The 115,343-nt window shown below is 43.8% G+C and carries 89 protein-coding genes, 1 tRNA gene and 1 pseudogene (2 of these 91 running past the window's edge); 27 read left to right on the forward strand and 64 right to left on the reverse strand.

The features are described 5' to 3' along the window. Nucleotides 1–99, reverse strand: the beginning of a protein-coding gene (gene tsaD, locus LU361_RS04590) for a tRNA (adenosine(37)-N6)-threonylcarbamoyltransferase complex transferase subunit TsaD (RefSeq protein WP_233087372.1). Its footprint begins 945 nt before the window's first position; 99 of the gene's 1,044 nt are visible here — the first part of the coding sequence; its start codon is at nucleotides 97–99; its stop codon lies off the left edge, out of view. A gap of 431 nt (nucleotides 100–530) precedes the next feature. On the opposite strand from tsaD, the gene rpsU reads away from it, so the two are divergent. From rpsU to LU361_RS04615, 5 genes are all read left to right on the forward strand, one after another. Then, nucleotides 531–746: a 30S ribosomal protein S21 gene (gene rpsU / locus LU361_RS04595; protein ID WP_233087375.1), complete on the forward strand. Its 216-nt coding sequence runs from the start codon at nucleotides 531–533 to the stop codon at nucleotides 744–746. 301 nt (nucleotides 747–1,047) lie between these two features. Next, complete coding sequence (locus LU361_RS04600; protein WP_233087377.1) at nucleotides 1,048–1,497, forward strand: GatB/YqeY domain-containing protein; 450 nt, start codon at nucleotides 1,048–1,050, stop codon at nucleotides 1,495–1,497. A 42-nt stretch (nucleotides 1,498–1,539) separates the two neighbouring features. After that, entirely contained in the window at nucleotides 1,540–3,531 is a 1,992-nt protein-coding gene (gene dnaG / locus LU361_RS04605; RefSeq protein WP_233087379.1) for a DNA primase, read from the forward strand. 309 nt (nucleotides 3,532–3,840) lie between these two features. Further along, a complete protein-coding gene (rpoD, locus tag LU361_RS04610) occupies nucleotides 3,841–5,709 on the forward strand; it encodes an RNA polymerase sigma factor RpoD (protein ID WP_233087381.1) in 1,869 nt (622 codons plus the stop codon). Between the two features lie 133 nt (nucleotides 5,710–5,842). Beyond that, nucleotides 5,843–5,919 (forward strand) — tRNA-Ile (locus LU361_RS04615). A gap of 208 nt (nucleotides 5,920–6,127) precedes the next feature. Here the strand turns inward: LU361_RS04615 and LU361_RS04620 are convergent. Continuing rightward, on the reverse strand, nucleotides 6,128–6,601 hold the full coding sequence (locus tag LU361_RS04620) for a lecithin retinol acyltransferase family protein (protein WP_233087383.1): 474 nt from the start codon (nucleotides 6,599–6,601) through the stop codon (nucleotides 6,128–6,130). Between the two features lie 124 nt (nucleotides 6,602–6,725). On the opposite strand from LU361_RS04620, the gene LU361_RS04625 reads away from it, so the two are divergent. Next, a complete protein-coding gene (locus LU361_RS04625) occupies nucleotides 6,726–7,106 on the forward strand; it encodes a helix-turn-helix domain-containing protein (protein ID WP_233087385.1) in 381 nt (126 codons plus the stop codon). Nucleotides 7,107–8,012: 906 nt separating this feature from the next. Here LU361_RS04625 and LU361_RS04630 read toward each other — a convergent pair. The 4 genes from LU361_RS04630 to putP form a co-directional block, all read right to left on the reverse strand. After that, nucleotides 8,013–8,540, reverse strand: a complete 528-nt coding sequence (locus LU361_RS04630) for a hypothetical protein (RefSeq protein ID WP_233087387.1) — start codon at nucleotides 8,538–8,540, stop codon at nucleotides 8,013–8,015. A gap of 471 nt (nucleotides 8,541–9,011) precedes the next feature. Further along, nucleotides 9,012–9,650 carry a beta/gamma crystallin domain-containing protein gene (locus LU361_RS04635; protein ID WP_233087395.1) on the reverse strand — a complete coding sequence of 213 codons (639 nt, stop codon included), beginning with the start codon at nucleotides 9,648–9,650 and terminating at the stop codon, nucleotides 9,012–9,014. Between the two features lie 564 nt (nucleotides 9,651–10,214). Then, the gene (gene putA / locus LU361_RS04640; RefSeq protein ID WP_233087397.1) at nucleotides 10,215–13,850 is read right to left on the reverse strand and encodes a bifunctional proline dehydrogenase/L-glutamate gamma-semialdehyde dehydrogenase PutA; all 3,636 of its coding nucleotides are present in this window, start codon (nucleotides 13,848–13,850) and stop codon (nucleotides 10,215–10,217) included. 548 nt (nucleotides 13,851–14,398) lie between these two features. Further along, entirely contained in the window at nucleotides 14,399–15,865 is a 1,467-nt protein-coding gene (putP, locus tag LU361_RS04645; RefSeq protein ID WP_233087406.1) for a sodium/proline symporter PutP, read from the reverse strand. 385 nt (nucleotides 15,866–16,250) lie between these two features. Here putP and LU361_RS04650 point away from each other — a divergent pair, with 385 nt between their 5' ends. Then, nucleotides 16,251–16,712: an Lrp/AsnC family transcriptional regulator gene (locus LU361_RS04650; RefSeq protein ID WP_233087408.1), complete on the forward strand. Its 462-nt coding sequence runs from the start codon at nucleotides 16,251–16,253 to the stop codon at nucleotides 16,710–16,712. Between the two features lie 62 nt (nucleotides 16,713–16,774). Here LU361_RS04650 and LU361_RS04655 read toward each other — a convergent pair whose 3' ends face one another. Both LU361_RS04655 and LU361_RS04660 read right to left on the reverse strand, forming a co-directional pair. Next, complete coding sequence (locus LU361_RS04655; protein ID WP_233087410.1) at nucleotides 16,775–17,941, reverse strand: OprD family outer membrane porin; 1,167 nt, start codon at nucleotides 17,939–17,941, stop codon at nucleotides 16,775–16,777. A gap of 1,159 nt (nucleotides 17,942–19,100) precedes the next feature. Further along, complete coding sequence (locus LU361_RS04660) at nucleotides 19,101–23,939, reverse strand: NAD-glutamate dehydrogenase (RefSeq protein ID WP_233087412.1); 4,839 nt, start codon at nucleotides 23,937–23,939, stop codon at nucleotides 19,101–19,103. Nucleotides 23,940–24,356: 417 nt separating this feature from the next. On the opposite strand from LU361_RS04660, the gene LU361_RS04665 reads away from it, so the two are divergent. Continuing rightward, a complete protein-coding gene (locus LU361_RS04665; protein ID WP_233087414.1) occupies nucleotides 24,357–25,181 on the forward strand; it encodes a 23S rRNA (adenine(2030)-N(6))-methyltransferase RlmJ in 825 nt (274 codons plus the stop codon). 410 nt (nucleotides 25,182–25,591) lie between these two features. Then, a complete protein-coding gene (locus LU361_RS04670; RefSeq protein ID WP_233087416.1) occupies nucleotides 25,592–25,822 on the forward strand; it encodes a superinfection immunity protein in 231 nt (76 codons plus the stop codon). 184 nt (nucleotides 25,823–26,006) lie between these two features. Here the strand turns inward: LU361_RS04670 and LU361_RS04675 are convergent, their stop codons facing one another. Both LU361_RS04675 and tdh read right to left on the reverse strand, forming a co-directional pair. Further along, nucleotides 26,007–27,188, reverse strand: a complete 1,182-nt coding sequence (locus LU361_RS04675; RefSeq protein ID WP_233087418.1) for a glycine C-acetyltransferase — start codon at nucleotides 27,186–27,188, stop codon at nucleotides 26,007–26,009. 7 nt (nucleotides 27,189–27,195) lie between these two features. After that, nucleotides 27,196–28,224, reverse strand: a complete 1,029-nt coding sequence (tdh, locus tag LU361_RS04680; RefSeq protein WP_233087420.1) for an L-threonine 3-dehydrogenase — start codon at nucleotides 28,222–28,224, stop codon at nucleotides 27,196–27,198. 274 nt (nucleotides 28,225–28,498) lie between these two features. Here tdh and LU361_RS04685 point away from each other — a divergent pair, with 274 nt between their 5' ends. Continuing rightward, nucleotides 28,499–29,098, forward strand: a complete 600-nt coding sequence (locus LU361_RS04685) for a helix-turn-helix domain-containing protein (protein ID WP_233087422.1) — start codon at nucleotides 28,499–28,501, stop codon at nucleotides 29,096–29,098. A 29-nt stretch (nucleotides 29,099–29,127) separates the two neighbouring features. Here LU361_RS04685 and LU361_RS20435 read toward each other — a convergent pair whose 3' ends face one another. Together LU361_RS20435 and LU361_RS20440 are read right to left on the reverse strand one after the other, a co-directional pair. Beyond that, nucleotides 29,128–29,658: a methyl-accepting chemotaxis protein gene (locus LU361_RS20435; RefSeq protein ID WP_434064657.1), complete on the reverse strand. Its 531-nt coding sequence runs from the start codon at nucleotides 29,656–29,658 to the stop codon at nucleotides 29,128–29,130. Further along, nucleotides 29,656–30,438: pseudogene (locus tag LU361_RS20440) on the reverse strand (PAS domain-containing protein); the annotation flags it as partial. The gene LU361_RS20435 and the pseudogene LU361_RS20440, both read right to left, overlap by 3 nt. A 697-nt stretch (nucleotides 30,439–31,135) precedes the next feature. Between LU361_RS20440 and LU361_RS04700 the strand changes: the two are divergent. The 3 genes from LU361_RS04700 to LU361_RS04710 all read left to right on the forward strand — a co-directional run bounded on the left by LU361_RS04700 (nucleotide 31,136) and on the right by LU361_RS04710 (nucleotide 34,218). Further along, complete coding sequence (locus LU361_RS04700; RefSeq protein ID WP_233087424.1) at nucleotides 31,136–31,969, forward strand: CPBP family intramembrane glutamic endopeptidase; 834 nt, start codon at nucleotides 31,136–31,138, stop codon at nucleotides 31,967–31,969. A 112-nt stretch (nucleotides 31,970–32,081) separates the two neighbouring features. Further along, nucleotides 32,082–32,906 carry a hypothetical protein gene (locus LU361_RS04705; RefSeq protein WP_233087426.1) on the forward strand — a complete coding sequence of 275 codons (825 nt, stop codon included), beginning with the start codon at nucleotides 32,082–32,084 and terminating at the stop codon, nucleotides 32,904–32,906. Nucleotides 32,907–33,159: 253 nt separating this feature from the next. Next, the gene (locus tag LU361_RS04710) at nucleotides 33,160–34,218 is read left to right on the forward strand and encodes an ELM1/GtrOC1 family putative glycosyltransferase (protein ID WP_233087436.1); all 1,059 of its coding nucleotides are present in this window, start codon (nucleotides 33,160–33,162) and stop codon (nucleotides 34,216–34,218) included. A 98-nt stretch (nucleotides 34,219–34,316) separates the two neighbouring features. Here the strand turns inward: LU361_RS04710 and LU361_RS04715 are convergent, their stop codons facing one another. Continuing rightward, a complete protein-coding gene (locus tag LU361_RS04715; protein WP_233087438.1) occupies nucleotides 34,317–35,114 on the reverse strand; it encodes a glycosyltransferase family 25 protein in 798 nt (265 codons plus the stop codon). An 85-nt stretch (nucleotides 35,115–35,199) separates the two neighbouring features. Further along, on the reverse strand, nucleotides 35,200–36,087 hold the full coding sequence (locus tag LU361_RS04720; protein ID WP_233087440.1) for an alpha/beta hydrolase: 888 nt from the start codon (nucleotides 36,085–36,087) through the stop codon (nucleotides 35,200–35,202). 373 nt (nucleotides 36,088–36,460) lie between these two features. Here LU361_RS04720 and LU361_RS04725 point away from each other — a divergent pair, with 373 nt between their 5' ends. Beyond that, nucleotides 36,461–38,083 carry a methyl-accepting chemotaxis protein gene (locus LU361_RS04725; protein WP_233087442.1) on the forward strand — a complete coding sequence of 541 codons (1,623 nt, stop codon included), beginning with the start codon at nucleotides 36,461–36,463 and terminating at the stop codon, nucleotides 38,081–38,083. A 63-nt stretch (nucleotides 38,084–38,146) separates the two neighbouring features. Here the strand turns inward: LU361_RS04725 and LU361_RS04730 are convergent, their stop codons facing one another. After that, nucleotides 38,147–38,614 (reverse strand): SRPBCC family protein, encoded by a 468-nt coding sequence (locus LU361_RS04730; protein ID WP_233087444.1) that lies wholly within the window; start codon nucleotides 38,612–38,614, stop codon nucleotides 38,147–38,149. Between the two features lie 267 nt (nucleotides 38,615–38,881). On the opposite strand from LU361_RS04730, the gene LU361_RS04735 reads away from it, so the two are divergent. Beyond that, the gene (locus tag LU361_RS04735; protein WP_233087453.1) at nucleotides 38,882–39,778 is read left to right on the forward strand and encodes an ADP-ribosylglycohydrolase family protein; all 897 of its coding nucleotides are present in this window, start codon (nucleotides 38,882–38,884) and stop codon (nucleotides 39,776–39,778) included. An 85-nt stretch (nucleotides 39,779–39,863) separates the two neighbouring features. On the opposite strand, the gene LU361_RS04740 is transcribed toward LU361_RS04735, so the two are convergent. The 4 genes from LU361_RS04740 to LU361_RS04755 all read right to left on the reverse strand — a co-directional run bounded on the left by LU361_RS04740 (nucleotide 39,864) and on the right by LU361_RS04755 (nucleotide 41,786). Further along, entirely contained in the window at nucleotides 39,864–40,112 is a 249-nt protein-coding gene (locus tag LU361_RS04740) for an RNA recognition motif domain-containing protein (protein WP_233087455.1), read from the reverse strand. A 31-nt stretch (nucleotides 40,113–40,143) separates the two neighbouring features. Further along, nucleotides 40,144–40,611 carry a YehS family protein gene (locus LU361_RS20285; protein ID WP_350338000.1) on the reverse strand — a complete coding sequence of 156 codons (468 nt, stop codon included), beginning with the start codon at nucleotides 40,609–40,611 and terminating at the stop codon, nucleotides 40,144–40,146. Nucleotides 40,612–40,613: 2 nt separating this feature from the next. Beyond that, nucleotides 40,614–40,916: a DUF6172 family protein gene (locus LU361_RS04750; protein ID WP_233087459.1), complete on the reverse strand. Its 303-nt coding sequence runs from the start codon at nucleotides 40,914–40,916 to the stop codon at nucleotides 40,614–40,616. A 417-nt stretch (nucleotides 40,917–41,333) separates the two neighbouring features. Beyond that, nucleotides 41,334–41,786 (reverse strand): hypothetical protein, encoded by a 453-nt coding sequence (locus LU361_RS04755; protein ID WP_233087461.1) that lies wholly within the window; start codon nucleotides 41,784–41,786, stop codon nucleotides 41,334–41,336. Nucleotides 41,787–42,243: 457 nt separating this feature from the next. Here LU361_RS04755 and LU361_RS04760 point away from each other — a divergent pair, with 457 nt between their 5' ends. Next, nucleotides 42,244–42,768: an Xre family toxin-antitoxin system antitoxin gene (locus LU361_RS04760; RefSeq protein ID WP_233087463.1), complete on the forward strand. Its 525-nt coding sequence runs from the start codon at nucleotides 42,244–42,246 to the stop codon at nucleotides 42,766–42,768. A 2-nt stretch (nucleotides 42,769–42,770) separates the two neighbouring features. Beyond that, the gene (locus LU361_RS04765; protein ID WP_233087465.1) at nucleotides 42,771–43,238 is read left to right on the forward strand and encodes an RES family NAD+ phosphorylase; all 468 of its coding nucleotides are present in this window, start codon (nucleotides 42,771–42,773) and stop codon (nucleotides 43,236–43,238) included. 12 nt (nucleotides 43,239–43,250) lie between these two features. Here the strand turns inward: LU361_RS04765 and LU361_RS04770 are convergent, their stop codons facing one another. The 10 genes from LU361_RS04770 to LU361_RS04815 form a co-directional block, all read right to left on the reverse strand. Beyond that, on the reverse strand, nucleotides 43,251–45,056 hold the full coding sequence (locus LU361_RS04770; RefSeq protein WP_233087467.1) for a DNA recombination protein RmuC: 1,806 nt from the start codon (nucleotides 45,054–45,056) through the stop codon (nucleotides 43,251–43,253). A gap of 158 nt (nucleotides 45,057–45,214) precedes the next feature. Beyond that, nucleotides 45,215–46,231, reverse strand: a complete 1,017-nt coding sequence (locus LU361_RS04775) for a DUF6976 family protein (protein ID WP_233087469.1) — start codon at nucleotides 46,229–46,231, stop codon at nucleotides 45,215–45,217. Between the two features lie 25 nt (nucleotides 46,232–46,256). Then, the gene (locus LU361_RS04780; RefSeq protein ID WP_233087471.1) at nucleotides 46,257–47,507 is read right to left on the reverse strand and encodes a hypothetical protein; all 1,251 of its coding nucleotides are present in this window, start codon (nucleotides 47,505–47,507) and stop codon (nucleotides 46,257–46,259) included. Between the two features lie 1,044 nt (nucleotides 47,508–48,551). Then, on the reverse strand, nucleotides 48,552–49,382 hold the full coding sequence (locus LU361_RS04785) for an ABC transporter permease subunit (protein WP_233087473.1): 831 nt from the start codon (nucleotides 49,380–49,382) through the stop codon (nucleotides 48,552–48,554). Beyond that, nucleotides 49,382–50,266 carry an ABC transporter permease subunit gene (locus LU361_RS04790; RefSeq protein WP_233087476.1) on the reverse strand — a complete coding sequence of 295 codons (885 nt, stop codon included), beginning with the start codon at nucleotides 50,264–50,266 and terminating at the stop codon, nucleotides 49,382–49,384. Before LU361_RS04790 ends, LU361_RS04785 begins: the two co-directional genes overlap by 1 nt. A 7-nt stretch (nucleotides 50,267–50,273) precedes the next feature. Next, nucleotides 50,274–51,404, reverse strand: coding sequence for an ABC transporter ATP-binding protein (locus LU361_RS04795; protein ID WP_233087478.1), 1,131 nt, complete (start codon nucleotides 51,402–51,404; stop codon nucleotides 50,274–50,276). A gap of 69 nt (nucleotides 51,405–51,473) precedes the next feature. Continuing rightward, nucleotides 51,474–52,574: an extracellular solute-binding protein gene (locus LU361_RS04800; protein WP_233087480.1), complete on the reverse strand. Its 1,101-nt coding sequence runs from the start codon at nucleotides 52,572–52,574 to the stop codon at nucleotides 51,474–51,476. Between the two features lie 495 nt (nucleotides 52,575–53,069). Then, nucleotides 53,070–54,431: an aspartate aminotransferase family protein gene (locus tag LU361_RS04805; protein ID WP_233087482.1), complete on the reverse strand. Its 1,362-nt coding sequence runs from the start codon at nucleotides 54,429–54,431 to the stop codon at nucleotides 53,070–53,072. A gap of 9 nt (nucleotides 54,432–54,440) precedes the next feature. After that, on the reverse strand, nucleotides 54,441–55,796 hold the full coding sequence (locus LU361_RS04810) for a glutamine synthetase family protein (RefSeq protein ID WP_233087484.1): 1,356 nt from the start codon (nucleotides 55,794–55,796) through the stop codon (nucleotides 54,441–54,443). Between the two features lie 735 nt (nucleotides 55,797–56,531). Beyond that, entirely contained in the window at nucleotides 56,532–57,275 is a 744-nt protein-coding gene (locus tag LU361_RS04815) for a gamma-glutamyl-gamma-aminobutyrate hydrolase family protein (protein WP_233087486.1), read from the reverse strand. A 502-nt stretch (nucleotides 57,276–57,777) separates the two neighbouring features. On the opposite strand from LU361_RS04815, the gene LU361_RS04820 reads away from it, so the two are divergent. Beyond that, nucleotides 57,778–59,109, forward strand: coding sequence for a glutamine synthetase family protein (locus LU361_RS04820; protein WP_233087487.1), 1,332 nt, complete (start codon nucleotides 57,778–57,780; stop codon nucleotides 59,107–59,109). Nucleotides 59,110–59,121: 12 nt separating this feature from the next. Then, nucleotides 59,122–60,390 carry an NAD(P)/FAD-dependent oxidoreductase gene (locus LU361_RS04825; RefSeq protein WP_233087489.1) on the forward strand — a complete coding sequence of 423 codons (1,269 nt, stop codon included), beginning with the start codon at nucleotides 59,122–59,124 and terminating at the stop codon, nucleotides 60,388–60,390. An 82-nt stretch (nucleotides 60,391–60,472) separates the two neighbouring features. Here the strand turns inward: LU361_RS04825 and LU361_RS04830 are convergent, their stop codons facing one another. The 15 genes from LU361_RS04830 to LU361_RS04900 all read right to left on the reverse strand — a co-directional run bounded on the left by LU361_RS04830 (nucleotide 60,473) and on the right by LU361_RS04900 (nucleotide 78,347). Next, entirely contained in the window at nucleotides 60,473–61,975 is a 1,503-nt protein-coding gene (locus tag LU361_RS04830) for an aldehyde dehydrogenase (RefSeq protein ID WP_233087491.1), read from the reverse strand. Nucleotides 61,976–62,603: 628 nt separating this feature from the next. Continuing rightward, nucleotides 62,604–63,155 carry a cupin domain-containing protein gene (locus LU361_RS04835; protein WP_233087492.1) on the reverse strand — a complete coding sequence of 184 codons (552 nt, stop codon included), beginning with the start codon at nucleotides 63,153–63,155 and terminating at the stop codon, nucleotides 62,604–62,606. Nucleotides 63,156–63,632: 477 nt separating this feature from the next. Then, a complete protein-coding gene (locus LU361_RS04840) occupies nucleotides 63,633–64,358 on the reverse strand; it encodes a glycine-rich domain-containing protein (protein WP_233087493.1) in 726 nt (241 codons plus the stop codon). Nucleotides 64,359–64,665: 307 nt separating this feature from the next. Beyond that, nucleotides 64,666–65,958: an adenylosuccinate synthase gene (locus LU361_RS04845; protein ID WP_233087494.1), complete on the reverse strand. Its 1,293-nt coding sequence runs from the start codon at nucleotides 65,956–65,958 to the stop codon at nucleotides 64,666–64,668. A 55-nt stretch (nucleotides 65,959–66,013) separates the two neighbouring features. Then, nucleotides 66,014–67,189 carry an ATP phosphoribosyltransferase regulatory subunit gene (locus LU361_RS04850; protein ID WP_233087495.1) on the reverse strand — a complete coding sequence of 392 codons (1,176 nt, stop codon included), beginning with the start codon at nucleotides 67,187–67,189 and terminating at the stop codon, nucleotides 66,014–66,016. Between the two features lie 86 nt (nucleotides 67,190–67,275). Then, on the reverse strand, nucleotides 67,276–67,464 hold the full coding sequence (locus LU361_RS04855) for a DUF2065 domain-containing protein (RefSeq protein WP_233087496.1): 189 nt from the start codon (nucleotides 67,462–67,464) through the stop codon (nucleotides 67,276–67,278). Between the two features lie 180 nt (nucleotides 67,465–67,644). Then, complete coding sequence (gene hflC, locus LU361_RS04860) at nucleotides 67,645–68,526, reverse strand: protease modulator HflC (protein ID WP_233087497.1); 882 nt, start codon at nucleotides 68,524–68,526, stop codon at nucleotides 67,645–67,647. Then, entirely contained in the window at nucleotides 68,526–69,677 is a 1,152-nt protein-coding gene (gene hflK, locus LU361_RS04865; protein WP_233087498.1) for an FtsH protease activity modulator HflK, read from the reverse strand. The genes hflC and hflK overlap by 1 nt, the downstream gene beginning before the upstream one ends. Nucleotides 69,678–69,857: 180 nt before the next feature. Beyond that, nucleotides 69,858–71,150, reverse strand: a complete 1,293-nt coding sequence (gene hflX, locus LU361_RS04870; RefSeq protein ID WP_233087513.1) for a ribosome rescue GTPase HflX — start codon at nucleotides 71,148–71,150, stop codon at nucleotides 69,858–69,860. A 63-nt stretch (nucleotides 71,151–71,213) separates the two neighbouring features. Next, nucleotides 71,214–71,474, reverse strand: a complete 261-nt coding sequence (hfq, locus tag LU361_RS04875; protein WP_233087515.1) for an RNA chaperone Hfq — start codon at nucleotides 71,472–71,474, stop codon at nucleotides 71,214–71,216. Between the two features lie 142 nt (nucleotides 71,475–71,616). Next, a complete protein-coding gene (gene miaA, locus LU361_RS04880; RefSeq protein ID WP_233087517.1) occupies nucleotides 71,617–72,558 on the reverse strand; it encodes a tRNA (adenosine(37)-N6)-dimethylallyltransferase MiaA in 942 nt (313 codons plus the stop codon). 47 nt (nucleotides 72,559–72,605) lie between these two features. Then, on the reverse strand, nucleotides 72,606–74,567 hold the full coding sequence (mutL, locus tag LU361_RS04885) for a DNA mismatch repair endonuclease MutL (RefSeq protein WP_233087519.1): 1,962 nt from the start codon (nucleotides 74,565–74,567) through the stop codon (nucleotides 72,606–72,608). 166 nt (nucleotides 74,568–74,733) lie between these two features. Further along, a complete protein-coding gene (locus LU361_RS04890) occupies nucleotides 74,734–76,089 on the reverse strand; it encodes an N-acetylmuramoyl-L-alanine amidase (RefSeq protein WP_233088202.1) in 1,356 nt (451 codons plus the stop codon). A 199-nt stretch (nucleotides 76,090–76,288) separates the two neighbouring features. Then, the gene (gene tsaE, locus LU361_RS04895; protein WP_233087521.1) at nucleotides 76,289–76,801 is read right to left on the reverse strand and encodes a tRNA (adenosine(37)-N6)-threonylcarbamoyltransferase complex ATPase subunit type 1 TsaE; all 513 of its coding nucleotides are present in this window, start codon (nucleotides 76,799–76,801) and stop codon (nucleotides 76,289–76,291) included. Next, complete coding sequence (locus LU361_RS04900) at nucleotides 76,794–78,347, reverse strand: NAD(P)H-hydrate dehydratase (protein ID WP_233087529.1); 1,554 nt, start codon at nucleotides 78,345–78,347, stop codon at nucleotides 76,794–76,796. Before LU361_RS04900 ends, tsaE begins: the two co-directional genes overlap by 8 nt. Before the next feature lie 186 nt (nucleotides 78,348–78,533). Between LU361_RS04900 and queG the strand changes: the two genes are divergently transcribed. Further along, the gene (queG, locus tag LU361_RS04905) at nucleotides 78,534–79,679 is read left to right on the forward strand and encodes a tRNA epoxyqueuosine(34) reductase QueG (protein WP_233087531.1); all 1,146 of its coding nucleotides are present in this window, start codon (nucleotides 78,534–78,536) and stop codon (nucleotides 79,677–79,679) included. Between the two features lie 9 nt (nucleotides 79,680–79,688). On the opposite strand, the gene orn is transcribed toward queG, so the two are convergent. After that, the gene (gene orn, locus LU361_RS04910; protein WP_233087533.1) at nucleotides 79,689–80,246 is read right to left on the reverse strand and encodes an oligoribonuclease; all 558 of its coding nucleotides are present in this window, start codon (nucleotides 80,244–80,246) and stop codon (nucleotides 79,689–79,691) included. Nucleotides 80,247–80,379: 133 nt separating this feature from the next. Between orn and rsgA the strand changes: the two genes are divergently transcribed. The 3 genes from rsgA to asd all read left to right on the forward strand — a co-directional run bounded on the left by rsgA (nucleotide 80,380) and on the right by asd (nucleotide 83,263). Next, nucleotides 80,380–81,399: a small ribosomal subunit biogenesis GTPase RsgA gene (rsgA, locus tag LU361_RS04915; protein WP_233087535.1), complete on the forward strand. Its 1,020-nt coding sequence runs from the start codon at nucleotides 80,380–80,382 to the stop codon at nucleotides 81,397–81,399. A gap of 130 nt (nucleotides 81,400–81,529) precedes the next feature. Then, nucleotides 81,530–82,354 carry a sulfurtransferase gene (locus tag LU361_RS04920; protein WP_233087537.1) on the forward strand — a complete coding sequence of 275 codons (825 nt, stop codon included), beginning with the start codon at nucleotides 81,530–81,532 and terminating at the stop codon, nucleotides 82,352–82,354. Between the two features lie 60 nt (nucleotides 82,355–82,414). Further along, complete coding sequence (asd, locus tag LU361_RS04925; protein WP_233087539.1) at nucleotides 82,415–83,263, forward strand: archaetidylserine decarboxylase; 849 nt, start codon at nucleotides 82,415–82,417, stop codon at nucleotides 83,261–83,263. 26 nt (nucleotides 83,264–83,289) lie between these two features. Here the strand turns inward: asd and LU361_RS04930 are convergent, their stop codons facing one another. The 12 genes from LU361_RS04930 to LU361_RS04985 form a co-directional block, all read right to left on the reverse strand. After that, nucleotides 83,290–84,657, reverse strand: a complete 1,368-nt coding sequence (locus LU361_RS04930) for a cyclic di-GMP phosphodiesterase (RefSeq protein WP_233087541.1) — start codon at nucleotides 84,655–84,657, stop codon at nucleotides 83,290–83,292. Nucleotides 84,658–84,902: 245 nt separating this feature from the next. Continuing rightward, nucleotides 84,903–85,967, reverse strand: a complete 1,065-nt coding sequence (gene hemE, locus LU361_RS04935; RefSeq protein WP_233087543.1) for a uroporphyrinogen decarboxylase — start codon at nucleotides 85,965–85,967, stop codon at nucleotides 84,903–84,905. A gap of 117 nt (nucleotides 85,968–86,084) precedes the next feature. Further along, on the reverse strand, nucleotides 86,085–87,503 hold the full coding sequence (locus LU361_RS04940; protein ID WP_233087545.1) for an FAD-dependent oxidoreductase: 1,419 nt from the start codon (nucleotides 87,501–87,503) through the stop codon (nucleotides 86,085–86,087). A 52-nt stretch (nucleotides 87,504–87,555) separates the two neighbouring features. Continuing rightward, nucleotides 87,556–92,004: a glutamate synthase large subunit gene (gene gltB / locus LU361_RS04945; RefSeq protein ID WP_233087547.1), complete on the reverse strand. Its 4,449-nt coding sequence runs from the start codon at nucleotides 92,002–92,004 to the stop codon at nucleotides 87,556–87,558. A 280-nt stretch (nucleotides 92,005–92,284) separates the two neighbouring features. Beyond that, entirely contained in the window at nucleotides 92,285–93,841 is a 1,557-nt protein-coding gene (locus tag LU361_RS04950; RefSeq protein ID WP_233087549.1) for an SPOR domain-containing protein, read from the reverse strand. A gap of 41 nt (nucleotides 93,842–93,882) precedes the next feature. Further along, complete coding sequence (aroB, locus tag LU361_RS04955) at nucleotides 93,883–94,962, reverse strand: 3-dehydroquinate synthase (protein WP_233087557.1); 1,080 nt, start codon at nucleotides 94,960–94,962, stop codon at nucleotides 93,883–93,885. Nucleotides 94,963–95,026: 64 nt separating this feature from the next. After that, a complete protein-coding gene (gene aroK / locus LU361_RS04960; RefSeq protein ID WP_233087559.1) occupies nucleotides 95,027–95,551 on the reverse strand; it encodes a shikimate kinase AroK in 525 nt (174 codons plus the stop codon). 34 nt (nucleotides 95,552–95,585) lie between these two features. Then, nucleotides 95,586–97,700 carry a type IV pilus secretin PilQ gene (locus tag LU361_RS04965; protein WP_233087561.1) on the reverse strand — a complete coding sequence of 705 codons (2,115 nt, stop codon included), beginning with the start codon at nucleotides 97,698–97,700 and terminating at the stop codon, nucleotides 95,586–95,588. A gap of 4 nt (nucleotides 97,701–97,704) precedes the next feature. Beyond that, nucleotides 97,705–98,268 (reverse strand): pilus assembly protein PilP, encoded by a 564-nt coding sequence (locus tag LU361_RS04970; RefSeq protein ID WP_233087570.1) that lies wholly within the window; start codon nucleotides 98,266–98,268, stop codon nucleotides 97,705–97,707. Nucleotides 98,269–98,276: 8 nt separating this feature from the next. After that, a complete protein-coding gene (locus LU361_RS04975) occupies nucleotides 98,277–98,885 on the reverse strand; it encodes a type IV pilus inner membrane component PilO (RefSeq protein ID WP_233087572.1) in 609 nt (202 codons plus the stop codon). Between the two features lie 2 nt (nucleotides 98,886–98,887). After that, a complete protein-coding gene (locus tag LU361_RS04980; protein WP_233087574.1) occupies nucleotides 98,888–99,463 on the reverse strand; it encodes a PilN domain-containing protein in 576 nt (191 codons plus the stop codon). Then, complete coding sequence (locus tag LU361_RS04985; RefSeq protein ID WP_233087576.1) at nucleotides 99,463–100,530, reverse strand: pilus assembly protein PilM; 1,068 nt, start codon at nucleotides 100,528–100,530, stop codon at nucleotides 99,463–99,465. The genes LU361_RS04980 and LU361_RS04985 overlap by 1 nt, the downstream gene beginning before the upstream one ends. Before the next feature lie 154 nt (nucleotides 100,531–100,684). Here LU361_RS04985 and LU361_RS04990 point away from each other — a divergent pair, with 154 nt between their 5' ends. After that, nucleotides 100,685–103,375 carry a penicillin-binding protein 1A gene (locus tag LU361_RS04990; protein ID WP_233087578.1) on the forward strand — a complete coding sequence of 897 codons (2,691 nt, stop codon included), beginning with the start codon at nucleotides 100,685–100,687 and terminating at the stop codon, nucleotides 103,373–103,375. Nucleotides 103,376–103,467: 92 nt separating this feature from the next. Here LU361_RS04990 and rpmE read toward each other — a convergent pair whose 3' ends face one another. Next, nucleotides 103,468–103,680, reverse strand: a complete 213-nt coding sequence (gene rpmE, locus LU361_RS04995) for a 50S ribosomal protein L31 (protein ID WP_233087588.1) — start codon at nucleotides 103,678–103,680, stop codon at nucleotides 103,468–103,470. A 168-nt stretch (nucleotides 103,681–103,848) separates the two neighbouring features. Between rpmE and LU361_RS05000 the strand changes: the two genes are divergently transcribed. The 3 genes from LU361_RS05000 to LU361_RS05010 all read left to right on the forward strand — a co-directional run bounded on the left by LU361_RS05000 (nucleotide 103,849) and on the right by LU361_RS05010 (nucleotide 108,486). Next, entirely contained in the window at nucleotides 103,849–106,065 is a 2,217-nt protein-coding gene (locus tag LU361_RS05000; protein ID WP_233087590.1) for a primosomal protein N', read from the forward strand. A 146-nt stretch (nucleotides 106,066–106,211) separates the two neighbouring features. Then, entirely contained in the window at nucleotides 106,212–106,946 is a 735-nt protein-coding gene (locus tag LU361_RS05005; RefSeq protein WP_233087592.1) for a glutathione peroxidase, read from the forward strand. Nucleotides 106,947–107,031: 85 nt separating this feature from the next. Then, on the forward strand, nucleotides 107,032–108,486 hold the full coding sequence (locus LU361_RS05010) for a dihydrolipoyl dehydrogenase (RefSeq protein WP_233087594.1): 1,455 nt from the start codon (nucleotides 107,032–107,034) through the stop codon (nucleotides 108,484–108,486). Nucleotides 108,487–108,584: 98 nt separating this feature from the next. Here LU361_RS05010 and LU361_RS05015 read toward each other — a convergent pair whose 3' ends face one another. The 6 genes in view from LU361_RS05015 to LU361_RS05040 are tightly spaced (at most 52 nt apart) and all read right to left on the reverse strand, a layout consistent with a single transcriptional unit that may run on beyond the window. Then, nucleotides 108,585–109,865, reverse strand: coding sequence for a hypothetical protein (locus LU361_RS05015; RefSeq protein ID WP_233087604.1), 1,281 nt, complete (start codon nucleotides 109,863–109,865; stop codon nucleotides 108,585–108,587). A gap of 52 nt (nucleotides 109,866–109,917) precedes the next feature. Continuing rightward, entirely contained in the window at nucleotides 109,918–111,876 is a 1,959-nt protein-coding gene (locus tag LU361_RS05020; protein ID WP_233087606.1) for a hypothetical protein, read from the reverse strand. A gap of 25 nt (nucleotides 111,877–111,901) precedes the next feature. Then, a complete protein-coding gene (locus tag LU361_RS05025; RefSeq protein WP_233087608.1) occupies nucleotides 111,902–113,401 on the reverse strand; it encodes an HNH endonuclease in 1,500 nt (499 codons plus the stop codon). A 37-nt stretch (nucleotides 113,402–113,438) separates the two neighbouring features. Then, nucleotides 113,439–114,215: a hypothetical protein gene (locus LU361_RS05030; RefSeq protein WP_233087610.1), complete on the reverse strand. Its 777-nt coding sequence runs from the start codon at nucleotides 114,213–114,215 to the stop codon at nucleotides 113,439–113,441. A 52-nt stretch (nucleotides 114,216–114,267) separates the two neighbouring features. Further along, the gene (locus LU361_RS05035; protein WP_233087612.1) at nucleotides 114,268–115,287 is read right to left on the reverse strand and encodes a hypothetical protein; all 1,020 of its coding nucleotides are present in this window, start codon (nucleotides 115,285–115,287) and stop codon (nucleotides 114,268–114,270) included. A gap of 30 nt (nucleotides 115,288–115,317) precedes the next feature. Beyond that, on the reverse strand, nucleotides 115,318–115,343 hold the end of the coding sequence (locus LU361_RS05040) for a hypothetical protein (RefSeq protein ID WP_233087614.1). The gene runs 322 nt beyond the window's last position; only the last 26 of its 348 coding nucleotides appear in the window; its start codon lies beyond the right edge, outside the window — the gene reads right to left on this strand; the stop codon is at nucleotides 115,318–115,320.

Genomic DNA, 115,343 nt, shown 5'->3' on the forward strand with positions numbered 1-115,343 from the left:
AACCTGACTATAAAGGTTATGGGCTAATAATCCACGTTCAGAATCGTAAACCGCAACACCGGTTTCATCGCAGGAAGTTTCAATACCCAGTACACGCATACACTTAGCCGCCAAATCGTTATTTAGAAAAGCTGACGTGACGGCGCAAAATCAGCACGTCACGGGCGCGCAATAATAGACCTCCAAACCAATGATCGCCAGTCTATTGAGCCACTTTTTAAACAACAGAGATTGCTAAACAAGCCCAATAAGTGCAGCTTGCACCACTACAATCGCGGTTTTCAGAGCATCTTCGAGCAAGAGACCGATCGGTTAACCCCAATCTATTGTTGAATTGTCGCGAATTTTACTAATAACTCGAATTCTCGATTAAATTCAGCTTGCGGCATAAGCAATGAAAGTTTAGAATTTGCGCCCCTTTAAATAGGTATTGAGCAATATTCCAACGCAACACAATGTGTTTGCGTACTAAACTAAGATTTGCCTCAATACTGACTCAATTACATGACTTAAACAGGTGAAAGCGTTCTATGCCATCAGTAAAGATCAAAGAAAACGAGCCATTTGACGTAGCTCTTCGTCGCTTCAAGCGTTCTTGCGAAAAAGCCGGTATTCTTGCCGAAGTTCGCCGTCGCGAGCATTACGAAAAGCCAACTTCTGTTCGTAAACGTCAAGCAGCTGCAGCGGTTAAGCGCCACGCTAAGAAAGTTCAGCGCGAAAGCCGTAAGTTTCAACGTCTTTACTAATAGCATTTCCAGGCCTGCGCTTCATTTGTCGCAACTGCCTGGACTATCAAGCTAATGCTAGATCATACAGTGCCGCTGTTAACCTGTTCAGCCGCGCTGTATTTTTATTGGTGATCTTTAATTTTTCAACGGACAACATGAATTAAACATCACCAATACACCGCCGCACTTTTTCATCGTTGCTACTTCACCTAAACTGTTCAATGATCAGTCATAGCAACCAGACGGCATCCCTCCCGACAAACTCACCTACTCGCCAATCAAAAATACAGTAGCTGAGTAACAACATTCGGAGTTTCTAATGGCCTCAGAGCTTTATACCCAAATTAAAAACGGCGTTAAAGAAGCAATGCGCAGCAAGAATAAAGAGCGCTTATCCACATTGCGCCTGATTCAAGCAGAATTTAAACGCATTGAGGTAGACGAACGCATTGAACTGGACGACGCACGTATTTTGGTGGTGCTCGATAAAATGTGTAAGCAAAGAAGAGACTCCATCAATCAGTTCAAAGACGCCGGTCGTGACGATCTTGCCGAACAAGAGCAAAAAGAAGTTGCAGTAATTACCGAATTCTTACCTGCTGCTCTGTCTGAAGACGAAATCGATACCATCGTCACAGAGGCAATCGCAGAATCTGGCGCTGCCAGCCCACAAGATATGGGCAAAGTTATGGCGTTGGTCAAACCCAAAGTACAAGGCCGCGGCGACATGGGCTTGGTCAGCAAATTAGTGAAAAGCAAGTTAAGCTAATCACCACCATCAATTATTGATGCTCTTGAGAGCACACACTGTATGGGCGAGCGCATACCACAAGCGTTTATCGATGATCTACTTGATCGGCTGGATATCGTCGACATTGTCGATAGTCGTGTAAAACTCAAACGCGCCGGTAAAAATTATCAAGCGTGCTGCCCATTTCATGACGAAAAAACCCCTTCATTTTCTGTCAGCCCAGAAAAACAGTTCTATTACTGTTTTGGCTGTGGCGCCAGCGGCAATGCTTTGGGTTTCGTCATGGACTACGATCGGGTCAGCTTTCGAGACGCTGTTGAAAGCCTCGCTCGAACGGCTGGGGTGAGCATTCCAGAAACCAAAGAGCGCTCATCACAAGCCATCGCCGCAGATAAAAAACGCAAACAAATTTTCCAATTACTGACCCAAGCAACCGCGTTTTACCAACAGCAACTGCGCAAACATGAAAGCCGAATTGAAGCGGCAAGGTACTTAACCAAACGCGGCCTGAGCGCCGACATCGTAAAAAATTACCAATTAGGATTAGCACCTCCAGGCTGGGATTTGCTCATCAACCACCTAATTGAAGCCAACTCGTCGCTCAGCGAAGACACCGTTAAAAAGCTCGCTATCGAAGCCGGATTATTAGTAGAAAATCCAGAAAATCAGCGTCGATACGATCGTTTTCGAAATCGAATCATGTTTCCGATTCTCGACGTTAGAAATCGAGTTATTGGTTTTGGTGGCCGCGTACTGGGCAACAGCGAAGACAACAAAAAACAGCCCAAATATTTGAATTCGCCGGAAACTCCGGTTTTCCATAAAGGCAAAGAACTTTACGGATTAACGTACGCAAAAAAAATCTTCAGCCAAATTCCACAATTATTGGTGGTTGAAGGTTATATGGATGTGGTCTCGCTGGCGCAGTTCGACATTCACTACGCCGTGGCTACCTTGGGTACTGCGTGCGGCCAGGACCATTTAGAACTGGCCTTTAAACACACCCAAGAAGTCATTTTTTGCTTCGATGGCGATAAAGCCGGACGCAATGCCGCCAAGCGCGCGTTAGAAAATTGCCTTCCAACCATGCAAGACGGAAGGCAAGTTAAATTTTTATTTTTACCCGAAGGCGAAGACCCAGACACACTCGTTCGTCAAATAGGAAAAGACAGCTTCGAGCAAATGATTGGCAAAGCCATGCCGCTCGAAGAATATTTGTTTGATTCCGTTGCCGAAAATATGAATCTGGCAACGATGGAAGGCCGAGCCAGCCTCAGTAAAAAAGTGGCGCCATTAATTAATTTATTGCCCAAAGGTATTTACCGAGAACTGATGTTCTCGAACCTGGCAAGGCGTACCGAGCTTGACCTAGAAACCCTGCGCGAGCTAATGACGGAAACACCGGATTTAACGCCTCAAGCGGAGGATTCTACTGCGGCTGAAATGCCACAACACATAGAGTTTGCGCCAGACGACGTTCACGCAATCTATGAACAGATTGAACGAGAAGACGAACCGCCGTATTACACACAAAACCCGGTTGAACAAGCTCCAACGCAAACGGTTACTGACCATTCCGGTGAGATCGATATTACCCCGGAAAAACGCTTAACCATGTTGTTGGTACAAACACCAAGCATTGCAGAAATTGATCGAGACCTCAGTGTATTAAGAGGCTCCAAAAATGAAGATATTAAGCGCTTTCTTGAAATTTATGAGCTGTTAAAACAGCGGCCCAATTACAAAAGTAAGCACCAGATTGTCGGTTCACGCCTACACACTCACGGCAACAACGACATCGACCAAATTTCGGAGATCCTAAAAAGAGACCACTTGGCCGAATGCCAAGAGAGAATTGACTACGATCCCATCAGTGAATTTGAACACTGTTTGCAACAGGTGCAAACAAAGATCAAAAAGCTCAATACAAACAATGAGTTAAAAAGTTTATCAACCGTTAAAGGTGCAGGTTCAGACGCCGAAAAAGAGAAAGCCCGGCAGCTGATATTAAAACGACAGCAAGAGTTAAACATCAACACCGACAAACACTGATACACAAGCGCCCTTACGCAACGAACCAACCGCGCGACAGTTTTACAATCGGCGAAGTATTTACCGTCATCGGCAGTAATCGCTCGTAACAGTCACAATCATTGCCAAAAGCGCCGCTATTTATGCACCACAGCAAACGAATTACTCACAAAAAGGAGGCAACCTTGCGCTTCTCCACGCACAAAAAACCACCACTCAACCAAATTTGACTACTTGGTACACTTGATTTCATGGAACCAAGCACCATATTCACGCTATAATTGAGCGTTTACCGTTTTTCATTTTCACTGGTTTTATACAAGGTTGATAATGGCCGATACCGCCCAGCAACAATCCAGAATTAAAGAACTGATTTCTCGCGGGAAAGAACAAGGTTACCTCACCTACGCCGAGGTTAACGACCACCTACCCGATGACATCTCTGATCCGGATCAGGTTGAAGAAATAATCCAAATGATCAATGACATGGGCATTCGTGTGTTTGAAACAGCACCGGACGCCGATCAGTTGATCATGGCCGACAACGACTCTTCCACTGACGAAATCGCCGCTGCTGAGGCTGCTGCTGCACTTGCTGCCGTAGAAACCGAAGCTGGCCGCACCACCGACCCCGTGCGCATGTACATGCGTGAAATGGGCACGGTTGAACTGCTTACTCGTGAAGGCGAGATCGCCATTGCTAAGCGCATCGAAGAAGGCATGCGCGAACTCATGCATTCGATTGCCTACTGGCCAGGCGCTGTCGACAAAATTGTCGGCGAGTACGAGCTGGTTGAAAAAGAAGAACGTCGCTTACCCGATATCATCAGCGGTTGGTTAGACCCAACCGAGACTTTGCCGACCGAAGCGATTCCTGCCGCCGTTGCTGAAAAGAACGAGGAAGACGCCAAGAAGGACGACGAGGAAGAAGAAGACGAAGAAGATTCGAATTCCGACAGCGATGACGATGAAGAAGAAGGCCAAAGCGGTGTTGATCCCGAAGAAGCCAAAGAGCGCTTCGGTCAACTGAAAGAGCAACTCATCATCTCTAACTCAACTGTTGTTGAGAAAGGCCGCCATTCAAAAGAAGCGGGCATTGAGCTAGAAAAATTGGGCGAAATCTTTAAGTTCTTCAAACTGCCGCCACGCCAGTTTGACCCAATTTACCTTTACATTCGCGACGTTCTAGATCGTGTTCGTAAAGAAGAACGCAAAATCATGAGCCTGTGTGTGCGCAAAGGTAAAATGCCACGCAAAGATTTCATCAAAGAATTCCCAGGCAACGAGCAAGATGAAACCTGGATTCCAGGTATTATCGGCAAAGCCCGCGCTTACTCTGACAATCTAGTGCCGTTCCAACACGACATCATTCGTTCTCAGCGCAAGCTTGCCCAAATTGAAGAAGAAACCGGACTCGACCTAGGCTCTATTAAAGAGATCAACCGTCGCATGTCCATCGGCGAAGCCCGTGCTCGTCGCGCCAAAAAAGAAATGGTTGAAGCCAACCTACGTTTGGTAATTTCCATCGCGAAAAAATACACCAACCGTGGTTTGCAATTCTTGGATCTTATCCAGGAAGGTAACATCGGCTTGATGAAAGCGGTGGATAAGTTCGAATACCGTCGCGGTTACAAGTTCTCAACCTACGCCACTTGGTGGATTCGTCAGGCAATTACCCGCTCTATTGCCGACCAAGCACGTACCATTCGTATTCCGGTTCACATGATTGAGACCATCAACAAGCTCAATCGTATTTCTCGCCAAATGCTGCAAGAAATGGGTCGTGAGCCATCGCCAGAAGAACTTGGCGAACGCATGGACATGCCGGAAGACAAAATTCGCAAAGTGTTAAAAATTGCCAAAGAACCGATCTCCATGGAAACCCCAATCGGTGACGATGAAGATTCACATCTTGGCGACTTTATTGAAGATACCACCGTGCACTCACCGGTTGATACCGCTACCGGCCAAGGTCTAACCGAAGCCACTCGCGAAGTATTAGCCGGTCTTACCGCACGCGAAGCCAAAGTATTGCGCATGCGTTTTGGTATCGACATGAACACCGACCACACCCTCGAAGAAGTGGGCAAACAGTTTGACGTAACCCGTGAGCGTATTCGTCAAATCGAAGCAAAAGCGTTGCGTAAGCTGCGCCACCCTTCACGTTCAGACCACCTTCGCAGCTTCTTAGACGAATAAAGAAAATTCGCCGAAAAGCTGGAAACCGAACACAGGGCGCCCTATAATGCGCCCTTGTTCAAAATCGGTGAAAGCCGATTTACCTACCGATTTCAACGTGTGTTATCAACAAGCATGCAACAGAAATCACTTGGGGCCCTTAGCTCAGCTGGTTAGAGCACTCGACTCATAATCGATAGGTCCACGGTTCAAGTCCGTGAGGGCCCACCAATCAATGCTAATGCTTTAAGCAAAATTTCGAATCTAAAAACTTCTGATTTTTAGGGTTATATTTGTAATAACATTAATCCAAAAGCTTGCTTTATTAATACTCCACCAGAGCAACTTAATCATAAATAACTCCTATCAACCCTAAAAACCTTACCTAGAAATAGTATTTATTAGATACCTGACAACATTAGATTTTAAAATTTACCGGTTATTCAGCAAAAGCCTTAGCTGCCAACAACCCGAAACCCAAACCCAATAATCCAGTAATCAATACATTCCCATCACTCGCTTTATAAGCAACTATAGAAGCAGCTGTTCCGCACGACAAACCAGCTGTTACTTGCCGACTATTTGGCTTATCTTCGGCAACATGCCTAACAAAACATTCACAGTTATTTCCTAAAATCGAATAATCTGAATAATTAATCCATTTTCTAGCTCTTTGGATAATTTCTTCAGGAGAAAATAGGCTCCGAATCCTTGATACAGACCAACATCTCAAACCAACTACCACCGACCAAGCCCGTTCTGAAACGGTACCAGTTGCTCGAGATAAATCGATCAATAAGAACATTCCATCACCCCCTATCGCATCTGAGACGATTGCATAATGATAATAACTCCCACAGTCGACCTTAATAATATCCCCAGGTAATAAGGTTGAATTAGTATTTACTTGCATGTAACTTCGCTCTTTCTAATGATTAACAATAGCAAAACGCCATATATTCTTCTGAGACATAATTAATAATATTGGCATAAATGCGTTTAAATGAATAAAATCACATTTTGAATATGGAGTCAACATGAAACCAGGATCAACTTACACAGCTATTGTTGGCGCCGTGATAGCAAAAGAAAGAGAAGATAGAGGGATTTCACAAACTACTATTGCTAATTATGTACAAATTGGCCAGCCTGCATGGTCCAGAATAGAAAAGGGTGAAAGCGCCTTAACCATTGATCAGCTGGCACGAGCCTCAGAAGGGCTTAATATTTCACCTTCAGAAATATTAAGAATTGCGGATCAAACAGTGGAGAAAATGAAAATGGAAGACCTAGATGTTTCATATCAAAAGCCGAGCAGAAAAGCTGACCTAGCTAAGTCAGGGCTTCTTTTACTAGGTGGTGCCGCATTAGGCGCTTTAGTATATGCCGCTAAAAACAACAAAAATGAACCCAGATAATATTTTATATATTTACGAATAGATTAGCAAAACACAGGGCGACTAGACTCGTCCAGTGTCATTTTTATTCAGTTAATTCCAACTAAATTAAACCAATAAGCAATGTAAATTTTATTAGCCAATTATAATTTAGGCATAGAGAAAAAGCAGAAAAACCACTCCAATTTCAGAAATGTTAACACCCACCCCAAATCATCATATTTTTTCAAAAAAAATACTACCAATAAAGCAATTAACTTTTAGACTAAATAACACTTTCACTGTAACCAAGAACTTTTCTATCATTGAAAAACATGAACTACATTCCCAATGCATGATTCTTTTCGCAATTCAAACCCACAAAAAATACCTTCAAGAAACAATATAAACATCAAAACTTACTGTTTTGATCTTATTCAATCAACGATATAGAAGAAACACCTAACGAATACGGGCGATTATCTAGGAATCGATACGAAACATACAGCTTTAATTATTCTTTATTTGCACTATCTTACTAACTAGAAAAAAACATGAAATTTCCAGAAAACAGTCCCTCAAAAAGATGTATTACGCTAGCGCCAACTTAGAATATTATTCCAATTATTACGTAAAGATAAGTAGAAAAAATTAAGCTTGAAGATCCAAAATGGCTTCACACACCTTAAAGACAGCACAACCATAAAACCCTAAAGGTAAAAAACCTAATATCGGCAATATACAAAACGCAACACTCTACAACTTAACTCGCTAGGGCGGAAATAGTATCGTTTTTCAGAAAATGTAATTTCCTACCCCGTGACTTCCGCATCTCATCATCCAAATACCAGGGCAATAGCGAAGTAAAGAATTCTTTATCTATGATTATCCATCATTCAATTAAAAACTTTCAGTAATGGAGGATTACAACGCAACCCTCCAACCTCTCTACAAATAACTGATATAAACACCAAACACCGTTAGCCTTTCTGCGGCAATTGCACTCACACTGCAATCTAATACAACACTTCTGATTTTTGCTCCAACTCTAGGATTATCTACCTCAACGTGATCATAATTGCCATAGCTTACGGATCTGCGTTTCTCCATTGTTACGACGTCATTTGCGCGGGTATCTACGTAGGGTTGATTATAGTCTGCCACATATCGACAATTAGGTGCGGCGTCGAATGATGAATAAGGCGGCTTTGGAATCGAATGGATCTGCATGCCTACACTGGAGAAAATTAAATTATTATCGATGGCTATATAACATCGAAAACGTACAGATCCTGTGTGTGGATAAATAGAAAAATTATTATTTTCTATGTTCACATCGAAATCAAACGTAGGTTCGTACACATTGCAGGAATGAACGGGATTACTAAAAACACCATCAACTGGAACAGGCTCAGGATCGGCAGCATTTGCAACAAATGCGACCAACATCATTAAGACAAATGTAATATTTTTCACAAGAATTCCTTTGGTTTTATTTACCCATATTAGCGGCAAAAATAAATTTACCTTAAAAATATAGCCGCTAAATCAACCAAAGAAAAACTCAATAAAAAATATTAACGTAACGTAGAACACCCTACTTATTTATTACAGGAGCCTCTGATTAACCTCAAGATCACTCAGGCCAAGGAGTTTTTTTTCTGATTAAGGCGTGCTTTTGAAGGTCTAACGGGTTAAATCGAAAAAGCACAACGCTGAGCAGGAAAAAACTGGCAGGCCCCGTAGGGCGCGGTCTCAAACGCACATTTGCGGCGTTGCCGTTCTTATTAAGGACTAAGGCCATTAATTACAAACGGCGCCTTGCAACTGCACGTTTGAGACCACGCTGAGTAATTTTGAGGTTAATCAGAGGCTCCTATATTAGATAATTAATAAAACTCGCTCCGACTAAATCTCACCAACAACCGAAGCAAGTTTACTTACAGCTTAAGACTCAGATTTAAGAATAAACGTAAAGTAACCGTTTTCGCCTTCTACAACGTCCATATTCGTTGGAAAGTCGTCGTGTTTTTCGCAAATAACGTCACCGTTATCGTCTTTGAAGTAACATGAGCCGTTTGCACAATAGACACCTGATTTACCGCGCACACTCACTTGAGCAACGTGCTCAACGTACTCATCGCCAATAACACCAACAAGATAATATTCTTCCGTACCTTCGCTGATATTAGTATTACCGATATCTTCCGACACTTTAATATCTAAGGCGTAGGGCTTATCGCTACCGCCATCGGGAATATCATTGCGAAATCTTACGTAAATTCCATTGGTGTTAACTGACGTTACTTGCAGAACTGACAAGCCGCCAATGTCGGTAATATCAGGATCACTCTGTTCCAACACCTGAGATTTGCCTGCAAAACCACCGTGCTGCCAAAGGTAGACTTTTGTGTTTTCGCCTAATTCAACAGAATCAAATTTATCGTTGTACTGATAATATTCGCTGTTTGAATTTTGCAAATCGACAACACCGTCAGCGGCAGAAAAATTTAGGTTATCGCCCTCATAGTTGGTTTGGGTAAAGAAAGTTGCAGTTCCAGGAGCTGTGTTTTTTGAAGATGACATAATAGATATCCTTATTATTGGTTTAATGAGATTTATTTTTTGCTCTTTAACTAGCTTCTTTTTGAAGCACAAAAATTGTACTCAAACCAATTAATTCCTGTCTTTCCCCTTTTGTAAAAGAACTTGTAAATTAACCGTTCAATATAATAAAAAAATAGCGACTTTTATTATTTAAATTTCATTTATTTTAGGGTTAATTAAAGCTGTCTTTTAAAGCATCTTTTTCAATCAAAAAATAGCGTTTTACGACTTGTGATTTATGCGTATTTTTTTGGTCAAGATAAATTTATGCGAGAAATAATCTTCTTGCACCTACCTGAGCAGTCTGCCGACCAACAATTAAAGAGCTTCTGATTAAGATAGGAAATTTTATATTAGTAATTAATTGTGTGTAAGACGACTATAAAAACAATAACGTGATGAATGAAGCTAATGATCGAATGGATAAATCAATGACTTTTCTGACTGGCAAAAAAAAGCCCCAATGAGCATGGGGCTGAAGCACTTCCTACCAACTGTGTAGACATACAACGAGAGAAATGGTTACTGAATTTAATTCAGTGATTAACTTGCAACAGAAATAAGGTTGGCGTTGCCTCCGGCAGCGGTGGTATCAATGCACAAATGGCGTTCGATCACGTAGCGTTCTGGTTGATCCAATTCGGTAATTAACGGTAACAGCGCACCCGAGCGCAACGCTAAGGCTTTGCGTATCTCGCGTTGGTTATCGTCGTTAGCGTTACTAACAATTGCCGCGAAACCTTCGGATTGCTCAACTGCCAATGCAGTCAATTGCCCTTCACAACCAACAACAGGCAAATTATGCTGCTTGCATTGCGCCAATAAATCGTTGATACCCTCGGCGACAATAACAACACCATTGCCTTGCGCAAGTGCAACTGCGGCTTGTTTTAACACGCTGCCTTTGTCGGGCCCAAGACAAACCAATACACCACGACCTAGCTGCGATAATAAATTAAGTTCGCCGGTCGGCCCGGGCATTTCTTCAGTGCGGTGTAAGCTAGATGCCGTCATTGCTTTTAACTGCTCGGCAAAAATAGCTTCTAGTTTTTGCAATCGGTTTTCGTCCTTTTCCCATTCAGTTACATCCAGTTGATCGATCAACTGATTTAACTCTATCGAGCTAACTTCACGACCGGTAAACGGTGTTTTTTCGGTATCGCAATGTGACTGAGTAAAACGTTTTACGTAATGAGGACCACCGGCTTTGGGACCTGTTCCCGATAAACCTTCGCCGCCAAAAGGTTGTGAACCCACAATCGCGCCAATCTGATTACGGTTGACATAAATATTACCAACGGCAATTTTATTCACGATTTGATCGACCCGATTATCAACGCGGGTATGCAACCCAAACGTTAAACCAAAACCTTTGGCATTAATGTCGTTCACTACCTTGTCGATTTCTTTGGCCGAGAAAGTTGCTACGTGTAATACTGGGCCAAAAATTTCTTCTTCGATTTCTTCAATGCCCGATACTTTTAATACCGTTGGTGCAACGAAAGTTCCGGCCGCTGGAGTTTTCAGGCGTTTTAACAATTTACCCTTAGATTCAAACTCAGCGCAGTGTTTATCGATTTTTTCTTTTGAGGCTTTATCGATTACCGGGCCTACGTCGGTGCTGATGTACCAAGGATTACCTAAACGTAATTCTTCCATCGCGCCGAATAGCATTTCTAATAAATTATCAGCAATGTCTTCTTGAACATAAAGAATTCTAAGAGCGGAACAACGTTGACCGGCACTTTGGAACGATGACATTAACACGTCACGTACCACTTGCTCAGGCAATGCTGTGGAATCAACGATCATTGCATTCAAACCACCAGTCTCGGCCACCAGTGGCGCTTCTGGCGCAAGATTATCGGCCATCACGCGGTTAATGTGCTGTGCAGTTTGGGTAGAACCGGTAAAGCATACCGCCGCTATTCTCGGGTCAGAGGTTAACGCCGCGCCAACGGTTGAACCGCCACCGGGTAACAACTGCAATACATCGGTCGGAATCCCTGCTTCGTGCATTAACTCAACAGCGCGTGCGGCAATCAGCGGCGTTTGTCCGGCAGGTTTTGCTAACACGGCATTACCCGCCGCAATACCCGCTAACACTTGGCCGGAAAAAATCGCTAACGGGAAATTCCACGGCGAAATACAAGACACAATACCCCGAGCGTTAACATCAGATTCTGACTCAGATAAACGCTCTGCTTCATTAGCGTAAAAGCGACAAAAGTCGACGGCTTCGCGAATTTCGCCGACGGCATCCAACAAGTTTTTTCCAGCTTCACGACAAGCAAGCGCAAATAATTCTGGTGCGTTTTGTTCGAATAAATCGGCAATACGACGCAAACACTTAGCACGTTCTACAGGAGGTACTTTCGACCAAGATTGAAAACCTTGCTCAGCAGCCGCAATGGCGGTTTCGATTTCATTACCAGTCGCATTCATTAAGTAACCCACCAAGTCATCGGGATTGGCTGGGTTTCTTACCTCTTGAAAATTCTCTGCGCTTAATTCACCGTGAATAATAGGCTTTGCGTACCATTGCGTGGTTTGGAATGCTTCACGTTGGCCATCCAATTCTTCTAGGGTTGGAACATCAGTAATGTCCCAACCTTTGGCGTTTAAACGTTTTTCTCCAAAAATCATGGAAGGCTTAGCAATAAAGGCGCTCGCTTGTTCGCATTGCGCTTGATCCGCTTGCACAAATGGGTCTTTTGCTACTTCTTGTGGAGAAATACTTTTATCAACAATTTGATTCACAAACGAGCTGTTAGCGCCATTTTCTAACAAACGACGAACCAGGTAGGCAAGCAAATCACGGTGAGCACCAACCGGCGCGTATATTCGGCAGCGAGTTTTATTCGAACTCAATATCGATTCATGCAGAGACTCACCCATGCCGTGTAAGCGCTGGAATTCATAATTGGTGACTTTCATTTTTTGCGCCATAAATAAAACAGACGCACAGGAATGAGCATTATGAGTCGCAAATTGGGGATAAACTCGATCGGTCATCGCCAAGAGTTTTTCAGCACAGCAAATGTACGATAAATCGGAATTAAATTTACGAGTAAATACCGGGAATCCATCTAAGCCTAAAACCTGAGCACGCTTAATTTCTGTATCCCAGTACGCGCCTTTTACCAATCGCACCATCACTTTGCGATCTAACTGTTTGGCAAGGTTATAAAACCAATCCAAAACAAAGCTGGCTCGTAAACCGAACGCTTGCACGACAATGCCAAACCCGTCCCAACCTTGTAAGCGCTCGTCTTTTAGTACTGCTTCAATAACGTCTAATGATAAATCCAAACGGTCGGCTTCTTCGGCGTCGATATTGAAACCCATATTGGCTTCTTTTGCCTGAATGGCAAGTTCAAGCGTTCGCTCGACTAACTCTGTCATCACACGATCGCGCTGACCCACTTCGTAACGTGCGTGCAACGCCGAAAGTTTTACCGAGATGCCTGGATTCTCACGAATGTCGTCGTGCTTGCACGCGCTGGTGAGTTCTTTAATGGCGTTTGAATAAGCGCGGTGATAACGCACGGCATCGGCGTCGGTGCGCGCAGCTTCGCCGAGCATATCGTAAGAATAGGTGTAGCCTTTTTTCTCAAGTTTTGAGGCGCGCTTTGTGGCTTCGTCAACATTTCTGCCTAAAACAAACTGTCGGCCCAACTCTTTCATCGCCTGGGCAACTGCGGCACGCACTACGGGTTCACCCAAACGTTTTACCATGCCTTTTAATGATGAAGTCACGGTTTTGTTTTCATTTTCTTTGAGCAATTTGCCGGTAATCAATAATCCCCAAGTGGAGCTGTTTACCAACGATGAAGAAGAATGGCCTAAATGCTCTTTCCAGTTGCCAGGGACGACTTTATCTTCAATAAGGGCATCAATTGAGGTGCTATCGGGAACTCGCAACAGAGCCTCTGCCAAGCACATCAGCGCAATACCTTCTTTGGTTGATAAGCCGTACTCAGCAAGAAATTTTTCCATCAAAGAAGGAGCACTTTCAGACCGAACCTTTTCCACCAAGATAGCAGCGTTAGTAGAAATGGTACGTCGGTCTTGCAAACTTAAACTGGAGTTACCCGCGAGCAAATCAATCGCTTGGGATTCATCGGCCAAGTAGTGGTCTCGAATATCACGGCGCAAATGTTTAATTGTGGAGCACATTCTTTTTTCACCTCTTTTTATCTTTGCAATATCAGTGACGACAAAAACTCGATTGCCCTCCTGTGCTTTTGAGGTTTTAGTGTAGTGTCGAAAAAAAAGTTTATTCACCTTAATTCAAAAGCTTTCTAGGAATTTTCCCTTTTTTTTCTTACCCACTAGCCAAGCGTATTTTTATTAGAACCAAATTTAGGAAAATTATCTTTAGGCATAAAAAAACTCCGACTATTTTCATAGCCAGAGTTTTTATTTACTGCTAAAAATTTATTAAAGGAGCTCCTGATTAACCTCAAAATTACTCAGCGTGGTCTCAAGCGTGCAGTTGCAAGGCGCCGTTTGTAGTTAATGGCCTTAGTCCTTAATAAAAACGGCAACGCCGCAAATGTGTGCTTGAGACCGCGCCTTTCAGGGCCTGCCAGTTTTTTCCTGCTCTGCGTTGTGCTTTTTCGATTTAACCCGTTAGACCTTCAAAAGCACGCCTTGATCAGAAAAAAACTCCTTGGCCTGAGTGATCTTGAGGTTAATCAGAAGCTCCTATATTTTACTTAGTATTAACTTTTAACTTCAGCCAATACTTCTTCAAATTGATCAGTCACTTTTGAAGATGGCGCAGCTGATACTTTAGATCCGATAACAATGGCTATGAATGCCAAAATAACACCGGGAATAATTTCATACAAATCGAAAATACCGCCAGAAAGTTGCTTCCATACCACCACAGTAACACCACCGACAACAATACCCGCTAGGGCACCAATTTTTGTCATATTCTTCCAATACAGCGACATCAATATTGCCGGGCCAAATGCAGCGCCGAAACCTGCCCAAGCGTAAGATACAAGCGATAGAACTTTAGAGTCTTTATCGAGCGCTAAAATGGTAGCAATGACGGCAATAGCGATCACGGCAATTCTGCCCCCGTTGACCAATTGTTTCTCGGTCGCGTCTTTATTAAGCAAGGTTTTATAGAAGTCTTCGGTCATTGCCGAAGAAGCCACCAACAATTGGGAATCCGCTGTACTCATAACCGCGGCCATAATGGCAGCCAACAAAATACCCGCAATGACTGGGTGGAACAAAGCATCAACCATAACCATGAATACGGTTTCACTATCGGCCAGATTATTCGGTAAATAACCGATGGCGGTTAAGCCAATTAAACACGCACCAGCCATAGATACCGCACTCCAAATGACTGCAATTCGACGTGCCGCAGGTACGGAGCTTTTGTCTTTAATGCCTTTGAAACGCGCTAAAATATGAGGTTGACCAAAGTAACCCAATCCCCAACCCAACAGCGATAAAGTGCCAATCCAAGTGATGGCCTTGCCTTCTGCGTCGGTGAACATGTTTAATAGCTCGGGATTTTTTGTCTCGACTGCATTAAGTGCACTATCAATACCACCAACTTCACCTAAAGTAATTAACGGCACTAACAACAGCGCACCGACCATCAACAAACCTTGAACTACGTCGGTCCAGGCAACCGCTAGATAACCACCAAACAAGGTGTAGGAAATAACCGCTGCCGCACCAATTAAAACGGCCCAGGTATAGTCAAAGCCGAATACGGTTTCAAATAATTTACCACCAGCGACTAAACCGGAACTGGTGTAAAACAAGAAGAAAATAAGAACAAAGGTTGCGGAAATAACGCGAAGAGTATGACTGGTGTCGTTAAAGCGGTTTTCGAAGAAGGCGGGAATGGTTAAGGAATTATTGGCTCGGTGGGAATAAACTCTTAAACGTTGTGCAACCAACAACCAATTTAACCAAGTTCCAACTAACAAACCAATGGCCAACCAAAACGCTCCAAACCCGGCAACTAAAGCAAACCCTGGCAGTCCAAGTAAGAGCCAACCACTCATGTCGGAAGCACCCGCACTCAAGGCGCTGGGAATGGGCCCTAAATTTCTACCACCGAGCACATAATCTGATAAGTTTTGTGTGCGACGGTACGCAACGATACCGATGGCGAGCATCAACGCCAAATAAATAACAAACGTCAGGGTGATCATTAGATACCTCTTAAGGAAATATTTTTAATTTCTGATTATTATTCTTTCTTTCGCGTTATATCAGTCTTTTTGTAAATTCTGCGGGTTGCCACAGGTATTGAATTTTTAAATTCTTATATAAAAAGGATCAATAATAACGAAATGAAAGCATACCGTTATGCGAATAGGTTTTTCCTCCGAATTCGCCTATTCAGTAGGCATTTGTAGTAATTTATAACCGAGATTTGAGTAATTTTACCCCCAATCTATTCGCCAAAGCCATTTACCCTACAGTAAAAGTACTCTATAGATTTATTCCAAACTAACACTTGCAATAAATAGGCGATATATCTATCTTGATAAAAATTATAAGACCTTTTGACTAACACTTAGTAGAGACCTTGTCATGGATAATCTGGATAAACTTGATATGTCCATTTTGCGCGAAATGCAAAAAAACGGACGAATCACCATCACTGAATTAGCTTCGCGTGTCGGTTTATCCAAAACCCCCTGCCAAGTCCGGGTAAAGCGGTTAGAAGAACTGGATTACATTCAAGGTTATACCGCAATCATCAATCAAAAAAAACTTGGTGCCAGTCATATCGCGTTTGTTCAATTAACCATGAACGACACAAAAACCAAGGCTTTACGGGCATTTAATGACGCTGTTCGAGAAATTCCCGAAGTTGAACAATGCCATATGATGGCCGGTAATTTTGATTATCTGTTGAAAGTACGCACAACCAGTATTGAATCTTATCGAGAAGTCCTCGGGGAAAAAATTTCCAACTTACCTCATGTTAAGCAAACCAGTACATTTGCCGTCATGGAAGATATAAAAGACATCGCGTCAAAAGAGCTGTAATACCGCTGCCACTGCATAAGAACACATAAATGCAATGAGCAGCGAAATACGATCAAACGCGATTAAAATTTATAATCCGCAAATAGGCGGGTTTCATTAATGTCCTCACCTCCGGTTTCTACACGAATATAGGCCAGCATTGCTCGGAAACTTAACCCCGGAACACTGGCAACGTCGTAGTGAAGCAATAAATTTCCTTCTTCGTGATCTTGATCTCGACCCTCTTGTTCAAATTCACCGTCGGCGTAACGCACCATTACATTCAAGCCTTCAATGGGTGTTGTGTAATCAAATCGAACCAGAAATGAATCTTCATCTTTACGGTTAAAATCTGAATACTGAACGGCATTCCAGGTAACATACCAAGGATCGTCCGCACCGCCCCAACGAGCATTGTAAGCAACATCACCTCCGACACCCTGATAACTCAAGGTTAATTTTAAAATGTCATTAATCGGCAATCGAACCGCGACATTCGTCAATCGTGAATCCTGATCCGCCGAGCTTGTGTGAGCACTGCCGTAATCAGCTATGTATTGGTGGAAATCCACCGACACACCGCTGTCAAACAAATACGAAGCATTCACGTAGCCTTGGGTTGCAAAGTCTTCAGCGAAACCAAATTCACCGGTTACATTTAAATTTCCCCAAGTACCGGTAGCGCCAGCAAAATAAACGCCGTATTTATCGCCGTTAGCATCAACGTACTGCTCGAATTCCGCTTGCTCTTTTGCAGAAGCCCGGTCTGAATACATTGCGTACACGGTAGCTCGACCCAACTTGCTTTCTAACCGAATGGCCTGAGTAGACGGTTCAGTCGCGCGGTTGTCTTGGTCATTAAACAAAGCGTAAGACGTAATCCAACGGCCTGCCCTCAATGTGGTAGATTCAGTCAAAGGTACATCGACGTAGGCCTCAGCCAGTTTGGCAAAGCTATCGCTGTCTTCATCGAGCGTACCAATAGATTGATCATCACCGTGACCATCTAATTTGGCATTACCAATAAATGTAGCGCCAAAATTAATAGAATCAGTGAGAGAGCCGGTAGCAGACAATTTCAATGCTTGAGTTAACGACACAACATCGGTATTTCCGTCCTGGAAATCTCGATTAAAATACAGTGTTCGTAAATTGCCATTGACTTCAACATCGCTTGCTAGAGAAGTTTGTGAAAGAGCACCTGCAAATGCCACTGCTGTGGACAAGAAAAGTTTTTGTATTTTAGCCATAATATTATTATTCGATTTATCGTTTTCTGGAGAGGAGTTGCTCGATAATTGTATTTAAATGGCTAAAGTCGAACTGTCTGTTCTTGACGATCGAAGAAGATAATTAACTAAAATTTAACCCCCAAAAAGTCATATGGTGGTTAATTCAACTGTTAAACGATTCATTCATTAATTTAAAATCGTTCAATTTAGAAAATGGATAGAAAGGTTTAGAGAATAATTTCTAAACAAAAATAGAATGAACACTCCCTCATACCAGATGAAAAATACAGCGACTTACTCAACCATTGTTGAATTTTCAACGTCAAATATTTTTTGAATTTTTATTGTTTGACATGTATTAGTTGGATATATATTAGTTGGACATATAAAGGAACACTTATTTAAATTCGCATTTATCGATATGCATTGATGTCTTGAATTTATTAGACACATTCAAAAAATTGAAACACGTTCATTTCACGAATTAAATCGACAACGATATAAATTGATAACCAAATAAATTCAAACGAGAATAAATAACTCAAACTTTATACACAATCGCAATGGGTACTTATCCACCCATCTAATCATTATCTATTAATAAGCTGTGCCTATTAACAGGTATCGAGCATTAAAAAAATATTGTGATTTGTGTCACTCAAATGAAAAGAAAAGAGACAAAGGGGAGGAAAGAAAAAACAACAAGGATGATTGAATTCTGTAAAGGCCATGCCACAAGAAAAAGCCACTTATGGCATGGAATATTACGTGGTAACGCTAGGAAAGGAATCTAAAGAATCACTCGAACCATTACCGGTAGGGAGAGTAATGTTGTACTAGTTAGTCGATCTAATAAAGCAACGTTCCTCGGGCTCATAAGAACTGCTGCGAGTGCTTGATGAAAAAACTAACAATTCTGGTTTGTTATTATTTGAAACTTTTTTAACGAGTTCAAAAGTCGATTTCGCCCCAGAGGGCGCGGGGGACACAACTTCCGGATTAGAGGACATTTAAGCTACCTTCGTATTGTTTAGTCAACATAGAGAAACTGTTTTCGTTATTCTTTGGAGTAACAATCTGAGTAGAAGTTACTCCTAGAAATAAAAACATGTGTAAAAAGAGACATCGTTCACATCACACTGTTAAAACAAGAAGTGATTTGAACAACGCAATTCAATCAAACCAATTCCAGTAAGACACTCAATGCCACAGAGAACGCCGCGCTGTCATTAACTTTACTGTCTTGGATATCTTGTAAAGTTCGACGCCAACGCAGAATTAGTGTGCGCTTGCTTTCATACCAATCAGATAAAAGAGATTTAACGGTAATATCGGAAGCATCATTATTTTTATGAGTATTAAATACGCTGGTTGTTAACTGGCGCAATTGATGATCCAAGTCATTGCGATAACTGATAGACGCCAAAACCTGCCAATGATTTACTGCTTTCACTTGGCGAATTTGATCGTCTAACCAAGTTAAGTGTAACTCACCTCCAAGCTCAAAATAAACAGACGCAACAGAATTTATTGTTTGATTTTGATGTTCAGCAATATCAATAATATCTAATAACCAATACTGGCTGCTGGCGGAGGCACAAAAGGCATTTAATAACTCGGGAATATTTTTTTGTTTATAGTCGTTAAATTTTAACTGCCATCGATCCTGAGGAATAATTGCGCTTAACGATTCAACCGGCGATGAAACTTTTTCCAAGTTGGTTTCATATAGTTTAACGAAATTTGAAAGGCCCAAGTTATAACGATGATGTCGCAAAAACCAATAGGTCGCACGTCTCATTAAAACAATGAGATTGTTCATCATGTCGACTTTGGTATCTGAGGCAACGTCGCTGCTTAAACACTCAATCTCAGACCAGCGCGCTTCAATTTTATAAATTTTTCGTACGATTAAATAAGCCGCCGCAATCTGTGAATAATCGGCTCCCGTTATATTTCTGATAGCATCGACAAATGTGATGCCTACACGGTTGACGAGATCATTGGCAATCTGGGTTGCAATAATTTCACGTCGTAGACGATGCTGTTTTACCGCGTCAGGAAATTCTTGAGACAATCTTGCCGGGAAGGCCGTGCTGATTTCCTCGGAGAATTCAGGATCAGATGTTAACCACGAATGAGTTAACGCCTGCTTTAATTCAATTTTGCAATAAGAAATTAATACCGACAGCTCGGGGCGAGTCAGAGCCTTGCCTTCTTCTTTGCGTTTGTAGAGTGCTTTGGTGGTTGGCAAAAACTCTAAGGCGCGATCTAATTTACCCTCGCTTTCTAAGCGTTTGATTAAACGTATATAGTCGTCGACCGACGCAACGGCGCTACTCTCGGCGATGTTAAGCGCCAGGGCTTGGCGATAATTATTTTTCAGCACCAAGTCACTGACTTCATCAGACATGTCTCGCAATAATTGATTGCGCTGCTTAATGGTTAAATCGCCTTGCTGAACCAACTCGTTGAGTAAAATTTTAATATTCACTTCGTGATCGGAGCAATCAACACCCCCGGCGTTGTCGATAAAATCGGTATTGGCAGCGCCGCCGTGTTGAGAAAATTCAATGCGACCGAGCTGTGTCGCCCCCAGATTGCCGCCCTCTCCCAATACTTTACATTGCAATTCACAGCCATTTACGCGCAAGTTGTCGTTTGATTTATCGCCAACTTCAAGATGAGTTTCACCAGAGGATTTTACGTAAGTACCAATGCCACCGTTCCACAATAAATCAACCGGAGATTTTAACAGCGCTTTAATAAAGTCATTGGGCGTTAATCTGTTCGCCTCTATCCCAAAGGCTGATTTCATTTCCGGTGAAATATACACCCACTTACTGGCGCGACTGAAAATACCGCCGCCGTCACTGATTAAATCGCGGTTGTAATCAAGCCAAGAAGAACGCGGTAACTCAAACAAGCGCTTGCGCTCCAAATACGAAGTTTCAGCATTGGGCATTGGATCAATAAAAATATGTTTGTGATTAAACGCTGCCACTAAACGAATTTTTTCTGACAGCAACATGCCGTTACCAAACACGTCACCGCCCATATCGCCAATGCCGAGAACCGTAAATTCTTGAGTTTGAACATCGACACCACGTTCGTAAAAATGTCGCTTAACCGATTCCCAAGCACCCTTGGCGGTAATACCCATTTTTTTATGGTCGTAACCTTCACTCCCACCGGAAGCGAAAGCGTCGCCCAACCAAAACCCGTAATCGTTCGCTAAGCCATTGGCTATATCCGAAAACGTCGCTGTTCCCTTATCCGCGGCAACCACTAAATAGGTATCATCGCCGTCGTGGCGAACCACATTGTCTGGTGTAACAACTTGTCCATCAACGAGATTATCGGTTAGGTCTAACAATCCTTGAATGTATAATCGATAGCAGGCGATGCCTTCTTCTTGCAAGGCTTCACGGGTTTGCGCGGCCGGTTGTTGTTTAACGATAAAACACCCTTTGGCTCCGGTCGGCACGATCACCGAATTTTTCACCTGTTGCGCTTTCACCAATCCCAATACTTCGGTGCGGTAATCTTCCAATCGATCAGACCATCGCAAACCACCGCGTGCCACCGAACCCGAACGCAAATGAACGCCTTCAACCTTCGGGGAATAAACAAACACTTCAAATTTTGGGCACGGCAACGGAATGTCTGGAATTTGTTGGGGATCCAACTTAAATGAAAAATAGGTTTTTAAGATTTTATTTTCACGCTGAAAAAAGTTCGTACGCAATGTCGCTTTAATTAAATTTAAAAACCGTCGCAAGATACGATCGTCGTTCAGGCTGTCTACCGATTCCAAATCATCGATAATGGCTTGTTCTAACGCGCTTTCAGATTCACCCTCGGTATTTTTGCTTTGCAATTCAGGATTAAATCGCGCCTGGAATAAACTCACCAACTGCTTGGTAATCACCGGATAACGCGCCAAGGTATCGGCAATAAACGATTGACTAAAACCAAAACGAATTTGTTTCATGTAACGCGAATACGCTCGCAATAAGGCAACATCGCGCCACGGTATTTGCGTGCAAACAATCAGCTGATTAAAACGATCACTTTCTATCACACCGGACCAAATTTGAGAGAAAGCTTCTTGTACTAATTGTTTCGATGACTGGAGTTTGTCTTGATCGGCGACCGCACAACACACTTTAAAATCGCTGATTGAATAGGAACGTCCGCAACGGGATTGAATCGCATAGGGATGCTCACTCAAAACACGCATGCCTAATTTTTCTAATATCGGAATAACATCAGACAAGACTACGCCGTTATCAAGGCTGTAAATTTTAAATCGAAGTTCACTCTCATCGACAATAATCGGCTGATAAAACCGCAATGCGAGCCGGTTGGTGTCGGTTAATTCCTGAAGTATGCGAATGTCATTGGCGGCGTTTTCTGCGGAAAAATGTTCTTTGTAAGCAGGGGGAAAACCGCCATTAAATGCATTGTTAATTACGTTACCCGATTGCTGGCCCAGGCTTTCTAAGAGTTGCACTCGAAGATCTTCATCCCAAGACCGAGACGCTTCAAGAACTTTTGCCGACAGCATTACAGTATCTACAGGTTGCTGATCGGTATTTACGTACAACATAAAGTGGGTTCTGAATAACGTCGATTCAGAAAACTGGGCCGATAATTCCACATCAAAGGCGCTGCATTCGCAGACCAATATTTCCTGAACACGGGCTCGTAACGCGGTATTGAATAAATCCCGTGGCACATAATACAAGCAAGAGTAATAACCGTTTTTATGGGCTGGGCGAATCAATAAATGTGGGGCATGACGTTTTCCTATTTCGAAAACTTGTGTCACGGTAGACAGTAACTCTTCGACACTGGCGAGAAGTAATTCTTCTCGGGGTAAATCATCGAGAATGTGTTCGACAAGCTTATAATTATGACCGCCGCGTTCAAAACCCGTGGCATGCAATACCGCTTGTGCTTTTTTTCGAACAACCGGAATAGCCTGCAACGATTGGCGGTAGACTCGCGAAGTGAATAAACCCAGAAAATGATGTTCTTTTGCAACTTCACCGTTGCTATCAAATTCCCGGAAGATCAAATAATCACTGTGAGTAAAGCGATGAACGCTGGCTCGGCGATTATCTTTCCCAAAAAATACGGGTTCGTTGGTACTTTTATAAAAGTCCGCATCAACGTTCGGATCATCCTGATTTGACCGCCATAATCCCAAACTAGAATCTTGTACGACGACAGGTGTTACGCTGGTGTTTGGAATAACCTCTTTATAGGCAAGAAAAACAAAATTATCTTGTTCTAACCACGCTAGCAAAGCGGCTGTCTCCGCATTTGAAACGAGAGAATCTTGCTGGGTTTTAGCATCAGTGGTTTTAGTATCAATGGTTTTAGTATCAGCGGTTGCACTGATACGAGCTTTTAATTCGTTCGCCCGAGCCAACATGTCACGATGATCACCGGTTACTATGGTTACATCCGATAACACCTGTATCAACTGATCACGAAGCTCGTTGATAGTCGTAGAACTGGTAAGACGATCAATTTCAATATAAACCGCCGATTCTAACCGCGCGCCGGAATCGTTATCGACAATATCAATTAGCTCGCCCGCTTCAGCTCGGCGTGTACTTATTACGCCATTGCACAAACTGTGTATTGAATACGAGTGCTGAGTTAACGCCACGCTGATGGAATCGACAATAAACGGCATGTCGCAACTGAGAATTTGAATAACCGTATAATTTGATTGCCAGCCGTGCTCATCCAATACCGGATTAAATACGTCTATTTGGGGATATGCGTCGGAACGTACTCGAAATTTTTGCCAAAGGGATAATACTTTCGCGCAGAGTCGACTTCTGTCTTCTTTTATTAATTCATCAGAAGGCAACACATTGAAAATCTGTTTAGAAAATTGAATAACCTTGTCGGCCTCTTTTCCTTCAATACGTTTTTTTATGTCCTCAGCGAGTTGGTCTAGCACTATTTTTTTTGTTGGAGTGCTGGTATCACTCATGAAATTCTCCAGAAACGGAATCGATAATGAAATTAATAATGCAGATGTACAAATATCAAGTGACTGATCGAATAACCTCGGTTTGAAACGCATTGCACGCTCAAACAAATCGGTCCTTAATGATTTTATGATCGAAGTATACTGAAATCGATAAGGTGAAATTGCCTGTATTAAACCAAAACACAAAAACTTGTTTTTTAATTAGAAATAAATTTGGGTTTAAAACCCCATAGCCGGTCAACATTAGCTGGTTAACATTCATTAAGCCAATCTTCGAACGCACCCCAATCTAAATCGATACACATCGGTACAGCTCAGTAAATCAGACTGGTTTATTATCATCGAGGCTTGCTTAACGTCACCGAAAGCAGTAAAAAACACTCCGTTTTTGATTGCACAAACCAACAGGCCAAACACATGCTCAGCTACCAACATCACTACCACGCAGGCAATCACGCCGACGTTATCAAACACTGGGTACTGCTTGAGTGCATTCACTATTTGCAAAAGAAGAACAAACCCTTTGATTACATTGATACTCACGCCGGTGCGGGCTTGTACCGTTTAGACTCGCAAGCGGCGTTAAAAACCCAGGAAAGTCTCGCTGGCGTGCTAAAGCTCGGCGAGCTTAATTTGCCTGGGTTAGAACACTACCAACGCGCTGTGCAATCGGATTTAGCCAACAATCAATACCCAGGCTCACCGCTGTTGGCAAAACGCTTACTGCGCGAAGGCGACAAAGCTTGGTTATTTGAAATGCACCCCCAAACGCTTAGGGAATTGCGTGACCATTGCGAAGAGAAACGCAAATGCCATGTGCAAGCCCAGGACGGTTTTCGCGGGCTACTGCGACTGCTGCCAACGGCGTCTCGACGAGCACTGGTGTTGATCGACCCTTCTTATGAAATCAAAGAAGATTACCAAACCGTAGTCGACATCATGGCGAAGGCGTACGAGAAAATGCCCCAAACCGTGATTCTGCTTTGGTATCCCGTTGTCGAACGCGCGCGAATTAACACGCTAGAAGCATCAATCAAAAAAACCAACATGCGCAATGTGCAGCTTTTTGAGTTGGGGGTTGATGACGATGACAACCCGGGCATGACCGCCTCCGGTATGATTGCGGTGAATCCACCGTGGACCTTGGCTCAGTCTTTCCAGGCCACACTGCCGAACGTTGCTAAGCGCTTGTCACAAGATGAAAAGCAGCGCTTACGCAGTGAAGTTCTGGTACCTGAGTAAAACTTTCGGCGCAAAACCTGGAGTTCATCCGGGTAAATGGGCCGAATGAGTGTGATCGAAGCTCGGTTTATTCTATACTTGCCCGCCCAATGATTACTCAACTCAGCCCAAGTGGCTATAATTCGAACAGGCATCAATTCGAACAGATAGTCATCGAACAAATAATCATTGGTTTACAACGCCAAATGGAACGGATTATTTTAGACTTTCTTGATAATTTGTTGAGAACTGGCTAAGTAGTATTGCTTCTAAACCAGACAATACGCAGTCGAGGATCATCGTTGATGAATACCATCGCCTGCTTTAAGAAGCGTGTCCTAGTTCTTAAAGAGAGCTCTTAAAGAGAATTCTTAAACAAAGATCTAGAAGACAGTGCTGGAAGATAGAGTATAAGTTGTTAGTGAGTCGTTATGTCTGAATTTATAATGGAACACAAAACATTGTTAATGTATTTGGTTCCGGTGTTTTTAGTGGGTTATTTTATGCCAACCATTTTAAGCTTTGCGCTTAAACGTGAACAGAAGGCAAAAATTTTCACCGCTAACCTGATTTCTGGTATCTCTTGGTTTGCCTGGTTTGGTGTTTTGTTTTGGGCCATTCGCGGACAGACAAAATCAAGTTCTAAAATTTCCGATAATTAAGCAGTTCTTTAATTTCGTATTGACTTAATTAAAGAACAACTAAGTTAAAGAACGGTTTAGTTAAAGAACGACTTAATTACCAGCCCTTAAAAAACCTAAATAAAGAGACGCAAATCTCAACAGAATACGCGCTGCTTTATTTCGGAACTCTGAATATAACCGAGTTCCGATGCATCAAAATTCCCTACAGTTCTTTTTTCGCCGCTGCAAACGCCTCTAACGCAAATTCAATATCGTCTTTACTCAAACCCGCTGACATTTGTGTGCGGATTCTGGCTTTGCCGTGGGGAACCACCGGGTATGAAAACGCCACCACGTAAACACCGTGCTTCAGCATGATGTCAGCAAATTTTGCCGCCGTTACAGCATCGTGCAACATAACTGGCACAATGGGATGTTCTCCCGGTAACAACTCAAAACCTAATCTCTCCAAACCTTCACGGAACAGCTGCGTATTTTCAAATAATTGATCGCGCAACTGGGTTGATTGAGTCACTAATTCCAGCGCTTTGAGTGCGCCAGCCACCACTGGCGGCGCTACGGTATTTGAGAATAAATAAGGGCGCGATTTTTGGCGTAACAACTCAATAATCGTTTTACTGCCGCTGGTATAACCGCCGCTGGCGCCGCCCAGCGCTTTACCGAGTGTGCCGGTAATAATATCGACACGATCCATGCAGTTTCGGAATTCGTGAGTGCCACGACCGGTATTGCCAACAAACCCTGTAGCGTGAGCATCGTCGAAATGCACAAGCGCTTGGTATTTTTCGGCAAGATCACAGATTTCATCCAAACGCGCGATGTAGCCGTCCATCGAAAATACACCGTCGGTGGTGATGAGCTTAAAGCGCGCACCGGCTTTATCGGCGTTTTGTAATTGCGTTTCTAAATCGGCAAGATCGTTGTTTTCATACCGATAGCGTTGTGCTTTGCACAAGCGAACACCATCAATAATGCTGGCGTGATTAAGCGCATCGGAAATAACGGCGTCTTCTGGCCCCAAAAGGGTTTCGAACAAACCGCCGTTGGCGTCAAAACACGACGGATACAAAATGGTATCTTCGGTTTTTAAAAACTGGCTGAGCGCGTCTTCCAATTGTTTGTGTAAGGTTTGCGTGCCGCAAATAAAACGTACCGAGGCCATTCCGTAGCCCCAATCGGCCAGCCCTTGTTGAGCCGCCGCATTCACGTCTGGATGTTGCGCCAATCCTAAATAATTATTTGCGCATAAATTTAAAACCTGATGATTACTGACTTCAACGTGGGCATTTTGCGGCGATGCAATTAAGCGTTCGCTTTTAAATAAACCCGCGTTTTTTATCTCATCCAAACGCGTACCAATATAGTCTTGAAATTGTTCATTCATTATTTTGTCACTCGTCCCAATTGAGAATCACTTTACAGGCTTCGCCGTTATTCATGGCATCAAACCCTTTTTGAAAATCTTCATAGCCAAACCGATGCGTAATAACCGGCGAAATATCCAGCCCCGCTTCGATAAATAACGACATTTTGTACCAGGTCTCGTACATTTCGCGGCCGTAAATACCCTTGAGAGTCAGCATATTAAATATCACGATATTCCAATCGATGGCGGTATCCTGAGAGGGAATTCCCAAAATCGACACTTTCCCGCCGTGACACATATTGGCCAGTAAATCGCGAAACGCAGAGGCATTACCCGACATCTCTAAACCCACATCAAAACCTTCGTGCATGCCCAAAACAGCTTGTACATCCGAGAGGTTTTGCTCGGTGGGATTAACGGTATAGGTCGCGCCCAGTTGTTTAGCGAGCTTTAGGCGCTCAGAATTAATATCGGTAACAACAACATGGCGCGCACCGGCGTGTTTGCACACGGCCGCCGCCATAACACCAATGGGACCGGCGCCGGTAATTAGCACGTCTTCGCCCAATAAATCGTATTGCAGCGCGGTGTGTAACGCGTTGCCGAGTGGGTCAAAAAGCGCGGCGATATCAAGATCAATACCGGGGCGGTGTTCCCAAACATTTGCCGCCGGAAGCGATACATATTCCGCAAATGCGCCTTGACGATTGACGCCGATACCACTGGTGTGGGCGCACAAATGCCGACGCCCCGCCATACAATTGCGGCAACGCCCGCAGACAACATGGCCTTCGCCAGACACAATTTGTCCGGTTTTAAAGGAATTTACGTTGGAGCCAACATCGACAATTTCACCGACAAATTCGTGGCCGGTTACCATCGGCACGGGAATGGTTTTTTGTGCCCAATTGTCCCAGTTGTAGATATGAAGGTCGGTACCGCAAATGGCGGTGCGAAGAACTTTGATGAGGACATCATTAATGCCAATTTCGGGCTCGGGCACGTCTTGCAGCCAAAGTCCTACAGAGGATTCTTTTTTTACTAGCGCTTTCATGACAGTACTTTCTGGTTAAGAAAATCGATACCAACTTCATGGCTTTGGATAAAAGCATGAAGCCAACAAAACACCGTGCGAATCTAGAACTCTGACAACGAAACTCGGCGACCGGTGCTCAATCGCTCAATATTTGAACTTTTATTTCTAATATTGAGGAAACAATTCCGATATAATAGAATACGATTTTCCAACATACAAGATTTTTTCCACTATCCTGATCACCAACTGTCTTGATCAACAAATATCTTAGCCATCGAATATCTTAGTCATCATGAATACTGATAACGAAAGCCTCAAACCCGAAGCCACCATTGATCCCGCCACGCAAGCCCTGTGCGAACGGGTCACTAAGCTGCGCAAAAAGAATAAATTAACTCTCGATCAACTGGCGTCGGTATCGGGCGTGAGCCGTTCTATGTTGAGCCAAATCGAACGCGGCAAAGCCAATCCTACCTTGGCGGTCACCTTTCGAATTGCGCAAGCGTTTGGCATTACGATTGGCGAACTGGTCGACCATTCTTGGTCAACATCGACCATTGAAGTCATTCACGGCAACGACGAAAAAAACCTTTTCCGCTGCGACGAAGAAGTTTCTATAAGAACCCTGTCGCCTTTGCACATGGAAAAAGACATTGAGTTTTATGAAATTCGCATTTCACCGGGAGCCAAATTGATCAGCTCCGCTCACTACGAAGGTACTAAGGAATTGCTGACCGTAACACACGGCTCGGCAGAAATTATTTCCGCCGAAGAAAAGACAAGTTTGCACGAAGGGGATACCGCCCATTACCGGGCGGATGTTGAACACTGTATTGCCAATAATACCGATTCAGAGTTGTTGTGTTATTTGGTGGTAACCGCCGGTAATTAACGGTCGTACACATCAGAATTCGTCTGGCATTAACTGATACGACCGACGGTTTCGGCAACGTTGTTTGCCGCTTGGCTGATCTCTTCAATTAAACCTTGGGTCTCAATGAGTTTTTCATTACAAGACTCAACGTTTTTCGAAATCTCTGCCATTTTACGTTCCGAATCACCCGTCAGTTGGCTGTTTAATTTAACAATCTCTTCAATTTCAGAGGTTGCGTTTGAAGTGTTAGCAGCCAGCGATCGTACTTCATCGGCAACCACCGCAAAACCTCGTCCGTATTCACCGGCACGCGCCGCTTCAATAGCCGCATTCAATGCCAACAAGTTGGTTTGATCGGCGATAGAAGCAATGGTGGTTACGATTTGGGTAATTTTCTGAGATTGATCACTCAGCTCTTGCGTTACTTGATTCGCAGACTCCACCGAGGTCTCGATGGTTCTTGAAATAACCGTGGCTTGCTCCAGTGTTTGCCGACCTTGATCGGCAATAGAAACCGTTTGAAACGAAGTTTCTTCCGCTAATTTAGACACTTCCAGAACTTGCTCAGATTGGCTCACTCGCGATGTAATATCACTGGCAAACTTAACCACCTTAACCACTTTTTTGGTGTCAGAATCCATTACTGGGTTATAAGTGGCTTCAAGCCAAATGGTATCGCCGTGTTTATTAATACGCTCGAACAAACCGGAACGAAATTCGCCATTGCCCAGTTTGGTCCAAAAATTCGGTTCATTCTGGTAGAAATCGTCTTTGCAGAACATTCGGTGATGTTTGCCCACCACTTCCGACAAACTGTAACCGGTGGTATTCAAGAAGTTATCGTTCGCTTTAATAATGTTACCTTCCGGTGTGAACTCAATAACCGCAAGCGAGCGTTTTAGCGCTTCTGTCAAAGCTTCTTGCTCATCCACTTTTAATTTCAGTTCGGTCACATCAGAGGCAACCTTACATACCTTATAAATTCTTCCGTTAGAATCTCTTACTGGCGTATAAGTCGCGTCGATCCAAATCGTACTGCCATCGCGTTTAACACGGCTAAACGTGCCGTGATTAGAATTACCAGCGGCTAAATCCGACCAAAATTGCGAGTATGCCGAGCTGCTTGAAAATTCAACGGAGCAAAACATTCTGTGATGTTTACCGATAATTTCATCGGCGCTGTACCCCATTGCGGAACAAAATAATGGGTTCGCAAAGAGAATTTCACCGTTCGGAGTAAATTCAATATAAGGCAGATTGTCCTTAAAGCTTTGAATTAACGACTGAGAATCGCGAAGATTTTCGAGGTCCGCTGATTCAGTCTCTTCTTTGTGATTATTACCAAAAAAGCCAAACATAAGATGATTCTCTAGTGTTATGAAATTGACATGATTTTTAAGCCATTACTCAGAGCTTTGCCTACATAGAGAATAGACAAAAATCCACAAACCACACACCTCACACAATCAGCAAACCTTAAAAAAATATTAAAAATACGATTTAAGTAATTTGTCGATATATTAGGAATCCGTGGATAACAATCCCTGAATAACAATGCGTCACACAAACTGCCCAGCAAAAAGCGTATCGACCACAAGTCAGAGTTCTTGAGCGCACCTCACTATAAGAGTCACACGCCATCAATCGGCTCTTGTACAAACAATCGCTAAAGTAAATTTACGTTTTAAGAACTAGGGCCTGTTCACACTAATTTAACCGCACCTGTCGCCCCTAAAACGCGTCAGTCTAGGCGTGAGGAGTGCAATTTAGTGCGCTAAATAAGCGACGAACAACAACGAATGGCGTGTTTTAGGGGCGACCCTAGGGGCTCGGCGTATTTTTCCCGTATTTCGTGTTGCAGCTCGTTCATTTGGAACAACCAAATCACACTCTCTGCGCCTAAAATACGAAAAAAATACGCTCCAGCAGGTGTGATTAAATTAGTGTGAACAGGCCCTAGCACCGAGTTTGGAATTACCAACGACTGTGCTAACGTAACCTGCTTAATTAGAAGCTATAAATTTTATGCACAACACATTTATGCACAGTATATCTATGCAAAGTACGTTAAGCCAAACACAATGTTATCGCGGTGTACTATTTTCAGGCTTGATCCTAGCACTTGGATTCATTCTGAGTCAGTTGTCCTTTTTAAGCGGATCTCAATTGGCCTTACTGGCTGTAATCACATTGCTGCTATTGGCTTACACAAAAAAACCAATTTACAAGCAATCGCGTCTTTGGCAACTACTCATTTTCCCAATTATTGCCGTTGCCTTTGTTATCGCCACGACAAAATCTTCCGACATTATTAAGCCGTCGGTTTTTTACGCAGAAGAACTTTATCCGGGCGGGAAGCCGTTTCATCTTCAATTGAATGTCGGCAAAACGTTAGCAGGCTATTTATTGCTGGTTTGGTTGTTACCCTTGTGGTTAAACAACCAAAAGAGAACCTTATCAATCCGTAAATCGACGGTCATTGCGCTTGCGTTTACCGGTTTAATAATCAGCACGGCGTGGGTATTACTGGATTTGGATATTCACTTAAAAAACTGGGTATTCATCGCGTTATTCTTACCGGTAAACTTGCTAACCACCTGTGTTGCCGAAGAAGCGTTTATTCGGCTTTCTTTACAAAAACCCTTAGAACGCTTTTTATCGAGCGCGCTTAGGTCTTCTGTAATTATCAAGGGCTTGCCTATCCTAATAACCACCGTTTTATTTGTGGCTCTACACGGTGTATCTGAGATCAGTGGAATTATAACGTTTGCGCTGGCGGGGCTTCTTTACGGTTTGGTGTATACGCTGACGAATCGCCTGTTGTTTGCCATTTTATTGCACTTTGCTGTAAACGCACTTCACTTTATCTTTTTGACTTATCCTATCTAAGATCGCGATAGGATTTGATTTCAGATTGGGTAAGTCAAACGCTTGTCATATTGGCTTGGTTATATAAACCTGCAAAATTATCCGTGTTCATCAAAAACAGTTACTGCCAACAATGACCGATCCAATCAGCTTATTGTCGAAAGTCTCGTCGTCAGACATTCGATTAGAACCCTATCCGCATATCGTCATTAAAAATGCGTTGCCGAGCGACTATTACGCAAACCTAGAACAGTCGTTCCCTGGTATTGATCAATTGAAATCAATTATGCAAGAAGCCTCTGCCGCTGAACCGAATAATAAATCCTATAAACGAACGTTAAGACATTTAGGGCGCAGAAACAAAAGAGTTAATATTCCCTCGTCTTTGGTTGTTGATAGCTCTTCACACAGTCCTTCACACGATCATTCACACAGTCTTACCAACACCTGGCAACGGTTTATTGACTATCACAGTTCCGACCAATTTTTTAAAGAAATGCTACAACTCTTTGAAGCAGCCATTCAACAGCGTTTCCCTGAATTAAATACCCATGATGCCACTGCAAAACGAAGAAATTCCGCCCAAGACGGCAACTTCTCCGTTGACGCCATGGTTGCCATCAATACGCCTTCTTGGTTTAGAGGCAAAATAACCGGACCTCATACAGACCATCCCAACAAGTTGTTTATAGGGTTGTTTTATATGCAGCATGAGGAAGACATGGGTGGCGGCAACTTAAAGATTTATCAACGAAAAGTTCCGGTCAATGACAAAAACCTAAAATGGCAACCGGAAAGTACGGTGGAAGAAATATCGACGATCAACTACGACAAAAACACATTTGTACTGTTACTGAATACTCCTGAGTCTGTTCATGGGGTCACAACTCGCTATCGTTCCAAGTTCCCAAGACGGTTCGTAAATATAATTGCAGAAAGGGATCATCCCTTTTTTTGACTGATTGTTATTTCAAAACAGGCTGTTAATTTCGAATTTTTCGCGTTAATAAATTTCATTCAAAACGTATTAATCAGTTAATCCGAGGTTCACTAACCTGAGGTTTACTAAGCAATCACCTAAATATTTTTGTCGCTTAAATTTAATATTTAAGAAACAGTTCTGCCATCGCATTTAATTACTCTATTTTCAGTTGAATTTCCAACTGCTCGATTCTAAAGCCCTTGTTATTAAAACGATCCGGTTTAATTAAATGCGTATTCTCATTATTTACGATGGCAAGCCAGGTCACCTATCGCAATCACTTGGTCTAGCCAATTTAATCGCCGCTCGAACAGCGCAAACAGTTAGTATTGATCACTTAATTGCTAAGCCTGAAATTAAATTACTTAATCGATTACTAAGACGACTGAGCGTAATTGACCATTCAATAATAACCTGGATTGTTAAACAAGCGTATCGGGCTGATATTCCTAAAGCGCGACCAGATTTAATTGTATCGTTTGGTGGCAATGTTATAGCACTTAATGTCGCTCTCAGAAATTATTGGAAAGCTAACAATATTGTTATTGGAAATTGCTATTCGATACCGAGCCAGTTTTTCGATGCTCAGATTACAATGTTCGGCGAAGAGAATCATTCAAAAAACATCGCCAGTTTTGTTGCTCTTTCTGGTATTTCTCGAAAAGAATGTTTGAGCTTAGGCAAACAGTTAAATAGTAAATATTCCAACACTCGTCATTGGGCTATGTTGATTGGCGGTAACGGAAGCGGGTACGAATACACTGAGGATGACTTTCATCATTTGGGTCGCTCAATGGCAGAATTGAGTTATCGATACGGAATTAAATGGTTGGTAACCACTTCTCGAAGAACCGATGTTATTGCCGAAATTATTCTTAGAAAATATTTAACCCACGAAACCACGTCTGATGTTTGTTTTTATAATTCCGGCGAAAACTCTTGCATAAAGTCAATAGTCGGTGCCAGCGAGCGTATTTTCTGTACGGAAGACAGTCTCTCTATGTTGTCAGAGTCTGTATCACTGGCGAAACCGGTTATTTCGGTGAAACCAGAGAAAACGTCAAACCAAGGAATTCATCGAAAAGCAATTGATAGAATGACGTCGATTGGTTTAATCGACCCGATAGAGATACACAAGTTATCCACTTACCAACCTACCCAATTTGCACCGGAAAAATCTTACGACGCGCATTTGGAAGATATCTACCAGCAGACAAAACAACGGGTGATTAAAGCTAATCACGTGCGTACTCCTGTGTTTATGGAAGAAGAAATCACTGCGCAATAGGTTTTTATTGATAAACTATTTTGATCTGAATGTGCTTTTAATTCGAAAATTTTTTGATCCGAAAGTGCTTTAGAAGCGTTTAATTAACATAAAGAACACTAGCGCATTCTAAAGCTTCTGCCGATATCCTTGGTTTGCTTTTTTGCCGGAAAATACTCTGCCACATTCACGATAAAATCGTACCGGCGTAACAGGCTTTTATAGATTTTGGTAAAATACCAAGCCAGACGAATTGATAAACGTTGATCAACTTTTTTAGCTGACGATTTTTTTATCGTGCTGTGCTCTCCTACCTCATAAATAACGTGTGGTTCAACGCAATAACAATTGAGCCCCATTAAGAAAAAGCTGTCGTAGAAGCCATCAATAGGCAGTGATATCTCGGCCCCTTTTGTTAGAATTCTGCGCATACCTTCTCGGTTAACAATATAACCTTGGGTACCTAAACCACCGCGCACAAGGCGAGTAATGGTGTGCTTATCTGAAATAGCTTTAATCGCTTTACGCCGACGCATTTTTAAATTCATCAGTCGTACAAAATGAAATTTAGATTCCATGGCAACGACAGATTTAATCACACGGCCCAAGTCGTCTTCGGGTAGCACGTCACTTTCAAAGATACAAATGTGCTCCAACCCTTGTTCGTAAGCTTCTTTAACCAGGCGGTAATGGGATAAATAACACCCTACTTCGGACGGCGTTAGCTCTACGCGACGATTAACTAATGATTGTGTTTGCGATAAGGTCTCACCTGATTTTGTTTTAGGCATTCCTTGACGACCATCAACGCCAGTTTTAATCGCCGCGTTTATGCCTTCATCACGCAAATACGCCTGTAACGTTTTCGCTTCTTCTGTATAAGGCTCAAGACTGATAATCCATGCGTTAATCGACATAACAGAGTTCGTGTAAAAAACTGAGTCATCGACTCTAGTATTTTTTTATGTCAGTTTTGCGACTCAGTTTTTGACCGACTGTTACTTATTTGTTGTTAGTCAGCAAGCTACTAACAAACCATTGCTCAGAATAATCAATAACTTGCTCATCGGAATGGCTGTTGGTATCGAAGGTATTAAATATATGATTGGCGCCTTTGATTAATCGAACTTCGGCGTGGTTGGAAGATGAAGAATTGACGATATTGAGGTCGTGCATGGGAACAAAATCTTCGGTGCCTCTGACGGTCAGTAATTCTCCCGAATAGTGATGCAATGTTTTTAGAGGCTCGTATCCCTGCATACCTAAATAATGCTGTTTGGTAACGGTAATATCGGTAAATTCGTTAAAAATTCCTTCACCTTCTTCGATGATATCCCGAATATTTTTTTGCGGTTTTATATTGGTAAATATTTCGCTGGGGTTTACCGCAGAGGACCACAACACCAAACTGTTGATGCTGTTGTTGATATTTCCGGCCAGAGCTATTGCCGTTGCACCACCCAAACTGAAACCGACCACGCCGATGGGTTTATCGGGGCACTGGCGAGTTAGGTAATCGTACCCGCGCTGCGCGTCTTCTATTCGAGATTGAAAGGTACTGGTCAGTCGGTATTGGGAGCGCTCCCGCTCGCTTTCCCCACGTACGTTAACCCGAATAGAGGCGATGTTGTTTTCTGCCAATTGCTGAGCCAAACGTTTAAACATGCCGCCAACTTCGTCCATTGACGACACCCAACCGTGAATCATAAGTACACACGCTTGAGGCGATTTTGCCTTGGAAGCATTCCATGTTGCTTCGGTGGATTCATTGAGCAACAGCGTTTCTTCGCTATAAGCGAGTGTTGAGCCAAACAGTGTTAAACCAAATAGTATTGAACCCAGCAACGCAATAACTGGCCGTAATACATTTTTAACTATAAATCGATACATCTTAAAAATCACACCCCGAAAAAAACAATTGTTTTATTTATACCATATTCTTATTCATTGAATAATGATGGCATTAACACTCAACTTTTTATGACCTCGGCCGTTGTATTTACTAATTCCTAGACAAAGCCACGCACGAATTTTTGTGAGTTACTCATACAATTTTTCGGCCGGTACAGGAATTCAATAAATTGATGAGATAAAAATCCGTATAAGCTGGTAAATCACGCGTAGTGTTGCTAAAAATAATATCGTTGGTCTCCATTCAAGATGACATGCCGTGAGTCATCAATAGTGCCAAGCAGTCGTGTTAGCTTGTTCCATTCTGCGCAATAACGCACACCGGTTTTTACTCAATGTCAGAGCGTTATCAATGTTAAAAAATAAAATAACAGCCTTCATTGTTGTTCCATTTCTGAGTTTATGCGCTGCATTTGCCGGATTCTGGCTATTCGGCATTTGGGGCAGTATAGTACCTGCCATAATTGCGCTTATCGTTGCATTTTATTACGTTCATCATGTGATAAAACCTCTTGAGCAAATGCTCACAAAATTAGCGCACTGTTCTGATTTGGATATTAATCTCAATAACGTAAAACTCACAAGTGACAGCATTGATCGCCTGGGTTCAATTAGCAAAGATAAAGCCAGCGGTATTTCTAAGTGCTGTAACTCCATTGCCATTGCCGCCGCGGAAGTATCTCATGCGGCAGACGTGCTAAAAGCCAGAGTTGATTCGCAAGTCAGGGAAACCCGAGAAATTAATGAAAACTCCATGGCGGTGACCCGTATCATTGATGATTCGGCAGCAAGTATCACTACATTAGAAGAAACTTCTCAGCTGACTCACTCTGCTTGTCAAACCGGGCGAGAATCCATACGCAATGCCAATGAAGAAATGAACAATACTGGCGCAGAGGTTCGTAAAACTGCGAATTTAATTGAACAGCTCGAAACCCGCGCTTCCGATATATCCAACATTGCTAAAGTGATCAGTGACATTGCCGACCAAACCAATTTGCTTGCACTAAATGCAGCCATTGAAGCCGCTCGCGCTGGTGAAATGGGACGCGGCTTTGCTGTGGTGGCCGAAGAAGTAAGGAATCTGGCCAATCGCACGGCGGACTCCACCAATCAAATTCGAGACATGGCACTGGAGATCAACAAAGACACCAAGTTGACCAGCGACGCAATGCAATCGGTCGTGGTCGGCGTAGAAAAAGGTGTTGAAACCATTCAGGTTGTCGATCGCCAATTGCAGGACATTCTCTCTTACGCCGAAGATATTGATTCACGTATCAGCAAAACGGGGGAACAATCCAGAGAAAGTCGAGATTATCAAAGCAATATTATTACTTCGATTTCATCGTTAGCGGGCGGTTTAGAAAGCACAGCAGCCGACATTGAATTAATTGCTACGGAGTCGCTTCAACTGGCGGATAAATCGGAAGTCATTTACGACTTGCAAGGAGCGAGTTCGTTTGAAGGACAATGGAAAGATTTGTACAACACGTTGCAAGCCGCCGCCACAGAAATTCAAGCCGTTTTTGAACGCTCTATTGATAGCGGTGTAATCTCGATGGAAGATTTGTTTGATCGCAACTACCAGCCCATCGCCAATACGAATCCAACCAAATACAGCACTCGGTTTGATAAATTTACCGACCAAGTCTTGCCCGCAGTTCAGGAGCCGATTCTTTCCCAATTACCCTTTATTATTTATTGCGGAGCTGTGGACAACAACGGTTATTTTCCCACGCACAACACAAAATTTTCGAAACCATTAACTGGGGATTACAATACCGACCTTGCCAACAATCGCACCAAACGCATTTTTAAGGATCGCACAGGTTCGCGTTGCGGATCGAATGTAAAACCGTTTTTAGTGCAAACTTACAAACGTGATACCGGAGAAATCATGCATGATTTCAGTGTTCCGATTTATGTGAAAGGTCGTCATTGGGGAGGTTTGCGCTCTGGCTTTACCGCACTTTAAATAACCTGGGCGTTGCACCCAGGTTACACAATAAAGGTTATACGGCAGAATTACACAGAAAAATTAGTTGTAGATTTTTGCCAACTCGTCCATACCAGCTTGGTAAATACCACTGACTAATTCAAAGGCTTCGGTGTCGGTCACACCGTTGGCCTGGAAGCGTGAACGCCAAACCACTTCACTCTTCTTACCGCGAGATTTCACTTCAACTACGCCTTCGTAATCCTGAATCGGTAACGGTGCACTGATGACAATGTAACGGTAAGAATGCTCGGCTTCTTTTGCTTCTAAAAGCTGATCGAAAATAACGCCACCGTCGCCCAAATACAGTGCACGAACATCGCCCATTTGACGACTTTCTTTTACCGCTGGGTGCCAGCGCTCGATACCATTAAAAGAACCAACCAACGCCCACACAGCCGAAGGCTTCGCATCCAAAACAACCGATTTTTTTACCTCAATCCACTCACTTGCGAAAGCAGAAGAAGCCATACACACAGCAGCGACCGCTGCCAACACCAACTTTTTCATAGAAGCACCATTTTATAGTTTTAGTAACCACTCTAAATTTATATAGATGGTTATTATGTGTCTATAATTCTATAGGATTGGTCCCAAAGGCTGAGTTTTGGACAATACTTAGTCGACCGAATTAACCTATCGAAGTTGTCGAAGCTTTAAACAACGTGAATAGACATCACGTATCAATAACTTCACCGGTGAGGGCTTAACGACAAAGGAACTATCCGGGCTAATTTGGGTAATTTATTTAAACTACTCAATGAAAGCGCACACGTCATGCATATTGATCAATACCAGGGATGTTTTTTGGGGCTGGCACTTGGAGACACCTTAGGTGCTCCTTACGAAGGCGGACCGTTAGAGCGATTATTGTGGAAATCCATCGGCAAAACCAAAGACGGTAAACTTAGATACACCGACGATACACAAATGTCGATTGATATAGCCGCTTCTTTCTTAAAACACAACGCAATTAATCAGGATCATCTAGCGCTTACCTTCGCCGAGAGCTACCAATGGTCTCGAGGTTACGGTCCTTCTGCGGCTAAGCTTTTAACACTCATCAAAAAAGGGGTTCATTGGCGCGAAGCTAACACAAAGAAATTCAAATTAGGCTCTTTTGGCAATGGCGCTGCAATGCGGGCTCCAATCTTAGCTTTATGCTTTCCAAATAATGTTTCAGACATGTTAGACAATGTTGTCAAAAGTGCTGAAATTACTCACTCCCACCCTTTAGGAATAGAAGGCGCTAAGCTGGTTGCACTGACAACACAACACGCGTTGCTGAATTCAAGTAACAATAAAATCATTGAAGATTTATTGCTATACAGTGACACTGACATCTATAAAAAGAAAATAAAAACCTGCGCTGATTTAATCAATCAATCCGACATCAATACCAAAACCGTAAAATCAACATTAGGCAATGGAATGGCCGCCCACGAATCCAGCATCACCGCTATTTACTTTGCCTTAAAATTTCGCAAGAGCAACTTTGAAGCCATGCTTCAATCCATCTTCAAACTCGGCGGGGACGTAGACACCATTTGCGCAATGGCAGGCGCCATTTGGGGAGCTGCGAATGGCTGCCATTCTTTATTGAATCAAACTGAATTAATTGAAGGCGGGACACAAGTATTGGAGTTGGCGGAAAAATTGTTTGCACGACGTTAAAACCCATCTAGGCAAACATATAAACACTTCCTTTACTTTTCATTAGAAGTTAGAGGAAGTATTTATAATCTTACCGCCAATTATATTAGGGCTTTTTAGCTTCAGCCTTTTTAACGCGTATTTTATTCTCACCCACTATTTTATTATTTAGGGTTTTTATGGCTGCTTTGGCTTCGCCAGGTTTTGGGATTTCTACAAAACCAAACCCTTTGGAAGCGCCAGTCTCTTTATCCATCACCAGATTGCAAGATCGAACGGTACCGAACTCTTCAAATAAATGTCTCAATTCTTCTTCCGTTGTTGTTCGATCTAAATTACGTACTAATATTTTCATTTTATTCCAAATAAACTGTATCGATAAATACTTACACCTGACCTTGTCGGTAACGTTTTTCCATCCCATTTAAAAACTGACGGAACAACTGGTCTTGGCATTGTCGATAATTTTTATGATCGGCGCGACGAAACAAAGCGCTAAGTTCATGCTTACTCGGCTCAACGTTAACAAGCTTAAGTATGGCTAATAGATCGTCGGCCTGTAAATCTAATGCGATTTTTAGTTTTCGCAAGATGATATTGTTATTCAAGACGGTTTCAGGCTCAGGAATAACACCATCTTTTGCTCCGCGATTATTAATGATCAAACCATTAAGAAAACGCGCTAATTCAATATCTTTGCAGGCGACAAAACCAGGCTCTTCTTCACGTTTCAACCACGTAAGCAATTCTGACTGATTGGATTCATAGCCGCCTTGCTGAAAGATAGACAACATCACCTGATCACTGTAATCAAAAATATAACGCACTCGGTGTAAGACATCGTTATTGTTAATGACTAACCCTCCTGTATTGAAGACGTATTATCACGCGTAATCGCTTTTGGGGTGATATCGACATAAATAGTCATAATATTGTTGGCAACAAGGTCATCAATTCCCGCTATTATAGAGGATGGCTTTACGCTGACTGCGGTCTCCTCAGACTGGCCGAATTTGCAATCAAATCCCCAATAGGTAGCGCCAGGAGGCAAAGGCTTACTGCGGGATTTTTTTAGAAATTTTCTTATATCGTGCTTTACCGAATCGACAACACGGGGCACCTTGATTTTGGGATGGACTAAGTTGAAGGTCTTTTTCATTGAAATCCTAAAAGTGAGCAGCTACAGCTGCCGAAATGTCTGATGGCGGGCAGTGTAATGCGTTTAACCAGAATCCGCTATCACTTATAGAATAGTCTAACATTTGTACGAACACTTAAAGTTTGAAATAACCATCACAGCAGGGTTAGACCCGCTTTCTATCATGAGGCAGGCCTGTTTTTAGAATCGATATTAGTTAGATGTAATAGTGAGCAAGATAAACAGATAAATATTACCAATCATAGGAATAACAATAAGATTACTTTTTTGATTACTCATTTTTTTTTGGAGATCAGATTTTAAAATCAATTCCTCCAAAATCTAAATTGGCATAAATTTCTGGAAAAGTAGAGTGGGTAAAACGTGCGAACATGAAAGGTAGAGATAACATTGCTATATCAACTTTCGTTAAATACATCACTTAGATTTAATAAAATCCGATGAAAGTTGTACTCCAGATTCATCGATAAGAGTCAGAAGTTCATCATTAATGCTATTTGTAACTATAGGAAAAGTGTTATTTAAGAAGTCAAAAAAATTACTTTCAAAACTTTTCCAACTCTTATGGCGATTGATTTTCATGCAATCCGTTGAGTACTCAATGTTCAACATATTTAATACTTTTTCGTAATTCCCCTTGATATAACATTGGTCTGTATTGCCTTTATAACAATATCTATTACCAATATTCATTATTATCAGTTGATCCAGATATTCCACATCAACCTTAAGGTAAATTCCAGCTTCAGCTCGATAAGTAATCACAGAAAAGAGGTTACTATGCTCCTCTTCAAGCTTATTAAATCCATAATTCGATAAATAGCTTGTTAATTTTTTAAAGAATAGTTTTTCATCACTATATTCAGGCATGACAACCTCACATTATAATTTTAGAAATGCCAAATAAGGCTTTATTCGGTCATTTCATAGAACACTCGCTGATTACCCTGTAACTCTACAGAAAATCACTCTGAAGTCGTTAATTTTTTTGAAAAATAACTCAAATTAGAATTTTTTGATCCACTGAAGTGATAGTTTTTAATGACAATTAATTTGTTTTTTAAACTAAAGTGTTAGAAGTTTTTATACTGATATTTTTAACAAATAATCAGATTTCAGTTTTTCTCATTGAGTTAGATTTAACGATAGGAATTGCAGTCATTTAATACACGTCGTAATAAAATCTACGAGTTTTAAACAAACTTAAGGCAGTTACGTAAATTCAACGTGCCTGGAACAACTGTACAAAATTCAACCTTGAAAGCCATCTGATTGCGCGCTATGATCACCATATGGAATATTAACAATCACCAAATGGCAGTCTTTAATGGCTTTTCAGAATCGTCCAATTGCGGTGCCTAAAAAAGGTAAAGCAAGCTCAAATCAAACGGTTGCTAGCGCGCTTACCCGTGGCCAACCGGCTGATGTCAACTTATCCACAGGATTGCTGTTGCCAAGGGTTACCGGGGTGAGTTCAGGCAATCACAGGGAGATGCTTTCTAGCATCCGCAAAGGGTTTAATTTCGGCTGCATACCTTTGCTTGAACAAGAATTACACAGCAACCGTAAAGAACTCTCGTCCATTCTTTCTATTCCAACCTCTACACTCGCTCGCCGCCAGAAGGCCGGCACGCTCAATACCGACGAATCCGACCGGGTTGCCCGTCTTGCGCGCCTCAAAGACTCGGCTGTTGCCATGATGCAAGGCGACAATGAAGCGGCAATAAACTGGTTGAGAACCCCCCTAGAGATATTCGATAATGAAACTCCCATTCAACATGCCAGTACCGAGATGGGTGCGCGGGATGTGGAGGATTTAATTGGACGAATACGACACGGGGTATTTAGTTGACGGTGAGCGCTTGGCGCATTGCAGCTCCAGAATTTTCGAATAATGCCGTACAAATGATGTCTGGTGAGGGCGCATTTTTATACGGAGGACGATGGAACAGTAAGGGAACGCGCGTTGTTTATTTAGGCTCTAGCATTGCCCAAGCGGCGATGGAATTACTTGTGCATTTGGGTCGCTCAGACATTCTCCGTAAATTCCATTTGTTGGATGTACGATTCGATGAAGACCATATTGCTCACATCGCTTTGGACGATTTACCCGGAGATTGGGCAGAAGAAACCATGGTGCCAGAAACCCAATACATCGGCGATTATTGGGTTCATGAAAGAAGCTCGTTAATTTTGCAAGTTCCAAGCGTTGCGGTGATTGGCGAGTACAATTATTTATTAAATCCAAGCCATCCGCACATGGACGAAGTGACTTTTGGTAGTATTCGTCCATTTGATTTTGACCCTCGAATTATTAAATAAAAGAGCCTCGAATTAAGAATTTCTTTCGGTTGTGGAATCAGAATTTTCTGATTCCTGCTCAATAACCGGCTCAGCAATTAAGCTGAGTTTTTCGGATTCGAAATCTAGATGATTGGTTTCTAGATTGACCAGTGATTTGCTCACCTTGCTAGAAATGGTTTTAAAACGCTCCACTTTTCCATACAAACCTTGCTGTCCAGCCAGCGCTTTCACCGTGTTATTGTAATGATTACTCACCGTTCCCAAGCTGCCACCAAGCTTGTGCAAGCGCTCAGCAATAATACAAACTTGATTGAAGATGTCGCCCGCTTTTTCACTGATTTCTCGGGCTTCAACGTTGCTTTTTTCCAACATCCACAAATTGGCCACGGTTCTTAAAATCGGAATTAATGTGGTGTGAGAAACCAAAACCACACCGCGATTGTAACCGTAAGAAAATAAGTCTTTATTGGTTTTTAACGCATCGATGTAGGCCGGTTCAATGGGCATAAACATTAATACAAAACTTGGGCTGCGCATTCCAATTAAATTGGTGTAGTCTTTTGATGCTAAATCATCAATGTGTTTTTTAACGGCTTTTACGTGATCTTGCATAAACACTGTTTGTGTTTCTGGCGTCTCTGCTGAAATAGCTCGATCATAAGCAATGAGAGACACTTTGCTGTCGATAATAATGTGTTTATCGTCAGGCAATTTAACTAAGTAATCGGTCTGCTTGGATTTACCTTCTAAATCTTTAAAAGAGGACTGTTTTTCAAAATGCGCGTCTTCAATTAAGCCACTCATTTCCAGCGTACGTTCAAGCTGCGCTTCACCCCAGGCACCACGCTGCTGAGAATCGCCTTTTAAGGCAGTGGTTAAGTTACTGGCCTCGTCACTCATTTTAAGGCCAATTTCCAGCACTTTTTTAATTTCTGCGTTCAGATTGGTTGTGCCTTTAATGGATTGCTCGTGCACTTCATTGACACGTTTTTGGAATGAATCAATTTGATCTCGAAAGGGTTTTAACAGCAAATTAATATTGGCCTGGCTGGTTTGAGAAAAACTCTTACCTTTTTCTTCAAAAATTTTATTGGCGATATTTTCAAATTCTTTGGCCAGTGCTTGCTTTTGCGATTCGAAGTTTTTGATTTGCTCTTGGTAGTTTTTATCGCGCTCTTCAAGACTGGTTTCTAGCTGTTGATAACTTTTCTGCAAGGTTACGTAGCTGCTCGAAACCTGTTCTAGTTTTTCTGACAATTCGTTAATTCGAGCTTGAGCTTCTGCAAGACGTTTTCCGTTTTGTTCAGCCGTTACTTCTGCGGCTCGTTTTTGCTCAGCTAACTGCGAAATATTAGTTTGTTGTTTTTTATTTTCGGCTAACTGCAGTTGTAGACTGTTGGTTAGCTCTGACGATTGTTCCTTTAATACATTCTGTGCTTTTTGATTTTCGATTAATTCTACTTTTACTGCTTCCAACGCGGTTTGGGCCGTGTGTTTTTGCGATTCTAATTGAGTTTTTAATGACTCGGTGGCACTTAATTTGTTACGAGTTTCCGCGAGCACTTCTGCGAGAGAATGATTTTTTGTGGATAACTCGGTATTGGTCACTTCTAACGCGTGATGTTTATCTTCTGCAACTTTCAGCTGTTGCTCACGCTCGACAAGCGTTTGTTTTTGCAGCGCGGCTTCTTGGGTAAGATTTTCTAGCTGAGATTGTGCAGTTGCCAGTTTAGGGCGCATGATAACCAGAGCAAGCAAATAGCCAACGGCAATAGCTATGAAGGCGGTAAAAATAACAACAACTTCGAGTGGCAACCCACCGGTATTTTCAACCATGTAACTTGAACCTGTGTTTTAAAAGACAAATTAGACACCCATTAAAACATATAGAAAGCGGTCATGGCTAAAAACGAAAAAGCCAGCATTACGCTGGCTTATAACTCTTGGATAAATACTGTGAAGGCTAGTTCGTTAACACTCGCCAGTTTTAAACATTAGAGCGTATCGAGTGTTAGATAGACCAGTGTTTGCGTTAGGTTTTGGTAGGCAATTTCACCAAACGCCATAGGCCCGGTAATATCACCGGTTTTCTTGCCTTCTAAATCGCAGTACAGCAAGTTCAACAGGCTGTTGCACGAAAAGCCAATGTTACTCATATCGGCCTGTGACAGCGCCTTGTCGAATTTGGCAATGTAATCATCAACTGGCTTTGCGAATTTATATTCGATGTCGGGGAATACTGGCGCGTAAAACTTAGCATCTTCGCGGCTCACATCTAAAATTGCGACATTGACCAATACACCGGCGTAGTCTGCCACCAATGGCCAGCGCACATCGATGTGGTTTTCGGTCACGTATTCGGCGAAGTTCCAACTCTGTCCGTTGACCTCGCAACTGGTCACTTCAAAGCCTGTTTGCTTAAAGGTGATAGCCGGGCCGTCGCCTTGCTCGAATAAATTCACGGTTTTAATTTGTGCGGTTTGCTCTTCGGGCAATTGCACATGAATGGCTACAGCGTGGTTGTTACTCAACATACCGCTGGCGGGACCAAAACCAACTTTAGCGGTGCGCTCACCAATTTCATCAATGGGGAAACCACTCACCCAACCAATGATAGGAGAAAAATACATGTTGGCGTAATCAGGTGCATTCTGGGCGTACTCGGTATGTACCTCTGACTCACCGGGAAGCAATAAAATGGTAAAACCGTGCTCCGGTGCTTCGGTCGCGATGCGAGAAACGGAATTGACATCGTACAATGTCAGATGGGGTCTGGCGCTGGCGGCAAATCCACTGATGATGTTGACATGCAACATGGTTTGATCAACACGACCGCCATCATGCGCCATAAAATAAGGAATGGTGCCTGCTATCCAATTACCTGAAGGTAAACCATCGAGCACAGCTTCGTCACCGGAAATGACTAAATACTCGCCAGCTGAAATCAGCTCAATTACTTCTTCTTTGGTTGCCATTTTATTGGAAAACGTTACCAATCCTTCTCCAGACATCTAAATCTCCATCTATAAAATTTTCTTAAACGGCAGCCATTTGCTTCATCAGCACACCAACTTCCTGACGCATGGACTTTCTATTTTGACCTAGGAAATCTCTTATACGACGCGCAGCTTGCAATTTAATGACCGGATCAGGTTTGGTCATTACTTGTGCACGAAGTTTTGCAAGCAACAAACGATAAGCCATGTGTTCGCTTGGAATAAAATTCTCGTCTTCGATAATTTTCTGCCACACTTTATGATCCACTTCTGGCAATAAAATTTCCGAAGTCGATACATTTTTCATCGATTTATTCAGCAGTGTTAGCTCTTGAATTAACGTGCGGTAATTCTTTTTGAAATACTGTCGAATGGTTTCGATGGCTTGCAGCTTTTCGTTATCGGTGTTGCCTTGAACAAAAACGTTGCGCTGTTTAGAAATCAACAGATTCAATGGCACGCTGCCGGAATTTAAATTCACCTTGCCGGTTAATAAATCAATCCAGACAGAGCTTCTCACCGACGGTAAAACGAGCTTTTGTTTAACCGCATTTTGGCGAACTTGTTGACGCAGATGATCGGTATTAACGCCGCAAATTTGTTCAATCTCAACTTCTAACTGTACATGATTCTCAATAAAAAACTTTCGAAGTTCAATGGTTAAGTTATACAGTTTGCTGGGATCGGTGACTTTTGCAGCAGCAAGACTCAAACGAGACAACAAGAATTTCAGCGGCAGCACCTGGGTACGCAATGAATGATGGTTACGTATCAGCTGCTCCCAAATTTTATCCACCTCTGTTGGGATAAGCGCTAAACGTTGGACTTTAACATCACTGCGACGCAAATCCTCAACAATGACTTGCACAGTGTTGTCGTTTACGCCTAAAAAGTTAGCGATACTTTGTTGATCGATATTTTTAGCCTGCGCTAAGGCCACTTGCTGTCGTAAAAAATTCGAGTAGTTTCTCGTCGTATCGCCTAGAAAAGCCATGCGGGAAATAATTTCTCGACTGATGTGTCCGTTCTCAGTAGAAATTGTTTTCGGCACATTTGCGTGTACATAAACCGGGTAAATACCCACATTCATGTATCGCCAACGGCCAGTGACTAAATCGGAGTCATCAACTTTTTTTGCCGTGGAAAAAAAGGTCGATAACAGATTTTTGTCTCCAGTATCTAACACCACGTCATAACATTTGTCGCCTTCATTAAAGCGAGCAAATTTGATAAACCACGGTGCTTGAATTCCTAGAGCTAGCTCAAGGTCTCGGAAATCCTTTCGGTCCATACAGTACCCCTAGAAAAAGTGTGGAAGTGATAATTAAGAAGTAGCGTGTTTTAAAACGCCGCTCTGAATTTATTTAGGTCTGTTCGACAACAAAATTTATATGCTTATTAAACCTAAAAGTTTCAGTTTTTAGTTTACGTAGCCATAAGACCAGATATGTTGTGATTTTGCAATTGAGTGAAATGACGCTATTTAGAGCCTAACTAACCAGACAAACAGGAACTTCAATAAATATTTTTAATGCTCTATTTATTCATTAAAAAGGAATAAATAATTATGGAAAGTGGAATTTTTATCTAAAATCAAATTCGTGAACAAATGACATAAAAATCAGAATAAAGTATTCACTTTCGACTAATAAGTGTTTGTTCATAACCTCGATGTCGATTTCTTGAAAAACCCTACGTTTAAATCCATAAAATAGTCACCTTATTAGACATAAAAAATTAAATTTAGAATATGTACGCCAAAAATAACAAAAGTGTAGTTTTAAGCGACAATTTGAATTCACAGGTGAACAAAAGAGTAAAACGACAGGATTTGTTTGAAGGTAAGAATAATTGCTCAACTAATTGATCAATAATTAACACCGTAAAATAGTGTCGTTTTATTGATAAATCTTTTTTTTTAGAAATCTGTTGAATAAATTAATCAAAACTATTGCCAAAATAAATGTAAAATATAGAAACTTATTTAAAAAATGAGACACAGGCAGCAATTTTTTTTAAGTTTGGCTGAGACAAAATCGAGTATGTTTTATTGGCCATGAAAAATAAAAAACGTCACAAAAAATGTGAGATATCCATTCGGGAAAAATAACAATACAAAAACAAACCATTAATGGCCTCTGATTAAATAGGTAGGCAGCTACCAAATTAGGATGACTGCACTAAATACGTCGATAAAAAATTCCTCCAAAAATAAACTGACGTATTAATCATCAATATTTAATGCACATCAAAACCTGTTAGTTTTACAGGAAGGTTTTATAGCCATAAAAAAAGAGAGCCAAGTGGCTCCCTTTCGTACACAAAGTACACGTTTTTAATGACTGATTTCGCTTAGCTTACGTTGGCGCTTTTCATTACGAGCCACTAACCAGTAGGAAATCACCGCCGCAATAAGAACCGTCAAAATCATAATTGTTGCTAGCGCATTGATTTTAGGACTCAATCCTAAACGAACTGATGAAAAGACAATCATTGGCAACGTTGTTGACGACGGACCCGATACAAAGCTTGCAATCACCAAGTCATCCAACGACAAAGTAAATGCCAGCAACCAGCCGGAAATCAGCGCCGGAGAAATGATCGGTAACGTAATTAAGAGAAACGTTTTTAATGGAGTTGCGCCTAAATCCATGGCAGCCTCTTCAAGAGAACGATCCATTTCAGTCAGTCGGGACGACACCACAACCGTTACATAGGCCATACAGAAGGTCACGTGCGCGATCCAGATAGTGATAAAACCCCGCTGCTCTGGCCAACCGATACTGTTTGCCAAACCAACAAACAGTAACAGTAACGACAAACCCGTGATGACTTCTGGCATCACCAGAGGTGCTGTAACCATACCACCAAAGACGGTTTTACCCTTGAATTTTCCGGCGCGTGTTAACACCAGCGACGCCAGCGTTCCCATTACCACTGCGGCAGAAGCGCTCGCAAAAGCCAATTTAACACTCACCCACACGGCAGACATAATGGCTTCATCGCGAAATAACTCGCCGTACCATTTAAACGAAAAGCCCGCCCAAACGTTAACTCGTTCTGATCCGTTAAATGAGTAAACGATCAGCACAATCATGGGTACGTATAAAAAGAAAAAACCAATCGCTAAAAATATTTTGTTTAATTTAGAAACAGAGGATGTCATTACCGATCCTCCATTTCTTTAAATTGAAAACGATGGAACAGCAGTATGGGAACTAACAGAATAAGCAACATAATGATTGCCACGGTAGAAGCGACAGGCCAATCTCGATTGCCGAAGAATTCGCCCCATAAAACTTTACCAATCATAAGCGTTTCGGAGCCACCGAGAAGTTCTGGTATCACAAACTCACCCACCACTGGAATAAACACCAGCAATGAACCTGCAATGACACCATTTTTTGATAACGGCAAGGTGATGGTGAAAAAGCTTTTGATTGGACCTGCGCCCAAATCAGCGGCGGCTTCCAAATAACGATTATCTAATTTCACAAGGTTGGCAAACAGCGGCAAAATTAAAAACGGAATGTAGGTGTAAACAATGCCGATATAAACAGCAAATTCGGTATTGAGTAATCGAATGGGTTCGTCGGCGAGGCCAAGCGACATAATAATATTATTAATAATTCCGTTATTTCTTAAAATTCCCATCCATGCGTAGACGCGAATTAAAAAGCTCGTCCAAGAAGGTAAGATAATTAGCATCAAACACAAGCTTTGCGCCGATCCGCTCATGCGAGAAATTCCATAAGCGATCGGATACCCCAACAACAAACAGCACACCGTTGAAATTGCCGCAATTTTCAACGAACTCATGTAGGCATTAAAGTACAACGGATCACCAAACAGCCAAGTATAGTTACCCAGGTTTAGGTGGATTGTCAGTTGTTCATTGACGTATTCAAATAAAGCGGTGTAAGGCGGCTGAGCGATAGCGGCTTCTGAGAGCGATATCTTAAAAATAATTAAAAATGGAACAGCAAAAAATAGCAGCAGCCAAATGTAGGGAGGGAGAATTAACAGCCATTTTAAATTAAATCGAGACATGTCACCTTCACTCAGTAATTACCACAGCAGCGTTGTCATCCCAGTGAACCCAAACGGTATCGCCCCAGGTAAGTCGTTCATTACCCCATCGAATATCGTTTAGCGCCGTTACCAACATCTCTTTGCCCGACGGCAGTTCTACGTGATAAACAGAATGAGAACCGAAATAACCAATTTCTTTGACCACGCCCGTAACATAATTGTACTTTTGATCAGGCGCGTAACTGCTGATTGCTACTTTTTCAGGTCGTAACGCAACGGCAACGGGCTGGCCCTCAAAACAGGTAATGCCGTGACCGATGTAAACATCCGCTTCTGTGTCATTACAGTGAATGGTTACGTAATTAGGCTCGTCGACTTTGACAACGCCCTCTAGGATATTTACTGAGCCGATAAACTCTGCGGTAAATCGACTGTTGGGTTGCTCGTAGACTTCACTCGGCGTGCCAACTTGAGAAATTTCGCCCGCGTTCATAATCGCGATTCGATCGGCCATAGTCATGGCTTCTTCCTGGTCGTGGGTTACCATGACACAGGTAACGCCCAGGCTTTCAATAATATTAACAATTTCTAGCTGCATTCGAGCGCGCAGCTTTTTATCCAACGCACCCATAGGTTCGTCGAGTAGGAGTAATTTTGGCTCTTTGATTAAAGACCGTGCGAGAGCAACACGTTGTTGTTGGCCACCGGAAAGTTGATGAGGTTTGCGCGCTTTTAAATGTTCCATTTGCACAAGCGACAACATTTCATCAATCTTTTTTTGTATTTTTGATTTATCGAGCTTGTCTTGCTTTAAACCGAAAGCAAGATTTTGTTCCACCGTCATGTGGGGAAATAACGCGTACGACTGGAACATCATATTGATTGGGCGTTGATAGGGTTCCAGATTGTTTATTTGATCACCCTGCAAATAAATATCGCCTGAGCTTGGTTTTTCAAAACCTGCGAGCATTCTTAACAGCGTGGATTTGCCACAGCCGGATGCTCCAAGCAATGCGAATATTTCCCCTTTTTTTATTGTTAAACTGACGTTATTTACTGCGGTAAAGCCACCAAACTGTTTACTGACTTTGTCAACGGACAAATAATCAGGATTATTGCGTTTGGCAGCGAAGCTCGATGACTCAACTACTTCCACTGTTCTACCCTAATGATATTTTGAGAGTCCGCCGCTTGCGCGGCGGTGAGACGACACGAGATGTTTGAACTATTGTCCGGTTTTAATCTCGGTCCAGGCGCGATTAATGACACGATCAATTTTTGGAGGCTTAACTGTTGCGGTATAAAGTTTTGCTTTTACATCAGCAGGTGGGTATATCGACTCGTCTGATTTAATTTCTTGCTCAATGTTCTCAAGTGATGCAGGAATCGGGTTTGGATACCAAATTTCGTTGGTATTCGCCGCTGCAATATCAGGACGCATTAAGAAATTAATAAATGCCAATGCTTCTTCAACATTTGCGGCATCTTTTGGAATACCCAACATATCAGACCAGAGCAACGCACCTTCTTTTGGAATGATGTATTTAATTTCTACACCATTTTTAGCTTCTTCAGCGTCGGCCATTGCTTGAGCAATATCACCTGACCAACCGACGGCAACACAAATTTCACCTCCGGCGAGATCGTCGATGTATTTTGAAGAATGAAAATAAGTGATGCTAGGTGCAAGTTCTTTCAGGAGGGCTTTTGCTTCGCCCTGATAATCTTTGGCATTGGTGGAATTAGGGCTCTTACCAACATAGTGCAAAGCGGCCGCGTAAATTTCAGTCGGAGCGTCCAAGAACGAAACACCGCACGACTTTAATTTTTCCAAATTTTCTTTCTTGAAAACCAAATCCCAGGAATCCGTAGGCGCATCTTCGCCGAGCACCTCAGCGACTTTTTTGACATTAAATCCAATTCCTGTGGTTCCCCACATGTAAGGAATGCCGTGATTATTACCTGGATCAAGAGGAGCGAGGGTTGCTAAGAAATCCGTATCAAGTTCGCTGTAATTGTCTAATTTAGCCTTATCCAATGGCATGAAGATACCGGCTTGGATTTGGCGAGACATAAAATCGATGGTCGGCACAACGACATCGTACCCAGAGCGTCCTGCTAGCAGTTTCCCTTCCAATACTTCGTTGGAATCGAATACATCGTAGGTTACTTTAATACCCGTTTCTTTCTCGAATTTCTCAATGACACCGTCGCCGATGTAGTCACTCCAGTTGTAGACGTTAACAACTTTCTCAGCAAATACATTAGCACTAGCAAGCAATCCAGCAACTGTGATCGCGGTCAATGCTCGTGGACTTAGTTTCATTAAAACCCCCTTTATTGTGGTTGTTTGATCTTTCGATCTTAGTTGGGCAGCGTAGTATTACTGTGGCCAAGATGTTAAATAACCGACTCGTAACGCAGAGGTTGATTAATTCATCAACGTTCTGCACATGAGTTCTTTTTAATCAGGTGCAAAGATTGATATAGACTCTTTACACCCTAGCCAGTTTAAAAGTTCTTACATAACTGTCTATGCACAACTGGCTAAAATCGAAAAATTTTTTTAATTTTTATAAATTAAATTCAACAATCGGTGAAAGTACGATAGACATCTGTTGAATACTCGCATGTCATAGCCGAATGGAATATCCGATTGCTTACGTACGCCCCAAAATCACCGATCGTTTGAATAAATCACAAACAAATTGATTAGAGGTTTCTAGGCTTTTTATAACCGTTTTTCGAAAAATAGATTCCAATAATTTGAACTGGTTCTGGAATAACATTATTAATGGAATTAAAGAACCGTACTTTGGCATTAAAGGAATTCGGCAGCCGTGTCATCCAGAGTTTTCAATACTCGCTCATAAAGCAAGTCGATCTCTTCTTTTGTGATCACTAACGGAGGACTCATGACCATTGTTGACCCAACACCGCGCATTACCAAACCATTGGTAACACTGATATCACGGCAACGTGTGCCCACTGCCCCTTTATCTTCAAAAAACAGATGCTGTTCTTTATCTTGCATTAATTCAATTGCTGCAAGCAGCCCAAGCGTTCTTACCTCTCCTACAATAGGATGTGATGCCAACTGCTGTAATTTCTCACTGAAGTAAGGCGCGATTTCCTGATCGACACGCTCGACAATACCTTCATCGCGCAATACTTTTATATTGGCCGTCGCAACCGCCGCAGCTGTTGGGTGACCGGAATACGTAAAACCGTGGTAAAACTCATCGCCACTGTTTTTCAGTGTCTCCGCCACTTCATCAGAAATAAGCACACCGCCAATGGGTAAATAACCGCTGGAAATTCCTTTCGCTATCGGCATTAAATCCGGTTTAGTTCCGAAATAGTCACAGCCAAACCATTTTCCCGTACGACCGAAACCGCAAATAACCTCATCACTCACGAGTAAAATTTCGTATTGATCGCAAATGCGCTGTATTTCCGGCCAATAACTTTCAGGTGGAATAACAACCCCGCCAGCGCCTTGAACCGGCTCGGCGATAAACGCGGCAACGTTGTCTTCACCAAGCTCAAGAATTTTTTCTTCCAGCTCCCGAGCAACTCGCAATCCAAATTCGTTCGGATCTTCGTCAAAGCCTTCGCCAAACCAATAAGGCTGATTAATATGTTCAATACCTGCAATTGGTAATGCCCCTTGTTTGTGCATAACCGTCATGCCGCTTAAGCTGGCACCAGCAACTGTCGAACCGTGGTAGGCATTTTTTCTGGCAATAATGACTTGCTTGTTAGGCTTACCTTTACACGCCCAATAATGTCTTGCCAAGCGCAACATGGTGTCGTTTGATTCAGATCCCGATCCCGTAAAAAATACGTGATTTAAATGATCCGGTGCCAGTTCGCTCAGTAGCTCGGCTAACTCAATGGTCGGCGGTGTCGTGCACTGAAAAAAACTGTTGTAGTACGGAAGCTGCTGCATTTGCTCGGTTGCAGCGTCGATCAATTCCTGTCTTCCGTAACCAATATTCACGCACCAAAGGCCCGCCATACCATCGAGAATTTTGTTGCCCTCGGAATCGTAAAGATAAACGCCCTCTGCCCGCTCAATAACGCGCGTGCCTTTTTTTACCAAATCCCCAGAATCAGTAAATGGATGGATATGATGCTGTGCGTCAATGGTTTGTAATTTTGTTTTTGTTGTAGTTGTCATTGCGAATTCCTACACATTTAATAACAGATATTCCCGCTCCCAAGAACTGATAACTTGGAAAAACGTTTCATACTCTTTATGTTTGATTGCCATATAGGCGCGAACGAAATCCTCACCGAGGATTTCCGATAATTCATTCGGTTCTTGCAAGCGACTTAAAGAATGCTCTAGCGTTTTAGGTAAATTGCTCGGTAATTCTTGTGCACAGCCGCTAACTGGATCAGAGGGTTGTACTTTATTTTTAATGCCTAAATAACCACAGGCTAAACTCGCCGCAATGGCTAAATAAGGGTTTACATCTGAACCCGCAAATCTCGCTTCGACTCGGGTCGACTCCGCGGATGAAATTGGTACACGTAATCCAGCGGTGCGATTATCTATTCCCCAATGGGTGTTATTCGGTGCAGCGTCACCAAATAATATTCTTCGATAGGAATTCACATTTGGAGCGTAAAACAGCATGGCATCGGGTGTATAACGTTGAAGACCACCGAGGTAATGTTTAAAAGTTTCACTGTGTTCGTTGTCGCCCGTGGTAAACACATTTTTTTTCGAAGATAAATCAATCAACGATTGGTGAATGTGCATTGAGCTCCCCGGCTCGTGTTGCATCGGCTTTGCTAAAAACGTCGCGTAGACGTCATGACGCATAGCAACTTCACGAATCGTGCGTTTAAATAAAAACACTTGATCAGCACGCGACAGCGGATCGGAATGCTCAAAGTTAATTTCCATTTGAGCCGCGCCCGATTCATGAATTAATGTATCGACATCTAATTCCATGGCATCACAGAAGTCGTACATTTCTTCAAACAACGGATCAAATTCGTTCACTGCATCAATCGAGTAACTTTGGCGCGCACGCTCTGCGCGACCGGAGCGCCCTACAGGTGGTTGCAATGGAAAATCCGCGTCAGTATTTTTTTGCACTAAATAAAATTCTAATTCCGGTGCAACGATGGGCTGTAACCCTTCTTTTTCATACAACGCCAACACACGTTTTAAAACATTTCTCGGTGCCAGTGGATGCGGATTTCCGTTCGCGTCAAAACAATCGTGAATGATTTGAGCCGTAGGTTCTTCTACCCAAGGTACCATTCGAACGGTTTTAGTATCAGGCTTTAAATAGAGATCGATATCGGCTGGATGAACTAAATTATCAATGGCCTCGTCATCGGGCCAATCACCGGTGACAGTTTGAATAAAGATGGCTTCGGGTAAACGCGTACCTTCGCCATGAAGATATTTACTGGCCGGTAAAATCTTACCGCGGGCATTACCGGTCATATCGGGAACTAACGCTTCTATTTCAGTAATTCCGTTGTTTTGCAGCCAGCCTTTTAGTTCTATCTCATTGTTTATCATGTAAACACTATTTAAAATTTATTTTGAATTTAATATGTAATATAAATGAAACAAGCCAATGCAATGTAGATCAACAAACGAATCAAAGTTACTTTTATTCCTTTGAAAATTTACATTGAAAATACAAGTTAATATCGCAAGTGTATTATTTCGACAATGTCTCTTATCTTTCTTTCTATAAACTCGGCGTAACAACTCAACAATGCCTATTAAAGTCATCCTTGAGTAAACGTCGAATTTTATATTTCAATCGCTCTTATCAAAGTTAGAATTTGTCGTTGATTCAGGTAAAACCAAATTATTAGCACAAGACAACATTGGGAAGATTCCAATGTAATGCACATTCTAATACTGGATTCATTACTTTAGGAGCCTCTGGTTAACCTCAACATTACTCAGCGTGATCTCAAGCGTGCAGTTGCAAGGCGCCGTTAGTAATTAATGGCTTTAGTCCTTAATAAGAACGGCAACGCCGCAAATGTGCGCTTGAGACCGCGCCTTTCAGGGCCTGCCAGTTTTTTCCTGCTCTGCGTTGTGCTTTTTCGATTTAACCCGTTAGATCTTCAAAAGCACGCCTTAATCAGAAAAAAACTCCTTGGCCTGAGTGATCTTGAGGTTAATCAGCGGCTCCTTTATTATTATTTTCGCCGATAACTCGAATTTAAAGTAAATTTGACGTATGTCACAAAAGCTCAACCAAACCACTCTAAATGCCGTAACACATCCTAATATTTATTACGCTTTAACGTTCGCCCGATAATTTTCACACTGATGCTTAAACCACGTAAAAATAGCGTTATAAAAAGCAATGTCATTAACACACCACTCGGGATGCCATTGCACTGCTAATACAGGTTTATCTTTTACGCTTATAGATTCAATTAATCCGTCTTCGGCTTGAGCTTCAATCGTTAGACCTTCTCCCGGTCGATTAACGCCTTGGCCATGAACCGAATTTACATCAGTTTCTTTCTCGGGCCATATTTTTGATAAAACGCCGTCATCATTGATACGAACTTTGTGGCTGAAGCCGTATTGAACCTCGACCGGTGCATCTTTATCTTCTCTGTGGTCGTTCAGGTGAGGTTGTTTATGAACCTCTTGGTATAAACTGCCACCATACGCAACATTTAATTCTTGAAAACCTCGGCATATTCCCAGTATTGGAATATTTTTTTCTACCGCTTTTTCTATAAGCGCAAACGTTAATTTATCTCGCGCTGCATCTAGGTGATTCGTATCAACTGGTTGTTCATCGCTGTAATATTTTGGATGAACGTTGGAGTAACTGCCTGTTAATAAAATGCCGTCGACTAAATTGAGGTAATTTTCGAGCGATTCACTCACAGCGGGAATAATAATTGGACTTGCGTTCATTACGGTACTTACCGCTTCCAAGTATTTTTCTCCGACACAATGATAATAATGAGGAGTGATTTCTTTACGACACGCTGGCAAGCCAATAATTAAATTGCTCATAGTTACCTCGTTGGACCACCTTACACTATCATGTTGATTATATTCAACAGTCGAGATGTATTATTTTGCACTCGTGACTGAATTAAATTGGAACTAAATTTCAGATCGATTTATTCCAATTTTTTAGCTATATCAACACCACTGTAAAGTTTTTTTGGTCATAAGTGGATTTTGTTTATTTACATTAACTTAGAGCTTATGTTTAATATTATCAACACTTGCTAGGTTTATACCAAGTTTTCAACGAGTATGTTTAAAAGCATCTTGAGAATCGACAACCTCAGAAGCGTCAAGAAAATAACACAATACGTACTCTAGACCGTTCTTTGTCAGTAATTTGAAGTATAGATTCATTTAAATGTATGAGTATTTTCTCAAATTGATGCACTACAACAGAACACAAATTTAATTCATGCACAACATCGGATTACCTGAGACGTTTGTCAGGTAATTTACTGAATAAATCTAGTTCATATATCCATTCAATAAAGCTTGAAACAAAATGACCGCAAATAAATTATATGATGACTTCCTAAAGCACTATGACTCGTTGGATTTGTTACTTCCCGACTGCAACGGCGTGATTCGTGGAAAAAGAATTCCAGCAAGCGCTGCTGAAAAAGTTTTTTCTGACGGTGTCTTGTTTCCAGCTTCCGTATTTGCGGTGGATATTCGTGGCGAGCCTTGCGAAAAAACACACTTAGGTTTTGAGACCGGTGACGCAGATTTTTGCTGCCCTATCATTCCTGACAGCTTGGTGCCGGTTCCGTGGGCAAAAAATAGAGCGCAAGTGTTGCTATCAATGCGCGATGACAAAGATGAAGCATTCAATTGCAATCCAAGAGAAATTCTAAATTCGGTCAACCAGCGCTTAAACAACGACGGTTATTTCCCAAAAATTGCAGTCGAACTGGAATTCTTCTTATTTTCACAAGACTTTGTTCAGCAGCCTAAACCGCCGATCAATCCGGTCACTAAAAACCCGGAAACCAGCAGCCAAGTCTATTACATGGATGATTTAGACGCGTATCAGGATTTAATTGACGCAATTGGTACTGCGTGCGAAGCACAAAATATCGATGCCGAGGCTGCGGTTTCAGAGTGTGCACCCGGGCAGTTTGAAATAAATTTAAAATACTCCGGTAATATTTTAAAAGCCTGTGACGATGCCATTTTATTAAAACGCGTCATCAAGCAGATCGCGCGACAAAACGGGTTTATTGCTAGCTTTATGGCAAAACCTTACGCCAACCATTCAGGTTGTGGCTCCCATGTACACGTCAGTTGTTACGATGAATCAGGTAACAATGTTTTTGCAAAAAGTGATCAACACTTACAATCAGCTATTGCTGGCATGCAGCAAACCATGGCGGAGTCGATGCTAATTTACGCCCCACACGCCAATTCTTATCGCCGCTTTCAACCTGACTCTTATGTTGCAATGAACAATTCCTGGGGATTTAATAATCGAACAGTAGCATTAAGAGTTCCGGTTAGCTCCGAACACAACCTACGCATCGAACACCGAATTGCCGGCGCTGACGCAAATCCCTATTTGGTGGTTGCCGCTATTTTATCAGGCATGCATTACGGTTTAGAAAATTCACTGGAATGCGACGCGCCAATTGAAGGCAATGCTTACGAAAAAACTCAAGCGACCAATCCAACGCATTGGCAAGATGCGTTGAATCACTTTAAAAACAGTCAATTTATAGAAAATTACTTTAATAAAGATTTTCTATCCGTGTTTACTGCACTCAAACAAGAGGAGATGAATCAATTCAACCTTGCCATCACTCCTTTAGAATACGAATGGTATTTGCAAACAATTTAAACAGTAAACATCATGGAAAATTCTTGGTATCACGCTTCAGCGAATTGGTCACACTCCTTTCCCAAATTGGAAGACACACAGCGATTTGACGTGTGCGTTGTCGGCGCTGGAATTACTGGACTCACAACGGCCCTGCATTTGGCAGAAGCTGGATATTCAGTCGCAATTATTGAATCCCATTACGTCGGTTACGGAGCATCGGGCCGAAGCGGCGGCCAAATGATTTTTGGTTTTGCCGCCGAACAACCAACCATTGAAAAATTGGTGGGTAAAGACAACGCCGATGTCATTTGGCAAGCCGGACTCGAAGGCCTTGATTTACTGCGCGCCCGAGTAGAAAAGCACGCTATTGATTGCGACTTAGTGCACGGGCAAGTCAATGTAGCCGTCAAAACCCGTCAAATTGATGAATTAAAGCAATGGCAGGAATCCTTAGAAGATGACTACGGCTATTCTTCCTTAACGTTTTGGAATCAAGATCGAGTGCGTGAGGAAGTTAACAGCCCCCGTTATTTAGCCGGACTTCACGATTCCAACAGCGGTCACATCCATCCTTTAAATTACACGTTAGGGTTAGCGAGAGCTGCCGACGAACTCGGCATTAAAATTTTTGAACACAGCCCCGTTCGTTCAGTGACGAAAGGTGATCCGGTAATTGTAAGCACAGACGACGGCGAAATTATCTCAGACTTTGTCGTGCTCGCGGGAAACGCCTATCTGCCAGAATTGGGAATGGGAATTTACGACAAAGTAATGCCTGTAGGTACCTACATTTGCGCAAGCGAAGTACTTGGCGAAGCTCAATGCAAAGAATTAATTCGTAACAACGCTGCCGTATGTGACATCAATTTTGTTCTCGATTATTTTCGTTTATCGAATGATTTTCGAATGCTGTTTGGTGGCCGGGTTTCCTATTCGACCCTAGCGCCTGCGGATTTAGAAAAGTCGATGGGCGAGCGGATGAAACACGTTTTTCCACAATTACAGAACGTAAAGATTGATTTTGCCTGGGGCGGCAACGTTGCTATTACGATGAATCGCGCACCTCACTTTGGTCGCGCCGACAATAATATATTTTTTGCGCAAGGATTTTCAGGTCATGGTATTGCGGCAACGGGTCTTGCCGGAAAATTGATGTCCGACGCAATTCAGGGCACCGCAGAAAAGTTTGATGTTTTTTCAAAAATTCCGCATCACTCGTTTCCTGGCGGCCGACTATTCAGAACACCCGCACTGGTATTAGCAATGGCATGGTATCGCTTGCAGGATTTATTGCCCTAAATATTTCCCCTCGGTAAGTTATAAAAAAGCCGCTCAACAATCAGCGGCTTTTTCATTTACTTACAATGTAGAGATTCAAAGATTAATAATTTAAATTCATCCAAGTTGCTTTAAGCTCGGTGTATTTTTCAAGCGCGTGCAGAGATTTGTCTCGACCGTTACCCGACTGCTTAAAACCACCGAATGGTGCAGTCATATCGCCAGCATCGTAATAATTTACCCACACGGATCCAGCGCGAACTTTTCTTGAAACACGGTGCGCTCTCGCTAAATCGGAAGTCCAGATAGCGGCGGCAAGTCCGTAGTCGGTATCGTTAGCAATGGCAATAGCTTCTTCTTCAGAGTCAAAGCCAATACACGATAAAACAGGACCAAAAATCTCTTCCTGAGCAATGGTCATCTGATTGGTAACATCGTCAAAAATGGTGGGCTCAATATAAAAACCACCGCTTTCTGACATCGCTTGCTTGCCACCGGCAACAATTGTTGCACCGTCTGCAGTACCCTTGTCCACGTAGCCAAGTACTCGGCTCATTTGTTGTTGATCGACTATTGCACCCATGCTCGTATCTGGATCTAACGGGTGGCCCGGTTGCAGCGATTTAGCGGCCTCGATAACCTCTGCTATAAATTCTTTTTTAATGACGTTGTGTACCAGTAATCTCGAACCGGCAGTGCAAACCTCACCCTGATTAAAGAAGATACCCACAGCCGCGGCTTTAGCTGCTGCTTTTAAATCCGGTGCGTCTGGGAAAACAATATTAGGGCTTTTACCGCCACACTCAACAAACGTGCGCTTCATGTTGCTGATTGCACCTAGCGACAAAAGATGTTTTCCAACCGCAGTAGAACCTGTGAACACCAAGCCATCGACATCCATATGTTTTGCCAAAGGCTCACCAGCGTCTTTACCAAAGCCGGTAATAACATTAAGAACCCCAGCAGGTATACCAGCGTCTAGAGCTAATTGACCAATACGAAGCGCCGTTAATGGGGATTTTTCTGATGGCTTTAAGACAACACTGTTACCGGTGGCAAGCGCAGGTCCTAATTTCCACGCGGCCATAATCAACGGGAAATTCCATGGCACAATCGCGGCGACAACACCGAGCGGCTCACGAGTTACTAAACCCAATTCATTTGGGTGTGTGGGAGCCACTTCGTCGTAGACTTTATCAATCGCTTCTGCGTTCCAGCGAATACAATTAGCGGTTGCAGGAATATCAATTGCGGTTGAATCGCCGATGGGTTTCCCCATATCAAGGGTTTCTAAAATTGCCAGCTCGTCGGCGTGTTGCAAAATTAAATCAGCAAATTTAATAAGAACTTTCTTGCGTTTAACAGGTGCTGTCTGTGACCACACACCAGAATCAAAGGCTTTGCGGGCGCTTTCGACCGCTGCGTCAGCATCGGCTTGTGAACAAGACGGGATTTCGGCCAGCACCCGACCATCAATTGGGCTGATACACGTGAAGGTTTTACCGGATGTCGCCTGAACGGGCTTACCGTCAATAATATTATCGACCGGGATTGTGACTGATTCAGCGAGTTGAACCCAGTAGTTTTTATCTTTGGTCTGTGCCATAACCCTACCTCGTGGTATTTATTATGTTGATAGACAATTCTTACGGCTTTTGTATTTGAGAAAAAAGCCTAGTGTGAATTGAATTGGAACAATAGACAATGAATGGATCTGACAATTCTCTCGAAATTATCCAATAATGCCCACCAAACATTCTTAACGTCAATCGTGAGTTTTTCTCACAACATAAGATTTGCCAGAATAAGCTGTCAAACAACAAGACCTTCGTAATAACTCTTAAATATAAGCACTTTTACTATGAATGACTTTTAAACAGAAGTTCAAGAACTGAACTTAGCATTTTGCAATTACAAATCTAATCTGTGAATCCATTTCACTGGTGTAAACATGAGAAAATACGTTTTCTTTGGCAATGCCACGCCAACTCGACAAGACAGAACAAGATCAAAAAATACTTAGTATTTTGTTTACAAAGGAAGAAACAGGAAAAACCAGCAGGAGAGGTAAAACTAAAATAGACTGGAAAATAAACGTTAAAAGTTTAAAGCTGTGGTCCTAAAACGTAGCATTAGATATTGATTTGAATTTAATTGATCAACTCAGCCACAATCTATTTCGTGTATGATTTTTCATAAAACAGATTGCGACCAAATACTTAAAAGAATAGTAATTAGAAAGTGACCGGGGTACTGGCAGAAATAATGGTGGCTTTTTCGTCGGTTAAATTTCTAAAACGATGTGGTTGATTGGTATTAAAGTAATAACCTTCACCTTCCGAAAGCACTTTTACCGCATCACCGATAGTGACTTCGACCTGCCCTTCCACAACAACACCGCACTCTTCACCCTCGTGAGAAATCATGTCTCCACCGGTATCTGAACCAGGCTCATAAACTTCTCGCAATAAGGTGATATTACGATTTTGATGATCAGCACCGACAAGGAAAAAATCTAAATTGCCTTGACCAATATTGGGCTGTTGATCTTGCAGGTAAAAATAATGGTCTTCGTTAGGTTCGACATCCAGAGTGAAAAACTCCGATAACGTCATTGGAATGCCGTCGAGGACTTTTTTTAATGAAGCAACGGAAGGGCTAACTCTGTTCTGCTCAATTAGAGAAATTGTGCTGTTTGTTACACCCACACGCTTGGCAAGTTCGCGCTGAGATACGCCTTTTGCCTTGCGAACATTTCTCAAACGTTCACCAACATCTACCGACATTTGCCCTCCACTTCTTGTATTTCTATCGACGCGTTCCATGCAGGTGTTATGGGTATGGATTGCTTCTAAATTAATAAAAACCTATCTGTCTGTTGAATATTTCCAATGAGTACATCAAATAATAACTGGAAATTCCTAGTGTAATGTAAACAGTAAACTGCCAACTATAAGGCATTTACATCACACATAAGTCACTCAAACAGGTAGCAAATCAAATTGCGGCTAATAGACGACATTTCTAATTAACAACGCCTATTGTATACATCTATTATCCACACAATTCTATATTATAAAAGATCATTTAGCCTGATTTTATACTAAAAAGATTATTCAAAGGGGTATAGAAAACAACAATGCCTAATAGGCCAGTATAAAGCGCTAATTAACACCAAAATGCTCTCTGATTAAGATCAACAAACGGTGTCTCATTGACACAAGAACAACACTGTTTGCCTCACAAAGATTGGATTTTATTATCTAATCTCCGCCACCACAGCCGCTGCCACACGAACTTCCGCTATCACTCGAACCAAACCCAGAATCTCCAGAGTCAAAACCTGAAGAACACCCTGAGCTGCAACCTATGTGACTCGCACAGTAATTGTTTTTATGAGCACTAGAGGCCTTTGAGCGGCAATCGAGCTGATAATGAAATCCATCAGAAATATTCAAATCAGCGTCTAGGGAAAATAATAAAGGCAATTTTGTTGGTTCTTTAGGATTAATATTTTCTAAATTACAGGCGAAATACCATGTATTTTTTATACTCGATTGCGCTTGCGTGGGCTTTTTCATAGCCTCCGTTGGCGTATGATGCAAAAAGCGCCCAAAGGATTTTTTGCAAAACGCTTGGTACTGTTGAGTGAACAAAATAAATTCATGCCACATAACATCAACCGCTTGAGAAGGCATGGCGAGATTTTTCTTACCTGATAATACGCCAAGCTCAAAATAGTTTCTAAGCCCACGTTCAACAATTAAAACATCGGCGTCGCTTAAATGAGGGTAAATTTGTTTTAACGTTGTTCGGAGTCGATTCGGAAAAATATATTGATTAATAAAATCCGCTCTTTGTTTTTTCTTATGAGACAGATAGGAGGCTCTGGGACCAAACTTTTTTGAGGTGAGCAACCATAGAACGGCAAGCACCAACAATACAGAAAATAAATTATCAGCTATCCAGCCAACAGTGATATCAGGCATGGCAACACCTTAATAAAGCCTCTAATACTCAAGCACTCTTTTACGATGCATATTTTGTTTTTTACTTGATAATAGAACAAATCGTTTTTTAGTCTTATTTTTGTAAAAACCGTATTATCAATAACAGCTTCAAAATATAATTGTCATTTATTTTATTATATGAATCTAACTATTTTATTATAAGAAATAATAAAGCGATTAATTTCAGCTTGTTGTCCTTTCGCAGACGATCGATTGTCTGCGCATCAAAATAATACCAACAACCCGTAAAGACAAAAAAGCCGACTTAACGTCGGCTTCTATGATTCTATTCAAATGGGTGTCTCTTCACGATTGTTTCAACTCGATCCGGCCCTGTTGAAATAATGTCAATTGACGCACCGGTTAACTCTTCGAGTCGAGCGATGTAATCTTTCGCTGCTTGTGGAAGCTCATCCAGTGATTTTGCTCCGAACGTTGAATCTGTCCAACCCGGCATATCTTCGTAAACCGGCTTAACATTTTCCCAGCCATCGGCATCGTAAGGAATACCAACCGGTTGACCGTTGTTGTCTTGATAGCCGACACAAATTCTTACGGTTTCTAGGCCATCTAAAACGTCGAGCTTAGTTAAGCAAATACCTGAAATCGAGTTAATGCGAATAGCGTGTTTAACCGCTACAGCGTCAAACCAACCCGTGCGACGCTTACGACCAGTGGTAGCACCAAACTCGTGACCTTTAACACCCAAGTGCTCACCTACGTCGCAATCCAATTCCGTAGGAAACGGACCAGAACCAACACGGGTTGTGTAAGCTTTGGTGATACCAAGTACGTAATCTAGGTAACAAGGACCGAAACCAGAACCCGTCGCGGTGCCGCCGGCTGTGGTATTTGAAGACGTCACAAATGGGTAAGTACCGTGATCGATATCCAAAAGTGAACCTTGGGCACCTTCGAACAAAATGTTCTCTTGGTTTTCACGTGCTTGGTGCAGCATGTCGGTAACATCGGCCACCATTGGCTTCAATTCTTTCGCCCACTCTAGTGCTTGCGCCAAGGTATCTTCATAAGACACAGGCTCAACACCGAAGTATTTCTCAAGCGCGAAGTTGTGGTAGTGCATAACTTCTTTGAGTTTTTCCGCGAAGCTTTCTTCATTGAAAACATCGCCCAAACGAAGACCACGACGAGCTACTTTATCTTCATAAGCGGGTCCAATACCACGGCCGGTAGTACCGATTTTGGCCTCCCCTTTGGCAGCCTCACGCGCTTGATCGAGCGCGACATGGAATGGAAGAATCAGTGGGCATGCGGGAGAAAGTAGCAGACGTTCACGAACGGGAACACCGTTAGCTTCAAGTTCAGCAACCTCTTTCAATAGAGCTTCTGGTGACAAGACAACGCCGTTACCAATCAAACATTTCACGCCATCGCGTAAAATACCTGAAGGGATTAAGTGCAATACTGTGGTTTTACCATCAATTACCAAGGTATGACCGGCATTATGGCCGCCTTGGAATCTAGCCACTAATGCGACTTGCTCGGTCAATAAGTCAACGATTTTGCCTTTGCCTTCGTCGCCCCACTGGGTACCTAAAATTACTACATTTCTTCCCATAGCTTGCCTTTACAGTTTCTTTCGAAAGGGTTGAATATTGTCTTTTGCATCCGTATTACAGCGGAAGCACTTGGTACTCACCATCGACAAATACCAATTGTTGTTTACACTTCGCCGGAATATCGTCGTCTTTATCCAGCGCAGCGATTACCGAACGACCTTCATCTCGCAGACGGCGTACTGCCGACCACAAGTTTTGGTCTTCTGAATACGGAGCCCAAATTAAATTTTCTTGTCCAGATTGACTCAAGGTCAATTGGCTGACAGAAGTAATATCGACCGTAAAACCAATAGCCGCACGCGCACGCCCAAAGACCTTACCAATGCTGTCGTAGCGGCCACCGCGAGCAATCGCTTCACCGAAACCGGAAGCAAACGCCGCAAAAACAACGCCAGTGTGATAGTGATAGCCACGAACTTCGCCGAGGTCAAAGTACATATTGACGAAATTACAACGCTGACCAATGGTTTGAGCGATCTTACTCAATTGATCGAGCGCATCGAAAATTGCCGCAGGTGCGCCTTTGAAGAACTCGCGCGCGGTATCGATAATTTCAGGACCACCGGCCAGCTCAGGCAACTTCAACAACCACTTTTTGTGTTGAGGTTTCTTCACGTGCTCATTGACCCAGCGATCAATGTCTGTGGCAGATTTTCTCTGCAACAGTTGGAAAAATTCTTGTTCTTGCTCTTTGGTGAATTCTGCCTCTTCAGCGAGCGTTCGATAAATAGCCACGTGGCCAAGATCGAGATGAAGCTTTGGCAAATCCAGCTGCTGAAGCGATTCTAAAAGCAAGGTGATGACTTCGATGTCGGATTCAACACCGGCACCACCAAATAATTCCACCCCAGCTTGCAACGGTGATCGCGTTGCCAGAGGCGTTTTTGGTTTGGTATGCAATACATGGCCTGTGTAACACAGACGACTGACACCTTCTTGAGAGAAGCTGTGTGCATCCATTCGAGCAATCTGTGGCGTAATATCAGCACGAATACCCATCATGCGGCCACTGAGTTGATCGGTGACTCTAAAAGTCAAAAGGTCGATGTCTTGACCGAGACCAATCAACAAAGAGTCTGTGTATTCAATCATTGGAGGGATTACTAATTCGTATCCCCAGAGACGAAAGGCATCGAGCAATTGCCGTCTCAATGATTCAATTTGATCGGCCGATTCAGGCAATATCTCTTCAATACCGTCTGGCAGCAGCCAACGATCTTCGTAATTCATAACAAGATTTTCCATTAGACCTTAGCGGTAATTCTGCCAAAGGCTCTTTCATTCTTTGTGCTTATACCAGCGCGAATACTGGTGTTTTAGTTGCTCATTGCAATCAATAAACACACACCAACAATCATCGTGATCAATCCGCCCCATCGCAGCTGATTGTCGGGAATCGTTGCCAATTGAACGACCAATGAACGCCAGCGCCCTGGATAAATAAAAGGAAGAATTCCTTCAATAACCAACATCAAGCCAACAGCTTGCAGAAATGTGTCCCACATTAGAACGCGTTCCTAGAACGTGCGGTGTTCACGCCTAAATGTCTGAATTTCATAGAGCTTCTGCGAGAAGCACCTGATAATTTTTAACCAGTGATGGGCATACAGACACAAAAAAACCGGGCGCTTTGCCCGGTTTGTCTGATTTTACCACGTGTAAAAGCGTTTTGTTTAGCTTTTAGCTTAGTTTTTCTGCACGCCGTTAGGATCGTTTAGGTAACGGAAGAATTCGCTTTCTGGATCAACCAGCAGTAAATCACCGCGACCTTTGAAAGTCTCTTTATAGGCTCGAAGGCTGCGTAAGAAACTGTAGAACTCAGGATCTTGATTGTAGGCTTCTGCGTATATAGCTGCCGCTTTAGCATCGCCTTCACCGCGAAGGAATTCAGCATCACGATAGGCTTCTGCTTCAATCACCGCTTTTTGACGATCGGCATCGGCTTGAATCACTTCTGCTTGCTCGCGGCCTTTAGCCCGGTGTTCACGCGCTTCACGCTCACGTTCGGAGGTCATACGACGGAATACAGACTCACTGACATCATCGGGCAAATCGATACGTTTAACGCGAACGTCAACCACTTCAATTCCCAAACTGGAGTTAGTGAATTCATTCAAAGCGTTAGTCAAATCAGTCATTAGCTGATCGCGTTCACCAGAAACCACTTCAAGCAAACTGCGTTGAGCAAACTGGTTACGCAAACCTTCGTTGATTCGTTGCGCAAGCAATGTTTCAGCACGCAACTCGTCACCGTTGGTTGACGTGTAATAGGTGTTCACATCGCGAATTCGCCATTTAGCGAACGAATCCACCATCATGCCTTTTTTCTCGACCGTCAAAAAGCGTTCAGGACGAGCGTCAAAGGTTAAGACACGGGCATCAAATTTTCGCACTTGATGAACAAATGGAATCTTGAAGTGAAGACCGGGTTTAATGTCCGCTCGATCCAATGCACCGAACTGCAATAGCACCGCACGCTCAGTCTCTTTCACGATGTAGATACTGTTCGAGGCAATAACCACTCCGATAAAAACAACAATGGCTATAGCAAGTGATTTAGGACTCATTATCGGCTCCCCCGGGTTGGACGTGTATTTATGTTTTCACGACGAATTCGCTCAATAGCTTGATCAGTAATCTGTCGAAGAACATCAGGAGATAATTGCTGGGATCGAGTAATACTGGTATTCGATTGGTCGAAGATTTTATCCAACGGCAAATACATCATATTGTTACCGCCTTCCACATCAACCAAGATCTTAGAACTGCTTGCCATCACTTGCTGAACCGTTTCGATGTACAAACGCTCACGAGTAACTTCCGGCGCCTTCGCGTATTCAGTTAACAGGTTTTTAAAGCGTGTCGCCTCACCTTCTGCCTGAGCCACAATACGATCGCGATATGCGTTGGCTTCTTCGATGGTTCTTTGTGCAGCACCACGTGCCTCTGGGATAATTCCGTTTGCGTATGTTTGCGCTTCGTTCTTCAAGCGCTCTTCGTCTTCACGCGCGCGGTTCACGTCATCGAATGCCGCCTGAACTTCTTGCGGTGGCGAAGATTCTTCAACGTTGACTTTGTCGACCAAAATACCGGTCGTGTAGGAATCCAAGTACTGCTGCAAACGCGCTTGAACATCAACCGCGATCGCTTCACGACCTTCGGTTAGCACTTCGTGCATCACGCTTGAACCAACCACATGACGCAATGCTGATTCTGTCGCCTGCTGTAAGCTGAGCTCTGGCTCGCGAACATTGAGGACAAAATCTCGGGCATCATTGATCACATACTGAGCAGAAAGCTGAATATCGACGATATTCAAGTCTTCGGTCAACATGGTGCCTTTGCTGGAATGGAAACGCTTACGGGTAACGTTAACTTTGGTTACCTGATCAATAAGGGGTGGGTTCCATTGTAAGCCCGCACCTTTGGTCTGGTTAAATACACCCAAACGCAAAATTACGGCTTTTTCTTGTTCGTTTACCTGGTAAATACCTGATGCGAAGTAAACAACAACAGCAATCAGAATGATGAGCCCAATCGGTAGTTTTCCGAGTGACGGTACATTGTTACCGGTGCCGTTTGGTTTTTTATTTCCAAATACGCCGTTGAGCTTCTCTTGGAATTTTTTTAGGGCTTCGTCCAAATCTGGCGGTCCATCTCCACCACGTTTTCCACCCCAGGGATCTTGGTTATTTCCACCCGGTTCATTCCAGGCCATAAAGCTCTCCGTTTATTCTGCAAGCGAATCTATTGTTATGTAAAAATTTCGTTGTCCGTAAGAACAATTCCTGCCACGAGACAAAACAGGACAGAATTTTAGCAAGCGCTACAGTGAATTTTCACTACTTATCTGTAATTTAGATTGCAAAGTTAAAACTATATTCAGATTTGCAACCGATCAACCTGCCCATTTAAGTTCTGACCATTGGTGATTGGTATGACTAAGGATACGCATTAAGTCAGGTTTTGGGATGCGTAAACGCACGATACTGCTGCCGTCGTCGGTAAAGTCCTCACTCACGATAGCATGCTGTTGGTACAACCGAGATCGCAATGAAGCCTGATTTGGTGCCAAACACAGAGAACCGTCGACTAATTCAACCGCCAAACATTCAGACAGCGCTTGCTTCAAAAGCGTTTGTCCTTCTCCAGTTTGCGCCGACAACCAAACCGCAACAGGCTTGTTGTTTTCATCTCGATCGATACGCCCGCATGCCGACTCCAGCAAATCTATCTTGTTATAGATTTTCAACGTCGGTACAGCTTCGGCATCAATTTCCTCGAGCACCTTGTTCACTTCATCAATGTTGCGATCCCGTTCGGGGTCAGCGCAATCGATAATGTGCAGGAGTAAATCAGAATTTGAGGCCTCTTCTAACGTAGCGCGAAAAGATTCCACCAACCGGTGCGGCAGGTGACTGATAAAACCTACGGTATCGGCTAAAACGCAAGAACCGATGTCGGCAAGCTCTAGGCGACGCATGGTCGGGTCTAGGGTCGCAAACAACTGATCTTGTGCGTAAACATCGGAATCCGTGAGAGAGTTAAACAGTGTCGATTTACCGGCATTGGTGTAACCCACCAAAGACACCGTTGGCACACTGTTTCGGGTTCGCGCTCGACGGCCGTGTTCACGTGTCTTTCGAACTTTATCCAAACGCGCCTTAATCGACTTAATTCTAGCGCGTAAAAGACGACGGTCTGTTTCTAATTGCGTTTCACCAGGTCCACGCAGACCAATACCACCTTTTTGTCGCTCAAGGTGAGTCCAGCCTCGCACAAGACGCGTTGACATGTGTTCAAGCTGAGCCAGCTCAACTTGTAACTTACCTTCGTGCGTGCGGGCACGTTGAGCAAAAATATCCAAAATCAAACCAGTGCGATCAAGTACGCGACATTTCAGTTCTTTTTCGATATTGCGCTCTTGGCTTGGCGATAAGCTGTGATTGAAAATCACCAACTGGACTTCATTAGCAACAACAATGTCTCGCAACTCATTGAGCTTTCCCGAACCCATAAAATACCGTGGCTCAGGTTTATCGCGAGAACCAGTGATTAGAGTTAAGGGATCAGCACCAGCAGACAGTGCCAGCTCTTCGAATTCGCGAGGATCGTCGGGCTCTTGTTGATGACTAAATTGCAAGTGAACGAGTACAGCCAATTCACCCGACTTAGGACGTTCAAAAAACAAAGAAGCGATTACCTCTCAGGGTTTGAGACTTGTGCCGAACCCAATCAGCACAAGTTTTTACGATTATGATTCTTCAGATTCCGATTCTTCAGGATTAGTTGGATTCAACATAGGTACACGTACTGCGCGTGAAGGCACGATGGTAGAAATTGCGTGCTTGTATACCATCTGACTTACCGTGTTTTTCAACAACACAACGAACTGATCAAACGATTCGACCTGGCCTTGAAGCTTAATGCCATTTACAAGATAAATGGATACTGGAATACGCTCTTTTCTTAGAACGTTTAAATAAGGGTCTTGTAGGCTATGCCCTTTTGACATAATTATTCTCCTAATAAGTAAACTTAAAACGTAATCAACTTAAATTCCGCACCAACACAAATAAGCCGTGTAAAGTTTTAAGAATTCAAAACAATTGATTACAAGCGTAACAACTGACACGAGCAACTAATAAGTAACATCATTATATGGCGAACTGCTCTATAATTTTCAAGGCTTTAACAATAATTTGTTGACTTGGTATTAAATTACCGTCGTTATCATCGATATAAAGCCAGTATAGCGGGTCTTTCCAGCCACGCAGCCAGGTCAATTGGCGCTTGGCCAGTTGCCTTGTGGCAATCACTGCTTTTTCATGGGCCTGTTCTAGAGAACTCTCACCTGAGCAGTAGTTCCAAAATTGTCGATAACCGACCGCACGAATGGCCGGCAAGTTTTCATTGAGATCGCCGCGCTGATAGAGGGATTCAATTTCTTCGATAAATCCCAGCTCAAGCATTTGCTGAAAACGCAAAGCAATCCTTTCATGCAACAGACTTCGGTCGTTTGCTCCAATAGCAAACTGAGCGATTTGGTAGTTCTGTAAAAATTCGTTGTGCTTCGCTTGATTCTCCCTTAACTCAGTCATGGTTTTGCCACTGGATAAATACACTTCCAGGGCGCGGCTCAACCGCTGTGAGTGATTCGGGTGTATCTCTTTGGCGCTGATCGGATCAACTTCTGCCAAGCGTCGATGGATTTCGGGCCAACCTTTTTCTAAAGCAATAGATTCAATATACGCTCTAACGTCGTCATTGGTTGCTGGCATTTGTGCCAGTCCATCCAAAAAAGATCGGAAATACATCATAGTGCCGCCAACCAGAACGGGAATATTTCCTCGCTCGGTGATGGCTCGCATCGCTTGCTCTGCCTGCTCACAAAAATCAGCAACACTGAAAGGCACACTAGGATCGCACACATCAATCAAATGATGAGGCACACGAGACATTTCTTCAGCCGTGGGTTTTGCCGAACCAATATTGAGTTCTCGATAGACCAAAGCAGAATCAACACTGATGATTTCTATTGGAAAATAGTCTGCTAGTGACAGTGCCAACGCCGTTTTACCAGAGGCGGTTGGTCCCATAATGAAAATAGCGAAATTAGAAGGGAGTTTTTTCACGGAATATTTATTTACTGCCCACGCAAAAAGAGTTTATCTAACTCAGATAATGATTGTACCGCCCAAGTGGGACGACCATGATTACATTGCCCGCTGCGTTCTGTAATTTCCATATCTCGAAGCAACGCGTTCATTTCAGCCAACGTTAATTTGCGATTTGCCCGCACAGAACCATGACAAGCAATGGTACCCAAAATCTCGTTAATGTGTTGGCGGATTCGTTTACTGCTGCCGTAGACTTTTATATCGGCCAGAACATCGCGAACTAACTGAGTCACATCCGCTTTTTGCAATAAAACGGGTACTTGCCGAACGACGACGGTTTCTGGCCCAGCGCGCTGAATTTCAAAACCCAACTGCGAAAAAATATCGCTGTGTGTATCGGCCAAATCGGCTTCGGATTCGCTCACTGCAATCGACTCAGGCACCAACAGAGGTTGTGCCTTAATGCTTTGCTGATCAAATGCCTGCTTCATTCGTTCGTAGGTAATTCGTTCATGAGCTGCGTGCATGTCTACAATCACCAAGCCTTGCGCATTTTCAGCCAGAATATAAATCCCCTTTAACTGCGCAATGGCAAAACCCAACGGTGGAATTTCCTGATCATCGACACGATTTATATCCGGCGAATGAGCTGTTCCTTTCGGAGCAAGGGCCGAGTACGCCGATATCTGCTCTTCGACTTTGTTGCCGGAGAACCCATTTTGGGAAAAATTCGCGGGTTTTGGAGAGAACAACGAAGGCGCTGCTTGAGAGTGAGACGATTCAGATGGAGGTGCTTGTTGCTGAATCTCTTTTCCGTTTGAAAATGCTTGTGCTGGTTCGGAAAACGCCGTTTGCGCGGAAGCCTTAGAGAAACTCAGACTGTTTTGCCCAGCAAACTCTCCGGTCGTATCCGGTGTTGGGGGTTGCTTCTCGTTGGTATTGGCAGAATCTAAGACGCTCTCCTCAGATTTCGCCAATTGATGCTCGGGTCTTACATCGGCCAAGGCGTGGTGCAAACTGCGATAAAGAAAATCATGCACTACGCGACCATCGCGAAACCGAACCTCATGCTTAGTTGGGTGTACATTTACATCAACGTTGGCGGGGTCTAATTCCAAATACAACACAAACGCCGGATGGCGGCCGTGATACAAAACATCTTGATACGCTTGCCGCACAGCGTGTGAAACCAAGCGATCACGAATGGCTCTGCCATTAACGTAAAAATACTGCAAATCCGCTTGTGAGCGCGAAAAGCTCGGCAGTGCCACCCACCCCCACAAGCGCAAACCCGTTCGTTCGATATCGATGGCAACGGCATTGTCCATAAACCCGGCACCACAGATTTGCGCCACGCGACGTTCTTTTTCCAGGGTTTGCTCGGCTTTACGAAAGCTGTGTATTAATCGGCTGTTGTGACGCAAATGAAAACCGACATCAAATCGAGATAACGCTAAGCCTTTAACAATATCTTCGATGCGGTTGTATTCTGTTTTTTCGGTGCGTAAAAATTTTCGCCGCGCGGGAGTGTTAAAAAATAAATCTCGAACCTCCACCGATGTGCCTTGCGGGTGTGCCGCTGGAGCAAGTTCGGTCTCCATATCTCGGCCTTCGCACTTCGCTTGCCAAGCCGCAGACTCACCCGTATTACTGGTTAAGGTTAGGCGTGACACTGAACTGATTGAAGCCAAAGCCTCGCCGCGAAATCCCAAGCTCGCAACGGCCTCTAAATCGTCGAGGTGATAAATTTTACTGGTGGCGTGACGGCTCAGTGCCAGCGGCAAATCGTCTTTTTCAATGCCGTTGCCGTCATCGCGCACGCGCATGAGTTTTACGCCGCCTTGCTCAATGTCGATTTGTAATTGTTGCGCGCCCGCATCGAGGCTGTTCTCCAACAACTCTTTGATGACAGAGGCTGGACGTTCAACCACTTCTCCTGCGGCAATCTGGTTGGCAAGACGAGGCGAAAGGAGACGAATTTTACTCATGCATTGGGGCCTATTAACACGCTTGGGTTAATTCTACCGGAGGAAGATTTTTCGCCCAAGTATGACAGATACAAACCTGGCGAATAACAGCAACGATTTCATTCAAAGCCGCGTGAAAGGCTTGATGAATTTAACAAGAGGGCGAAACCCCAGAAGGAATGAGTGTTTACGTTGAAGGAATCTTTAACTTTTGACCAACACGGATGACATCGCTTCGTAAACCGTTGTGACGACGCAGAGCCGTTACCGAGACATTGTGTTTGCGAGCAATGGTCGACAAGGTATCGCCGCGTGCAATCACATAATCGGAATCACCGTTGCTCTGGCGCCAAGCAACGTAACTTCCCGCAGGTGGTGAACGATAAAAATACGACTTAATACCATTAAAAATCTGCCGCGCCATTTTCTTACGGTAAGCACGACTTGAGAGCTTTTTTGCCTCTCCCGGATTTGAAATAAAACCGGTTTCAACCAAAATGGAAGGCACATCGGGTGACTTTAACACCACAAAACCCGCCTGCTCGACGTGAGATTTATGCAGCCGTGCAACCTTAGACATTTCTCCGAGGACATCGGTGCCCACTTCCAAGCTTGAGGTCAACGTCGCTTTCATAAATAAATCGACCAACACACTCTGCACATCGGGGCTTTTACCTTCCAAATTAACGTTGGTAACGCCGCCAATTAAATCTGCGTCATTTTCTTTTTGCGCTAAAAATCGAGCGGTTTCGGAGGTCGCACCTCGGTGAGAAAGGGCAAAAACAGAGGCACCGTTTGCCTGCGGGCTCGTAAAGGCGTCGGCGTGAATCGACACAAACAAATCCGCGCGCTGTTTACGGGCGAAATCGCGGCGCTTGTGCAAAGGTACATAGTAATCACCATCGCGCACGAGCTTAGCGGTAAAGCCGCGTTCTTTATCAATGAGCTTGGCAAGCTCACGGCTGATGTCCAACACTACGTCTTTTTCGTACAGTTTTTTTCGACCTACTGCACCTGGGTCTTCACCGCCGTGTCCAGCATCGATAACAACAATAATATCGCGCTTGGATTCGGATCGATTTTCGACGGTTTTAACGGTCTTTACCGTGGATTTAATTTCATCGCTTAAATCAATCACCAATCGATCGGATTTACCGCTTTGACGTGCCAAAACAAAACTGCGCGGTTTCACTTTACCGCTCAGATCTAAAACAATGCGTAAGTCAGATTCATTTCGTGCGGCGCTGCGCACCCGTTTGATGGGAGTATTTTCAAGATTCAGCGCTTTAATATCGGCATTAAGCTGAGTGTCGGAAAGATCAATAACAATTCGAGCGGGAGATTCTAGACTGAACAGCCGATGCTCAACGGGTTGGCTCAAATCCAACACAATGCGAGTGTTATCGGGTGCTCGCCACAATCGAACACCGTCCACCGAAACCGAAGCGTGGGCAACATCAGCGATAAAAAATGCACACAGGCATAGGCTGACAAAGGTATAAAGTTGCCAACAGAAATTCGGTTTCGTATCTCGACTCAACATATCAATATAGACATCCGTAACACCCAATTAAACAACGCCAACTCATCAAGAACGCAAGTATTACGTTGTTTAACGTACTGAGAATCCTCTCAATAAAATTAGTTCGCTATTCTTTAGTGTGTTGTGTTTCTATGAGTTTCGCAAATTTATTGATCAATTTTCCTTCAGAAACAAAAACCGTGGCTCGCTTGCAAACACGTTAGATTTTTAACTTTTCTAAAAATAACTGCCCTTTTGTGGTTTTCGCTTCAAAAGTTGCCGCTCGCCCCGGAGGTGACACCGCGTCATCAACGTTCAGATTAATCATTAAATCAGGCTCGGATAAAAACCCTCTGCCTTTACTCGGCCACTCTATTAATAACAGTGCTGCTTGATCGAGATAATCTCGAAATCCCATAAATTCCAATTCTTCGGGATCGCTTAAGCGATACAGATCAAAATGAAAAACTGGAATTTGCAACGTGTCGTAAGGTTCTACTAGCGTATAAGTTGGACTCTTAACCGCGCCTGTATGACCCAGGCCACGAACAACTCCACGAGAAAATGTTGTCTTTCCCGCCCCCAACGTACCCTGTAAAAAAAACACGATACCGGGGGTTTGCGTATTCGATGGCTCGGATTCGATCAATAATTTAACGGCATTGGCAACAGCGGTTCCTAAGGCAACTGTTGCATCTGCATCAGGAAGGGAAACTTTGAACAAATCAGTCATGGAAACTATCTTCCACGTTATTTAATAACGCGCGAATCACGGGAATTAAATCCGTCGCTAATAATCCTCGCTCGCCGTACTGATTTGCCAGTTGCTCCGCCGCCACACTGTGCAAACTAACACCTAGCTTCACAGCCAAGCCCACCTCGAAACCTTGAGCAATCAAAGACGCAATCACACCGGTTAACACATCGCCCATACCGCCACCGGCCATGCCTGGGTTTCCGTAGCGACAAACAGATACGGTTTGATCGTTTTCAAATCCGGTAATCACAAGGGTTCCGGCGCCTTTCAAAACAACATTGGCACGATACTTAGAAGCGAGTTGTTGCGCGGCTTGGTGTCGATTGTTTTGGATATCGGCCGTAGAAACTCCCAGTAAACGCGCCGCCTCGCCAGGGTGCGGTGTAAGAATGCAATCGGCACTTTGATGACTGCGGAGCATCTGTGCATAACTGTCACGCGCCAACAAATTCAGGCCGTCTGCATCGATAATTAACGGTTTATTAGCATTAACGGCCGCCTGAAACATTTGCTCTGACCATGGAGTTTGACCAAGCCCTGGCCCAATGGCTATCGCGGTTGCCTGCTCCAATAACGGTGCAATCTCATGAACATCGGAAACAGACCGCGCCATCACCTCGGGAACGCGAGTGAGAAAAGCAATGCTGTTGGCTCCTTGCGTTGCCGCGCTGACACGCCCTGCCCCTAGACGCACGCTGGCTTCTGCCGCCATTAAAGCCGCTCCGCCCATGCCTTCTGCGCCGCCAATGACTAATAAGTGGCCAAAATCACCTTTGTGGCTGCCGGCAGCTCGGTCCGACACTTGAGATAATAATTCGTCTAAGTAGAGACAATCAGCGAATGGGGTGAGACGTTCGTGAATCTCTGCTGGCACCTGCAAATCAAAAAATCGCAACTCGCCAACATAATCCACAGCACGCCCGGTGGTTAACCCAAACTTCATTCCAATAAACGTCGCTGTCGCTTGTGCTTTAACCGCACAGCCAAGAACAGCGCCAGTATCGGCACAGATTCCGGAGGGAATATCCACAGACATTACGGGTAAGTTCGAACTGTTGATCAGGTCAATGGCTTGGCGGTATTCAGGCTTAACCACTCCCGATAAACCCGTGCCTAAAAGAGCATCCACGATGACACCTTGCTCAGGCGCCGCAACGTTCGATGAAAACGGCAACACCTCGACGTTTTCTTGCAATGCGTACTGAAAGGCGAGAGCTGCATCGCCCTTCAATGTCATGGGATCAACCAGGGATAGGACTTGAACAGGTATATTCGATTGGGCAGCCAGTGCAGCGATCACATAACCGTCGCCACCGTTATTACCTCCGCCACAGAAAATCGTCATTTTTTCTGGATTCGGCCATTGCGCTAGCAGGAATTCAAAACATTCACGGCCAGCGCGCTTCATCAAAACACGACCGGGAATATTGCAGTCTTCTATGGCGGTTTTATCGAGCCTACGTACTTGTTCTGCCAAAAATAGTTTGCGTGCAAGAGGGTTCAAAAGTTGTTGTTGCGTCATGATTATTCGTTGCGCCAGCCTAAAGATCGAGCTTTTCAGTATACCAGACCCTGAACCGCTCGGCGCATGGCTAAGGCACTGCGAATGGCAAGCTCGCCCCACACAGCAAAGGAGAAAGCCAAACATCAAATAACACGATAAAATACTGTCAAAATTGACCCATCGTTTGATCGATCCAACAACTGAATGAACATAATAAGCTCCGACAGTAACAGCACACCGCCGACGAAAATTCTGTTGGAGCTGGTGGAATGCATACGACTCTGGTCCCGAGAATTAGGGTTTCAATCCTTCGGCATCAGTGACGGCAATCTGTCTAAAGAAGAACCTCGACTCCAACAGTGGCTGGATTCAGGTTTTCAGGGAGAAATGCAATGGATGGCCGACCACGGCACCAAGCGCACCCGTCCCCACGAACTCCTACCCGGCACGGTACGGGTAATTTCGGTCAGAATGGATTATCTACCGGAAAATACCGAGCAAATAAAGGTGCTCAAAAATGAAAATAAAGCCTATGTATCACGCTACAGTTTAGGCCGGGATTACCATAAATTAATTCGTAAACGCCTCGCCCAGCTCGCGAAAAAAATTGAAAAATTCGCCATTGATCATGGACTGGCTGCACCGACACAACGAGGATTCGTTGACAGCGCGCCTGTATTAGAACGCCCCTTGGCAGAAAAAAGTGGGCTCGGCTGGGTTGGCAAACACAGCTTGCTGATTCACCCAGAGGCAGGATCGTGGTTTTTTATTGGTGAGCTATTTACCAGTTTGCCGATTCCCATCAGCGAACACATCATCGACAACAAGTGTGGCGACTGCCAAGCGTGCTTAAAAGTGTGCCCCACCGATGCCTTTGTCGATTCCTATAAATTGGATGCCAGACGCTGCATTTCCTATTTAACCATTGAAAACAAAGGCCCGATTCCCGAAGAATTTCGCCAACCCATAGGCAATCGAGTGTTCGGTTGTGACGATTGCCAAGCGATTTGCCCGTGGAATAAATTCGCCCATTACACCCAAGAAAACGATTTCTTACCGAGACACGATCTGGACAAAACCGACCTCGCCGAACTTTTTTTATGGACCGAAAAAGAATTCGAGAAAAAAACCGAGGGCTCAGCGATTCGAAGAATTGGTTATGAACGCTGGCTGAGAAATTTGGCGGTGGGTCTTGGTAATGCTAAGCGGGAAGAAAAAAATAAGGCGGCGCTAAAACAACGGTTGGAGTTTCCGTCGGCATTGGTACAAGAGCACGTTCAATGGAGCCTCGGTCAGCAGGAAAATAACACCCGCCGCCGACGCATTATCGCCAGTCACAAATGGCGATAATCCAATACATTAGTTATTTTTTGGCAATTGAATAAAGTGTTCTCGATAATGTTTAAGCTCTTCAATAGAGTCTTTAATATCGTCTAGCGCGAGATGAGCACCACTTTTTTTCACGCTCGCAGCCACTTCGGGCGCCCAACGTTTTGCCAGTTCTTTTAAACTGCTTACATCCAAATTTCGGTAATGGAAATAACGTTCAAGCTCTGGCATACCACGCACTAAAAAGCGTCTGTCCTGGCAAATAGAATTACCACACATCGGCGATTTTCCAGGTGTGACCCACTGTTTTAAAAACTCGATGGTTTCATTCTCCGCCTGCTCTGCATCCACAGAACTGTCAAGAACACGTTGTGTTAAACCAGATTTTCCGTGTTGGTTGGTGTTCCATTCATCCATGCCATCGAGTCGCCATTTTTCTTGGGAAACGGCATGAACAGGGCCCTCAGCTAAAATGTTTAAATTGGAATCGGTGACGATGGTAGCGATCTCAATAATGACGTCCTCATCGGGATCAAGGCCCGTCATTTCCAGATCAATCCAAATAAGATTGCTGTCATTCATCGTCATTTGTGGCTCCTTACTCTAAAATAGCGCAACTGTCTTACTCAGCATATGACCTCTAGGGCCGTTATTACGCCCTAGTCTAGCAGGTGCAGACGATAACTGAGAATCATCGATATGAACAAATACACGATTTAGCATGGCCAATCGCAAGCTGTCTCGACGCCAAGCTTGGCGCGTGGAAAAAATTCAAAAAGAACGTGCCGACCGTGCGGCAAAGAAAATGCACAAAGCCAATCAATGGTTGGAGGACGGCGAACTTGAACCCGAACAAGAGGGACTGGTGACCGCCCATTTCGGCACGCAGGTAGAAATTGTTGCGATTGATGATGAAAAGCGAGAGAACCATTTTCGCTGTCATATGCGCACTAACTTAGGCTCACTGGTCACTGGCGATCGCGTAATTTGGCGCTTTCACCCCAAACACGGATTGGGAGTGGTGGTCGCGGTGCTCCCCCGCACCAGTGAACTCAACCGACCCGACGCTCACGGACGTGAACGAACCGTCGCCGCCAATATCAACCAGATCGTGGTCGTCTTCGCTCCCTACCCAGAACCACACGGCAACTTGATTGATCGCTATCTTGTCGCTGCACACGCGCTGAACATTCCCGTGTGCTTAGTGCTCAATAAAGTCGATCGAATCAATGGCAACAATCAAGAAAAAATCGACGCGCTCACCGGCATTTACGAAGGTTTGGGCTATCCACTGCTTAAAGTCTCTAAAGCGACCGGCGAAGGCATGGAGACATTAACCAATCAGCTCAGTGAAAAAATCAGCATTTTTGTCGGTCAATCAGGTGTTGGAAAATCGTCTTTAGTTAACAAACTATTACCCAATGCCCAAGCTCGTGTTGGTGATTTATCCGAGGCAAAACAAAAAGGCACTCATACCACCACAACAGCACAGCTGTTTCATTTCCCCGGTGGCGGCGATTTAATTGACTCACCTGGAATTCGAGAATTTGGCCTGTGGCACATGGAACCCGAGCAAGTGCTAGAAGGCTTTATTGAAATGCGCGAGTTAATTGGCCACTGTAAGTTTCGGGATTGTCGCCATCAGAAAGAGCCGGGATGCGCGATTCTCGCCGCCGAAAACGACGGCACTATCTTGCCAGAACGCCTGGCCAGCTACCGACAAATTCTGCAATCCCTTTGAGGTCATTGACCTAAAACTCAAATATTAGAAAAGAACGAATTTATATTAGCGTTAACGGTTATACTCTGGCAGCAGGTGTGTCAGAATCTGATGCAAACCAAAAACCTAACGTGAACAGAGCAGCTTACCCATGACTACGACTGAACAACTGGGCCTAATCGTTGAGCCAAAAGAATTCTTCGAATGGCTTCAAGATGCCGATACCAGCAACCTTCTCATTGTGGACTTATCCACTGATGAAAATTATTCAAAAGCCCACATTGAAGGCGCTATTTACTTACCGTTTAAATATTTGATGGCAGGCCAACCACCGGCTCCTGGAAAACTACCTGGCAAAGAGCAACTGCAAGAAGTTTTATCGCAACTGGGTTTAACGCCCGATACTCACGTTGTTACCTACGACGATGAAGGCGGCGGCTGGGCAGGTCGACTAATTTGGACACTCGATGTGATCGGCCACACCAAATACAGCTACATCAACGGCGGAATTCACGCTTGGTTAAAAGATGGCTTGCCAGTGACAAACGAGATTCATAAACCAACACCAACCCAATACACTGTCGGTGAATTGAATTTAGCACCACTTGCCAGCGCCGAAGAAATCATGGAATCTCTTGGCCAAGAAAATTTCCAAGTGTGGGATGCCAGAACACCTGCGGAGTACAGCGGCGAAAAAGTCCTGGCAAAACGCGGTGGCCATATGCCAGGTGCGATAAACTGCGAATGGATCAACTTGATGGATCATCAAAACGGGTTACGTATTCGCGATGACGCCGATGAATATCTACAAAGTCTCGGTTTTTCTCGCAACCAAAATATCGTTGCCCACTGTCAAAGTCATCACCGTTCAGCATTTTCTTATTTAGTCGGTAAAAAGCTTGGCTATAACGTTCGCGCCTACGATGGCTCTTGGTCTGAATGGGGCAACCTCGACAACACACCGATAGAGGTGTAGTTTTAATTAGAAGCCTTTACCAAAAGGCTTCTAAACACTTTTTTATTGATAAAAACACGAATGAAAGACACCTTATTTTCTGCATTTCAGTATTTAACCCCACAACATTTATTGTCTCGCGCTGCGGGCTGCCTTGCCGAATCGACCAATCAGCGCTTTAAAAACTTCTTCATCAATCGCTTCATCAACCATTACGACGTTGATATGAGCCAAGCAGTCAGAAAAACTGCCGATGAATTTACTTGTTTTAATGACTTTTTTACGCGTGAATTAGTAGCTGATGCTCGCCCCTTCAGTGATGCAGAAAATCAGATCATTAGCCCTGCCGACGGCGCAATTAGCCAACTCGGCCCCATCGATAACGGCCGCATTGTCCAAGCCAAAAACCAGTGGTTTACCCTCGGCGAATTGCTCGGTGGCCAGCACGACTTAGCCACACAATTTTCAGGCGGTAGTTTCGCAACTATTTATTTATCGCCTAAGGATTACCATCGAGTGCACATGCCAATCGCAGGCAAATTAACGTCGATGATTCATATTCCCGGTGATTTATTTTCGGTCAACCAAGCGACTGCGAATAAAGTTCCTAGACTGTTCGCTCGCAACGAACGCTTGGTTTGTATCTTTGACACTGCAATTGGTCCCGTCGCCGTTATTTTGGTTGGCGCCATGATTGTCGCAAGTATTGAAACCGTTTGGGCCGGATTGGTTACACCACAGAAAAAGAATATACGAAGCTGGCAGTACACAAATACGGACGAGATTGTGCTGAACAAAGGCGATGAAATGGGACGATTTAAATTAGGGTCGACCGTCGTGCTGTTATTTCCGAAAAACACAGTCAACTTTGAACAAGAGTGTGTGGCGGAAGCAAAAATTCAAATGGGGGAGAATTTGGCAACGATTTAATTCGATCGTTGTGATGTCTTAAAATTTTAGCGACGAAGGAAAGAAAACAAGCCTTTTTTATCTTTTGTCGCCGATTTAATTAAGTAGGTATCGCGAATCTCAGCGATGTCTAAATCAAACTTTCCTGGCTCTAAGTCACGAGCAATTTCAACCGTATCCACATCATGAGCTTTCTTGGACGATTGCATCATTTTTTGATGTTTTTCTTCCAGTTCAGCTAAATCCAGAATTTGTGGTTTGGCGATTTTCTCGCGCATCGCATTCATGACCACCATCACTTTCGGGCGCAAACGACGCTTAAAGTTTTGCTCGACAACTACGGCAACTTCGCCTGTGGATAACTCCACCAACGTTCCGGTTGGGTATAAGCCAATGGCACGAATAAACTCCACCACCAACTCTTGCTGAAACTCGATATCACGCATTTCATAAAGCTTGGCAACCGCTTTTGAAGGTGCCAGCGGCTGCGCCTGACCGCGAGGATTGGTGGTATTGTCGTAAAAGGTAACGATACCGGCGATTTTTCCCAACAGCGGGATTTTGTCGCCGCTTAAATGCTGTGGAAAACCACTGCCGTTCAATCGCTCACAGTGAGTTTTAACCACTGAGATAGTACGTGGCTCAACATTGGAGGTTTTGCGAAGAATAAGCACCCCAAATTGGACAAACTTTTCGTACGCTAATTCTTCATCTGGCGTGAGCTGCTTTTTCTGAAGCAGCGCTTTGGGCAGTTTGGTTTTACCCACATCTTTCAGCAACACCCCCATTGCCAAGGTTTTCAGGTCTGACATTGGCAAACCGATATGGCGACCAAAAACAATAGCCCAAACCGCAGAACGCACAGCGTGCGCATAGGTGTGTTCGTCCGTCTCTTTTACACGGGCAAGCCAGGTAAATGCATCTGGATTTCGCACGACACTGTCGACCATTTCACTGGCGTAGTGTTTGGTTTCTGCAATTGGGACCGGGCCACCACTGCCAATTTGGCCCATGACCTCGGAGACTGCGTGGTAAACCTTAGAATGCAATTGCTGAGCACTGGAGATTTCAGTTTTTAACGGCTGAGAAACATCACCGTAACTACCGGGGCGAATTTTAAGTGGTCCGACCTCAACTTTAACGCGTTCTGTTCGCCCTGCTCGAACGGGCTTTTTTAACGCAGTTGGATCACGACCATTGAGCGTGCGCAGCTTGGCTTGAAGGGGACTTTTGCCTTTAACAACATCAATATAAACGTGGCGACAATGCGCTTTCAGCTCACGAATTTCATCGAGATCGCGAACGTAAAAGCCTTGCAGAGGGAAAGGGGTTTGACTCCAAGGGCGGTCCAATCCGGACACGAACATTCCCACAAGAAGTTCGTTGACGTCGATTTTGACCTGTTTTACGCCCAAATTGTCACCTAATTATTTTATAGACTTGTCTATTTTGTACAGTAGCTATCGGCAAAGTCACAGGAAAATCGCGATAGAACGCTTAATTTAGTTTAGCTGATGATCGATTTTCACCGCAGCAGTCTAATACTAAAAAAGGTTAACTCACGGTAAATACCTGTCAATCTTATCGAAAGCCAGCGTTGACATCCTAATTTAGTAAAATAGATGAGGAACTGGCTTTCTAAAGACTGAATAGATTAACACTATTTGTGGTATTGCTCCGATAATTCGTGCACAGCCTCGAAGAAAACACCGGCGTGTTCTGGATCAACTTGCGGCGTTACGCCGTGGCCAAGATTAAAGACGTGACCTGAACCAGAGCCAAATCTATCTAAAATAGTTTTAACCTCTTGGCGGATACGTTCCGGTTTAGAATAAAGAATAGCCGGGTCCATATTACCTTGCAATGCGACCTTGTCGCCAACTTGTGTGCGAGCTTGACCAATATCGGTCGTCCAATCGAGCCCCAAACAATCAACACCAGTGTCTGCCATCGCATTGAGCCACTGACCGCCACCTTTAGTGAAAAGAATGACCGGAACTTTCCGTCCTTCATTTTCACGAATCAACTGATCGACAATCTTTTTCATCGGCGCCAGAGAAAATTCTTGATAAGCCGCGTGTGAAAGCGCGCCACCCCAAGAGTCAAAAATCTGTACTGCTTGTGCGCCTGCCTTAATTTGAGCATTTAAGTAGGCAGCAACAGAATCAGATAATGTGTCCAACAACCGCTTAAACGCTTCCGGCTCGTTGTACATAAAGGTTTTGGTTTTGCGGTAATCTTTACTCGAACCGCCTTCAATAATGTAAGTTGCTAGCGTCCAAGGACTTCCTGAAAAACCAATTAATGGAACACGGCCATCGAGTTCACGACGGATTAGGCTCACGGCATCCATCACATAACCTAGGTCTTTTACTGGATCGACTACTTTTAAGGCGTCGATATCGGCAACGGAATTAACGGGCTTTTTAAACCGCGGTCCTTCACCTGTTTCAAAATACAGACCGAGACCCATTGCGTCTGGGATGGTTAAAATATCGGAAAATAAAATCGCCGCATCCAGTGGATAACGATCCAATGGCTGCAAGGTTACTTCACATGCCAATTCCGGGTTTTGGCACAGGCTCATGAAATCACCCGCTTTTTCTCTGGTTGCCCGGTACTCCGGTAAATAACGCCCCGCTTGGCGCATCATCCATACTGGAGTCACATCTACGGGTTCACGTGCCAATGCGCGCAAAAACCGATCATTTTTTAAATTCGACATATAAGCTTCCATTATTTTCCGCCATTGTTCAGCTGGCGAATTATAGTGCCAAAACGCACAACAGGGCCAAAAAGGCCCTGTTGCAACGATAAAAAATTTGAAAAACTTGGTAAAAAATTACACTTGCAAGTAATCCAAAATACCTTCTGCCGCCTGACGGCCTTCCCAAATTGCAGTAACTACCAAATCAGAACCGCGAACCATATCTCCGCCAGCAAAGACTTTTGGATTCTTGGTTTGGAATTTGTAGGTCTGCTCTTCTGGTGCAACAACACCACCCCAACTGTTGGTTTCGATATCGTGATCGGCAAACCAATCTTTAGGGTCCGGTTTAAATCCGAATGCAACCAATACAACGTCCGCGGGCAAAATCTCTTCACTGCCAGGAACAGGCTCAGCGCGGCGACGACCATTTTCGTCGGGCTCACCCATTTGTGTGGTCACAACCTTGATGCCTTCAACCTTGCCATCACCAACAATTTCGACTGGCTGACGGTTGAACAAGAATTTAACACCTTCTTCTTTTGCGTTATTCACTTCGCGCTTCGAACCCGGCATATTTTCTTCGTCACGACGGTAAGCACAAACTACAGAAGAGGCACCTTGACGAATCGAAGTACGGTTACAGTCCATCGCAGTGTCACCACCGCCGAGTACGACAACACGCTTGTTGCTGACATCAATGAAATCTTCTGGATTCTCTTCAAAACCAAGGTTGCGATTTACGTTGGCCACCAAAAATGGCAACGCATCGTAAACGCCATCGAGGTCTTCACCTGGGAAGCCACCTTTCATGTACTCGTAGGTTCCCATTCCCATGAACACAGCGTCGTAATCTTCCAACAACTGCTCCATAGAAATATCTTTGCCGATTTCGGTGTTTAAGCGGAATTCAACGCCCATCTCAGTGAAAATTTCACGGCGGCGAGAAAGAACGGATTTCTCTAACTTAAACTCAGGAATACCAAACGTTAACAAACCGCCAATTTCAGGGTAGCGATCAAATACTACCGGCTTTACGCCGTTTCGAACGAGAACATCGGCACAACCAAGCCCAGCTGGGCCTGCACCAATGATGGCAACTTTTTTGTCGGTCTTTACGACTTTCGACATGTCAGGGCGCCAGCCCATTGCGAAAGCGGTATCGGTAATGTATTTCTCAGCGTTACCAATGGTCACCGCACCGAAACCGTCGTTGAGCGTACAGGCACCTTCACACAAACGGTCCTGTGGACAAACTCGACCACACACTTCAGGGAGGGAGTTTGTCTGATGGCTCAATTCCGCCGCTTCGAACAAATTGCCCTCAGAAATTAACTTAAGCCAGTTAGGAATAAAGTTATGAACGGGACACTTCCATTCACAGTATGGGTTTCCGCACTCTAGACAGCGGTGCGATTGGCTTTGCACCTGCTGATTAGTGAAAGGCTCGTAAATTTCGACAAACTTGCGCTTGCGCGTAAATAAGCTTTTCTTTTGCGGATCTTGTCGGCCAACTTCGATAAACTGAAAGTTGTTATCTAAACGTTCTGCCATGGTTTGCACCTCTAAATTCGCTTCAACTCAGGTTTTTACGATTAGTAAATACTTACTCGCCACGTTTCTTAACGCTGTTGAGCAAGCCTGCCAAATTGGCCGCTTTCGGTTTTACTAACCAGAATTTACCTAAGTAATCTTCGAAGTTCTCCAGTAACTCCTGACCCCAGGCACTGTCGGTTTCTTTAACAAATTCTTCGATCACACCACGCAAGTGGTTGCGATGACCTTCGGTCGCTTCGCGGTGAATACGTTGAATTTCAATCAGCTCGTGGTTGTATTTGTCGACAAAGGTATTGGACTGATCCAACACATACGCGAAACCACCGGTCATACCAGCACCGAAGTTGACGCCAGTCTCACCTAATACGGTTACCACACCACCGGTCATGTATTCACAACAGTGATCACCGGCACCTTCAACAACCACATGGGCGCCAGAGTTACGCACTGCACAGCGCTCACCAGCACGGCCAGAGGCGAACAACTTACCGCCTGTTGCACCGTACAAACAGGTGTTACCCATAATACTGGTAGAGTGGCTATCAAAGCCTGAACCCACAGGTGGGCGCAGCACAATCTTACCGCCAGCCATACCTTTACCGACGTAATCGTTTGCATCACCTTCTAGGTACAACTCAAGGCCACCGGCATTCCAAACACCGAAACTTTGACCCGCAATACCGGATAACTTCAGTTTGATCGGAGCGTCGCTCATACCCTGGTTACCGTGACGCTTGGCAATTTCACCGCTGACGCGGGCGCCAATCGAGCGATCACAGTTGGTGATTTCAAATTCGAATTCACCGCCAGACTTAGCTTCGATTGCAGGCAGTACAGTTTCGACAATTTCTTCTGCCTTCAGACCTTCATCAAACGGTTTATTGCGTTCAACTTCACAATGCTGAGGCTTGGTTTCTAGGAAATCGTCCGTATGAATAATTGGACTCAAATCCAAACGCGATTGTTTTGCGGTCTCACCTTCAACCAGCTCAAGCAAGTCGACTCGACCCACCAACTCTTGAATACTGCGAACACCAACTTTGGCCATCCACTCACGCGCTTCTTCAGCAACAAACTTGAAGAAGTTCATCGCCATATTGACAGTGCCAATGTAGTGGTCTTGGCGAAGATCATCACGTTGAGTTGCAACACCGGTTGCACAGTTATTCAAGTGACAAATTCGTAGATATTTACAGCCAAGCGCAACCATTGGTGCGGTTCCGAAACCGAAACTTTCAGCACCTAACATCGCCGCTTTGATAACATCCAAACCAGTTTTTAAGCCGCCGTCAGTCTGAACTCTTACTTTGCCGCGCAAGTCGTTGGCACGAAGTGTTTGGTGAGTTTCTGACAGACCCAACTCCCAAGGAGAGCCAGCGTAACGGATGGACGTCAACGGGCTCGCAGCAGTACCGCCATCGTAGCCAGAAATAGTAATTAAGTCGGCGTAGGCTTTTGCAACACCGGCAGCAATTGTTCCCACACCCGGGCGAGAAACCAGTTTCACAGAAACCAATGCTTCTGGGTTGACTTGCTTCAAGTCGTAAATCAACTGAGCCAAGTCTTCAATCGAGTAGATATCGTGGTGCGGCGGAGGAGAAATCAACGTCACGCCCGGTACGGAATATCGCAAGCGAGCAATCAAGTCATTGACTTTACCGCCAGGCAACTGACCACCTTCACCCGGTTTTGCACCCTGTGCCACCTTGATTTGCAACACTTGAGCGTTAACAAGGTAATGTGGAGTCACACCGAATCGACCGGAGGCAATCTGTTTGATTTTGGAGGATTTAACCGTGCCGTAACGAGCAGGGTCTTCACCGCCTTCACCTGAGTTCGAGCGGCCACCCAAGGTGTTCATAGCTTCGGCTAGCGCTTCATGAGCTTCTGGCGAAAGCGCACCGAGTGACATAGCGGCGGAGTCGAATCGTTTAACGATTTCCGAAACAGGCTCAACTTCATCCAGAGGAACCGGTTTCAGGTCAGGTTTGAATTTCAATAAATCGCGCAAGGTTGCAGTCGGGCGATCATTCACCAACGCGGCGACATCGCGCCATGCCGAATACTCACCAGACTTAACCGCACGGTGCATCGCCTGAACCACATCTGGGTTATAGGCGTGATATTCCTGACCGTGCATGTATTTCAAGATACCGCCTGGGGCAATCGGCTTGCGATTGATCCACGCTGTGGCAGCAAGAATTTTCTGATCGTCTTCTAGATCTTCAAAAGTTGCACCTTTTACGCGACTTGGCGTGCCAGGGAAACACAGATCAACGACATCATCGTCAAGACCGATGATTTCAAACAACTGAGCACCGCGGTAAGAGGCAATGGTTGAAATTCCCATTTTAGAAAGAATTTTCAACAAGCCTTTGTTAATACCACGACGATAGTTTTTGTAAGCGGTATTGGTATCAACCAACAATTCATCGGTGCGAATCAGGTCGCTCAGTACGTGATAACTCAAGTACGGATACACAGCTGTAGCGCCGTAACCAATCAACGCCGCTACCTGATGAGGATCACGAGCAGTCGCAGTTTGGATCACTAAGTTGGCATCACAGCGCAAACCGGCGTGAGTGAGGTGGTGGTGAACAGCACCGGTTGCCAACAAGGCATGGATCGGTAGATTGCCTTGAGGAATACCTTGATCTGAAAGGACAACGATAACCGAACCGCCTTCAACGGCCGCCGCAACATCAGTGCATAGGGATTCAATTGCTGCTTTCAGATTGGTTTGTTCAGGGTCATAAGACAAACTGAACTGCGCAACTTCGTAGCCAGGGCGCTTCAAATTCAACATAGATTTGAATTTCGCAGGCGACAACACTGGCGAAGTTAGAATAATTCGGTCCGCGTGGTCTGGAGACAATTGGAAAACATTCATCTCTCGACCGATGCACGTTTCAAGCGACATAACAATCGCTTCACGCAGCGGATCAATAGGTGGATTGGTCACCTGAGCGAACTGCTGGCGCAAATAGTCATAAGTGGTGCGCTGCATCTTAGACAGTACGGCCATTGGGGTATCGTCACCCATTGAACCCACCGCTTCCTGGCCGGCTTCCGCCAACGGACGCAACACTTGATCACGCTCTTCGGAACTGACTTGGAACAGCTTCATTGCTGCTTTCAGCTCGTCGGCGTTGAGATCTGTCTCTTCTAAATCCGCATTCAACGTCGATTCTAAGCGCAGAGCACGCTTTTTAAGCCAATGCTTGTAAGGGTGGCTTTTCTTGAGATCGTTATCGACATCATCGGTGTGATGCAATTGTCCGGTTTCTGTATCAACCGACAGAATTTGACCAGGTCCTAAACGACCTTTGGCAACCACTTCTTCTGGCTTGTAATCGTGAGTTCCAACCTCAGAGGCAACCGTAATGTGACCATCTTTGGTGATAACCCAGCGAGACGGACGAAGACCGTTTCTATCAAGGGTACACACTGCGTATCGGCCATCGGTAATTACCAAGCCCGCAGGGCCATCCCAAGGTTCGATGTGCATGGAGTTGTATTCGTAGAACGCACGGAGGTTAGGATCCATGGTTTCAACGTTTTGCCAAGCAGGCGGCACAAGCATTCGAATCGCACGATGCAATTCCATACCACCGGTAACCATAACCTCAAGCATGTTATCAAGGCTTGAAGAGTCAGAACCTTCGCGGTTTACCAACGGTTGAATTTCGGAAAGATCCGGTAAGAATTCGCTCTCAAATTTCGGCGTACGTGCAACAGCCCAATTGCGGTTACCCATTACGGTGTTAATTTCACCGTTGTGTGCAATCATTCTAAACGGCTGAGCCAACGGCCAACGCGGCAAGGTGTTGGTTGAGAAGCGTTGATGGAATACACAAATTGCGGTTTCCAAACGTGGATCAGCAAGATCTTTATAGAACTTGTCGATGTCCACAGGCATCATTAGGCCTTTGTAAGAAAGGACTTTTGTCGCGAGACTCGCAACATAAAATGAGGGATCTTCCTTCAGAAGAGTCTCTACTTTACGGCGCGCAATAAATAGTTTCGAAGCCAGCTCTTTTTCGCTGAGATCCCGACTATTGATGAACAAATGTTTAAAAACAGGAAGAGATTCTAAAGCGATTGGCCCTAAGCACGACGGGTCAGTTGGGATTTCTCGCCAACAGACATCATTGAGGCCTAAGGCGGCTAATTCCTGTTCAACGACTTGCATTGCCGAGTTAGCAAGCTCTTCGGTCTGGCTCAACATGAAGGAGCCGATTCCGTAGAGTTCACTCAACTCAAATTGACACTCTTGCTTTGCTACATAACGCAAGAAACCATCGGGTTTTTGCAGAAGTAGACCACAGCCGTCACCGGTTTTTCCGTCGGCAGCAATACCGCCACGGTGGGTCATGCAAGTAAGGGATTCAATAGCGGTTTGAAGGAGCTTATGACTGGCGTTGCCTTTAAGATGGGCAATCAGGCCAAAGCCACAGTTATCCTTAAATTCATCAAGATTATAGAGGCCATTGCTCATAGACGGTCTCTCACAGTATTTGTTGGAAGTAATATCAGGCTCTTATGACGCTGACTTCTAACTGGCTTTACGTTTTATACGGCGCAGACATTTCAATTTGAATAATTGATTTAGAAACATCTAAAACTTTCACTCCCTTTGAGACTAAAAAGCCCCTGGGTTAAGGGGCTTGTCTGCAAATGGGCGCAAGATGTTACCGTCTCGGTCAAGCAATAGCAATCTTGACAGACCAAATTTTAACTATATAACGTTTAAGTTCGCCTAAATTACGCCAACTTCCTCAATTTGCTGTGATCGACCTTTTGATTTCTCCTACACTTCTTGGCCAAACTCCGTCCTTTTTCTGTATTTCAGGCAGAGTTTCTATCGCATTTCTGGCTTGTTGAGCGTTTGAATAATTACCTTGAAGCAAAACAAACCAATCTTGATTGTTTCTTTTTAGAGCAACCAGCTCAATAGACGCTCGATTCGATTGAATTCGGCGAAACTGTTCCAACGTCTCTTTATTACGCGCCGCCATAATTTGCAGAACATAATTTGAATCCGGGCGAGCAAGAAAAGATGAAGCGTTCGAGACCGACTGAACAGAAGCAGATTCTCTTGAAACCGGAGCCTCAGAGCTCGCCTCCAAAGGCAAATTATTGTCACCGGCCGAACTTTGCTTCTGCTCATCTACTGCAACTCTTGATGACTCAGGACTGCTCTTTAACTCGGGAATGCTCTTGGGCTCGGCGTTATCCACAGGCTCGGAAACTATCGCATCCGCATTATTTTCTTGCCCCTGTGGGTTAGACGACTCGGATTCACCAGAATTCACCACCAAAGACGCTTCAATATCTTCTTCAATAGCGCCCGGATCAATTGCCGGAGCTACTGCAACATCAGAATTTAAATACTGAGTGGACTCAGACGAACCCGATGCCACCGAGCCCGCACCAACAACAACGATATCGTTTGGCACATCTGCATTGGCTGTTTGCGAATCACTGCTCCACAACCAGTCACCAAACACAAAGATACCAAGTAACAGCGCCAAAAGAACCACACCCGCTGCCAAATGCAGAGGCGGAAGACCAAGCCGAGATGAAGCCTCGGGCTCAGCAATCGACGAGAAAACACGCTGCTCAATGTCTTCAATAATACGAGAATATCGGTTCTGACTTGCCTTGATAATCTGTTCAATACCTTCTTCATCTATGGCTGAAGAAGCTCCCAACTCGTCCGCGTAAGCCAACCATTCAGACGCAGCTGGCAAAGGCAGTTCTAAGTCATAGATCATGGCCTCAATGCCGCCAAGGCGATCCAACCTTGCCACCAATTCTTGATTACCCGCCATCACGACTTTCAGCGGAGACGACTCAAAACCAGAGGTCAGCAAACTCAGCACCATTGACAGAACTTCATCGGTCAACCAGTTGGCATCATCAATAATAACGACAGGCGAACCCATAGAATCTTGGCTCAAACACACTCGAATCCGAGCCAACAATGCGCCAATACTGTTGTCCTCAGTTTCCACAGGTTCGCCAATCAGGAGTTCTAACACCTGAGAGAGCACTTCAACCGCAGAATCAGATTCCCTAGACTTTACAACTACCGATCGTGTGGAGACTTTAAGGTCGTTGACGAGCTGCTCTAAAAAATAGCTCTTACCCTGGTCGTTATCGGCAACCACAACCAACAATTGCTCGCCATAGCGACACAGGTGCGCTGCGCGCTGGAGAACTTGCTCCCGAGCAGAGTTAAAAAACCGTTGTGAGGCTTGCGGTTGAACAGTGGGCGCACCTATAGAAACATCATCTTTCAACGGCTCACCTACTGAAGAAATTTCAGACATTTAAGCTCCAAGAAAAACCATGATTAAAGAACAATGAGAACCTAGGATTCACGGTTGCTATTCAAACAATCAATCAACAAATCGTTAGGAATATCGCTGGTGACAAACGCTTCACCCAATTGCTTCAATAACACTAAGCGCAACCGGCCATCCATGACTTTTTTATCCACCGACATCAGGGATAGGTACTGATCATTGGAAATTGACGCAGGGCCTTTAACAGGAAGGTTAGACCTCTCCAACAAGGTTCGAGTTCGCTGTACAACAGACTCGTCAATCAACCCCATTCGATGAGATAAGTCAGACGCCATCAACAAACCAGCGCCAACCGCTTCTCCATGCAACCACTCGCCGTAGCCCATTGCGGTTTCAATGGCGTGACCAAAGGTGTGGCCAAGATTGAGAAACGCTCGGACACCGGATTCTTTCTCGTCCAAGGCAACAATTTTTGCCTTATTTTCACAGGAACGTTTAATTGCGTAGGTCAGCGCCTCGGTATCGCACGCGAGCAATCTCTCGACATTTTCTTCCAGCCAAGAGAAAAATTCTGCATCACCTAATAAACCGTATTTAATCACTTCTGCAATACCAGCAGACAACTCTCTCGGCGGCAAGGTTTCGAGCACTTCTGTGTCCGCCAAAACAACTTGCGGCTGATAAAATGCGCCGATCATATTTTTGCCAAGTGCGTGATTAACACCCGTTTTACCACCCACGCTGGAATCAACCTGGGACAACAAGGTCGTTGGTACTTGGATGAAATTAACACCACGCTGATAACACGCCGCTGCAAAACCGGTCATATCGCCAATCACACCGCCACCTAAAGCAACGAGTGTTGTTTTACGGTTGTGTTGATTTGACAAAAGGTCATCAAAAATAAGATTGACGGTATCTAGATTCTTATAGGATTCGCCATCGGGCAAAACGACCCGAGTTACCTTATAGCCATCCAACGCCGCGCAAAACTTGTCTAAATAAAGTGGAGCAACAGTGGTATTGGTAACCACACACACTTGCGAAGATTGAATATAGGGCGTTATCAGCTCCGGATTCGTTAAAACCGAGCCAATAAAAATAGGATAGCTGCGATCACCAAGATCAACGTGAAGAGTTTCCATGTTTCTATTCCGATCCAAAACAGCGGGAAAATCTATCACATACTAAGTACACATTCACTGCACTTTAGGCGTCAAGCATGTCTAAATTGGAAATTATTTCTTCTGCCACGGATTTGGGCGTACGATTCTCTGTTGAAATTTGTGTGTGAGAAATAGACTCGTACAACGGATGACGCAAATTGATAAGCGATTCAATTTTTGCTTTTGGATCGTCAACTTGCAGCAGAGGGCGCTTGCGATCACGGCGGGTGCGCTTAAGCAACTGATTAACCGATGCGGTGAGATACACCACCCTTGCTTGCGTAGACAGCAACTCGCGATTGGCTTCACGCATAACGATGCCGCCACCCGTTGCTAATACCAATCCGGTTTCGTTCAAAAGTTCAGATAAGACGGCGGATTCACGGTCACGAAAACCTTCTTCGCCCTCGACATCAAAAATCCAGGGGATGTCCGCACCAGTCTTTTCTTCAACAACCTGATCCGTGTCTTTAAACTCGCGATTGGTCATCTGAGACAACACACGACCAATCGTCGATTTACCAACCCCCATTGGGCCAATCAAAACAATATTACTGTCTAAAGACATACCTCAAAACCCAGCTCACTCAAATCTCGCCAGTTTACTGACGTCGAACAGGATCTTCCAGCAGTCTAGGGGTGATAAAAATTAACAGCTCAGTTTTGTCGGTGTCTCGGGTAGTACGTTTAAAGAGATTGCCCACAACAGGGATGTCACTGATAAACGGTACTTTTACTTCCGCATAGGTTTCGTTGGACTGGAAAATACCACCCAAAACAATGGTTTCGCCATTCTTAACCAGAACCTGAGTATCGACCTCAGTCACGTCGATGGTCGGCGCACTGTTTGCACCAAAGGCAACCACCTCACCAATAGCATCCTGGTTAACAGTCAAATTCAGAATGATGTGATCGTCTGGGGTAATTTGTGGCGTCACCTCCAAACTCAACGTTGCATCACGATAAGCGGTTGTAGTCGCACCCGATGCAGACGCCTGCTGGAACGGAATCTCAGAACCGGAGCGAATCACAGCGGTTTGCTGATCACCAGTAACAACTTTTGGCTGAGAAATGATCTCACCGTACCCTTCTGATTCAAGAGCACTGAGCTCAAGTTCAACCAAGAAATTATCAGTGACATAACCGAAGGCAATGTCACTGGTTGCAGATACGGCACCCAAATCAACCGAACCGAAGTCACCGGTTAAAACGCCATTGTTCAATGCGATGTCGTCGTTCAAGTTACCACCGACAAACGCACTTGAGTCATCTCCGTTATCGATGTAACCCGCAGTCCACTCAACACCTAAGTCGCGCACGATATCGGTACTGGCAGTCACCAATCTCGCCTCGATTAATACTTGTCGAATTGGAATATCAATTTGGCTGACGAGACGTTTAAACTCTTCAATTTTCTCTTCGGTTTCGGTCAAGATAATCGAGTTGGTACGCTCATCAACAATAACGCTGCCGCGCTCGGACAAAATACTGGAAGTGGATTCCTCACCAGACCCGTCATCGAATAAGTTAAACAGTGCTGTCGCATCGGCATAAAGAACACGGATATGCTCAGTACGCAAAGGAGCAAGCTCAGCCAATTGACGACGTGTTTCAAGCTCTTGACGCTCACGGTTGGCAATTTCAGCCGCTGGCGCAACCATCAAAACATTACCAATTTGACGCTTGTCGAGACCCTTGGCTTTCAACACGATATCCAGCGCCTGATCCCAAGGCACATTTTCTAAGCGTAAGGTAATACGGCCATCGACTGTATCACTGGCGACCAAGTTTAAATCTGTGAAATCTGCGATCAACTGCAACACCGCACGAACCTCAATGTCCTGGAAGTTCAGCGACAGCTTCTCGCCCACAAATTGGAATTTCGATTTGCGCTCTTCAATAGCAGCATCGCTCAAAGGTTTAACAGCAACGACATACTCTTTATCTGTTTGATAAGCGAGGTATTCGTATTCACCGCTTGGATCAATGCTGATTGTGGTCACACCCGCCTGACTGTCGGCGTCGATAAAGCTCACTGGCGTAGCAAAATCGGTAACATCCAATCGACGTCTGAATTCCGCAGGAAGCGATACATTCACCAAACTAATATTAATGCCGGCAGCCGTCTCTTCAACGTCGACATTTACCGTAGGCTCTGACAATCGAATAATGACTCGACCTTCACCCTCTTCAGTGCGGCGGAAATCAACATCAGTAATTGAAACTTTAGAGCGATCAAAAACGGAACGCTGTGCAGGTGGAGCAGAATCTATTTCAGCAGACACTGAACTTGTGTTTTCGGCAACTACTGTATTTTGGCTGGTATCAGAACCGACAGTAACAAAGAACTTATCGCCGTCTTGGCGAGTCGTATAAGCAGAAGCACTGTTTAAATTCAAAATTAAACGCGTTCGCTCTTGAGCCGATAACACAATCGCACTGTCAGCATTGTCGAAAGAAAGCGGGAAACGCTTTTCATCGAGTCGACTTTCAACATTCGGAAAATCGAGAACAATTCGAGCAGGCTCATCAATAATGTAACCGACCGGATCTTCTGGAGATTCAGAAAAATCCAAGGTTACTTCAAATTTATCGCCAGGTAATGACGAGAAGCCAATATCATCAAGAGTAACTGACTGAGCGCTCACCCAATTTGAAAACGCAAGAGCCCAGGCTACAAACCCAATCGCAAATACCTGCCGACTATTTATCAACATAATTTTATTCCTGCACCGAAAGCTCTATTGTCCGTGGTCGCTCAATCCAACCATCCAGACCATCTGAAACAAGTTCTAATACGGTTAACTGATTTTGAGAAGCCGTGACAATTTTTCCATGATCACGACCGAGATAATTACCTTTTCGAACGCGGTGAATACCGCCACGCCCATCATCGATCAAAGCCCACAATGAACCTTCACGCTCAAGGGTTCCCACCATAGTGAGTGATGCGATAGAGAAGTTCTCCAAAAACTCACGCACTCGGTTCAAATCTGGCTGTATGTCCGCACTGCCACCACCCACAAATTCTTCAATAGCTCGAACAGGAGGTTGGAAGGGACTGCGTTTTGTCGCAGCGGAATACGTAAAGGATTGATAAGGCGTAAAGCTCGGGAGTGGGTCAATAGCACCAGCAGGACGACGCTTTGTCTCTGCGATGTACTGGGTCAAATCTCCGTTATTAGCTCCGCCGCAAGCGCTAAGCACGCCCGCAGTTACAACCAACAAAATCAGCTTGCTCAACCGAGTTATATTTAGCCGCAGGGCAATCTTATCTAACATCATAAAATTAACTATTCCTGAGGTTTATAACGATAGGTTTTTGCCAAAATTTTCATTTCAAGCAAGGCGCCGCGATCATTTTTATCGATAGAATAATTGTGCAAAGTCACAATTCGCGGCAGCGAGGCCACACCACTGACAAACGACCCCAACTGATGATAACCACCAACGACGTTAATAGAAATTGGCAGCTCTACATAGAATTCTTTGATAACTTCCTCTTGAAGATCAATGCCTTTAATTTCCAATCCAGCCGCATTACCACGTTCGGTAATGTCTTCTAACAAACCGGGCACTTCTGAGTCTTTTGGCAACTGCGATAAAAGCGCGCCAAAAGCTTCTTCCATTTCCATCATCTGATTACGGTAGGCATCTAAGTTTGCCGCTTCGTAAGCACGATTATTAAACGTGGTCCTCAGCTGGGTTTCTTTGGCAACCTCCCGATTAAGGCTAGCATTCAAATCTTTAACTTTAAAAAAGTAGGCGCCAACCAAAATTAGGATAAACACCATTATCCAAATGAAAATCCGACCGGCTATTGGCCAAGTCCCAATTCTCTCGAAATCTAGATCATTAAAATCTAATTCTTTGAGCTGATCTAGGGTATCCGCAAGAGACATCTCTACACCCCATCCTTTTTGCCGTCGTCAGGAGACGATATTTGCACAGTCATCTTAAAAGCGTTTGGAATCAGCTCGTCATCACCACCTTCACGGGCTCGACTCACACTTTGAAGATTCGGGCTTTCAAACCATTGCGATTCATCCAACTGCCGCATTAAAGATGAAACACGGTTGTTAGATTCAGCGATACCAGAAACTGATATCTGCTGGCCTTCACGCGATAACTGCGTAAAGTAAACACCATCGGGAACCATTCTAACGAGATCATCAAATACACGAACAATCTGCGGGCGATTACCCTGCAAACTTTGGATGACATCCATCCGGCCAATCAGCTCTTCACGACGGCGACGCAGATCTTTAATTTCATCGACCTTTTGCTCAAGCTGAGTAATTTCTCGTTGCAACATATTGTTGCGAATTCTTTGCGATTCAATATCGGTATTAACGGCGCTAAACCAAACAAAAACCGCAGCGCCTGCGGCAATACAAACAACCACTAATACGGTGTAAAACTGCTTCTGTTTTTCTGCCCTGAGTTCGTCGCGCCAGGGTAAAAGGTTAATATTGGCCATTATTCAAAACTCCTCAGAGCCAAACCAACGGCAATCATCAATGAAGGAGCATCGCCTGCCAATACGGTGGAATTCACTCGCGATGCAACAGACATTTTCGCAAATGGATTAGCCACAGTCGTTTGCGTGCCGAGCTTCTCTTCAATCATTGAAGCCATTCCCTCTAATGTTGCAACACCGCCGGCCAAAATAATCTGATCGACATCACTGTACTGGCTGGATGAAAAGAAGAATTGCAACGAACGTGTGACCTGTTGCACTACAGCTTCTTTAAAAGGCTCTAATACTTCAAGAGTGTAATCGTCAGGTAAACCACCCTGCTTTTTCGCAAGCCCCGCTTCTTCTGTTGATAAACCGTAGCGACGCTGAATTTCTTCAGTTAACTGCTTTCCACCAAACAACTGCTCACGGGTATACACCGTTTTACCATCGACAAGTACACTCAAGGTCGTCATGGTTGCGCCAATATCAACAATGGCAACCACTTGATCTTCCTGGTCTTCGAGCTGATCAGAAATTAGAGAGAACGCTCTCTCCATAGTATAGGCTTCAACGTCAATTACTTTAGCGGTCAAACCAGAAAGCGCTAAAACCTCAGCTCGTAAATCAACGTGCTCGCGACGGCAAGCAGCCAACAAAACATTAAGCTGGCCTTCATTGGAGGTAGATTCGCCCTGAACTTCAAAATCCAGTGCAACCTCTTCTAAGGGGTAGGGAATGTATTGATCTGCTTCGAGGGTAATTTGAGTTTCTAACGCGTCATCAGAAAGCCCGGCGGGCATTTCAATGACCTTGGTAATTACTGCCGATCCGGCAACAGCAACTGCGGCAGTTTTTACTTTGGTTTTCGAACCTTGGATAAGATTGCGTAAAACCTCCGCGACAACTTCGACCTCGTTGATGTTCTTCTCGACAACAGCATTTGCCGGGAGTGGTCGAACCGCATAGCTTTCCACACGGTAGCCATTGCTACTTCGACTGAGTTCCACCAGCTTGATCGCAGTTGAACTGATGTCCAGGCCAAGCACAGGTTTTGGCTTGCTTTCGAATATGTCAAGAATTCCCATTTTTCTATCAAATTCCGCTACTTAGCTAGCATTTATGTTATAGCACTTTAACTTAAACGTGCAATATGACAACAATTAGTTAATGCAACAAAAACGACTTATAATGTTCTAATGCTCAATCTTTGACCCTAAGCCATTAATTAATAAAGAAAAAATGTCTCGAACAAAAATCGTTATCTCTGTCACGTTTTGGCTAACACTGTTTTTCGCAGGGTCGTCAGCCGTATTTTTAGCCGGTATCTATCTTTATTTAACGCCTAAATTACCCGACGTAGAAACCTTAAAGGAAACTAAATTTCAAATCCCTCTAAGAATTTACACTCGCGATGAGAAATTGATTGGCGAATTTGGAGAAAAACGTCGAAGCCCAGTCAGTTTCGACGAAATTCCAGAAAACTACACGCATGCAATATTATCGGCCGAGGACGACAGATTTTACTCACATGGCGGCGTCGATATAAAAGGCCTTTTGCGAGCAGCTTCACAAATATTACAAACGGGAGAAATTCAAGGCGGTGGCAGCACGATTACAATGCAAGTCGCCCGAAATTTTTTCTTAACTCGCGAACAAGTATTTACGCGTAAGTTCAACGAAATACTTTTGGCACTGCAAATCGAACGCGAGCTAACAAAAGAAGAAATTCTCACTTTATATGTGAATAAAATCTACCTAGGCAATCGCGCTTACGGAATTCAAGCCGCCGCACAAGTTTACTACGGAAAAAATATTGATGAATTAAGTCTAGCGCAAATCGCTATGATCGCGGGTCTGCCAAAAGCACCTTCTGCCTTCAACCCTATCGTCAATCCAAAACGCGCGTTGATTCGCCGCAACTGGATTTTAGGGCGCATGCTGGAGCTTAAATACATCTCTCAACCCGAATACGACCTTGCCATAGCAGAGCCGGTTACGGCAAAAAACCACGGCGCAGTCGTTGACCTTTACGCACCTTACGTTGCCGAAATGGCGCGAAAAGAAATTATTAATCGTTTTGGCTTAAGTGCTTATACCGACGGTTATCGCGCTTATCTATCCGTCGACTCTACGCTACAAGCTTCGGCGCAAACAGCGGTGGTTAATGGTCTGGAAGAATACGATAAGCGTCACGGTTATCGAGGTCCAGAAGCAACATTAGAAACAACTGCAGTAACAGAACAAGCGCTGCCAAAATTCATTGTCGCTATCGATGAACCTGCTGTCGGTGAATTCGAACTCAACGACGACAAAACACTTGTTAGAGATCAAACCCAAATTTTAAATTCCCAAACCCCAATCGGTGACCTGACTGATCTAGCAGAAAATGTAAAAACCGATATCGAAGAAGAATTATTCGACACGCTAGTCGCCGATTACAACAAAGAGCAATGGTTGGAATTTCTAAAGAATATTCCCACTTACGCAGGAAGAATTCCCGGTGCAGTTACACGAGTTTCTGATGCCGGTATTCATGTGTTGCTCGATAGCGATGACGAAATATTCGTACCTGTTGAAAACGGTTTAGAGAAAATTAGAACTTACTTAAGTGAAAACAGCCGAACTGCACCGCACAAATCTCCACGTGACTTTATTAATCCGGGCGATGTCGTTCGAGTTTTTGAAACAGAAAATGATTGGCACTTTGGTCAAATTCCAGAAGCTCAAGGCGCACTTGTTGCCCTCGATCCAAAAGATGGCGGTATTCGCGCTTTAGTTGGCGGCTACGATTTTAATCAAAGTCATTTCAACCGCGCTGTACAAGCCACTCGACAACCGGGCTCAAACTTCAAACCTTTTATTTATACCACAGCGTTGGAAAATGGCTTTACGCCAGCGACGATTGTCAACGATGCGCCAATTGTTTTCGACGATGCCAGCTTAGAAAGTACATGGCGCCCTGAAAACTCTTCCGGAAAGTTCTACGGCCCGACTCGTTTGCGAGTTGCGCTTTACAACTCCAGAAATCTTGTTTCCATTCGCGTGCTCCAAAGCATGGGCATCAATACCACCATTGAAAACCTCGAACGGTTTGGCTTTGAAGGTGACAATCTTCCCAGAGATTTATCACTCGCTCTTGGCAGTCACGCTTTAACGCCAATGCAAATTGCGACAGGCTATTCCTCGTTTGCCAACGGCGGCTACAAAGTCAGTCCGTACTTGATCGACAAGATCGAAGACTCCGACGAAAACAGCATTTATCTCAGCCGCCCAGAAACAGTTTGCGATGACATTTGTCAGCGTGAAAAGGAAATTGCTGAACTAACTGCTCTGGCGGAACAAGAATTAGAAATTATTAATGAAGCCAGCTTGGGATTCGAAGCGTTCGAGACAGAGACCATGAATTTGGAAGATGACGTCTATGAATCCGAACTTGAACCGACACCGCAAGCAAAACGCATCATGTCGAAGCAAGTAAACTTCCTGATTAACTCCATGCTCCGCGACGTCGTAAAAAGAGGTACCGGCCGAAAAGCGTTAACACTTAAGCGCGATGATCTTGCGGGTAAAACCGGCACAACTAACGGCCCAACCGACGCTTGGTTTTCGGGGTACAACAGCCAACTGGTTGCAACGACCTGGGTCGGCTTTGATCAAAACCAGCTGCTTGGCGTTCGCGAATTTGGTGGCTCTGCGGCATTACCCATTTGGATAGAATTTATGGAAACCGCCCTTAACGGAGTGCCAGAAGATAACGTGCGCCAACCCAACGGTATTGTGTCGGTGAAAATCAATCCCGAAACTGGCGGTCGAGCCAGACAAGACGATCCCGATGCAATCTTTGAGGTTTTCCGCGCCGAAAATGCACCTCAGCCTATTATCGGCAACCAAGACGATAAAGTAGCCGATTCCATCGAAGAACTCTTTTAACAAATCACGTTGGGTCAGACTTAGCTGACCCAAACGCCAGACACAAAAAAGCCCTGTTAAAACAGGGCTTTTTTGTAGGAATTCGGATTCGCTTACTTCTTGATGCGGCTGCCGAAACGCTTGGTGAAGCGATCAATACGACCACCAGTGTCTACTACTTTTTGCTTACCGGTGTAGAACGGGTGACAAGAAGAACATACATCTAAGTGGATGTCTTTGCCTAGAGTAGACTTAGTAGTGATGGTGTTGCCACAGCTGCAAGTTGCGGTAACTTCAGTGTATTTAGGATGAATATCTGCTTTCATAAGAATAGCTCACTCGTTTTTGCGCCGCCACCCAATCTTGTGTTGAGCACCGCACAACGGTTAATGTTAGCGAAATTTGCGAGGGCGCGATCTTACCAGAATCCCGACCCAAGACAACTATTGTAAACCACAAATAACGGTTATTACTCCTAATTTTTTGTATTACACGTGATTATTCTTCAAATAGCTCTGCCCGTCCCTCTTCGAAGAACCTTCGACTACCTGCCCAATGGCGAATTCAAAACCGATCTAACACCAGCCAATCGTTCCGAATTTATTGGCTGTCGCTGCGAAGTACCATTTGGCAAAGGCAACGGACGCAAGCTGGTGGGTATTATTACCGACATAAAAACAGAAGCATCACTCGACATCAGCAAACTCAAACACATTACTCGGTTGATTGATCAATCGCCTCTGGTGTCGACACACTTTTTTGAGCTTTGCATGTGGGCAAGTACTTACTACCAACACGCTCTCGGAGAGGTATTTGATACAGCCTTACCTAAAAAACTGCGCCAAGGGGAGCAAATCACACTAACACCGCAAATTCTGTGGTCTGCCACCACCGAAGCCCGAGGGCTCTCGGACAACGCCCTTAAGAATGCACGAACTCAAAAAGCCGCTCTCAACCACCTTATCAATCGCTCTCTTTCCTTGGCAGAGCTGAAAGACCTTTGCATAAAAAATACGACCCTGAAAGAGCTTGAGAAGAAAAACCTAGCCGTCAAAATCGAGCAAACCCCCAAACCAACCCCGCCCTCGGTAAATCCGACACCTTACTCGTTGAGCCAAGAACAATCCCAGGCGCTTGAGCATTTTAGTTTGCAAGGGTTTAACACCTGGCTTCTTGAGGGCAGTACCGGCAGCGGTAAAACAGAAATTTATCTGCAAGCGATTGCGCAAGCCATCAGCAACGGAAATCAAGCGTTGGTTTTGATTCCCGAAATTGGTCTCAGCCCACAAACCATCGCTCGCTTTAATGCCCGATTCAATGCCGAAATCGTGACGTTAAATTCAGCCATGAACGATACCGAGCGTGCTGAAAGCTGGCTTAAAGCAAAATTGGGCATCGCCGATATTGTCATCGGAACCCGTTCTTCAATATTCACGCCCATGCCAAGACTTGGCGTGATCATCATAGATGAAGAACACGACTTATCGTTTAAGCAACAAGACGGACTTCGATACAACGCCCGAGACCTCGCCATTGTTCGTGCACAAAAGCTGAATATTCCCGTGATTCTCGGCTCAGCCACACCAACATTAGAAACACTGCACAACGCTCGTTCCGGCCGCTTCCAGCACCTAAAACTCACCGCCAAACCAAAACATCAATCAGAAACGGTTATTGATTTGCAGGACGTGTGTGGAAAAACGCTGTACCAAGGGTTGAGCCAGGAATCACTGGCAGAACTGAAACACACTTTGGATCAAGGCCAGCAAGCCCTGGTGTTTATCAACCGACGTGGTTTTGCACCGGCGCTGATTTGCCACCACTGTGGGTGGGTTGCAAAATGTGGAAATTGCGATGCCAATATGACCGTGCATCATCATCCACATCACTTGCGCTGCCATCATTGCGACCACCAAAAACCCTTACTGCGCCAGTGTCCTTCTTGTTTTAGCCCAGAACTCACCGACATCGGTACCGGCACCGAAAAAGTAGAACAATTACTGCAACAACAATTTCCAGATCATCCAGTCATTCGAGTCGATCGCGACACCACACAAAGGAAAAACGCCTTTGCTCAACTACTTGAGCCCGTTTATGAGGGCCAACCTAGCCTTCTAATCGGCACTCAAATGCTGGTCAAAGGCCATCATTTTCCGAAACTAACCCTTGTGGTGGTGGTTGATGCTGATGGCGGCTTACTCAGTGGCGATTTCAGGGGCACCGAACGCACGGCACAAATTCTGTTGCAAGTTGCAGGGCGTGCAGGAAGAGAAGAGTTGTCGGGAAAAGTCATTATTCAAACTCATCATCCAGACCATCCATTACTGGAGACATTATTTCAGTCAGGCTACAGCCAGTTTGCCAGCGAGCTTCTGGAAGAACGCCAGCTCACAGAGATGCCACCGTTCAGTTATTTGGCTATCGTTAGAGCAGAATCACGCAATCCACAAGAAGCTATCCAATTTTTAACCAGCTGCCGAGAATCGCTGAATCACCACAGCAGTGCTACAGCAAACGTCCACCTATTGGGGCCACTGCCAGCCGCCATGGAGCGTAAAAACCAAAACTACCGATTTTTCGTACAGATTAAGTCAACAAACAGACCGACGTTACAGGCACTTCTATGTTCCGCCGTACCCAGCTTTGAAAAGATACCTGGGAATGCCAAAGTTCGCTGGTCGGTCGATGTTGATCCGCAAGAGATGCCGTGATTGACAATATTTATTAAGCGGCACGAACCGATAGCGATAATTTAAATATACTATTAATTGAATTTCTTTAATTAATTTCTACAATCATTAAGAACAGCGTACATTCTCCTCATCGAAACGAACAACAGCTAAGAGAGGAATTCAACATGCTTAACACAAAAGAAGGCCACAAAGTTCCTAGCGTTACTTTCCGCACCCGCAGCGGCAACGACTGGAAAGACATTACTACCGACGAATTATTTGCTGGAAAAACCGTTATCGTATTTGCGCTTCCAGGTGCATTTACACCAACTTGCTCAACCACTCATTTACCGCGCTACAACGAATTAGCACCGGTATTTAAAGCAAACGGCGTCGATGACATTGTCTGTGTTTCAGTGAATGATGGTTTCGTCATGCAAGCTTGGCAAAAAGACCAAAACGCCGAAAACATCACGTTTATTCCAGATGGCAACGGTGAATTCTCAGAAGGTATGGGAATGTTGGTCGGCAAAGAAGATTTAGGTTTCGGCAAACGCAGCTGGCGTTACTCCATGCTTGTAAAAGACGGTGTAATCGAAAAAATGTTTATCGAACCAGAAAAACCAGGCGACCCGTTTGAAGTATCTGATGCCGATACCATGATTGATTACATCAATCCCAACGCTGAGCAACCAAAACGCGTGACCATTTTCACCAAACCTGGCTGCCCACACTGCACACGCGCTAAAAATGTTTTGGTCGAAAAAGGCTTGAAATACGAAGAAATCGAACTCGGCCAAAAAGGTTTAAGTTTCTCAAGTTTAATGGCCGTGACCGGTGCTGGCACAACACCGCAAGTATTTATCGAAGGTAAATTAATTGGTACTGCTGACGACTTAGAAGCGTACTTTGCAAATTAACAATCCATAAATACATCCCGAATAAAAATGCCGGGTTTAGCCCGGCATTTTTATATCCAAACCACGATCAATGATAGGCAAAAAAATGCAAACTCGATCAGTTGATGTCGCGATCATCGGTGCCGGTACAGCAGGACTTGCAGCTTACCGGGCAGCAAAAAATCACACTCAAAACGTTGTCATTATCGAAGGTGGCCCCTACGGGACAACCTGCGCACGCGTAGGCTGCATGCCAAGTAAATTATTAATTTCTGCCGCGAATGCTGCACACTTTCATAAAACATCTTCGGTGTTTGGTGTTGATTACCAAGAGCCTCAATTACGTCAAGATGCGATTTTTGAAAGAATCCGCAGCGAGCGCGATCGGTTTTCAGGGTTCGTTGTAGAATCTGTGGAAAATTTCCCAGAACAAGATCGTATTCGTGGTTACGCAAAATTTATTAATGACACACAACTGAGTGTTGAATCTGAAAATTCAGAAGCAATAACCGTAAACGCGAAAAAAATTGTCATCGCCACCGGATCACGACCAAGCATCATTCCATTTATGGAAGCCGCTGGCGATCGTTTACTGGTCAACGACGACATTTTCGAACTGAAAAAATTGCCAAAAAAAGTGGTTGTATTTGGGCCCGGTGTGATCGGCCTGGAATTAGGCCAAGCTCTGCACAGGTTGGGTGTTGATATCACCATGTTAGGTGTGGGTGATGCATTAGGGCCATTATCGGATCCAGACATAAAAGACTATGCTTACCAACATTTTAACGATGAATTTTATTTAGACATCGACGCAAAAGTAGAAAAAGTTGATAGGCAAGAAGATAAAGTTCTTGTTCAGTTTGAACATAAAAGCCAAGGTTTTATCACAGAAGAATTTGATTACCTTGTTGCAGCAACGGGAAGAAGACCCAACGTCGACAAACTTGGATTGGAAAATACCAGCTTAGTATTATCGGATCGTGGCATGCCGGAATTCGACACCTACACCCTGCAATGTGGTAACTCCAATATATTCATTGCCGGTGACGTTAATAATTTTCGACCTCTGCTGCATGAAGCCGCTGACGAGGGAAAAATTGCTGGTGAAAATGCAGCGAGATTTCCTGATGTTAGGGCAGGAAATAGACGAACACCCATCGGCGTTGTATTCAGTGAGCCGCAAATTGCAACCGTCGGCTTATCGTTGCAACAAGTTAAAGATCGATGCCAACAATGCTACGCAACCGGTAGTGTAAGCTTTGAAGATCAAGGTCGCAGCCGAGTTATGGCGGTTAACCACGGATTGTTAAAAGTGTACGGAGAGCAAGGAACCGGATTGTTCTTGGGCGCAGAAATGTTTGGTCCTGCGGCAGAGCATATCGCTCACTTATTAAGTTGGGCGGTGCAGATGAGAATGACCGTTTCGCAAATGCTCGAAATGCCGTTTTATCATCCGGTTATTGAAGAAGGAGTACGCACCGCCCTTCGAGATTTAAATCACAAATTGCATATTGGCCCCGAAGTAGTAGAACGCTGTTTGGATTGCGGTCCGGGTGCGTAATATCAACATGTTTCAAACAAAAAAATCAAAACACAAGGACGTGTTTTTATCGATAATTAATCTTAAGGAGCCTCTGATTAACATCCAAAAATAATAAATCATTTTTTCTGCCCAACATCGCGCAAAACATAGTTGGTGGCAAAATTGTAAGTTGCGTACGCTGGCTGTAAACAACGTTTTAAGCGATTGACCTCCGAATCGTGCACCGACAATGCACTCAAAAATAATGAACCGCCTTGAGTTTCGACATCAAATTGAGGCACTGGTGTTTGGCTGGATTTACCGTAGAGTTTTAATTCACTCGATAATATCTTAGCAGCTAACACATCATAAGCACCGATTAATTCCTCTACTCTTTCATGCATTAATACGCGCGAGCCTAGCGACAATTGCTGATAAATTTCTCGATGCCATCTTTTTGATAAATTCGAACAAATAGCACTGTCACAATGGGTTTCTAATTGATTACCTCGCGCGACATTAACCTCCAATCGGTCACCAGCACGCGGTGGCAACCAAGATTCACCACGCCCCAAATGAATGGAAGACGGTGGGTAACCGGAACTGTACATAAACGTTGTACAAGGAAAACAAGAGGCAAGCTTAGTGGTGCTGCTACCAGTGGTCATTTCATAAGGGGTTGCCCAAGGTCCTTCATCAACACAGTGACTAATCGCCGTGCACATACCGTGAACGTAACCAATTTTAACGGACTTCTCCGTACCCGTTGGTAACGGCCCCATTCCCTCAGCAGGATTGGTACTTAAATTAACTTTCGGGTTATTTTCAGGACTGATTAAACCCCAGTAATTATCGTCTTTTCCAGGCCAAGGTCGCTCCGTTGTATTTGCTGAGACACGCATAGTTGGGTATAAATTTGCATTCGCGCTGATTGGATTTTCCACAAGTCCGGTATAAGCTCCGCGCCCTTGATAAACCGTGGTGCGTTTACTCATCGCATTGTTGATCATTGCCATCTTACTGTAATTATTTGGGGTGGCTCGACTTTTAGATTCTGATGTTGCGCCACCGGATTTTCCAGTAATGAGAGCACCTTCGTCGCCAGTTGCCGATTGACCATCGCGCAGCCATTTACCACAACCCGGTTCGAATCGATCAACAACTTCTGCCAACGCATTCAGGACGTTTAAAAAATCCTGCCATTCCGACAGATATTCTGCTTGTTTTTCAGCATTATTGATTTTTTTATCGGTAGGATGTTCGATATCAAACTGACAAGGTTGATTCTGATAAAAACGGGTAAGAACAAATCCGATAATAACTGCGACTACGATCGTATCGGATTCAACTTGAATGATTTCGTCGTAATCTTCCACCTGCTGAGAAAATCGTTGATTCAGTATAAATTCTTTTGCCATTACTCATAGCCTTTGTATGAAATACACAAATCGATGTTTAATTCTGTGAATACTACGAAACATTCACCAATGCTTTAACTGCTTCGTATTGCCGTGATAAAACTGTACGAATGAGATAATCTTCCACCAAAGCTGCCGCCACCTTACGTTGACGACCAATGTCTTCAATTGAAGCGTATTTTTTATTTAGATTATTGGGCGCACTGGCGAAAGGAACTTGACTAGCGTCACCAGTTGTTAAGGTTATAAAACTGGTGGCCTTGCCAGAATCAAACGTAACGAAAATACATTCGTTCATGTAGCGACCGAACTTTTCTATTTGATAATACCGGTGGGCAACAACCTTTGAACCCTTAATCGCTGCATTCCATTTTTGAAACAGCGAAAGATACTGGCCGGCAATAACTTTTAAGTTCATCAAATTATCAACGCGAAAGATCGCGGATTTATCGACGTGAGAAAATCCAATTCTCTTCGCCGTTAAATAATCGTTTTCGTAGATAAAATCCAGCAGTGTTAAATCATCGCTGTTTGCGGCATAGAGAGTTTCCGTATAGTTTGCTTTTACCGCCGCTTCACCTAATAACGCAACTTCTTCTAGCTTAGTAAACGCCTGCCAAGCCTCACTCATTGTCTTAAGTCGAGCTGTACTTACCCGACCTAGATCATCAAAGTCTTGCTGACTTTTAACGCTGGTTTCTGCCACATAAGCCATCATGGATTTAGCAATATTGTATTCAAGCTTTATGTCGTCCGTTTTCGCGAGTTCTTTTTTCAGGTTTTCCCACTTTTTATCCGTCGGCGTTACAATGACGTATTCATCAATTAAATTATTAACAACACCGCGACCTTCAGCCAGTTCATCATCAATTAATTCGTCAATAGAATCCCTGCCAATTCTGGACAAAACCATCTGTTTTATTTTGTCGCGCTTGGTAGGCACTCGATTCCAGATCTCTACAAACCGGTTGATTCTTTTGGGTAATTTATCTTTGTGATTGGAAGAACCATCCGCAATTTCGCACATCATTTCCAATATTTCAGATAAATGATAAAAAACATCGGGTAAAGGTAAATCAGCACTGACACTTTGTTTATTCAAAGCGCTTCCGTATTCCACATTAACGGTTTGCTCTTCCACCGAAATATGATTTGATTTTAGATGTTCCCATACTTCAACGGCTTCAACGGTATTGGAACGAGGAATAGTTACATCAATTAACTCCGCCAAGATGGGTCGATTAATATCAACATTTAACTTAAATGCACCTCCTGGCGGCCCGGCGGATTTATCAGCATGCCAGGTGTATCCCAAACGCCATAAAACAAACGGCTTGATTGCATCGTTAAATGTCATTCCGGGAATCCATTTAGGGTATTTAACCGTTTTATTGGCTAAACGTTTACTGTCGTTCATCCACAATCCAGTTTTGTCACGATCATAGATTTTTCTTAACGCTTGTGGATCGTCCAAAGATAAGGTGTACAGAGAAGCATCAAAACCTTTAATGTTATTGCGCTTATCAGACCAGAGATTTTCAATATCCTTAACAAAATCTTCGGGAAATGAATCGTTGATGGAATCGCCAGCAATTTTCGCAATTTCGACGCCAGCATTATTTAAAACGTCCAGTACAGTATCTTCGACCAAGCCATAAATCGTATTTTGAATGGCCTCAGGGAGCCAAGGGTCAACGACAACTTGAGTATCCCAATCGGAGCTGCCACCGCCGTCTTTTAACGCCTTAGGGCCGGTAGGATCAACAACGCAGTCGAAGGCATTGCCACCTTTCATGTAGAAACAAATATATTCTCGGCCGTCGACCAACTTTTCTTTTTCTATCAAGCGCTGATTAATTAATGTAAGCCCGTCGTTGATTTTGGATAACGCCGTTAACACTTCACCACGCACTCGCGCCCCAAAATCATCGTGAAACGATTTTGTATTCAGTTGTTCGGTTACCCAACCGCTGAACAACCGTCGTGCGTGACGCTGATCTTCTGTTTCCATGGTGTAAACTCTAACTGAACAATAATTATGGTGTTTTCACCAAAGGCGCGTAGTCGCCTTCGGCCCAGACCTCAGCTGAGGAGAAAATTTGTAACACTTCCAGTGGAATCGACGCCGCCAGTTCAGAAAACGATGTTTCCCAAGTGTGTTGGCTGTCTCGTACTTTAATAACATTCTCAAAATCGCCTTGCCAATCGATGGGAAGAAAAACGCACTTCTGATCATTATCGGTACCGTACAAATAATCGGAATTTCTCAAACTGACAATTCTCCGTTTATTCTCCATCGTTAACTCCGACTCAATAACCATATACATCAATAATGACTGAATCCATTCTGGAATAAATGCCTTTTCATTTAATTTTGGCCGACCTAATTTAACCGGAAAACTCTCTGACTCTTCACTATCAACAGTTGTATTTTTCGTATTATTTTTCTTAACTTCGTTTGAGGTAGAGGAAATATTATATTGCTGCAACCAGAATCGAAAACAATCGATCGTAAGAGATTGAAAGCGATGCACGCACCCAAGTTGATGCTCAAACCATGCAAGAATCTCAGAGTCCGCCAAATCTTTATTTAACTCAGAATCATCAATTTTTTGACCACAACACTCAATACTATTGATATGCGCCCTTCGTTCAATCAACAGAGAATTTCTGTTTAAATTCAGGTACCGTATTGTCTCGAACCCTCGATAAATAGACAGTTTCTTGTCGATCATCCATTTAGAAAACGCTTTATCGTTATCACTCGAAGGTACTGCTAGAGCAGATTTATCACATCCATAAAGCTGACTGGGGACAAAATTAGGATTGTTATACAACTCATTTTCCAACTCAGATTCAGACAAATGAAACGTATCTTTGGCAAAATCTTTAACAGCATCGAAAGCAAATGCCAACCCGGTTATTGGATTAAAGCGAATAAACTCTCTCGTAGAATCCTTGAAAGGATTTAATAAAAGAGGCTGCTCCTTTGTCACGTCTCCCCTAAATCTTTCCGAAATCAACGGAAACACGCCGGATTTTTTGGTATAGCAATCCGAACAAATAAGTACCAAATTCTCGTAATCGTAAGCAAGCACACCGTAGGGTGACTGTTGAATTTTATTATTATTTTTTAATACAACAGGTGGCCGAACATGACAAACAACACCAGAACTCGGAATATAGGTTTCGCAATAAGCGCATCGACAGTGATTCATTGCAGTAAAGTGTTGCTCTACGTAACGGCTTGAATACAAGGAAGGATCAACAGCAAAATTATTAAGCCCCACCACAATATCATCGCTATAATGACCGTCACTGTCGTAACTGCGCAGGGTTAAAAAAACAAGATTATCAATGAGCGTTCCCGCGTACCCTTCATCAAACAGCAAACCTCTGTCTTTCTGAGTTAACGTTTGATAGAGTGAATTAACCGCTACTCTTTCTAAAATGTCTTTTATTTGTTGGGTTGCTGTGGCCGCTTTTAACCGTTCATTGCCATCCGGCTGTAATGGAGAGTATTTGATGGGCATCATTTGCTTTCACCTAATCGCCCTACCTTTGTAAAAGGCTTTATATTTGAGAATCACCGCCGTGTTCTCCGTTAGGATTAACACCGGGAGATTGCTGAGTATTTTGTGGAACTTCTGGTTGCCCAACTTGTGTATTTGCCAATAAATTCTGTAAGACCTGTTGCTTACGACTGATGGATTCATTTTGGGAAGCAAATTGACCCTGCAGCGACGAATTTACGCCCATAATGGTGTTGGTTATATTTTTTTCTGCTTCCGCAATTTGTTGATGCGCTAGTTGCGCTTGAGAATGAATCTCTGTCTCCGGCGCGGAATCCGCATGGCCGCTACTTTCCGATAACACGGTCTGCTCGTGTTGAGTTTGCGATGCCAAGGTATTCGCTATTTGTTGCTGGCTTTTTTGAACAGCATCAAGAAACTGATTTCCTGCTACTTGAGCACTTGAGGTACTCTGCTGGGTTCCAGCATCGGTAGGTGCTTGCAACATCTCTTTAGCTTGGGCAACCATTTTTCGAGTATCGGCAAGCGTATTGGTAATAACGGCTTGCGAGTCCTGAATATTTTTTTCAATTTGATTTAAAATAGTGTCGAATTGTTCAGGAATTAACATTTTTGAATAGGCCGCTATCAAGCTGGAGCCGCCACCCTTGCCTTCATCTAACTTATCTTCACTTAAACCGCCTTGCTCTAACACGGCATTACCTAGCGGTTTATCGGTAGTTTCAGTCAACTCACCCGTTTGTTGCTCACGGAGTTGCGATGCAGGCTGATTTGAGTTTTTATCTGTACCTTGGGTATCTTTTTCTTTACTGGCCATAAGAGTACCAACAGTTTATTTTTCTCTATTTAAAAATTAACCTATTTGAAGCTCACGACTTATTGATCCATTTATGGGTAAACAAACATCCGCCTTGATACCTGAGTATCAGTAGAACTTCGGACGTTTCATAACGGTAATCCCATGCATTTCCAAATTGATACGGTTGCGCACTGGTCGGTTTCACATCCAACAAAAAAGAACGTAATTTAGTAAGGAAATTATTGAAGTCAGTTTTATAAAAATCAGTATTATCGGAATGATCACTCAGTTGATTTAAGCCGATAATTAACCCAGTTATTGATGAATCAAAACCAACAATCATTGAATTACGCATCCAATTCGCAACGGTATCCGTCAGAGTTTTTTCATCCGGTGGTTCATCAATCATCGGGCATCTAAGGTGAGCTTCCGCACAATGTACTAAAGTCGATTTAACGGCAGATATTTCATTTAATTGCTTCTCTTGCTGCTCCGTAATCTCTGAAGAATCGGTCTCCTGCTGCAAAAACTTCTCGATTAACTGTATATTCGCAACCAACTCAACGGCACTGCGTGTATTGTTTTTTATCCAAGTAATAACATCTGCATTGTATTTAGCAGGCAATGTTATTATTGAAGACAGATAGTCGATATCACCAATATCGAAACCCACAATAGCGTTGCAATTAAAATACGCTCTTTCTGAAAGCCACGCTCTGGTTGCTTCGATATCTTGCGTATCAGTAATGAAATATTTGCGATGAAACGTACTGGAAAAATCCACTAATGACTGCCCAGAAAGGCTGGTATCACTAAAAAGCGTGTCTATATCGGAGGCATCAAAGTCGAATATTTTTTCTACTGTTGCGAAAAAATCAAACCGTTCAAACCAAACATAACTTGCTGAATAGAGAGTTTTTAGCAATCTGTCTAGCAAATCGACTTCACTGTCGAACAGGTAAAAATCTTTGCTGTTGAGATTCGCTTGTATCCATTCATTAGCATTCGGGTATTGTTGTAAAAGTTTTCTCGCCAACACACTTAAATCAGTCAACTGAGCGATTGATCGTGACGCGATATGAATCGTCATAAATCACCCATTAAATAAAAAGTTAAATAGTTACTCACCGGTTGAGAACTGGCTGA

Source organism: Sessilibacter corallicola, from assembly GCF_021290925.1.
GTDB lineage: Bacteria > Pseudomonadota > Gammaproteobacteria > Pseudomonadales > Cellvibrionaceae > Sessilibacter > Sessilibacter corallicola.

Bases quoted from the DNA above. Each gene is read 5' to 3' on its own strand.
- hemE (WP_233087543.1), bottom strand. From the start codon at position 85,967: ATGTCGAATTTAAAAAATGATCGGTTTTTGCGCGCATTGGCACGTGAA.
- LU361_RS04845 (WP_233087494.1), bottom strand. From the start codon at position 65,958: ATGGGAAGAAATGTAGTAATTTTAGGTACCCAGTGGGGCGACGAAGGC.
- miaA (WP_233087517.1), bottom strand. From the start codon at position 72,558: ATGGGACCAACCGCCTCTGGTAAAACGGCGTTGGCACTGTCACTAGCA.
- LU361_RS04820 (WP_233087487.1), top strand. From the start codon at position 57,778: ATGACCGCAAATAAATTATATGATGACTTCCTAAAGCACTATGACTCG.
- LU361_RS04755 (WP_233087461.1), bottom strand. From the start codon at position 41,786: ATGCCTGAATATAGTGATGAAAAACTATTCTTTAAAAAATTAACAAGC.
- LU361_RS04700 (WP_233087424.1), top strand. From the start codon at position 31,136: ATGCAAAGTACGTTAAGCCAAACACAATGTTATCGCGGTGTACTATTT.
- LU361_RS05020 (WP_233087606.1), bottom strand. From the start codon at position 111,876: ATGGAAACAGAAGATCAGCGTCACGCACGACGGTTGTTCAGCGGTTGG.
- LU361_RS04855 (WP_233087496.1), bottom strand. From the start codon at position 67,464: ATGTGGGACACATTTCTGCAAGCTGTTGGCTTGATGTTGGTTATTGAA.
- LU361_RS04780 (WP_233087471.1), bottom strand. From the start codon at position 47,507: ATGGACCGAAAGGATTTCCGAGACCTTGAGCTAGCTCTAGGAATTCAA.
- LU361_RS04725 (WP_233087442.1), top strand. From the start codon at position 36,461: ATGTTAAAAAATAAAATAACAGCCTTCATTGTTGTTCCATTTCTGAGT.
- LU361_RS04815 (WP_233087486.1), bottom strand. From the start codon at position 57,275: ATGAGCAATTTAATTATTGGCTTGCCAGCGTGTCGTAAAGAAATCACT.
- mutL (WP_233087519.1), bottom strand. From the start codon at position 74,567: ATGAGTAAAATTCGTCTCCTTTCGCCTCGTCTTGCCAACCAGATTGCC.
- LU361_RS04635 (WP_233087395.1), bottom strand. From the start codon at position 9,650: ATGTCATCTTCAAAAAACACAGCTCCTGGAACTGCAACTTTCTTTACC.
- dnaG (WP_233087379.1), top strand. From the start codon at position 1,540: ATGGGCGAGCGCATACCACAAGCGTTTATCGATGATCTACTTGATCGG.
- LU361_RS04660 (WP_233087412.1), bottom strand. From the start codon at position 23,939: ATGAGTGATACCAGCACTCCAACAAAAAAAATAGTGCTAGACCAACTC.
- LU361_RS04970 (WP_233087570.1), bottom strand. From the start codon at position 98,268: ATGATGTTAGATAAGATTGCCCTGCGGCTAAATATAACTCGGTTGAGC.
- LU361_RS05010 (WP_233087594.1), top strand. From the start codon at position 107,032: ATGCAAACTCGATCAGTTGATGTCGCGATCATCGGTGCCGGTACAGCA.
- queG (WP_233087531.1), top strand. From the start codon at position 78,534: ATGAACATAATAAGCTCCGACAGTAACAGCACACCGCCGACGAAAATT.
- LU361_RS04720 (WP_233087440.1), bottom strand. From the start codon at position 36,087: ATGTATCGATTTATAGTTAAAAATGTATTACGGCCAGTTATTGCGTTG.
- LU361_RS04715 (WP_233087438.1), bottom strand. From the start codon at position 35,114: ATGTCGATTAACGCATGGATTATCAGTCTTGAGCCTTATACAGAAGAA.
- tdh (WP_233087420.1), bottom strand. From the start codon at position 28,224: ATGAAAGCGCTAGTAAAAAAAGAATCCTCTGTAGGACTTTGGCTGCAA.
- LU361_RS04655 (WP_233087410.1), bottom strand. From the start codon at position 17,941: ATGGCTAAAATACAAAAACTTTTCTTGTCCACAGCAGTGGCATTTGCA.
- LU361_RS04810 (WP_233087484.1), bottom strand. From the start codon at position 55,796: ATGATAAACAATGAGATAGAACTAAAAGGCTGGCTGCAAAACAACGGA.
- LU361_RS04620 (WP_233087383.1), bottom strand. From the start codon at position 6,601: ATGCAAGTAAATACTAATTCAACCTTATTACCTGGGGATATTATTAAG.
- LU361_RS04975 (WP_233087572.1), bottom strand. From the start codon at position 98,885: ATGTCTCTTGCGGATACCCTAGATCAGCTCAAAGAATTAGATTTTAAT.
- hflK (WP_233087498.1), bottom strand. From the start codon at position 69,677: ATGGCCTGGAATGAACCGGGTGGAAATAACCAAGATCCCTGGGGTGGA.
- LU361_RS04850 (WP_233087495.1), bottom strand. From the start codon at position 67,189: ATGAATTACGAAGATCGTTGGCTGCTGCCAGACGGTATTGAAGAGATA.
- LU361_RS04705 (WP_233087426.1), top strand. From the start codon at position 32,082: ATGACCGATCCAATCAGCTTATTGTCGAAAGTCTCGTCGTCAGACATT.
- hfq (WP_233087515.1), bottom strand. From the start codon at position 71,474: ATGTCAAAAGGGCATAGCCTACAAGACCCTTATTTAAACGTTCTAAGA.
- LU361_RS04750 (WP_233087459.1), bottom strand. From the start codon at position 40,916: ATGAAAAAGACCTTCAACTTAGTCCATCCCAAAATCAAGGTGCCCCGT.
- LU361_RS05030 (WP_233087610.1), bottom strand. From the start codon at position 114,215: ATGGCCAGTAAAGAAAAAGATACCCAAGGTACAGATAAAAACTCAAAT.
- rpoD (WP_233087381.1), top strand. From the start codon at position 3,841: ATGGCCGATACCGCCCAGCAACAATCCAGAATTAAAGAACTGATTTCT.
- LU361_RS04685 (WP_233087422.1), top strand. From the start codon at position 28,499: ATGAATACTGATAACGAAAGCCTCAAACCCGAAGCCACCATTGATCCC.
- LU361_RS04950 (WP_233087549.1), bottom strand. From the start codon at position 93,841: ATGTCTGAAATTTCTTCAGTAGGTGAGCCGTTGAAAGATGATGTTTCT.
- LU361_RS04675 (WP_233087418.1), bottom strand. From the start codon at position 27,188: ATGAATGAACAATTTCAAGACTATATTGGTACGCGTTTGGATGAGATA.
- LU361_RS05015 (WP_233087604.1), bottom strand. From the start codon at position 109,865: ATGGCAAAAGAATTTATACTGAATCAACGATTTTCTCAGCAGGTGGAA.
- LU361_RS04665 (WP_233087414.1), top strand. From the start codon at position 24,357: ATGCTCAGCTACCAACATCACTACCACGCAGGCAATCACGCCGACGTT.
- LU361_RS04770 (WP_233087467.1), bottom strand. From the start codon at position 45,056: ATGGTTGAAAATACCGGTGGGTTGCCACTCGAAGTTGTTGTTATTTTT.
- LU361_RS04835 (WP_233087492.1), bottom strand. From the start codon at position 63,155: ATGTCGGTAGATGTTGGTGAACGTTTGAGAAATGTTCGCAAGGCAAAA.
- putP (WP_233087406.1), bottom strand. From the start codon at position 15,865: ATGATCACCCTGACGTTTGTTATTTATTTGGCGTTGATGCTCGCCATC.
- LU361_RS04920 (WP_233087537.1), top strand. From the start codon at position 81,530: ATGACTACGACTGAACAACTGGGCCTAATCGTTGAGCCAAAAGAATTC.
- rsgA (WP_233087535.1), top strand. From the start codon at position 80,380: ATGGCCAATCGCAAGCTGTCTCGACGCCAAGCTTGGCGCGTGGAAAAA.
- putA (WP_233087397.1), bottom strand. From the start codon at position 13,850: ATGTGCTCCACAATTAAACATTTGCGCCGTGATATTCGAGACCACTAC.
- rpmE (WP_233087588.1), bottom strand. From the start codon at position 103,680: ATGAAAGCAGATATTCATCCTAAATACACTGAAGTTACCGCAACTTGC.
- LU361_RS05025 (WP_233087608.1), bottom strand. From the start codon at position 113,401: ATGATGCCCATCAAATACTCTCCATTACAGCCGGATGGCAATGAACGG.
- LU361_RS05035 (WP_233087612.1), bottom strand. From the start codon at position 115,287: ATGACGATTCATATCGCGTCACGATCAATCGCTCAGTTGACTGATTTA.
- LU361_RS04785 (WP_233087473.1), bottom strand. From the start codon at position 49,382: ATGACATCCTCTGTTTCTAAATTAAACAAAATATTTTTAGCGATTGGT.
- LU361_RS04830 (WP_233087491.1), bottom strand. From the start codon at position 61,975: ATGGCACAGACCAAAGATAAAAACTACTGGGTTCAACTCGCTGAATCA.
- LU361_RS04735 (WP_233087453.1), top strand. From the start codon at position 38,882: ATGCATATTGATCAATACCAGGGATGTTTTTTGGGGCTGGCACTTGGA.
- LU361_RS04840 (WP_233087493.1), bottom strand. From the start codon at position 64,358: ATGCCTGATATCACTGTTGGCTGGATAGCTGATAATTTATTTTCTGTA.
- tsaE (WP_233087521.1), bottom strand. From the start codon at position 76,801: ATGACTGATTTGTTCAAAGTTTCCCTTCCTGATGCAGATGCAACAGTT.
- LU361_RS04775 (WP_233087469.1), bottom strand. From the start codon at position 46,231: ATGTCTGGAGAAGGATTGGTAACGTTTTCCAATAAAATGGCAACCAAA.
- aroK (WP_233087559.1), bottom strand. From the start codon at position 95,551: ATGTCTTTAGACAGTAATATTGTTTTGATTGGCCCAATGGGGGTTGGT.
- LU361_RS04740 (WP_233087455.1), bottom strand. From the start codon at position 40,112: ATGAAAATATTAGTACGTAATTTAGATCGAACAACAACGGAAGAAGAA.
- LU361_RS04980 (WP_233087574.1), bottom strand. From the start codon at position 99,463: ATGGCCAATATTAACCTTTTACCCTGGCGCGACGAACTCAGGGCAGAA.
- LU361_RS04600 (WP_233087377.1), top strand. From the start codon at position 1,048: ATGGCCTCAGAGCTTTATACCCAAATTAAAAACGGCGTTAAAGAAGCA.
- rpsU (WP_233087375.1), top strand. From the start codon at position 531: ATGCCATCAGTAAAGATCAAAGAAAACGAGCCATTTGACGTAGCTCTT.
- LU361_RS04670 (WP_233087416.1), top strand. From the start codon at position 25,592: ATGTCTGAATTTATAATGGAACACAAAACATTGTTAATGTATTTGGTT.
- LU361_RS04985 (WP_233087576.1), bottom strand. From the start codon at position 100,530: ATGGGAATTCTTGACATATTCGAAAGCAAGCCAAAACCTGTGCTTGGC.
- LU361_RS04940 (WP_233087545.1), bottom strand. From the start codon at position 87,503: ATGGCAGAACGTTTAGATAACAACTTTCAGTTTATCGAAGTTGGCCGA.
- LU361_RS04625 (WP_233087385.1), top strand. From the start codon at position 6,726: ATGAAACCAGGATCAACTTACACAGCTATTGTTGGCGCCGTGATAGCA.
- LU361_RS04800 (WP_233087480.1), bottom strand. From the start codon at position 52,574: ATGAAACTAAGTCCACGAGCATTGACCGCGATCACAGTTGCTGGATTG.
- LU361_RS04890 (WP_233088202.1), bottom strand. From the start codon at position 76,089: ATGTTGAGTCGAGATACGAAACCGAATTTCTGTTGGCAACTTTATACC.
- LU361_RS04825 (WP_233087489.1), top strand. From the start codon at position 59,122: ATGGAAAATTCTTGGTATCACGCTTCAGCGAATTGGTCACACTCCTTT.
- LU361_RS04710 (WP_233087436.1), top strand. From the start codon at position 33,160: ATGCGTATTCTCATTATTTACGATGGCAAGCCAGGTCACCTATCGCAA.
- LU361_RS04805 (WP_233087482.1), bottom strand. From the start codon at position 54,431: ATGACAACTACAACAAAAACAAAATTACAAACCATTGACGCACAGCAT.
- LU361_RS04990 (WP_233087578.1), top strand. From the start codon at position 100,685: ATGTCTCGAACAAAAATCGTTATCTCTGTCACGTTTTGGCTAACACTG.
- LU361_RS04900 (WP_233087529.1), bottom strand. From the start codon at position 78,347: ATGACGCAACAACAACTTTTGAACCCTCTTGCACGCAAACTATTTTTG.
- LU361_RS04760 (WP_233087463.1), top strand. From the start codon at position 42,244: ATGGCTTTTCAGAATCGTCCAATTGCGGTGCCTAAAAAAGGTAAAGCA.
- hflC (WP_233087497.1), bottom strand. From the start codon at position 68,526: ATGAGTCCTAAATCACTTGCTATAGCCATTGTTGTTTTTATCGGAGTG.
- orn (WP_233087533.1), bottom strand. From the start codon at position 80,246: ATGACGATGAATGACAGCAATCTTATTTGGATTGATCTGGAAATGACG.
- LU361_RS04730 (WP_233087444.1), bottom strand. From the start codon at position 38,614: ATGAAAAAGTTGGTGTTGGCAGCGGTCGCTGCTGTGTGTATGGCTTCT.
- LU361_RS05005 (WP_233087592.1), top strand. From the start codon at position 106,212: ATGCTTAACACAAAAGAAGGCCACAAAGTTCCTAGCGTTACTTTCCGC.
- gltB (WP_233087547.1), bottom strand. From the start codon at position 92,004: ATGAGCAATGGCCTCTATAATCTTGATGAATTTAAGGATAACTGTGGC.
- LU361_RS04965 (WP_233087561.1), bottom strand. From the start codon at position 97,700: ATGTTGATAAATAGTCGGCAGGTATTTGCGATTGGGTTTGTAGCCTGG.
- aroB (WP_233087557.1), bottom strand. From the start codon at position 94,962: ATGGAAACTCTTCACGTTGATCTTGGTGATCGCAGCTATCCTATTTTT.
- asd (WP_233087539.1), top strand. From the start codon at position 82,415: ATGAAAGACACCTTATTTTCTGCATTTCAGTATTTAACCCCACAACAT.
- LU361_RS04650 (WP_233087408.1), top strand. From the start codon at position 16,251: ATGGATAATCTGGATAAACTTGATATGTCCATTTTGCGCGAAATGCAA.
- LU361_RS04790 (WP_233087476.1), bottom strand. From the start codon at position 50,266: ATGTCTCGATTTAATTTAAAATGGCTGTTAATTCTCCCTCCCTACATT.